This window comes from Paenibacillus whitsoniae, assembly GCF_003955665.1.
Lineage (GTDB): Bacteria > Bacillota > Bacilli > Paenibacillales > NBRC-103111 > Paenibacillus_E > Paenibacillus_E whitsoniae.
Window position 1 is genome coordinate 173,015 of record NZ_RXHU01000034.1, and the last position, 102,719, is coordinate 275,733.

General features: G+C 52.6%; 89 protein-coding genes (1 of these 89 cut by a window edge). 27 read left to right on the forward strand and 62 right to left on the reverse strand.

Annotated features, from left to right (window positions below):
- On the reverse strand, nucleotides 1–898 hold the 5' portion of the coding sequence (locus EJQ19_RS13155) for an AraC family transcriptional regulator (RefSeq protein WP_126141685.1). 50 nt of this gene lie to the left of the window's left edge; only the first 898 of its 948 coding nucleotides appear in the window; its start codon is at nucleotides 896–898; the stop codon falls past the left edge of the window.
- A 37-nt stretch (nucleotides 899–935) separates the two neighbouring features.
- Entirely contained in the window at nucleotides 936–1,943 is a 1,008-nt protein-coding gene (locus tag EJQ19_RS13160) for a Gfo/Idh/MocA family protein (protein WP_126141686.1), read from the reverse strand.
- Between the two features lie 236 nt (nucleotides 1,944–2,179).
- Here EJQ19_RS13160 and namA point away from each other — a divergent pair, with 236 nt between their 5' ends.
- Nucleotides 2,180–3,184 (forward strand): NADPH dehydrogenase NamA, encoded by a 1,005-nt coding sequence (gene namA, locus EJQ19_RS13165; protein WP_126141687.1) that lies wholly within the window; start codon nucleotides 2,180–2,182, stop codon nucleotides 3,182–3,184.
- A 47-nt stretch (nucleotides 3,185–3,231) separates the two neighbouring features.
- Here the strand turns inward: namA and EJQ19_RS13170 are convergent, their stop codons facing one another.
- From EJQ19_RS13170 to EJQ19_RS13195, 6 genes are all read right to left on the reverse strand, one after another.
- On the reverse strand, nucleotides 3,232–4,107 hold the full coding sequence (locus tag EJQ19_RS13170; RefSeq protein ID WP_126141688.1) for a M15 family metallopeptidase: 876 nt from the start codon (nucleotides 4,105–4,107) through the stop codon (nucleotides 3,232–3,234).
- Between the two features lie 199 nt (nucleotides 4,108–4,306).
- Nucleotides 4,307–5,602: a homocysteine synthase gene (locus EJQ19_RS13175; RefSeq protein WP_126141689.1), complete on the reverse strand. Its 1,296-nt coding sequence runs from the start codon at nucleotides 5,600–5,602 to the stop codon at nucleotides 4,307–4,309.
- A 186-nt stretch (nucleotides 5,603–5,788) separates the two neighbouring features.
- Nucleotides 5,789–6,508 carry an amino acid ABC transporter ATP-binding protein gene (locus tag EJQ19_RS13180; protein WP_126141769.1) on the reverse strand — a complete coding sequence of 240 codons (720 nt, stop codon included), beginning with the start codon at nucleotides 6,506–6,508 and terminating at the stop codon, nucleotides 5,789–5,791.
- A gap of 10 nt (nucleotides 6,509–6,518) precedes the next feature.
- Nucleotides 6,519–7,166 (reverse strand): amino acid ABC transporter permease, encoded by a 648-nt coding sequence (locus tag EJQ19_RS13185; protein ID WP_126141690.1) that lies wholly within the window; start codon nucleotides 7,164–7,166, stop codon nucleotides 6,519–6,521.
- Nucleotides 7,167–7,273: 107 nt separating this feature from the next.
- Nucleotides 7,274–8,029, reverse strand: a complete 756-nt coding sequence (locus EJQ19_RS13190) for a basic amino acid ABC transporter substrate-binding protein (protein WP_126141770.1) — start codon at nucleotides 8,027–8,029, stop codon at nucleotides 7,274–7,276.
- A gap of 257 nt (nucleotides 8,030–8,286) precedes the next feature.
- Entirely contained in the window at nucleotides 8,287–8,589 is a 303-nt protein-coding gene (locus EJQ19_RS13195) for a YunC family protein (RefSeq protein WP_126141691.1), read from the reverse strand.
- A gap of 190 nt (nucleotides 8,590–8,779) precedes the next feature.
- Between EJQ19_RS13195 and EJQ19_RS13200 the strand changes: the two genes are divergently transcribed.
- Nucleotides 8,780–9,265, forward strand: coding sequence for a hypothetical protein (locus EJQ19_RS13200; protein WP_241242881.1), 486 nt, complete (start codon nucleotides 8,780–8,782; stop codon nucleotides 9,263–9,265).
- 42 nt (nucleotides 9,266–9,307) lie between these two features.
- Here the strand turns inward: EJQ19_RS13200 and EJQ19_RS13205 are convergent, their stop codons facing one another.
- The 8 genes from EJQ19_RS13205 to EJQ19_RS13240 all read right to left on the reverse strand — a co-directional run bounded on the left by EJQ19_RS13205 (nucleotide 9,308) and on the right by EJQ19_RS13240 (nucleotide 17,147).
- The gene (locus EJQ19_RS13205) at nucleotides 9,308–11,164 is read right to left on the reverse strand and encodes a putative bifunctional diguanylate cyclase/phosphodiesterase (RefSeq protein ID WP_241242882.1); all 1,857 of its coding nucleotides are present in this window, start codon (nucleotides 11,162–11,164) and stop codon (nucleotides 9,308–9,310) included.
- Nucleotides 11,165–11,316: 152 nt separating this feature from the next.
- Entirely contained in the window at nucleotides 11,317–11,679 is a 363-nt protein-coding gene (locus tag EJQ19_RS13210; RefSeq protein ID WP_126141692.1) for a DUF423 domain-containing protein, read from the reverse strand.
- Nucleotides 11,680–11,706: 27 nt separating this feature from the next.
- A complete protein-coding gene (locus EJQ19_RS13215) occupies nucleotides 11,707–12,006 on the reverse strand; it encodes a hypothetical protein (RefSeq protein ID WP_126141693.1) in 300 nt (99 codons plus the stop codon).
- A 99-nt stretch (nucleotides 12,007–12,105) separates the two neighbouring features.
- Entirely contained in the window at nucleotides 12,106–13,026 is a 921-nt protein-coding gene (locus tag EJQ19_RS13220; RefSeq protein ID WP_126141694.1) for an AEC family transporter, read from the reverse strand.
- A 42-nt stretch (nucleotides 13,027–13,068) separates the two neighbouring features.
- On the reverse strand, nucleotides 13,069–13,509 hold the full coding sequence (locus tag EJQ19_RS13225) for a MarR family winged helix-turn-helix transcriptional regulator (protein ID WP_126141695.1): 441 nt from the start codon (nucleotides 13,507–13,509) through the stop codon (nucleotides 13,069–13,071).
- 138 nt (nucleotides 13,510–13,647) lie between these two features.
- Nucleotides 13,648–15,240 (reverse strand): extracellular solute-binding protein, encoded by a 1,593-nt coding sequence (locus tag EJQ19_RS13230; protein WP_126141696.1) that lies wholly within the window; start codon nucleotides 15,238–15,240, stop codon nucleotides 13,648–13,650.
- Nucleotides 15,241–15,319: 79 nt separating this feature from the next.
- Nucleotides 15,320–16,210 (reverse strand): carbohydrate ABC transporter permease, encoded by an 891-nt coding sequence (locus EJQ19_RS13235; protein WP_126141697.1) that lies wholly within the window; start codon nucleotides 16,208–16,210, stop codon nucleotides 15,320–15,322.
- Nucleotides 16,211–16,223: 13 nt separating this feature from the next.
- Complete coding sequence (locus EJQ19_RS13240) at nucleotides 16,224–17,147, reverse strand: ABC transporter permease (RefSeq protein WP_126141698.1); 924 nt, start codon at nucleotides 17,145–17,147, stop codon at nucleotides 16,224–16,226.
- 278 nt (nucleotides 17,148–17,425) lie between these two features.
- Between EJQ19_RS13240 and EJQ19_RS13245 the strand changes: the two genes are divergently transcribed.
- From EJQ19_RS13245 to EJQ19_RS13255, 3 genes are all read left to right on the forward strand, one after another.
- Complete coding sequence (locus EJQ19_RS13245; RefSeq protein ID WP_126141699.1) at nucleotides 17,426–19,741, forward strand: helix-turn-helix domain-containing protein; 2,316 nt, start codon at nucleotides 17,426–17,428, stop codon at nucleotides 19,739–19,741.
- Complete coding sequence (locus EJQ19_RS13250; protein WP_126141700.1) at nucleotides 19,738–20,673, forward strand: class 1 isoprenoid biosynthesis enzyme; 936 nt, start codon at nucleotides 19,738–19,740, stop codon at nucleotides 20,671–20,673. Before EJQ19_RS13245 ends, EJQ19_RS13250 begins: the two co-directional genes overlap by 4 nt.
- An 85-nt stretch (nucleotides 20,674–20,758) precedes the next feature.
- Entirely contained in the window at nucleotides 20,759–20,998 is a 240-nt protein-coding gene (locus EJQ19_RS13255; RefSeq protein WP_126141701.1) for an NHLP leader peptide family RiPP precursor, read from the forward strand.
- A gap of 33 nt (nucleotides 20,999–21,031) precedes the next feature.
- On the opposite strand, the gene EJQ19_RS13260 is transcribed toward EJQ19_RS13255, so the two are convergent.
- The 9 genes from EJQ19_RS13260 to EJQ19_RS13300 form a co-directional block, all read right to left on the reverse strand.
- Nucleotides 21,032–22,969 (reverse strand): sensor histidine kinase, encoded by a 1,938-nt coding sequence (locus EJQ19_RS13260; protein ID WP_126141702.1) that lies wholly within the window; start codon nucleotides 22,967–22,969, stop codon nucleotides 21,032–21,034.
- A 369-nt stretch (nucleotides 22,970–23,338) separates the two neighbouring features.
- Entirely contained in the window at nucleotides 23,339–24,154 is an 816-nt protein-coding gene (locus EJQ19_RS13265) for an ABC transporter permease (protein ID WP_241242894.1), read from the reverse strand.
- Between the two features lie 101 nt (nucleotides 24,155–24,255).
- A complete protein-coding gene (locus EJQ19_RS13270) occupies nucleotides 24,256–25,593 on the reverse strand; it encodes an FAD-binding oxidoreductase (protein ID WP_126141704.1) in 1,338 nt (445 codons plus the stop codon).
- Nucleotides 25,594–25,612: 19 nt separating this feature from the next.
- On the reverse strand, nucleotides 25,613–26,416 hold the full coding sequence (locus tag EJQ19_RS13275; RefSeq protein ID WP_241242883.1) for an ABC transporter ATP-binding protein: 804 nt from the start codon (nucleotides 26,414–26,416) through the stop codon (nucleotides 25,613–25,615).
- Nucleotides 26,417–26,534: 118 nt separating this feature from the next.
- The gene (gene wrbA / locus EJQ19_RS13280; protein WP_126141706.1) at nucleotides 26,535–27,251 is read right to left on the reverse strand and encodes an NAD(P)H:quinone oxidoreductase; all 717 of its coding nucleotides are present in this window, start codon (nucleotides 27,249–27,251) and stop codon (nucleotides 26,535–26,537) included.
- Nucleotides 27,252–27,258: 7 nt separating this feature from the next.
- Nucleotides 27,259–28,650, reverse strand: coding sequence for an amidohydrolase family protein (locus EJQ19_RS13285; RefSeq protein ID WP_241242884.1), 1,392 nt, complete (start codon nucleotides 28,648–28,650; stop codon nucleotides 27,259–27,261).
- A 43-nt stretch (nucleotides 28,651–28,693) separates the two neighbouring features.
- A complete protein-coding gene (locus EJQ19_RS13290) occupies nucleotides 28,694–29,779 on the reverse strand; it encodes an ABC transporter substrate-binding protein (RefSeq protein ID WP_126141707.1) in 1,086 nt (361 codons plus the stop codon).
- Between the two features lie 225 nt (nucleotides 29,780–30,004).
- The gene (locus EJQ19_RS13295) at nucleotides 30,005–31,000 is read right to left on the reverse strand and encodes an aromatic ring-hydroxylating dioxygenase subunit alpha (RefSeq protein WP_241242885.1); all 996 of its coding nucleotides are present in this window, start codon (nucleotides 30,998–31,000) and stop codon (nucleotides 30,005–30,007) included.
- Nucleotides 31,001–31,039: 39 nt separating this feature from the next.
- Nucleotides 31,040–32,368, reverse strand: a complete 1,329-nt coding sequence (locus EJQ19_RS13300) for an amidohydrolase family protein (protein WP_241242886.1) — start codon at nucleotides 32,366–32,368, stop codon at nucleotides 31,040–31,042.
- 299 nt (nucleotides 32,369–32,667) lie between these two features.
- On the opposite strand from EJQ19_RS13300, the gene EJQ19_RS13305 reads away from it, so the two are divergent.
- Nucleotides 32,668–33,129 carry an Lrp/AsnC family transcriptional regulator gene (locus EJQ19_RS13305; protein WP_126141708.1) on the forward strand — a complete coding sequence of 154 codons (462 nt, stop codon included), beginning with the start codon at nucleotides 32,668–32,670 and terminating at the stop codon, nucleotides 33,127–33,129.
- A 107-nt stretch (nucleotides 33,130–33,236) separates the two neighbouring features.
- Here the strand turns inward: EJQ19_RS13305 and EJQ19_RS13310 are convergent, their stop codons facing one another.
- Complete coding sequence (locus tag EJQ19_RS13310; RefSeq protein ID WP_126141709.1) at nucleotides 33,237–34,106, reverse strand: hypothetical protein; 870 nt, start codon at nucleotides 34,104–34,106, stop codon at nucleotides 33,237–33,239.
- A gap of 166 nt (nucleotides 34,107–34,272) precedes the next feature.
- Between EJQ19_RS13310 and EJQ19_RS13315 the strand changes: the two genes are divergently transcribed.
- On the forward strand, nucleotides 34,273–34,797 hold the full coding sequence (locus EJQ19_RS13315; RefSeq protein ID WP_126141710.1) for a hypothetical protein: 525 nt from the start codon (nucleotides 34,273–34,275) through the stop codon (nucleotides 34,795–34,797).
- Nucleotides 34,798–34,889: 92 nt separating this feature from the next.
- Here the strand turns inward: EJQ19_RS13315 and EJQ19_RS13320 are convergent, their stop codons facing one another.
- The 6 genes from EJQ19_RS13320 to EJQ19_RS13345 form a co-directional block, all read right to left on the reverse strand.
- Nucleotides 34,890–35,840 carry an ROK family protein gene (locus tag EJQ19_RS13320; protein WP_164716528.1) on the reverse strand — a complete coding sequence of 317 codons (951 nt, stop codon included), beginning with the start codon at nucleotides 35,838–35,840 and terminating at the stop codon, nucleotides 34,890–34,892.
- Between the two features lie 13 nt (nucleotides 35,841–35,853).
- Nucleotides 35,854–36,534, reverse strand: a complete 681-nt coding sequence (locus EJQ19_RS13325) for an N-acetylmannosamine-6-phosphate 2-epimerase (RefSeq protein ID WP_126141712.1) — start codon at nucleotides 36,532–36,534, stop codon at nucleotides 35,854–35,856.
- Between the two features lie 25 nt (nucleotides 36,535–36,559).
- Nucleotides 36,560–37,477, reverse strand: a complete 918-nt coding sequence (locus tag EJQ19_RS13330; protein WP_126141713.1) for a dihydrodipicolinate synthase family protein — start codon at nucleotides 37,475–37,477, stop codon at nucleotides 36,560–36,562.
- Nucleotides 37,478–37,854: 377 nt separating this feature from the next.
- On the reverse strand, nucleotides 37,855–38,685 hold the full coding sequence (locus EJQ19_RS13335; RefSeq protein ID WP_126141714.1) for a carbohydrate ABC transporter permease: 831 nt from the start codon (nucleotides 38,683–38,685) through the stop codon (nucleotides 37,855–37,857).
- Between the two features lie 11 nt (nucleotides 38,686–38,696).
- The gene (locus EJQ19_RS13340) at nucleotides 38,697–39,593 is read right to left on the reverse strand and encodes a carbohydrate ABC transporter permease (RefSeq protein WP_126141715.1); all 897 of its coding nucleotides are present in this window, start codon (nucleotides 39,591–39,593) and stop codon (nucleotides 38,697–38,699) included.
- Nucleotides 39,594–39,671: 78 nt separating this feature from the next.
- Nucleotides 39,672–41,072: an ABC transporter substrate-binding protein gene (locus tag EJQ19_RS13345; protein ID WP_126141716.1), complete on the reverse strand. Its 1,401-nt coding sequence runs from the start codon at nucleotides 41,070–41,072 to the stop codon at nucleotides 39,672–39,674.
- 235 nt (nucleotides 41,073–41,307) lie between these two features.
- Here EJQ19_RS13345 and EJQ19_RS13350 point away from each other — a divergent pair, with 235 nt between their 5' ends.
- The 4 genes from EJQ19_RS13350 to EJQ19_RS13365 are packed head-to-tail and all read left to right on the forward strand — an operon-like array spanning nucleotide 41,308 to nucleotide 45,932.
- Nucleotides 41,308–42,909, forward strand: a complete 1,602-nt coding sequence (locus EJQ19_RS13350; RefSeq protein ID WP_126141717.1) for a response regulator — start codon at nucleotides 41,308–41,310, stop codon at nucleotides 42,907–42,909.
- A 3-nt stretch (nucleotides 42,910–42,912) separates the two neighbouring features.
- Nucleotides 42,913–44,739 carry a cache domain-containing sensor histidine kinase gene (locus EJQ19_RS13355; RefSeq protein WP_126141718.1) on the forward strand — a complete coding sequence of 609 codons (1,827 nt, stop codon included), beginning with the start codon at nucleotides 42,913–42,915 and terminating at the stop codon, nucleotides 44,737–44,739.
- 48 nt (nucleotides 44,740–44,787) lie between these two features.
- Nucleotides 44,788–45,243: a CidA/LrgA family protein gene (locus tag EJQ19_RS13360; protein ID WP_126141719.1), complete on the forward strand. Its 456-nt coding sequence runs from the start codon at nucleotides 44,788–44,790 to the stop codon at nucleotides 45,241–45,243.
- Nucleotides 45,240–45,932, forward strand: a complete 693-nt coding sequence (locus EJQ19_RS13365; RefSeq protein ID WP_126141720.1) for an LrgB family protein — start codon at nucleotides 45,240–45,242, stop codon at nucleotides 45,930–45,932. The genes EJQ19_RS13360 and EJQ19_RS13365 overlap by 4 nt, the downstream gene beginning before the upstream one ends.
- Nucleotides 45,933–46,259: 327 nt before the next feature.
- On the opposite strand, the gene EJQ19_RS13370 is transcribed toward EJQ19_RS13365, so the two are convergent.
- The 10 genes from EJQ19_RS13370 to EJQ19_RS13415 form a co-directional block, all read right to left on the reverse strand.
- Complete coding sequence (locus EJQ19_RS13370; RefSeq protein WP_126141721.1) at nucleotides 46,260–47,216, reverse strand: 3'-5' exoribonuclease YhaM family protein; 957 nt, start codon at nucleotides 47,214–47,216, stop codon at nucleotides 46,260–46,262.
- A gap of 50 nt (nucleotides 47,217–47,266) precedes the next feature.
- Nucleotides 47,267–47,848 (reverse strand): hypothetical protein, encoded by a 582-nt coding sequence (locus EJQ19_RS13375; RefSeq protein ID WP_126141722.1) that lies wholly within the window; start codon nucleotides 47,846–47,848, stop codon nucleotides 47,267–47,269.
- Between the two features lie 193 nt (nucleotides 47,849–48,041).
- Nucleotides 48,042–50,291, reverse strand: a complete 2,250-nt coding sequence (locus EJQ19_RS13380; protein ID WP_164716530.1) for a family 43 glycosylhydrolase — start codon at nucleotides 50,289–50,291, stop codon at nucleotides 48,042–48,044.
- Between the two features lie 118 nt (nucleotides 50,292–50,409).
- Complete coding sequence (locus EJQ19_RS13385) at nucleotides 50,410–52,434, reverse strand: alpha-L-arabinofuranosidase C-terminal domain-containing protein (RefSeq protein WP_126141724.1); 2,025 nt, start codon at nucleotides 52,432–52,434, stop codon at nucleotides 50,410–50,412.
- Between the two features lie 24 nt (nucleotides 52,435–52,458).
- Complete coding sequence (locus EJQ19_RS13390; RefSeq protein WP_126141725.1) at nucleotides 52,459–53,352, reverse strand: carbohydrate ABC transporter permease; 894 nt, start codon at nucleotides 53,350–53,352, stop codon at nucleotides 52,459–52,461.
- A 14-nt stretch (nucleotides 53,353–53,366) separates the two neighbouring features.
- Nucleotides 53,367–54,323 carry an ABC transporter permease gene (locus EJQ19_RS13395; protein WP_126141726.1) on the reverse strand — a complete coding sequence of 319 codons (957 nt, stop codon included), beginning with the start codon at nucleotides 54,321–54,323 and terminating at the stop codon, nucleotides 53,367–53,369.
- Between the two features lie 27 nt (nucleotides 54,324–54,350).
- Nucleotides 54,351–55,949 carry an extracellular solute-binding protein gene (locus tag EJQ19_RS13400; protein ID WP_126141727.1) on the reverse strand — a complete coding sequence of 533 codons (1,599 nt, stop codon included), beginning with the start codon at nucleotides 55,947–55,949 and terminating at the stop codon, nucleotides 54,351–54,353.
- Between the two features lie 117 nt (nucleotides 55,950–56,066).
- Nucleotides 56,067–57,671 carry a response regulator transcription factor gene (locus tag EJQ19_RS13405; RefSeq protein WP_126141728.1) on the reverse strand — a complete coding sequence of 535 codons (1,605 nt, stop codon included), beginning with the start codon at nucleotides 57,669–57,671 and terminating at the stop codon, nucleotides 56,067–56,069.
- 3 nt (nucleotides 57,672–57,674) lie between these two features.
- Complete coding sequence (locus EJQ19_RS13410; protein ID WP_126141729.1) at nucleotides 57,675–59,435, reverse strand: cache domain-containing sensor histidine kinase; 1,761 nt, start codon at nucleotides 59,433–59,435, stop codon at nucleotides 57,675–57,677.
- 75 nt (nucleotides 59,436–59,510) lie between these two features.
- Nucleotides 59,511–61,298 (reverse strand): family 43 glycosylhydrolase, encoded by a 1,788-nt coding sequence (locus EJQ19_RS13415; protein ID WP_164716532.1) that lies wholly within the window; start codon nucleotides 61,296–61,298, stop codon nucleotides 59,511–59,513.
- Nucleotides 61,299–61,522: 224 nt separating this feature from the next.
- Between EJQ19_RS13415 and EJQ19_RS13420 the strand changes: the two genes are divergently transcribed.
- The gene (locus EJQ19_RS13420) at nucleotides 61,523–62,359 is read left to right on the forward strand and encodes an AraC family transcriptional regulator (RefSeq protein ID WP_126141731.1); all 837 of its coding nucleotides are present in this window, start codon (nucleotides 61,523–61,525) and stop codon (nucleotides 62,357–62,359) included.
- Between the two features lie 130 nt (nucleotides 62,360–62,489).
- On the opposite strand, the gene EJQ19_RS13425 is transcribed toward EJQ19_RS13420, so the two are convergent.
- From EJQ19_RS13425 to EJQ19_RS13435, 3 genes are all read right to left on the reverse strand, one after another.
- Nucleotides 62,490–63,323 (reverse strand): (2Fe-2S)-binding protein, encoded by an 834-nt coding sequence (locus EJQ19_RS13425; protein WP_126141732.1) that lies wholly within the window; start codon nucleotides 63,321–63,323, stop codon nucleotides 62,490–62,492.
- Nucleotides 63,324–63,493: 170 nt separating this feature from the next.
- The gene (locus tag EJQ19_RS13430) at nucleotides 63,494–64,153 is read right to left on the reverse strand and encodes a copper amine oxidase N-terminal domain-containing protein (RefSeq protein WP_126141733.1); all 660 of its coding nucleotides are present in this window, start codon (nucleotides 64,151–64,153) and stop codon (nucleotides 63,494–63,496) included.
- Nucleotides 64,154–64,245: 92 nt separating this feature from the next.
- Nucleotides 64,246–65,715, reverse strand: coding sequence for a methyl-accepting chemotaxis protein (locus EJQ19_RS13435; protein WP_164716534.1), 1,470 nt, complete (start codon nucleotides 65,713–65,715; stop codon nucleotides 64,246–64,248).
- Between the two features lie 302 nt (nucleotides 65,716–66,017).
- Between EJQ19_RS13435 and yhbH the strand changes: the two genes are divergently transcribed.
- Both yhbH and EJQ19_RS13445 read left to right on the forward strand, forming a co-directional pair.
- On the forward strand, nucleotides 66,018–67,175 hold the full coding sequence (gene yhbH, locus EJQ19_RS13440) for a sporulation protein YhbH (RefSeq protein WP_126141735.1): 1,158 nt from the start codon (nucleotides 66,018–66,020) through the stop codon (nucleotides 67,173–67,175).
- A 77-nt stretch (nucleotides 67,176–67,252) separates the two neighbouring features.
- Entirely contained in the window at nucleotides 67,253–68,146 is an 894-nt protein-coding gene (locus tag EJQ19_RS13445; RefSeq protein ID WP_126141736.1) for an AraC family transcriptional regulator, read from the forward strand.
- 95 nt (nucleotides 68,147–68,241) lie between these two features.
- On the opposite strand, the gene EJQ19_RS13450 is transcribed toward EJQ19_RS13445, so the two are convergent.
- Both EJQ19_RS13450 and dgoD read right to left on the reverse strand, forming a co-directional pair.
- The gene (locus tag EJQ19_RS13450; RefSeq protein ID WP_126141737.1) at nucleotides 68,242–69,225 is read right to left on the reverse strand and encodes a 2-hydroxyacid dehydrogenase; all 984 of its coding nucleotides are present in this window, start codon (nucleotides 69,223–69,225) and stop codon (nucleotides 68,242–68,244) included.
- A gap of 35 nt (nucleotides 69,226–69,260) precedes the next feature.
- Nucleotides 69,261–70,409: a galactonate dehydratase gene (gene dgoD, locus EJQ19_RS13455; protein ID WP_126141738.1), complete on the reverse strand. Its 1,149-nt coding sequence runs from the start codon at nucleotides 70,407–70,409 to the stop codon at nucleotides 69,261–69,263.
- Between the two features lie 239 nt (nucleotides 70,410–70,648).
- Here dgoD and EJQ19_RS13460 point away from each other — a divergent pair, with 239 nt between their 5' ends.
- The gene (locus tag EJQ19_RS13460; protein ID WP_126141739.1) at nucleotides 70,649–72,082 is read left to right on the forward strand and encodes a SpoVR family protein; all 1,434 of its coding nucleotides are present in this window, start codon (nucleotides 70,649–70,651) and stop codon (nucleotides 72,080–72,082) included.
- Between the two features lie 320 nt (nucleotides 72,083–72,402).
- Here EJQ19_RS13460 and EJQ19_RS13465 read toward each other — a convergent pair whose 3' ends face one another.
- Nucleotides 72,403–72,636 (reverse strand): hypothetical protein, encoded by a 234-nt coding sequence (locus EJQ19_RS13465; protein WP_126141740.1) that lies wholly within the window; start codon nucleotides 72,634–72,636, stop codon nucleotides 72,403–72,405.
- A 285-nt stretch (nucleotides 72,637–72,921) separates the two neighbouring features.
- Here EJQ19_RS13465 and EJQ19_RS13470 point away from each other — a divergent pair, with 285 nt between their 5' ends.
- From EJQ19_RS13470 to EJQ19_RS13480, 4 genes are all read left to right on the forward strand, one after another.
- Complete coding sequence (locus EJQ19_RS13470; RefSeq protein ID WP_126141741.1) at nucleotides 72,922–73,488, forward strand: dihydrofolate reductase family protein; 567 nt, start codon at nucleotides 72,922–72,924, stop codon at nucleotides 73,486–73,488.
- Nucleotides 73,489–73,607: 119 nt separating this feature from the next.
- Nucleotides 73,608–74,582 (forward strand): aldo/keto reductase family protein, encoded by a 975-nt coding sequence (locus EJQ19_RS13475; protein WP_126141742.1) that lies wholly within the window; start codon nucleotides 73,608–73,610, stop codon nucleotides 74,580–74,582.
- A gap of 100 nt (nucleotides 74,583–74,682) precedes the next feature.
- Nucleotides 74,683–74,823, forward strand: a complete 141-nt coding sequence (locus EJQ19_RS32535; RefSeq protein WP_241242887.1) for a gamma-glutamyl-gamma-aminobutyrate hydrolase family protein — start codon at nucleotides 74,683–74,685, stop codon at nucleotides 74,821–74,823.
- Between the two features lie 20 nt (nucleotides 74,824–74,843).
- Nucleotides 74,844–75,383 carry a gamma-glutamyl-gamma-aminobutyrate hydrolase family protein gene (locus EJQ19_RS13480; protein WP_241242895.1) on the forward strand — a complete coding sequence of 180 codons (540 nt, stop codon included), beginning with the start codon at nucleotides 74,844–74,846 and terminating at the stop codon, nucleotides 75,381–75,383.
- Nucleotides 75,384–75,420: 37 nt separating this feature from the next.
- Here EJQ19_RS13480 and EJQ19_RS13485 read toward each other — a convergent pair whose 3' ends face one another.
- The 3 genes from EJQ19_RS13485 to EJQ19_RS13495 form a co-directional block, all read right to left on the reverse strand.
- On the reverse strand, nucleotides 75,421–76,218 hold the full coding sequence (locus tag EJQ19_RS13485) for a DUF2935 domain-containing protein (RefSeq protein WP_126141743.1): 798 nt from the start codon (nucleotides 76,216–76,218) through the stop codon (nucleotides 75,421–75,423).
- Between the two features lie 96 nt (nucleotides 76,219–76,314).
- Entirely contained in the window at nucleotides 76,315–77,418 is a 1,104-nt protein-coding gene (locus EJQ19_RS13490; RefSeq protein WP_126141744.1) for an ABC transporter permease, read from the reverse strand.
- Nucleotides 77,415–78,401 (reverse strand): ABC transporter ATP-binding protein, encoded by a 987-nt coding sequence (locus EJQ19_RS13495; protein ID WP_126141745.1) that lies wholly within the window; start codon nucleotides 78,399–78,401, stop codon nucleotides 77,415–77,417. The genes EJQ19_RS13490 and EJQ19_RS13495 overlap by 4 nt, the downstream gene beginning before the upstream one ends.
- 212 nt (nucleotides 78,402–78,613) lie before the next feature.
- On the opposite strand from EJQ19_RS13495, the gene EJQ19_RS13500 reads away from it, so the two are divergent.
- Nucleotides 78,614–78,826: a hypothetical protein gene (locus EJQ19_RS13500; protein ID WP_126141746.1), complete on the forward strand. Its 213-nt coding sequence runs from the start codon at nucleotides 78,614–78,616 to the stop codon at nucleotides 78,824–78,826.
- Nucleotides 78,827–79,075: 249 nt separating this feature from the next.
- On the forward strand, nucleotides 79,076–79,792 hold the full coding sequence (locus EJQ19_RS13505; RefSeq protein WP_241242888.1) for a hypothetical protein: 717 nt from the start codon (nucleotides 79,076–79,078) through the stop codon (nucleotides 79,790–79,792).
- Between the two features lie 987 nt (nucleotides 79,793–80,779).
- Here the strand turns inward: EJQ19_RS13505 and EJQ19_RS13510 are convergent.
- The 6 genes from EJQ19_RS13510 to EJQ19_RS13535 form a co-directional block, all read right to left on the reverse strand.
- Complete coding sequence (locus EJQ19_RS13510) at nucleotides 80,780–81,610, reverse strand: aldo/keto reductase (RefSeq protein WP_126141747.1); 831 nt, start codon at nucleotides 81,608–81,610, stop codon at nucleotides 80,780–80,782.
- Nucleotides 81,611–81,728: 118 nt separating this feature from the next.
- The gene (locus EJQ19_RS13515; RefSeq protein ID WP_206438412.1) at nucleotides 81,729–83,171 is read right to left on the reverse strand and encodes a nicotinate phosphoribosyltransferase; all 1,443 of its coding nucleotides are present in this window, start codon (nucleotides 83,169–83,171) and stop codon (nucleotides 81,729–81,731) included.
- A 41-nt stretch (nucleotides 83,172–83,212) separates the two neighbouring features.
- Nucleotides 83,213–83,761: a cysteine hydrolase family protein gene (locus EJQ19_RS13520; protein ID WP_126141749.1), complete on the reverse strand. Its 549-nt coding sequence runs from the start codon at nucleotides 83,759–83,761 to the stop codon at nucleotides 83,213–83,215.
- 227 nt (nucleotides 83,762–83,988) lie between these two features.
- Complete coding sequence (locus tag EJQ19_RS13525) at nucleotides 83,989–84,327, reverse strand: SPW repeat domain-containing protein (RefSeq protein ID WP_126141750.1); 339 nt, start codon at nucleotides 84,325–84,327, stop codon at nucleotides 83,989–83,991.
- A 142-nt stretch (nucleotides 84,328–84,469) separates the two neighbouring features.
- A complete protein-coding gene (locus EJQ19_RS13530; RefSeq protein WP_126141751.1) occupies nucleotides 84,470–85,627 on the reverse strand; it encodes a stalk domain-containing protein in 1,158 nt (385 codons plus the stop codon).
- A gap of 119 nt (nucleotides 85,628–85,746) precedes the next feature.
- Nucleotides 85,747–87,453 carry a methyl-accepting chemotaxis protein gene (locus EJQ19_RS13535; protein ID WP_164716535.1) on the reverse strand — a complete coding sequence of 569 codons (1,707 nt, stop codon included), beginning with the start codon at nucleotides 87,451–87,453 and terminating at the stop codon, nucleotides 85,747–85,749.
- Nucleotides 87,454–87,728: 275 nt separating this feature from the next.
- Between EJQ19_RS13535 and trhO the strand changes: the two genes are divergently transcribed.
- Nucleotides 87,729–88,634, forward strand: a complete 906-nt coding sequence (gene trhO, locus EJQ19_RS13540; protein WP_126141753.1) for an oxygen-dependent tRNA uridine(34) hydroxylase TrhO — start codon at nucleotides 87,729–87,731, stop codon at nucleotides 88,632–88,634.
- Nucleotides 88,635–89,097: 463 nt separating this feature from the next.
- Here trhO and murA read toward each other — a convergent pair whose 3' ends face one another.
- The 4 genes from murA to EJQ19_RS13560 all read right to left on the reverse strand — a co-directional run bounded on the left by murA (nucleotide 89,098) and on the right by EJQ19_RS13560 (nucleotide 94,220).
- Nucleotides 89,098–90,390 (reverse strand): UDP-N-acetylglucosamine 1-carboxyvinyltransferase, encoded by a 1,293-nt coding sequence (gene murA, locus EJQ19_RS13545; RefSeq protein WP_126141754.1) that lies wholly within the window; start codon nucleotides 90,388–90,390, stop codon nucleotides 89,098–89,100.
- 19 nt (nucleotides 90,391–90,409) lie between these two features.
- The gene (locus EJQ19_RS13550; RefSeq protein ID WP_241242889.1) at nucleotides 90,410–91,021 is read right to left on the reverse strand and encodes an FHA domain-containing protein; all 612 of its coding nucleotides are present in this window, start codon (nucleotides 91,019–91,021) and stop codon (nucleotides 90,410–90,412) included.
- 319 nt (nucleotides 91,022–91,340) lie between these two features.
- Nucleotides 91,341–91,871 (reverse strand): hemerythrin domain-containing protein, encoded by a 531-nt coding sequence (locus tag EJQ19_RS13555; RefSeq protein WP_164716536.1) that lies wholly within the window; start codon nucleotides 91,869–91,871, stop codon nucleotides 91,341–91,343.
- Between the two features lie 144 nt (nucleotides 91,872–92,015).
- The gene (locus EJQ19_RS13560; protein WP_126141756.1) at nucleotides 92,016–94,220 is read right to left on the reverse strand and encodes a methyl-accepting chemotaxis protein; all 2,205 of its coding nucleotides are present in this window, start codon (nucleotides 94,218–94,220) and stop codon (nucleotides 92,016–92,018) included.
- A 369-nt stretch (nucleotides 94,221–94,589) separates the two neighbouring features.
- Here EJQ19_RS13560 and EJQ19_RS13565 point away from each other — a divergent pair, with 369 nt between their 5' ends.
- The 4 genes from EJQ19_RS13565 (at nucleotide 94,590) to EJQ19_RS13580 (ending at nucleotide 98,294) form a co-directional block, all read left to right on the forward strand.
- Entirely contained in the window at nucleotides 94,590–96,044 is a 1,455-nt protein-coding gene (locus EJQ19_RS13565; protein WP_126141757.1) for a circularly permuted type 2 ATP-grasp protein, read from the forward strand.
- 34 nt (nucleotides 96,045–96,078) lie between these two features.
- Nucleotides 96,079–97,038, forward strand: a complete 960-nt coding sequence (locus EJQ19_RS13570; RefSeq protein ID WP_241242896.1) for an alpha-E domain-containing protein — start codon at nucleotides 96,079–96,081, stop codon at nucleotides 97,036–97,038.
- Nucleotides 97,035–97,901 (forward strand): transglutaminase family protein, encoded by an 867-nt coding sequence (locus tag EJQ19_RS13575; RefSeq protein ID WP_126141758.1) that lies wholly within the window; start codon nucleotides 97,035–97,037, stop codon nucleotides 97,899–97,901. The genes EJQ19_RS13570 and EJQ19_RS13575 overlap by 4 nt, the downstream gene beginning before the upstream one ends.
- A 156-nt stretch (nucleotides 97,902–98,057) precedes the next feature.
- Nucleotides 98,058–98,294 (forward strand): AbrB/MazE/SpoVT family DNA-binding domain-containing protein, encoded by a 237-nt coding sequence (locus tag EJQ19_RS13580; protein WP_241242890.1) that lies wholly within the window; start codon nucleotides 98,058–98,060, stop codon nucleotides 98,292–98,294.
- A 103-nt stretch (nucleotides 98,295–98,397) separates the two neighbouring features.
- Here EJQ19_RS13580 and EJQ19_RS13585 read toward each other — a convergent pair whose 3' ends face one another.
- A complete protein-coding gene (locus tag EJQ19_RS13585) occupies nucleotides 98,398–101,532 on the reverse strand; it encodes a beta-galactosidase (RefSeq protein ID WP_126141760.1) in 3,135 nt (1,044 codons plus the stop codon).
- A gap of 197 nt (nucleotides 101,533–101,729) precedes the next feature.
- Between EJQ19_RS13585 and EJQ19_RS13590 the strand changes: the two genes are divergently transcribed.
- The coding region (locus tag EJQ19_RS13590; RefSeq protein WP_164716537.1) for a LacI family DNA-binding transcriptional regulator at nucleotides 101,730–102,719 on the forward strand (990 nt) is incomplete at its 3' end.

Genomic DNA, 102,719 nt, shown 5'->3' on the forward strand with positions numbered 1-102,719 from the left:
CTTTTTTAAATACATAATGTAAATAATTGCTGGAGGTGAAGCCGCTGCGCTCGGCGATTTTCTCCAGCGTCAGCGTCGTTTGCAGCAGCTCGCTGCACACATATTTGAGACGAATCCGTTCCAGATATTCGCTGAACGAAATGCCGGCCTGCTCCTTGAAAATACGCTGCAGCTGCCGAGAGGAGATCTGCACGCGTTCCGCCACGCCTTCCAGCGTGAGCGGACGGCGGTAGTTGTCTTCAATGAATTGCACCGCCAATTGATAACGATAGCTTTTCATGTCCCGCGCAGGCAGGTTGACGCCTTGCCCATCCAACGTGTAGGCGCCTACGGTGCGCAGCAGCATCTGGACGATCGCTTGCTTAATCATCGTGTACTGCCCAAGCGCATTGCTGCGCCAGGCCTCATACGCCACCAGAAAATATTTCATCGCATCCTGCCGGTCCTGCGCAGGCATATGCGGCACATCGCGCAGCTGCTGAATGCAAGCATCCGCTTCCGCCCGCTCCCAGGCTTCGCCCCATTCTCGCATCGCAGCCTCAAGATTATCGCGCGGTTCCTCCAGCTTGACGATGTCCACATGCAGGCACAGCTCGCCCATCGCCTCATGCTCATCCGCTTCCTGCCGGTGGCTCACACCGGGAGCCGTGACATACAGCATGCCCTCCTGCAGCGGATACGTTGTGCCATCAAGGATGACCCTTCCTTTTCCACGCGGGATATAATGAATTTCAAACTCGGAGTGATGATGAAAATCGACCACCGCCCCGGGGGCAAACGAGGTCAAATGACATTTCAGTATCGTCAGACCGTACCCGCCCCAACGAAAGCTGAGATCAAGGCGATCGAGTGCCATCGGATTTTCAAGCATCGGTTCGAAATAAAAGGGCTGATTCATGCTGTTCACGGCTTCCTTTCCCTCTTGGGTCTCCCCGTTACGGTTGCAGCGAATCCAACCGCACCTGCCCTTTGCTTGCAGCGGATCGGTTGGACGCCTCCATCAATTTCGTTAAATCTACTGCCAGACGAAGGTTCTCCTCCGCTTTCGTGCCTTGCTGAATATGCGCGACCCACTGGTCAAAAGCCGACGGCTTCGCCGCAGGCATCGGAACTTCCGTCCACGCTGCGTTCGCATCCCGGTTTGATTTTAACAACACGCGCCCATCGTGCTCGGAATACAGGACACTGCCTTCCGTTCCATGAACTTCAACAACAAACGGAGAATGCGCGTTGACGAATCCGGCCTCTACGATGCCGACTGCGCCATTCGCATAGTGAAGCAATGCGACCGCATTATCTTCCACTTCACGCCCGGTTACATACCCGTATGAAGCGCTTACAGCGTCAGGAAGTCCGAGCAGCAATCTTGTCAGGTACATCGGATGACAGCCCAAATCGATCAGCGCTCCGCCGCCGCACTGCTCTGCATTGTAGAAGTGTGCCGGCAGCCAGCCATTCGGATTCGCTGTCGTCGAAATGCCGCCATTGTGGGACAACCGTGCCCGAACCAAGGTAAGTTGTCCTAGCTTCTCCTCTGCCAGCACATGCTGAATCGCTTGCGTCGAAGGGGAATTCAGCCTTGGCAGCGAGACAGTCAACGTAACACCCGCTTCCTCGACAGCCGCCAAAATCTCATTCACTTCGTGCAGCGTAGGCGCCACGACTTTTTCGGTAAAAATATGTTTGCCCGCCTTGGCAGCGGCGATCATGACATCGCGATGCAAATTGGTTGGCGTATCGACAACCACGGCTTCAATCTCTGGATTTGCCAGCAGTTCTTCCAAGCTAGCATAAAAGGGTACGCCGCGTTTTGCCGCCTCATCTTGGCCTCTATCCGGAAGTTCATCCCAGATCGCGGCAATTTCCGTGTTCGGGTGTTCATCCACTTGTTTTGCATAATCTTTCGCATGTACATGCCAGAAACTGAGCATAGCTATTTTCATCGCAATACCTCCAAATAAGTGACTTGGATTCATTGTATCACGGTGAAACCTAGTGTTAAATTTCGATTTAGCGACAGGTTGTTATGCAAAATTGCGACATCCTCCCTGTCGTATAATTTGAACTGTAAAGCAGATCCTTATATTCGTCAAGCATTTCAGATGACCCGCTAAACTTGATTATTCCAATTGGATTAGTTTAAAATCAAAGAATCATGGCAAGGCCAGGAGGGATTCATATGTTATTTTCACCCTATACGATCGGCGGACTTACGCTGAAAAATCGCATCGTCATGTCGCCTATGTGCATGTACGCTTCTGACGATTCGGGCGAAGTGAAGGACTGGCATTACGTCCATTACGCTTCAAGAGCCGTCGGCCAAGTCGGCCTCATCGTGCTCGAAGCAACCGCTGTTACCCCGGAGGGCCGCATTTCGGCTCGTGACCTGGGCATCTGGCAGGACGGCCAGATCGAAGGCTTGCGGCGAGTGGTCGAATCCGTTCACGGTTTCGGCGCGCACATCGGCATTCAACTGGCCCATGCCGGCCGCAAAGCGGTGCTCGACACGCCTGCACTGGCGCCGTCGCCCATCCCTTTCTCCGAATCGTCCAAAACGCCGAAAGAAGCTTCACTGGCAGACATTCAAGCTGCCGTTCAAGCTTTCTCCGATGCGGCGGAACGCGCCAAGCAAGCCGGTTTCGACGTCATTGAGCTTCATGCCGCTCACGGCTACTTGATCAACGAGTTTCTGTCGCCGCACTCGAATCATCGGCAAGACGCATACGGCGGCGACGCTGAACGCCGTTTCCGCTTTCTGCGCGAGACGGTGGAAGCCGTTCAAGCTCGCTGGAACGGTCCTTTATTCGTGCGCATATCGGCGAATGAATATGTCGAAGGCGGGCTCACGCCGGAGGACTATATTTATATAGCCCTGCAATTGAAAGCGCTCGGCGTGCATCTCATTGACGTGAGCTCCGGCGGCAATGCGCCGGTTGCGCCTGACGTCTACCCCGGCTATCAAGTGCCGTTCGCCGAGAAGCTTCGGCACGAAGCCAATCTCCCGGTCGGCGCCGTCGGCCTCATTACCAGCGCGCAGCAGGCAGAAGAAATTTTGCAGAACGGGCGCGCCGACCTGATCTTCCTTGGACGCGCCCTTCTGCGCGATCCGTACTGGGCCCGGACAGCCGCTCGCGAGCTGCAGGCCGAGCTTGCGCCGCCGCCGTCATACAGTCGGGGCTGGTAAAACGAAAATACCCTCGCTGGAACGGTGTCGTTCCTGCGAGGGTATTGTTATTTGGCGACGGGGACCGTCCGGAAATATTCTTCCAGCGTGACATTCTTCGTCTGAATTTCTTTGGCTATATCGTTTCCGACATAGCGTATATGCCAAGGCTCGTACTGGTAGCCGGTAATGGCTTCTTTGCCTTTGGGATAACGAATAATAAAACCGTACTCGTACGCATGCTTCTCGAGCCACACGGCCTCTTTCGTCCCGCCGAAGCAGTCCTCCGCCGCGCACTTGCCATTGCTGCCTGTCACATCGATCGCCAGACCTGTTTCATGCTCGCTGGTGCCTGGCACCGCACTGTACGTTTTCGCCTTTTCTTCCCCGTCCATGCTCACATATCGTTCAAATACGGATTTCTGCGTTGCATAAGACCGGTAGGCCGATACGCCTGCGAGATGGATGCCGTCTTTCTCAGCGCCCGCAAACAGCTTCTCAATGGCTGTCGCCGCGACCTGGCGCATTTTGCGCTTCTCGATTTTCTCATTGAACGTGAAAGGGACGTTCGGATAGACAAGGTCATTCGGCTCATAGCTCGATGGCAAGGCGTTTTGCTTGTTGACGAGCACAGTCACGCTAGCCGGATTCGCGACCACCTGAACCGCATCACCCTTCGTCCCGGCAGGCGTTGGCGTTGCCGCCGGTTTCCCGCTGGGACTGGCTCCCGGCTTTATGGAAGCCGCAGGCGTGTTCGTTGCCTGGGAGGTCGGTGTGGCACTCACCTGGCCGCCCCCATTCGGCGAAGACGTAGGCTGCGTTGTCCCTGCGGTTGTCGGCGTAGGCGTTGGGCTTGCCGCTTCCTTCTTATCGCCGCAGCCGGTCAGCGCTACGACGGACGCCGCTATTAAAATGGATATGGATACCTTCATTTTCGTGTTCATACTTCTCGGTTTGCCCCCTAAACGTTGTAAAAACTTTTCAAAAGAATAGACACGGTTCGAGCCGAAAAAGTTTCATAGCTCCACCCAAACAACAAAAAAGACTGCCTTTAGGTAAGCCCCTAAACGCAGCCTTTTCATATTTTAATCGGAATAACGGGGTGATGACAAGTTTTACGCCGAGCGTCGGGCTAAGCGACGACTACTTCTGGCTTGCCGCGATGGCCTGCTCCAGATCGTAAATAATATCTTGAATCGCTTCGGTGCCGACCGACAAACGAATAAGACCTGGCGTTACGCCGGCAGACGCTTGCTCCTGCTCGCTCAGTTGGGAATGCGTGGTGCTCGCCGGATGAATGATCAGGGACTTCGAGTCGCCTACGTTCGCCAAGTGCGAGAAAAGCTCGACGGCATGGATCAGTTTCTTGCCAGCCTCGACACCGCCTTTAATGCCAAAGCTCAGAATCGCGCCTTGCCCTTTCGGCAAGTACGTTTGCGCTTTCTTGAAGGAAGCGTGGCTTTCCAAGCCTGGATAGCTCACCCACTCCACAGCTTCGTGTGCTTCCAGGTATTTCGCTACCTCGAGCGCATTGGCGCTATGGCGTTCCATCCGCAGATGCAACGTTTCCAAGCCTTGCAGCAGCAGGAACGCGCTGTTCGGGGACAAAGACGCACCCAGATCGCGCAGTAATTGAACGCGGGCTTTAATGATGTACGCGATCGGTCCGACGGCTTGCGTATAGACCACACCGTTGTAGCTTGGGTCCGGTGTCGTCAGACCCGGGAATTTGCCGGAAGCCGCCCAATCGAACTTCCCGCCGTCCACGATGACGCCGCCAATGGTTGTGCCATGTCCGCCGATGAACTTCGTTGCCGAATGCACGACGATGTCCGCACCATGCTCGATCGGACGGAGCAAATACGGGCTTGGGAATGTGTTGTCGACGATCAGCGGAATGCCGTTCTCATGTGCAATCGCAGCCACCGCGGCAATGTCCAGAATATCTCCGCTCGGATTGCCGATAGACTCCGCATACAGCGCTTTCGTTTTCTCCGTAATGGCAGCGCGGAAGTTCTCAGGGTTGCTGGCGTCGACGAACTTTACTTTAATGCCTAATTTCGGCAGCGTGTTGGCAAACAGATTATAGGTACCGCCGTATAGCGCGGATGCCGCTACAATCTCATCGCCCGCTTCGGCGATATTGATAATGGAAAACGTAATGGCAGCTTGTCCGGAAGCTACTGCTAGTGCCGCAGGCGCGCCTTCCAGCGCGGCAATGCGCTTCTCGAACACATCCGTCGTTGGATTCATGATCCGTGTGTAAATGTTGCCGAATTCTTTGAGGGCGAACAAATTTGCGGCATGCTCCGTGTCATTAAAAACATAAGACGTTGTTTGATAAATCGGGACAGCACGGGATTTTGTAACAGGGTCGACCTCTTGTCCAGCGTGAATAGCCAACGTTTCCGGTGAAAACTTACGTTCAGAATTTGACATGAGCATGCCTCCTAGGGTATGTATAATAGTAGATGGTTTGCAGGAAAAAATGTAAATTATTCCTACAGGAATAGTATGATATAATTCTACTGGAAGATGCTGCTAGAAGTCAATGATAGATTTTCAGTTTGTCTCCTGTATACACCAAAGACTGCGCTAGCGAGCGCAGTCTTTTTCAATACTCAACTATAGTACTTTCGATAAAAACGCCTTCGTCCGCTCCTGCGTCGGATGCTCGAACAATTGCACGGGCTTCCCAACTTCCACGATGACGCCTTGCTCCATGAACATGACGCGATCGCCGACTTCGCGGGCAAATCCCATTTCATGCGTAACCACAACCATGGTCATGCCTTCCTGCGCCAGCTGCTTCATGACCGCGAGCACCTCGCCGACCATCTCTGGATCGAGGGCCGATGTCGGCTCGTCGAACAGCATGATTTTCGGCTCCATCGCGAGTGCGCGAGCAATCGCCACACGCTGTGCCTGGCCTCCGGATAAGGAGTCCGGCATGGCGTTCGCTTTGTCTGCCAGCCCTACCTTGGCCAGAAGCTCCAGCGCTTTGGCCCGTGCTTTTTCTTCCGTCCATTTTCTAACCTTGATCGGGGCCAGCATAATGTTATCGACCACGCTCATATGAGGAAACAGGTGAAACCGCTGGAACACCATGCCGAGATCCGCCCGGATTTCATGAATGTTGCGGCTGCCGATGATCGACTGGCCCTCGATGAGGATCGTTCCGTCGTCCGGCACTTCCAGCAGGTTCAGACAGCGCAGAAACGTCGATTTGCCCGAACCGGAAGGTCCGATCACGACAAGCACTTCCTTGCGCTCCACATCCGCGCTGATGTTGCGAAGCACCACATTGTCTCCGAACGCTTTTTGCAGATTTCGTACTTCAATCATCGCAGACACCCTACATCCTCCTCTCCAAATAGCCAAGCAGCTTGCTTAAGGAATATGTCAAAATAAAATAAATCAACGCCGCCGTCAGATACGGCTCCCACACTTTAAAGTATTGGCTGCGCATCGCATTCGACCAATACATCAGCTCAGGCGCCGCAATAATCGCAAATAAAGAGGAATCCTTAATGAGCACGATAAATTCATTCCCGAAGGGCGGAATCATCCGTTTCATCGCTTGCGGCAAAATAACGCTCTTCATCGTCTGCACATGCGTCATCCCCAGTGAATACGCCGCTTCCGTCTGCCCTTTGTCAATCGATTGAATGCCAGCGCGGAAAATCTCCGCCATGTACGCCGCCGAGTTCAGCGACAACGCCGTAATCGAAGCGACGATGGCATTCGTCTCGCCAAGAAATAACGGCACGACACCAAAGTGTACGAGTAAAATTTGTACCAACAGCGGTGTGCCGCGGAAGAAATTCACATAGATGCTGGACGGCCAGCGCAAGTAGCCGCGGCTGGACATTTTGCCTAAGCCGACAGCTAATCCCAGCACCGAGCCGAACAGAATGGAAAGAATCGAGATGCCGATTGTCCAGAGCGTCCCCTTCAGCAGCAACGGTAAATAATCAATGATAATATCGAAACGAAAATCCATTCAACTCTTCCTTTCCTCTCATTAGAACCGTTTGACATGTCTTTCCTTCTCAGGTCCCTATCATGAACAAAAGCATGCGCACAGTGCTGCGCATGCTCCAGGTTCCATTATTTTTGTTCAAGTAGTTTCTTAGTATCCGGCTCTTGGCCAAACCATTTTTTATACACCGTTGTATACGTGCCGTTTTCGATAATTTTCTTGATCGCCGGGTCAATCTTCGCTTTCAGCTCGCTGCCTTTAGGAAGCAGGATACCGTAATATTCAGACTCGAAATTTTTCGGATCGGAAATGGCAACCAATTTTTTGTTCGGATTATTTTTTACATATTCACGAACGATGGCAACGTCTGCGACGACCGCGTCTACACCGTTATTTTCAAGCTCCATCAGCGCCAGCGTGTTGTTATCCATCCGCTTAAGCGACTTGTTGTCCGCGCCCATGATGCCCGACATCAGCGTGTCTGCTGTGGTGGAAATCTGAACAGCCACCTTTTTGTCTTTCAGGTCGGCGGCGCTTTTCACAGGGCTGCCTTCTTTGACTAAAATCATGTTAATCGACTCAAAATAAGGAATCGAGTAATCGTAAGATTCCTTCCGCTTATCCGTAATCGAAACGCTGGAAATACCGCCTTGATATTCTTTCCCTTGCTCAACACTCGTCAGCATGGTGTCCCAACCGGTGTTGACAACTTCGTAAGAAATGCCGGCCTCTTTCATGACGGCATCAAGAAACTCGATGTCAAAGCCTGTCATTTTGCCTTTATCCATGTACTCCATCGGCGCGTAGGCCGCATCGGTTGCAAATTTGATCTTAGCGCTTCCGCCGTCTTTGGATCCACAAGCTGTTAACGCAACCAGCATCATCGCTGCTAGTGCAAAAATACTAAACTTTTTCACTCATCTTCCCCCGTTCTAGTTCATAGCCGAATCATATATTAACACTTGGTCAATAAATTGACAACAGCTATGTTAGCAGGAAGTTGATGGAAGGTGAGCTTTTCTGACATTTTTGTTACCATGCACAATGCGAAAGGGGCAAATTCGTCCTGCCCACCAAAGCAAAAACACCGGGATCTCCTGATCGCCGGTGTCGCATACTTATCGCGCTATGTGTTGTTCACTCACATCATTCTCAGAATGGCTTCCCTACCCGTCATCCCTGCCACAATACCTAGATCTTCCGCCGTATAGGTCACGGACTCGAGCGGCGCATCAAGCAGCTCCTGAATCGTCCGAACACCGGTCGCCCGAGCAGCAATAATGTTGCGGTCCCGCAACCGTTCATTGAGCAGCGCCACATCCAGCGCACCGCACATAATATAGCCTTTATCCGTTGTCACAACCAGCAGCGTCGTTTTCGGCAACTTGACTTCTATTGCGATTGCTGTATGTCCTTCAAGGAGAATGGGTTCTACGCGCATCATGCTCTGCACAGCTCCTCTTCGCAGTCTTACGGTAGTATATGCGAGGGCTGCTAGTACGGTGTGGTAAGAGTGGGAATGTTTTTTTCAAGGCAAAATTTTTCCCTCTATCCGGGCAATCCGAACTACTTTTGCCGCGAAGATCGTGATATAGTAAGAAGACGAGTCATTTCATTTAGGACCAGGAGGCTATATGAGTCAGGGGAACTCCAATTCGAAAGCGAAGAACGGACACTTGTTCACCGTAGAAATATTGATTGAAGATGCGACTAACGGACTAGCCATGGAGAAACTCCTTCATCTTCTGAACGTGGACACCGTCAAAGACTACCAGATCCTCAAGGGTATCGACCTTGGGAAGCTCATCGCGCTGAACACGAATGCTGGCAAACAGGCATCCTCACAAGCTGCCGGCAAGACCGCACCCCCCGCGGCCAAACCACCGAGTGCAGACTCCGCTCATGACATCATGCATCAGCTGGAAAGCTTTAAAGCGAACAATACCTTGATTCGCCTGACTGTCGTTAAAGCCCAGGGCATCAAGCTCAATCTGCCCTGCCGCATCCTCAACTTCGACCGTGACAACCAGAATGTCACTGTATATCATGTGGACGAGAAAAAAGTGTATCTGTTCAAGCTGAATGAGATTGACGATTATGTCGCTTTCGATCAAAAATAAGCGAAGGCTCCCGAGGCTAACTCACGCCGGGGAGCCTTTTTGTTATTCTATGGGGGCCGAAGCGGCCGCTGTCATGCCCTCGCTCATCATCAGCTCGAGCGCTTCTCCCGCAATCGGCGGACTGAACCAGTAGCCCTGCACTTCGTAGCAGCGGTTCTGGTACAGGAACTTGAGCTGGTCTTCCGTTTCCACACCTTCCGCAATCACCTTCAAATTCAAATGATGCGTCATCGCAATGATCGTCGCGACGATCGCCGCGTCATTCGGGTCTTCCATGATGTCCCTTACGAACGAACGGTCAATTTTGAGTTTGTCGATCGGGAATTTTTTCAAGTAGTAGAGTGAGCTGTATCCAGTACCGAAGTCGTCGATACTAACGCCAACGCCTAACTCTTTGAGTTCCAGCAGCGATTGAATGGCATGATCTACATCCATCGTCATGCTCTCCGTAATTTCGAGCTCCAGATACTGCGGATCGAGCTTCGTCTGCTCCAGCACATGGCTGATTTTTCCCTTCAGGTTATGCTGGAAAAATTGGCGCATCGATAAATTCACCGAGATGGCAATCGGCGGATAGCCCATGTCCTGCCACAATTTGTTCTGTCGGCATGCCGCCTTCAGCACCCATTCCCCGATCGGCACGATGAGTCCCGACTCCTCTGCAAAAGGAATGAATTGACTCGGCGAGATTAATCCGCGCTCCGGATGATCCCAGCGAATCAGTGCTTCGGCCCCGACAATGCGTCCGGACTGAATCTCAACCTGCGGCTGAAAATGAAGAATAAATTCATCGTTCGCAAGCGCGCGGCGCAGCTCATTTTCCAGCCTGAGGCGGTTGATGGACGTCAACTTCATATCGCTGTTGAAAATCTGATAGTCGTTCCTGCCTTTTTCCTTCGCTCTCGCAAGCGCAATGTCCGCGTACTTCATCAGCATTTCGGCGTCCTCGTCTTCATCGCCTGCAATCGCCACCCCGATGCTTGCCGTCACATGAAGCTCATACTGCTCGAGCAGGAACGGTGCTGCCAACACGCGATTAATACCTGCAATGACAGCGATGACATCGCCCGCATCCGCGACATTCGTATAATAGAAAGCGAACTCATCGCCTTCGGTACGCGCCAGAAAATCGCTCTCGGTCACACAATGCGTAAATCGTTCGGCCAGCTGCAGAAGCAGCATATTGCCGTAGTCGTAACCGAAGCTGTCGTTCACCAATTTGAACTGATCAATATCCAGGTAAAAGACAGCAAGCTTTTGCCCGGATTTTTTGCACATCGTCAGACATTCGTTAAGCTGATCTTTAAACAGGCGCCGGTTGGGCAAGCCCGTCATATCGTCATAGTAAGCCATGTAGCGAATTTGCTCGTCGCCGCGCTTGCGCTCCGTGACATCTTGACCGATCAGAATAAACCCTTGTCCATCCGGCGCAATAGCAACGGGGACAGCCGTCACCTTCATGTCGATGCGGTAGCCGCTTTTATGCAAGACGGACGTCTCGAAGTTCACCGTCATGCCCATATTCGCATCGAGCAATCTTACATCATGCGCAATCTGCTCCTTCGTCATGATGGTCGTCATATCAATCGCAGAAAGTTCCTCCAGGGTATACCCTAACAGGGACTCCGCCGCTCTATTCATGCGCACGAAACGCTGCCCTTTCTTATAGAAGAGAATTGCGTTCGGATTATGCTCAAACAAGGAGTAGAGAATGTGGAACTGCTCCCTCTCATCGGCCACGCCTGTTTGAATTGCATCCGGTTCCGTTTGACGTCTTCGCAGCCCGTAGATCACTAGCAGCGATGCCAGTAAACAAAACCAGGGAGCAAACGGCTTTAGGTAAAGGCAGACACCTACGGCAGCGACCACATAGAAGCCAATATAAAGCCGGTTTTTCACGAATTAGCCTCCTTATTGCTGCCTATCGAATACCGCTAGGAAGCGTTATCATCGTCTTCATTCTACAAAGAGGCGGAATTTTCCTGCTGCCTTGTCGGAAATAGAAAAAAAGAGGCGGAATTCTCCACCTCTTTCGTCAATATTCTCGGTTGCTATTTCAACGCGGCAATCGCGAGCAGCACCCAACCGACCAAAAAGCTTACACCGCCCAGTGGAGTAATCGGACCGAACACTTTCAGGCCCGTTAGGCTTAATGCATATAGACTGCCCGAGAACAAAATGATACCGATGAAAATCGCCCATCCGGACGCGCTCACGAGAGAGGTATGAGGCAAACGATCTGCCAGCAAAGCGATGACAAGCAGCGCCACTGCATGAATCATATGGTAGTGCACCCCGGTTTGAAACACATCGATTTTATCGGGAATGCGATCTTTCAATATATGTGCACCAAACGCCCCTAACGCAACGGATAGAAACGCATTAATAGCGCCAATCAGCATAAACAATCTCATCTCAGCTTACTTCCTTCCTGACCTCCGCTACACGGCGCCAATATCGTGCTGCCCCACAATCAATTGGATCGGCTCCAGATATACGCGTGTCACGGTTGGCTGTTCAATTAGATTAATTTCAATATCTACAACTTTATAACGAGTCGTCTTGCCTTCCCGTTTATCAAAGACCACTTCAAATTGACGCAGGCCCAGTTGGTGGGTAAATACAGACGAACCAATGGCAACGGCATTGACATCATACTCACCGTGCTCGAAAACAACCTCCGACAAAATCTCCTCGTTCATATCGACGATCGTGACATACTGACTGAATTGATACAACATCAGGACTTTTTCCCCTTTCATATGGCTGGAATTAACTGTCCTAATAAATTCGCCAAAATTTGTCGATATTCCTGCTAGGTTCGCACGAAATCTATGGCTTTATACCCAATCTAGAAAATAAATCACAATCGGAATCGTAATCATGCTGAACAACGTCGAGGTAAACACCGCCTGTGAAGAGAATTCCGCTTCATTTTCATACTCAATCGCCAACAGCACCGAGCTAAGCGATGTCGGCACGGCACATGACAGAATCAGCGCCTTAGCCGTCAATCCATAGAGCCCGAGCAGCCAGACGACGAAAAATCCGAGCAGCGGCGCCACAGCCAGCCGCAATAAATTGGAGAGCAGCACGTTCGAGAAATGAAATTCCCATTTCATCGCGCCAAGCTGCACACCCAGCGTAAGCAATGCGGTTGCCATAAACGCATTCGCGATATAGCTAATCGGCAAATGGATCGACTCCGGCACCGGCACATGGAAGTAGCGCAGCAGCATCGCCAGCGGAATGATATAAATAACCGGCAGCGACAGAATCGTTCGCATTGTCGCCTTCCAGCTCGCCTTGTGCGCATTCAGCGCATAAATGCCATATGTATTCGGGATTAGCGTCTGCATAATCATAATGATAATTTGAATGGACAGTGTATACGCGTTTCCGGCAAAAACCGTCTGATTGAGCGGCAATGCATAGTTAGCACTGTTGTAGAAAATAACGCTGTTGCGCATCGCAACCCGCATTCCGCGCTGGTGCTTCTGCACGCGAACGACGATTTCAATAATCGCAAACAGCAGCGAAAAGAAAATGACAAAAAATAAGAGCACCTGCATGAGAACGGACAGGCTCATTTCGGATTCATACAGCTTTGTAAAAACGATAGCCGGTGAGAACACATAAAAATTCAGCTTCGATAACGTACGAATATCGATTTTGAATGCGCGGTAGATCGTCGCCCCAATCGCGATCATAATGCTGATCGGCACGATGTTGTTAATTAGAATATAGATGAAGTAATTCATTCGCTGTTCGTCTCCGTTCCCCGCATTGCCCTGTTGTCTACGCTACATCGTGGCATTTACGCTTGAAATGATACGCTGAAGCTGCTGATTGAAGCTCACAATTTCTTCTTCCGAAAGCCCGCTCGCCGCGAACAGCGTCTGCGGAATGCAAATGGCACGATCGTACAGCGCGCGGCCTGTCTCGGTTAGCAGGATATTCACGACCCGCTCGTCCTCCTGCGACCGCCTCCGCACCAACAACTGCTGTGCTTCCATGCGCTTCAGCATCGGCGTCAGCGTTCCGGAATCCAGGTCCAGCTTCTCGCTGAGCTCCTTGACGGTGCTTTCTTCCTGATCCCATAAGACCAGCAGCACGAGATATTGCGGGTACGTAATCCCCAGCTCTTCCAGAAGAGGACGATACATCCGCGTAATCGCTCTCGAACTTGCATATAGACTGAAGCAAAGCTGATTTTCCAACTTCAAAAATTCACTACTGCTCATCGTCAAATTCCTTTCATCTATCATTTTGCAAACAATCGATTCGCTTCCAATTTAAACAATTATCCCATGGATGTCAACCTGCCAAAAAAGCGAAAAGAGCGCCGCATCGGCACCCTTCCGCTCATTTTCACTGCAACGCTACTTGATATTCGCACTCTTCACATACGCGAGCCATTGCTTTTTGTACTCAGCCTGGATTTTATCAAGACCGGCTACTTTCGCCTTCTCCATGAAGGTTCTCAGACCGCCCTCCACGTCAGCGACAAGCCCTGCTTCCAGCGGGTAGAGATACTGCTTCTCCACTTGCTCCAGCGCAGCCCGCTCAGCCTGATAGCTCGTATAGTCCTCTGCAAAGCCGGTAAATTTGTCCGGCGATGCGATTTTGTCCAGATCGGAGAAAATTTGTTTCACGCCGTCATACCCTTTATCGAACAGCATGAATTCGGGATTGCGCCATGCCCAACTCTGCATGCCTTCGCGTGGGAAGCCATTCGAATTACTGTCGCCGATCATTTGGTAGTAACCGTTATCCACTTCATAGTTTTTGCCCAAAATCCCATACTGTGTCAGTTGGTTATACGTCTTGTCCGTCACCATCTTCTCATAGAAAGCCAGCGCCCGCTCGGCATTATTGCTGCTCTTCGGAATCGCAAAGCCGTTATGGATCGGATGCACAGGCTCAGCATGACCTTTGATGAGTGGCGCCGGGTAGTACTCCAGCTTCCAATCTGGGTGCGTGGAGGCAATCTTCAGCTTCTGGTCGTTGAAGCGCGTCGGATTGTCGCCGAGGTTCGCCGCTGCTTTACCACTTGTAATCAGATCGGTCATCGCGTCCTTCGTGTTGAGCACGTTTTTGGAAATGTAGCCGGCGTCCTGCCATTTTTTCAACGTCTTCAGCTCGGCCAAATGTTCGGGAGAACCCCAGTACGCAGTCACTTCCGACGGGTTTTTGTACGGGATTTGCATGCCATACGGCAGCGAGCCTACGGGGTCGATCGTCAGGTTCTTATACTGATCGGAAAGACTGCCTTTCACATCGCTGTTCGCAGCGAGGGGAATCATGTCCGGCTCGTTCTTCTTGATGCCGGCCAGATATGCCTCGAAGTTTGCCAAGGAATCCGGCTTCGGCAGATTGTATTTCTGGCGCAGGTCCTCCCGCCAGATGAAACCCGTCGTCACATATTCCTTATAGGTGGCGGGGACGGTGTAGATTTTGCCATCGATCTTCACGGCTTCCCACATGTCCTTTGGCACGAAGCTGTTCAGTTTCGGTGCCGCTTTCGGCAGCAGATCGTCGAGCGGAAGGAAGGCGCCTTTTTTCGCATAAGCCTGATACTGCGTCCAGTCTGCGGTGAAGATCAAGTCGACCGCTTGACCGGAAGAGAGGAGCAGCTTATATTTTTGATCCCAGTCGGTCCAGGTGGTGAAGTTGAATTTGACGGTTGCATTCAAATCCTTGAGTGCAAGTTTGTTGATCTCATCCTCAATCACCGGCAAATCCTTCGGCGCCGGTCCCAGCATGTAGAACTGCAGCTCCACTTTCTTCGAGATGTCAAGGCCCGCAGGCGCAGCCGGTGTTGTCTGGGCGGCGGAAACTTCAGGCGCTTTGCTCGCAGCGGCACTCGGCGATGGACCGTCCGTGGATGTCGTCGAGCTGCACCCGGCAAGCAGTGAGCCGACGAGCGCAACGGCGATGGAAGCGCCGTACGATTTTTTAAAATGATGTTTCATACAAATCCTCCCTTTATTCATTATATATGGGTTTCGAACAAACCTCTATGTTAGCTGTCGGACTTCCTCCGATTCAGTTCTAACCTTTCACTGCGCCAATCGTTAATCCTTTGACAAAGAAACGCTGGACGAACGGATACAGAAACAGAATCGGCCCCGTTACAATGATAGCCATCGCCAATTTGGTCGACTCCGTCGGAATCTCCTGACTCATCGTCGCGCCGGTACTGACGCCAAGCTGCGAGATGGCCGCTGCCGTATTGATAATGTTGTATAAGAAATATTGCAGCTCGTATTTGTTCTGATCATTGATGAAAAGCGACGTCGAGAACCAGCTATTCCAATAATGAAGGGCGAGAAACAACCCTACCGTCGCAATTCCCGGCAGCGCGAGCGGCAGCACGATCCGATAGTAAATCGTAAAATCGTTCGCTCCGTCGATCTTCGCCGACTCCGACAGCTCATCCGGGATGGAAGCGGAGATAAAGCTGCGCATGAGCAGCACCAGAAACGGCGTCATCAGCCCCGGGAAAATGAGCGCCATGTACGAATCGGTGAATTTTAAATATTTCGTAATCAAAATATACCAAGGCACCAAACCGCCGCCGAACAGCGTCGTGAAGTAAATATAGAAGGAAGCCACGTTCCGATACTTAAAATCTTTCCGCTGCAGCACATACCCCGCCATGGTCATCATGAACAGCCCCAGCACCGTCCCCGTGACGGTCACGAACGTCGTGACGCCGTAGGCGCGCAGCACCTTTTCCGGAAACGTCAGCACCGCTTTATAAGCCGTCAGGGAAATTACCTGCGGAATCAAATGATACCCGTGCTTGATAATCGACTCATTCTCGGTCAAAGACCCCGATATGATCAGAATGAACGGGAACAGACAGAGCACGGAAAGCGCAATAATAATGAGATAAGCCAATAAATGAAAAGAAATGACATCAACGCCTCTGGCTCGCACCCGAATTCACCTCCTAGAATAAAGCGTATTCTTCATTTGATTTTCGAATCAGATAGTTCACAGTCATAATCAGCACGAAGCCGAAAATCGATTGAAACAGCCCTGCCGCCGTCGCCATACCGATGTCGAACGTCACTTTGAGCGAACGGAATACGTACGTATCGAGGATATCTGTTGTGTTGTATAAAATGCCGTTATTCCCAATAAGCTGATAAAAGAGGTCAAACTGTCCCTTCATAATACTGCCAAGCGCGAACAACAGCAGAATGACAAAAGTCGGCTTCAGCATCGGCACCGTGATGTACCAGACGCGTTGAAAAATATTGGCCCCGTCGATCTTCGCCGCTTCATAATACTCGTCGCTGATGCCCGTGATCGTCGCGAGGTAAATGACCATCGTGTAGCCGAGATTTTTCCATACATAAAAAATGACGAGAAGAAAAATCCATGCCGTTGGCGTATTGTAAATATCGATCGGGTTTCTATCCAAAGATTTCAGCGTCGTGTTCACAAAACCGGTATCGTAGTTGAACATGTTGTAAGCGATTGCATTCAGCAATACAAAGGATATGAAATATGGCAAAAACATGAGCGATTGCGTAATCTTTTTAAACAGCTTGCCGTGAATTTCACTGAGCAGAATCGCCACAAAGATCGCCGCCGCATTCAAGCAGACGATAAAGGCCAGATTGTAAGCCACCGTATTGCGAGTCAGCGTCCATAGCGTACCGGACTTCCATAAGAACTGAAAGTTGTGCAGCCCAACGAAAGGACTTCCGAATAGGCCGCCGTCGAAGTCAAAACGGGTAAAGGCAAAGTAGATGCCGATCATTGGCACGTATGAATTAATAAAGAAGAATAATAAGGTCGGCGCCAACATGAGAAACATCATTTTGTTTTTGTTCAATTCGTACAAGAAGCCTTTCTTGCGATGCATCGTCTTCCCCCTCCTGCTTGCTCTGTTATTAAGATGGTGTGTGAGCGATCGTCATATTCGCATTATAAGCGGCGATTTACGGTCTCCGATACTGAAAATCCGCTCAGAAAACTGAAAGAATCCCATCTCAGCTTGCCTGCTGCAGTATGAACAATTCCTACTTTCATGGACTTTCCTGACTTTTCACACGGTTTCCTATTCCAGAGAGCCGCTCCATCCATTGCAAGCGTTTTCGAGATACGCTATACTTTTCCTACACATGGAGGAGGGGTGCCTGGATGCTTCGTATGAAGGAGAGCAAAGTGATGTACCGCAACATTCTTCTAACTACGGTCATGACCATCGTGATTACGCTGCTCGTATCCTCTACGATTCTTTACGTTAACTTTGACAATATTGCGCTCAAGCAAGTGTATGCATCGGACTCCGACAGTCTCCAGCAGACCAGCACGCGCATTCAATCGATCACCGGCACCGCCGCCTCGCTTTCCTTCCAGATCTACCGCGATTTCGTCATCAGCAAGCTGCTGTTCTACGATAAGCCCGACATCTTCGATATTCAAGGCAGTATGGCCCAGTTGAATAATTACCGCCTTGCTATGCCGTTCATTGACTCCATTTATGTTTACAATGGTGCTTCGCAGTTGTTTTATGTGAGTTCGAACAACTTTCAGAGCGGCATTCAAACGCGTGAGCAGCTTGGCGACCCAGGCATGGTTGAAATTTTGGATCATTTTCAAGCCTATACGCCTTTCATTCCGATTCCTAGAACGTTCAACACAGCCGCAGATCAACCTTCACAGCCCCCAGAGCCCGTCGGCATTTACTCGTATCTCTGCTACGATGCCATTAATCTGGATAATTCCTTGAATTCCGCCGTTATCGTCAACATTTCCGAATCTTTCTTCAATAAAACCTTGCAAAACCAGCCGAACAGCCGCTCCAGTAAGGAATTTATTATTAATAAGGAAGGGACGCTGCTTTCTACGAATGGCAGTGATGCGATTGCTACCCGCTATGCGGAGAAAAGCTACATTCAGCTCATCCTGGCCAACGCCGGATCGCCGGGCTATCTGGTCGCCGACGTCGATAGCGTAAAGTCGCTCATCTCCTATACCGCACCGGATCCGCTCGGTTGGCGATACATCCGTGTCACACCTTACTCGGTGATTACCGAGAAAATTACGAGCATGCGTACCAAAACGATTTACATCTCGCTTAGCATTTTGCTGGCCGGGCTCCTCATGTCGCTGTTCACCTCCAAACGGCTTTACGATCCGATCGATAACGTCATTCGTAGTTTGAAACTGCTGGAGAACGAGCGAAGGGATAATCAACAAATTTTACGGCAAAATTTCTTGAGAAATATGTTGACCGGCCGGGACGTGTACCACCCCGCCGCCTTGCAAAAGAAGCTCAGCTACTTCGGCTCCAGTATCGATATCGCCAACCCAGCCATGCTGCTCATGGTAAAAATCGACCGCTTTGAGGAAACGCGCACAACGTACAAAGATCAAATTACCCTGATGCGCTATGCGATGATGAATATCGGGTGGGAAGTGTTCAGCCCAAGCTTCCATACGGAGGCCATCGATATGGAGGAAGATCATATTCTGCTGCTTCTCTCTGCGAAAGAACGTGATTTTTACATGGAGGAAAACGAACTTACCTCACTACTGGAACAGCTTCGTACCTTGATTGCCGATTACATTAAGCTTTCTGTGTCCTTGACGAACAGTCCGTTACAGCAGAATGCGCAAGATTGCTTTGACCTGTACCATCAACTGCTGGAAGCGTCCTACCACCGCTTGTTCCGGGGACCTGGCTGCATAATCCACTCCGATGAGATCCTGGCCTATCAAGACAAGGAGTACCAATTCCCGACGCAAAAAGAAAAACAGCTCGTCGAGCGCCTGATGACCGGAGACAGCGCAGGAGCCGAGGCGGTCTACAGCGAAATTATACAGGAAACAGCTTTGTATCCTTACTCTGTCGTGCATCTGGCCATTTCACATTTGACGCTGACCGTCAATAATGTGCTGACCACGATGAACCGCAACAATGCAGTCTCTATGCCGTTTTATCTGAACACATCCATTGCTTCGCTGTCCCGCTTCGAAACGATTGCCGAGGTCGACAATCAGTTCTTTCAAGTGTTCCGGCAATTGGAACAGAAGCTCGACGAGAAGAAAAACTCGAAGCATCTCGAGCTGATCAAAAAAATGAACGACATCATCGAGCGCGACTATGCGAACCCGAATCTGTCGCTTCAATCGATCGCCGATGAGCTGTCCATGTCGCCGGTTTACATTTCCCGCTTGTACAAACAGAACACCTTGGTCCCGCTCACTGATTACATTCAGGATGTCAGGCTGAGCAAATCCAAGGAGCTGCTCCTGCAGACCAACTTATCTGTCGCCGACATCGCCGAAAAAACCGGTTTTACGAGCGACTCCTATTTCTACCGTCTGTTTAAGAAATATCACAGCATTACACCGAATGATTTCCGCAAAAAATTCACGCCTCAAAGCGCGCTTTTGACGAACCTAATGGACGGGGGCATTGCCCTGCAGAAAGGGATGGAGAAACAATGAAAACTTGGTTAACGAAGCATGAGATGAGCTTGGGGCGGGTATTCAAGGCTGTCACGGAGAGGGTACGTCAGTACCCTGCTCCGCTTGATCAGCTAGGGCTGTCGTATGCAGCCAAATTCGACGTTGGTCAAGAAGGCAGCTCGAAGAACTATGTCTGCTACTTACTGCCTTATTGGATGGAAGATGTAGGCGAATTACCGTCCGAAACGCAAGATAAGCTCGCGATCGCAAATATTTTCATCATGTTGTACTACTTCATTCAAGACGACATTATGGATTCTTCCAAAGGGGAGCATCGTGAGAAGCTGCCGCTGGCCAATCTGTTTCAACTGGACTATATGGCGATTTACCGTGAACTTTTCCCGGCCTCTTCCCCATTCTGGAACTATTTCGATACCTACGTCCAGGAATGGGCGGACAGTGTAACGAACGAAGGCAGCCGAGACGATTTCCACGGCGACAAACTGCGCATCGCACGCAAAGCAAGCCCAGTAAAGAACGCCAGCACAGGCACTTTGCTGCTGACTGGACAAGCTCATTTCATCCCTGAGGTTACGGCTGCTGTAGAGTTGGCGCTCGTTACGCTGCAGATGCTGGACGATTATGCAGATTGGGAGGAAGATTTGGAGGAGGGAAGCTATAACTGCTTGCTGGCTTCAATACGTAGGAAACTGGGGCTTATGCCGGCAGATGAACTTTCTGTGGAGGCAATCAAGCAGCAAATCTTTGTCCTTGACCACTTGGACGCCTATCATGAGGTAGCGGCAGCCCATCATGAAGAGCTCATTCATAAGCCTGCGCGCATGGAGCAGCTATATAAATTCCATCATTCTCTTGTTCACAATCTAGAAAATATTGCTCAGGAAATAAAAGAACAAAGAAAATTATTAATTTCAGGCGGATTTTTCCATTTTATGTCGAAATCTGTATAGAATTTTCTGTAATTTTTTCGGGAATCATGCTACTATTATCTTTGTAGGGAATTTTACCCAATAACTATAGTAGGAGTGATTGCCGATGTCATCAAACGAAGCATTGAAAGCACAAATTATCCAAAAAGCCTGGGAAGATGAAGCCTTCAAACAACAATTGCTGGCTAATCCAAAAGCGGCATTGAAGCAAGCGTTCAACATCACAATTCCGGATGACATCAAAGTGAACGCAGTTGAAGAGACTTCGACAGAGTTCGTGTTGGTTATTCCTACGAATCCTGCAAAGGTATTGGTTTTGGCAAATGGTGTAGAATCTCCGTGGTAAAATAACTTAAATTAATAGTAAAAAGGTGCTGCGCTAATTTGGCGCAGCACCTTTTTTATCTGTAATAGAAGGAAAACGAAGAATAACTTCTGTACCTTGTAGACGTTGACTTTTAAACTCCACCTGTCCTTTCATCATGTCGATTAAGCGAAATGTAACCATTAAACCAAGTCCGGTTCCTTTCGTTTTCGTAGAATAATAGGGTTCCCCCAGTTTGGCCAGTTGATTAGGCTCAATCCCTTCACCATTGTCTTTAATATGAATGAAGATTTCACCTCGTTTTTCATACGACCAGATATGAATTTGACCGTCTTCCTGAAATGCTTCAATACTGTTTTTTATAATGTTTATTAGCACTTGTTTAAATTTCGAAGAATTCCCCAGAATAAACAAATCATTGGGTACGCTCACCGAAATTTTCCCGCCATGCAAAGTCGCCAGAGGAACAATAATCCCCTCGATTTGGCTTACTTCTTTAGATACATTCAGTTCAGTAAGCTCATCCATCTGTGGCTTGGCAAATGTCAGGAAATCTGTAATAATAACCGCCGCGCGATCCAATTCCTCAATTGCAATGCCCATATATTCTTTGTTTTTCGAATCGGTAGATGCAGAAACAAGCTGTAAAAAACCTCGAGTCACTTGAAGTGGATTTCTCACTTCGTGTGCGACAGATGCCGCCAGTGAACTAATCATTTCCATTTTTTCAGAAAGTTGAAGCTGGTTGTTGTAAAACTCTAATTCCTTTGAATAATTTATCATATGTTCCTGATTTATCGCAAAGCGTCGGCCAAGGATAACAATTAAAGATAAAATAAAACCAATAATACCAAACTTCCAGAGGACAAATTGATATTTTTGATCTTTAATATAATAGAGTAATAAATCCAAAATTCCCGTAGCCGCTAAAGTAGCAAATCCCTCCGAAAAAATCACCGCTTCTTTATTCCCACGGATAACAAAAAAGAGTGATAAACCAATGATAATACTGAATTGAACAATCATAATAAAGCCCAGGATAGTAACAGAAAATAAAAAGTAATATTGATTTAACTTGTAGTGACTAAGATGATTAATTAACATAAAGCATATGATAAAACCAGAGTATACACTTTGAAAGATTCGAACCTTTCGCAACCAATTAATTTTACCGTTATCAAATACTTTTTCAAAGAAATACGTCAATGAAGGTAAAAATATCGCTAGGGATATGTCAAATGTATCTACAAACAGGCTGCCATAATTATTAAAATTGGCATACATAAATGGTGAATATGTGATAAAGATCGCCCCAAGCGTTAGTATTAATATGCTTAGTGAGATCCACGTTTCTTTTTGAATTCGATTTAAAAAAAGCGAACAAATCAGCATAATTACTGAGATAAATAAAAAAGCGCAACCTATGATGATATTTTGTAAGTCCTGAAAAATAAATGAGCGTGTTAGTTGATAAAAGTGATCAATTCTAATCTCGGAGTCAATTCCAAGACGGTCGAGTGATGTTTCTAATTTAATATAAACGACATGACCGCCATCTTCTGAGCTAACCGGAAACAAGCTTCTCTGAACATCATACGGATAATCAAATGTAACCTCACGAATAAGACGGTTATCCAGATATACGGAAAGATTTTGAGCATATATTTTCTTTATATACAGTCCGTAATCCTTGGGAATTGAGGGAGGCAATTGTATTCGAATCCAGGCAACGGCAATATCTTTAGGTTTTGTAGGTGCCGCTTCACCATTTTTAATACTTTTCCAATCATCCTCCCCTGATAACCCTCCAGTAATAACATCCTCGATAGTGTCAGTTGAACTGCCCCAATGTAACTGCCAAAAAGAAATCGGTTTCAAGTCATTAACCTCTGCGGCTTTCGTCTGGGGAATCAAGCTGATCTGACTTACCAGAAACACCATCCATACGACCAGAACATACAAACCGATCCGTCTCTTTCGAGTTCGCCCCATGCATTCACCTTCCCACCGTTACCTGTAAGTTATTTACAAAATTATAATTCGACGATTATCAGCACTTTCCTTCTCTCATTTAACATAATTAAGCAAAAGTAAACAATAGTAAACACCTTATATCCATATGCTAGACAATCTTAAAAAAGTGAAAGGAAGCACTTCTCTTAAACTCTCTTTTCCTAGAACGGGCTGCTATTGACTGGATAATATTTCCTAGTTTAATCATAACATTGGATACGATGATCTTCAAACTTAAAATCTCCTCTAAAACTAGCAATGCCATGGCATTGAGAAATAATGAAAAAAAAAGGACAAATCGGAACTTTCGTTCGATTGTCCTTTATCTTCTTTTTAGCTTCCTTGTCCCTAACTCTCCTTCTTCATCTCTGACTCATGCCAGGAGCTGAGCAGCCATTTCGCAAAGGCATTCACGAGCAGGAAGAAGATGATGCCGAGCACCGAGGCGGATAAGCCGCAGGCGAACAGGTACGGCGTTTTGAGGCGAGCGGCCGCGTACGTGATGGCGTAGCCGAGCCCGCCTTGGCCGCCGCCGATGCCGGCGATGTATTCACCCACGATCGCGCCGACAACGGAGAGCGTGCAGGAGATTTTGAGGCCGGCGACGATGTACGGCAAGGCTGCGGGAATGCGCAGCTTGAGCATCGTCTGGAAGCCGCTCGCATTGTAGAGGTAGAACAGGTTGCTCATGTTCTGATCCGTAGAGTTGAGCCCGATCAAGGTGTTGGACAGCATCGGGAAGAAGCCGATCAGGAACGTAATAATGACAATGGCGTTCATGCCTGCATCAAACCAGATCACGATAAGCGGAGCGACAGCAACGATCGGGATCGTTTGTAAAATGATGGCGTACGGATAGACGGCCTTCTCGATCCATTTGGAGCTGGCGAGCATGATCGCGCCGGCAATGCCGAGGATGATGCTGAGCACGAAGCCAAGTACAGCTTCAAAGGTGGTCGTCCGCACCGACACCCAGAGCCCGGCTCTATTTTCATAAGCGGCTTTCACGATGTCGGATGGCTTGGGAACGAGGTACGCCGGTGCATGGGTCAACGCACATAGCAATTCCCAACCGCCGATAAAGACGATAAATGCAACCAACGGCGGCACAAGCTGCCTCAAGAGCAGAAGGAATCGACGGCCAGGCGAGACCCCATCCTCCATGCGCTTGGTCCAGGCCACACGCTCGCGTGCAGGAAAGATTTCATCAGGTAACATTTGCAAGTAATTAGAGTCAACAGCCATAGCACTTGTCTCCCTTCGCTTTACAATTCACAAATAATTTTGCCCGGATTCAGCAGACCTCTCGGGTCGTTCACCCGCTTCTTGCGTTCCATACTACCGACTTCGCCGCGCCCGCCCTGATCGAGCACCCACGTATGCGGATCAAAAATACGGACACCGATGGATTCGCAGAATCCGATGATCTCGTACAATCGTTCCTCTGTCGTAAACTTCACGACCGGCAACGCTGTCGGCGTCACCGCACCACCGCTGCGCACCCATTCAAAATGCAGAAACAATTCATCGCCATACTCCGCTTTCAGCAGTTCGATCTGCTCCAGGTACCGATCGATCTGGAAGCCCGCCTGCAAATAGGTCATCGTCTCATCGGTTTTCATCGCCCACAATGTCGTATGGTTCCAGGTGAAGTCGGAGACGCCAATCGTTTTGCGGTAATTCTTTGCTTCTATAATATGTCCCAAGCTTCCGCCAAAAGCCTGCGCGTGTTCTTCCACCAAAGCGAGCGTTTCCTCGGCAAACTCCAGCATGACCGCCGCCTGTCCCTCCTGAATCACTTTGGCAAAAGGGATGAAGTACGAAGGAATCGGCCATTCCATCGGTGCGACCAGCCTTTTCAGAATGCGCTCGTCCCGGGCCAACGCTTCCCCAAAGCGCATCGAGCGCTCGAAAGTCGGAAACTGGGCAATCGCCTGCGTCCATTCGGTGCGCGGAGCCAGCGGAATGGTTACTTCGGTCATAATTCCTGTCGTACCGTAATTATGAATATAGTTGAAGAGTTCACCGCCTTGAATCACGAGGCGCTGCGGCTCCTCCTCCATCGTATAAATGACAGCTTCCAGCACATTGCCATCCCATAGATTTCCGTAGGTGATCGACCCGATCCCGCCGGATCCGCCGCTGACGAATCCGCCGACCGTCGCTTTCACGTACGTGCTGGGGTATATGCGCAGCTCCTGCCCGACTTCACGCGCTTTCCGATCGATGACGCCGAGCTTGACGCCGCATTGCAAGCGGGCATAGCCGGGGCCAATCTCGATAATCTCATCCATTCGGCTGAGATCCATCAGAATGCCGCCTTGCAGCGGGACCGCCTGCCCGTAGTTGCCGGTTCCGGCACCGCGCACGGTCACCGGAATGCGGTGAGCGTAGCCGAAGGCCAGCACTTCGGCCACTTCCGCTTCCGTCCTCGGAAGAACGACTGCATCAGCAGCCTTCACCCCTTGCAGTAACCGGTTCAGCACCGGTGAATACCAGTAATAATCTTTGGACAGCTTTTCCCTTATATCGGAATCGATTGCGACGATGTCTGAACCAAACTGATCTTCGATTTCATGCAGCCAAGTCGTTTGTGTGGACATTGCGGGTTCACCTCTCCTTTTAATGCTCTAAGGCGTCGTTCACTTCTCGTACCAGATCGTTGAACTGCGTCGTCGTGCGGAACGTTTCGTCCCGTGGGAACGGCACCGGAATTTCCACTCTGGCGGCAATTTTGCCGGGGCGGGGGGTCATAACCATGACGCTGGTCGATAGGAAGACGGACTCAAACACGTTGTGGGTGATAAACAGCACCGTCATCGATTTGTCCTGCTGCCAAATGTTCAGCAGCTCCAATTGCAGCGTTTGGCGAGTAATTTCATCGAGGGCGCCGAACGGCTCATCCATGAGCAGCAGCTTCGGCCGTGAGATCAGAGCGCGCGCAATCGACACGCGCATCTTCATGCCGCCGGAAAGCTCCCGGGGCAGCACTTTCATGTAATCTTTCAGTCCCACTAGCTCGAGCACGCGCTCTGCTTCAGCTTGCTGCATTTTCTTATCGACTCCGCGCAGCTCGAGCGGAAGTTTGACGTTCGATTCTACCGTCGACCACGGCAGCAAGGTGTGATCCTGGAACACAAACGCGATGTCACTCTGCTTGCGCGCTTCCTTCGGCGTCGTGCCGAAGACGTCGAGTGTGCCTTTGCTCGGCTTGGAGAGACCGGTCATGATTTTAAAAATCGTCGATTTCCCGCAGCCTGAAGGGCCTACGAAGCAAAGAAACTCGCCTTCCTGAATGTTCAAATTCACATCCTGCAAGGCGATTGTGCCGTTAGGATACGTTTTCGAAAGATTCGCCATGCTGACAAAGGTTGAAGGTGTTGCAATCGGGCTGGACACAGCAAGCAATGGGGCATTCTTCGACATGTTCGTCATCTCCTAAACGATAAAATTGACTTAAAGAGCTTTATTGAGAAAGAGACTGTCCACGAGCGGCAAAGCGCCGGGGATCGAACAGTTCTTCTGCATTCGAAGTCGGAAAGGCTTATTTTTTGCTAAAATGGAACTGCCTCAGCGCTTCCGCCACATCCGCCACGCGTTCGCCCAACCGTGCCGCCATCAACAGCTCTCTGGGATCGGGGGACAGCGAGCTGTCCGGCCCTGCCAGCGTCGAGGCGCCATAAGGCGAGCAGCCGATGGCGTCAGCCGTTAAATACTCCGGATTCTCGGAGTAAGGAAGTCCAACAAAGATCATGCCGAAATGAAATAACGGTACCATGGCTGTCAGAAGCGATGCCTCATGTCCGGTATGAATGGATGCCGTAGAATTGAACAAGCCGACCGGCTTGCCTTCCAATGCGCCTTCGATGCACAGATCGCCAGCCATTTCGAGGAATAGCTTGACTTGCGCAGGCATTGTCCCATAGTAGGTCGGAAAGCCCAGCAACACACCATCCGACCAACGCAAATCGTCATTCGTCGCGATCGGGATCTCCTGCTGCAGCGCAAGGGTCGCTTCATATTTGGTATAACGATCGGTCAAACGAAATTGTTTGGAAAGCGCTGCGCCCTCGTCGGCTTCACGGTTCTCGGTGCGCGCTCCATCCGGTTTCACAACACGGTTGCCTGCCGCCAACAGCTCCGGAATGCGAACCATGCGCACTTCATGGGCGCCGGATTGGCTCGCACCGTCCGCTACGGCCTGAGCCATTTGAAACACATGACCAAAAGCGCTGTAGTAAAGCACCAACAGGTTCGCCATTTCCCGTTCACCCTTTCACGGCTGCTTTCTTTGTAAAAGAAACTTGCTCTGCCGAGGCTTGCCAATAGTGCGTCAGCGCCTCATGCCGCCATTCAGCTTTGCTTCCCGGCGTTCGCACGAATCGGCCTTGGTTGTACACCCATCTCCGATCGGGAAGCAGCGTGAACAGCTCTTCTACTGTCGTACCATCCAAAATAACAAAGCTGGCGGGAACGCCCTCTTGTATGCCGTATTGCGGCAAGCCAAGCACCTTCGCAGGCGCTTCCGTAATCATACGCAGCAGCGTGCGAAGATCGGCAGGTCTGCCCATATGCGCCGCATAGGAGCCAATCAAAGCAATTTGTAACAAATCCCCTCGCCCGAAAGGGTGGAAAGGATCGTGAATATTGTCCGAAGCGACCGCAATGGGAATACCTGCTTCCCAGATTTGCTTGAGACGCGTCACCCCGCGCCGCACCGGAAACGAATCGTGTCTGCCTTGCAGATACAGATTCACAGCCGGCAAGGATACCGCTTTGAGCTTCGCTTCGGCCATGCTTTCGATAACGGACGAAGCTTCCGCATCTGTCATTGAAGCAAGCGCGCACAAGTGATCAACGGCAACTCGGCCCTGATAGCCGGTTTGGATCGTTCGCTGCGCGACATAGAGCGCTGTTTTCATCGCCGGATTGTCGGTTTCGTCACAGTGGAGATCGATCGGCACGTCATATTTTTCCGCCAGATTAAAAATCCAATCAATATCCGCTTGCGGGGTCTCAGACAGATGCGGTGCCCCGCCAATCCCGTCCACGCCCATGCGGAGCGCTTCGTGGATGGCTTCTGTGTCCAGCGACCTAAAGTTGAGCGGGCACATCGGAAACAGCTGCAAGCTGATGTATGGCGCTAGCGCTTCTTTGGCCTCAAGTGCCGCTTCCACCGTACGGATCGCGACATCCCGCGAGTGCTTCAAGTTGAAATCGAGATGCGTGCGGATGTGCGTCGTGCCGAAGGACAGCGCTTGAAGAGCCGAGCGAATGATGCGGGCCTTAATCTCCTCCTTGGAGAAGGTCGGAGCCGCCTGCGAATAGTTGCGAACGGCTTCTTCGAGCGTGCCGCTTTGATTTTCCACCGTGGTCAAGGAAAACGATTTATCCAAATGCATATGTGCGTCGACCAACCCGGGGAGCATCATGCGCCCCTCCAGATCAATCGTCGGCACTCCGTCAACCCCGCCATGCATCTCCGGCGTCCACGCTTCCAGCTTTGTACTACCCTGTAGGCCGGCAGCATGGGCTTCCTGCTGTTCAATAAGCGTCCACTCCCCATCCCGAATGGAGAGACGATAAAATTTCTCTTCATTATATAGGGGCAATCGTACGTTACAGAAATTGATGTTGGTCATCGAAGTTACAGAAGCCAATGCCGCCACCTCCCAAGTGGTAAAATGTCGTAATTTTCAGTCTTTATTTTTTAGGCAAGAACTGTGTTGTGAACACTTTGTCGATCGGCTCTGCCGTTTTGAGGACGCCTACGTCGACCAACTGCTTTTGCACTTCTTCCCAGCGCTCTTTCGTCATGATGCCCGTACCTTTCGTTGCGGCATCACCGCCGAAGACGAAGTCCATTTCTTTCGTAGAGCTGTATTTCATCATATCCAGTCCCATGTCAGGGTTCTTTTGTTGAATAGCCGGGTTAATTTCTTCGGCATGATCTTTGTAATAATCCCAACCCTTCACGGTCGCTTCCACGAACGCTTTGACTTGATCCGGGTGTTCTTGAATCATTTTCTCGGTCGTGAAGTACACGCCGGCGTAAATGTTGTAACCGGAATCCGCGTTCAGGAGGACACCGTATTCGACTTTTTGTTGATCCAGTGTGAACGGCTCGGAAGTAACGTAGCCTTGGGTCAGGGACGACTTGTCATTCACGAAGTTGACCAGTTGACCTGTGTATTTAAGCTCCTGCGCATCATCCAGCTTGTATTTCTTCTTCATAAACTGCCAGAAGCTTGCGGTCGAGGCGACATAGACTTTTTTGCCATGAAGGTCGGAGAAGTCCTTGATGCCGGAATCCTTATGGTAGATCAGCGCTTGGGGGCTCTTCTGCATCGACGTCGCAATCGCTACGATCGGAATGCCTTCCTGTCTCGCCACCAAAATATCGTCGCCGTTCGCCATCCCGAACTGCGCTTTACCCGACGCCACGATCTGTGTGGCGGATACTTGCGGGCCACCCGGCATGAGCGTCATGTCAAAGCCTGCATCCTTGTAAAAGCCTTTGGCCAGAGCCGCAAAGTTGCCGCCGTGCTCCGGTTCGGCGAACCAGTTCAGCACCGTTGTCGCTGCAACCGGTGTTTTGGCCGCCGGAGCCGTCGAAGCTGCCGGTGAAGCTCCCGCTGCTGCAGACGGTGCTGCCGCCGATGGGGCCGGCGAAGAGGAAGTCGTGGAGCTGCCGCATGCGGCCAGAAGACCTGAAATCATAAGCACACTGAGAGAGACAACTGCCGGGCGTTTCACGCCAAATGCTTGGGAATCTTGGAATCGTTTCATCTTAAACTTCCCCTCCGATTGTGGTTTTCTCTACGATCTTGAACATCCTCTATAAGGCCGTTTAACCTTGAGTCAAATATACGTTTGCAAACCTGCCATCGTCAACGAAGAGGCTGACGTTTTGTATTTTCACACAATAAACGATCGTCTTTTTATAGTTTTTCCATGATTGTTCGGTCTTTACTCTTTACAATTCAATAAAAATCCGAATATTACCCAATGCGTTTAGATCGTACCCACTACGACACCAAGCTCCCTCAAGTACCTGCGATATGCGATGGAGAAGCGATCGACGCGGTGATTTAACTCCACTTGCAAATCCAGTGGCAGCAGCTCCGGCTTTTGCGTTTCAATCACTTTGGCATCCTGATCAAACACAATATCCTGAAAATGTTTGAAGTTCGCATCGTCCACGTCATAGGCATAATTGCGCGATACGAGCATGAACACGACGCACTCCTCAGCCGCAACCGGGAGCACCGTCAGCATAATCCACAGCGCCTGCCCGTTGCTCGGGTCCGCTTTCGTCAGCCGTCCTGAAAGGGGACGGTAAATCTCCTTGCGGTAGACGTACGTCGTACCTTCTTTTTTATCTGAGCCAGAGTGTGCCACAGGTTGAAAAATCGGAATATTTTCAATATAAATCCGGTCTGCTTCCTTTATTACCTCATAATCCGGCAGTTCCGCATAGTCGGGATGCCCCAGCAAATCCTGATGCACGAACATGAGGTGGGCAAAATCCGTAAAGTTCTCGATCACGCGCGTCCCCGCTGCTTGCACCTTGTACGGTCCGCATGGAATCGGGTGATACTCGGGGTTCGCGAACTCCTCAAAATGCGGAATCGGCCCACTCGGCTCCCCAAGGCATACCCAGATAAAGCCGTATTTCTCCTCGCAGGCGTACGTCATAGCTTTAGCTCTAGGTGGAATGCGCTCCCCTTGCGGTTGTGCAGGAATACAAACACATTGACCGGAAGAATCGTACTGCCAGCCGTGATACGGACACACAAGAATATCGTTCTTCACCCAGCCTCGGGACAGCATCGCCCCACGATGAACGCATAAATCCTGCATCGCATGAACACCCTTACTTGAACGGTAGATCGCCACGCGCTCGCCTAAAATAATGACTCCTGCCGGCTGATCCTTCAGCTCTGAAGCCAAATAAACCGCATGCCAATCGTTCTCCAAAACAGGATCGTGCAATCTTTCTAATGCCATCTTCATCATCCTCCATGAATGAAAGTTGGTGCTGCCATTTTAATCGTGGTTTGCAAAAATCGGATAAGTCCCCGCCAGCTTGCTGCGGAGGGCGTCCACGCGCGCCTGCGCCCGGCGCAAAACGTCTTGCTCGTCGATCCACGTGCTTTTGCCGTGTTCCACGACCACTTGCCCGCCGACGATCACAAGATCGACATCGTTGCCGTTCGCATTATAGACGAGCGCCGAAGAAGCTCTATGAACAGGGCTGATATGTGCCTTCATCATATCGACAGTCACGAGGTCCGCTTTTTTCCCCGGCTCCAGGGTGCCAAGGTCCTGGCTGCGCCCAACTGCTTTGGCGCCGTTCACCGTCGCCATCCGGAGCACCTCCATCGGCGGCAGCAGCGTCGCGTCCAGCTCATTCACCTTGTGCAGGCACGCCGTGAATTTGAGCACTTCCAAGTTGTCCTGGCAATTGTTGGAGCCGGGACCGTCCGTGCCCAGGGCGACATTGATGCCCATGCGCAGCATTTCCGGGACGCGCGCTACGCCCGAAGCGAGGTACATATTCGAGACGGGACAGTGCATGACCGAGGCTCCTTTGTCCCGAATCAGCTCCAGCTCACCGTCGTCGAGCCATACGCCGTGCACAACCTGGGTCTGCTCACCGAGCAAGCCGACATCGTCCAGCAGCTCCAGGTTGCGCCGGCCGTAACGCGCCATCGTATTCTCGATCTGCTCACTCGTCTCGGCGACGTGAACGTGTGAGATCAGCCCGCGGTCCCGGCTGAATACTGCCGCCTTTTCCAGATAACCCCGCGAGCAGCCATACAAATTGAGCGGCCCGAGGGCAATACGGATACGGCCCTGCGCAGCGCCTTCCCACTCATCGAGCAGTCGGTCGGTCGCGCAGAAAATCTGTTCTTCCGTTTCACGGAGACGAACCTCGCCGGCCATATCCGATCCCCCACGGGCCAAATGCCCGCGAATGCCCGAATCGACCATGGCTTGCAGCACGCTGGCGTCATTTTCCGGGAACGTGTGAATGTAGTGGTGATCCATGATGTACGTCGCGCCGGACTTCAAATTCTCGATGCACCCGATTAGTGCTGCCAGATAGAAGTCCTCCGGCTCCATCGCCAGGCTCATCGGCCAAATAATTTCCCGCAGCCACTGCGCAAGCGGAGAATGATCCGAAACGCCGCGCATGAACGTCTGGAAAAGGTGCGTATGCCCGTTGATGATGCCGGGGATGACGACTTTGCCTGAGACGTCGTAGGAGTTAACGGCTTCCCGGAGCAACTGTTCCTGTCTGTCGCTCCCGGTCCACTCGCCGACTTCGAGAATCGTGTCGTGCTCCATGTAGACATAGCCTGGTTTAAACATCTCGTTAGCGGCATTCATAGTCAGGACGGTGCCATTGTAAATGAGTTTCGTGGATATAGGGATCACCTCTTCTGTGTAATATAAACTAACGCAAAGTCAGGTGTTCAAATTTTGTGTCATGTAATTTAACATGATTATAAATTCATGTTTATCAAGCGTCAACACTTTTGTTAATCTATTTTTTCATTATAATTACGTTTCATTCATTTAAACTCTATGTTATATTAACAATATAATTTCAAGAAGGATGAGTTGCTATTGCGTATCCAAGCGTCTTATTAACATAAGGAGTGATATTCATGTTAGATTTACATCATCTCGATCCGATTGATCAAGAGATCATCAAACGATTGCATGAGAACAGCCGCATCTCCTATGCGAGAATCGGTGAAATACTGAACCTATCACGGGTTGCAATACAGAAGCGTGTTGAAAACCTCATCGAGGACGGCATCATCGAAAATTTCACGATTCGGTTGAATGCGACGAAGCTGGGCAAAGTGGTGAGCGCTTTTTTTGAAGTGGAAGTCGAGCCTCGCCATGCGGAGGCCGTCGGCAACACACTCGCCGAAGACCCCAATGTGGTCAGCATTTACCAGATGACCGGCATGAGTTCGCTGCATATGCACGCCTTGCTGCGTGACGAGGCGGCATTGGAGCAGTTTTTGTATCAGAATATCTACAAGTTGGATGGCGTTGTGCGGGTGAATACCCAAATGGTGATTAAGCGATTTAAACAGGGGACGGGGTTGGAGTTGTAGGGGACTAAAATTGCCCTGCTGGGCATCAGCCAAACAGGGCTTCTTCGTTCCATCTTCGATTACGGTGGCAACCAAGGGGAAAAATCCTGGACGGGTGCTATTTTTCGCTAATATTCGCTGAGCCTTGTTACATCCGTTGGTTCTCCCCTTGATAAATGCTTGTAAAAAAACTCTCCAATATACAGAATTACCAAAGGATACAACAGATACAAGTAAACGTCCCACCATAACTGACTTATCAAGATTCCACTTCGCTTCAAAAGTACGGTAAGAATGATGAGTATGGTTTCTAGACAGACATATTTTATCCATCGATATTTCCAACAGGCCACAAGCAGTAAGGTGGTAATGAATACAACGAATAGATAGTAAACGATACCAAAAGCACTGGTGTCATATGCAGGATCACTAAACCATCCAGGCCGGTACACTCTGCTATAGAATAACATAAAAGGCAAGAACTGGGCGGTTCCTGAAAAAGGGCCCAAACCTAAAAAAAGCAAGAAAGCGCGTGAGACGCCTTTTCGATCCTTGCTCATCCAGGGATATATCTTTTTTATCAACGGGAAGTATACCAGGAGACCCAATGAGGTATATGCAGTCCGCCACCAATATTGAATGTAGATATGCAGCTCAACGAAAAGCCACTCTATCCCTGCTAGCAGAGCGATAAACACGACGATCCAGAACCAGCTAAGTTGAAATACCGAAAGGATCAGAGCAAGTGTTGGTACCGAGATTAAATTAGACGTTATTGCTCCTAGATGGCTGTCGTAATAACGATTGCAAAGCATGTTCGGGCGGTACTCGTAGCTCCCGTTGAATATATAAATGACGGCTTCTATGAGATATAAGATCTCAACGCCAATAAAAAACTGCATATAGGTGTGGACGCTTCGTTTTTTATAAAATACGATGACCAACAAAACAATACAAATAAAGCTTAGTCCTAGGTACCAATATGAATTCGTGCTCACGTCAGCCCCCTACATGATGGAATCGTTCCCATTATTATTTCAACTTCTACGGAACAAATATTCAGAGAGGGCATGTGTAAAGACGCCTTTGTGTGTTACTCATCTAGACGTATAATCTTCTTGCAAAAGTTGGATACTTAGAGAAACGTCTATAGGAGGGATTTCCATGAATACCCATGCTTTGATGTGGGGGATGCTAATTATTCCGTGGCTATCGTTATTTATCATGAAGCCGGCATCCATCCGCAGATTTATGCCAGTTGCTATTATTGGGGCACTCCTCGTGACTATCGTGTTTGAAATCGCGCATGCGTTCCGATGGTGGACCATCTTCGATAAGGCGATCATTGTTCCATGGGGGTATATTACCAACACTGCCTATGTTTATGGCTTCTTTTTAATTGGAACGCTTTGGATTTTCAAACTCACTTATCATAAGTTTTGGCTCTTTCTGCTGACCAATTTGGTGATCGACGGGATGTTTCAATTTGGAATGGATCCCTTGTTCGAACGGGCCGGGTTTTACCGATTTGAGCATATCACCCATTGGCAGGTCTTCTTCATCATGATTAGTATTGCTCTACTGTTATATTTGTATCAAATGTGGCAAGAAGGCTCGATCAGTCATGAGGTCAAGGAAAAAGACGATCCGTATGAGCTGCAATTCTCCCGCCGCCAAAAAGCAAGATGATTTTAATCAGGTGTTACGACATTGTACCTTATCCAAAAAACCTCGGCATCATTCGCGAAGGCTTCCGCACTTCCGATGACACCGAGGTTATTCTATTCCCATAGCTGCAAGGCTGCGCCTATCATGCCACCCCAATTACCGCGATAAGCCGGCTCAATCCGCACGCCGGCCCACATCGCCGGCATCGTGCGGCGCTCCGCCTCCGCCCGCAGCTCGGCGAAGAAGTGTTCACCGGCTTCCGCGACGCCGCCGCCGATCACGACCACTTGTGGATTCCACATGTGAATGAGCGAAGCGATGGCCGCGCCAAGCGCAGCCATCGACTCCTGCATGAGCGCCGCCGCGAGCGGCTCGCCGGCGTGCCAACGCGCGAATACTTCCCGCGCGTCAATAAGTGCATCCGCTTGCCCTTCCGCGGCAAGCCTCTCACGCATCCGCCTCGCAATCGAAGTGCCCGAGGCGTACTGCTCCAGGCACCCCCTCCCGCCGCAGAGGCAGGGAGGGCCGTGCAAGTCGACGGCGAGGTGGCCGAGCTCGCCGGCACCGCCCCAGGCGCCGTGCACGAGGCGGCCGCCCGTCACGAGCGCGCCGCCGACGCCGGTGCCCAACGCGAGGCAGATGAAGTCGTTGACGCCTCGCGCAGCGCCGAGGCGCTTCTCCGTCAACGCGAGCACGTTGACGTCGTTGTCCACGCGCACCGGCAGCGGGAACTGCGCCTCCAGCAATCGGCGCAGAGGCGTCCCGGCATAGCCGGGGAGCAAATCCGAGGCGGAGCGCACCGCGCCCTCCGCCCAATCAATTTGGCCGGCGGTGCCAACGCCGATGCCGCGCAGCGCCAGCGGAGGCAGCGAACCGCTCGCGCCGCCGAGCACTTCTCGGATCGCAAGGACAATGCGATCCTCCGTCCTTGCGCTGCCGGCCAGCGTCGGCACGCTCACGGTGTGCAGCACCTCGCCGCGTTCATCCACGATGCCCGCGTTGATCTTCGTACCTCCGACATCAACGCCGACGGCGTACGGAGCATCCGGTTCTAAGCGATACATCCCGCCCCCTCCTTTACCCATAACGCTTCAGCGCCTCAACATACCTCGCCGTAATGAGCTGCGGCCGTGTGATCGCGCTGCCGACGACGACATAAGAAGCTCCGCTGTCCAGTGCTTGAGCCGCATCTTCCGGCGTCCAGATCCGCCCTTCGGCGACAACCGGCACCTGGACGCGATCCGCCAGCCCCCGCACCAGTTCAAAATCAGGCGCCTCCTGCTGCACACTATACGGCGTATACCCCGACAACGTCGTGCCGATAAAGTCCACGCCGAGCGCTTCCGCCGCCAGCCCTTCCTCCAGCGTCGAAATATCCGCCATGACGGCGACGCCACGCTCATGCGCATAGACAATTAAGGGCTTCACGGTGTCGAGCCGCCCTTCCCGATCCGTGATATCGAGGGCCACGATATCTGCGCCGGCTGTAACGATCGCCTGCACTTCTGTTAGCGTCGGCGTAATAAATACGGCGCTGCCGGGGATGTCTCTTTTGATGAGGCCGATGACGGGTACATCCACCTCTTTCTTGATGCGCACAATATCCGCTGCGCCGTTCGTGCGAATGCCGATCGCCCCCGATTGCACGGCCGCTCTTGCCATTTTCGCCATCGTATCGCCGCCGTGCAGTGGCTCATGATCGAGCGCCTGACACGATACGATCAGCCCTTGCTGTGGAAACAATCCATTCAGCTTCATCCCGCTCTCCTCCTGCCTCTCTGCCTTATTCCGTTGCTAATGCAATCAAATCCTCGATTTTGCGGTTCAAAGCTTCGATCCGTTCCGCATCATTGTCGGTTACAGGCAACAACGGTAATCTAGGCCCTCCGATGTCATAGCCACGCAGCTTCAGAATTGCCTTGCATGCCCCGTAAAGCGATGGGAAGGAGAGCAAGTCTACGATGCATTCGTTCACGAGGAACTGCCACTTTTGTGCTTCCGCCATGTTGCCTTGCTGGTAGCACTTCTCGATTTTCAGAAAAAGCTCCGGCATCACGCCATATGTGCCGCCGATCCCTCCATCCGCGCCGATGCTGCGTCCAGCCAAATACTGCTCGTCCGGGCCGTTCAGCACGAGAAAATCCGGACCGCCCGCCGCCTTGAACTGCTGCAGCTCGAAGGTGCTTTCGGCAGAAATTTTGACGCCGATCACTTTATCCTGCTCCGCCATCTTTGTCAGGAGACTCGTTGACAGGTGAAAACCCGTCGTCTGAGGGATGTGATAAATGATGAACGGCAAGTTTGTCGCGTCGATAATCGCCTGCCAATGCGCTTCAACGCTTTGCGGGGACAGCCGGTAATAAATCGCCGGCACCGCAGAAACCGCATGGGCGCCAACTGCTGCCGCATGGATCGCCAGCGCCACGCTGTCCTGCGTTGCCGGTGCACCAACATGGGCAATGACCGTCAGCTCGCTGCCGACTTCCGCCATAACCGCTTCCAGCACAAGCTTCCGCTCTTCCACCGACTGCAACATCCCTTCGCCCGAGCTGCCGCCAACATAAAGACCTTGGACACCAGACTGCGCATAATAGCGCGCCAAGCGTCGAATCGCCTCGGTATTGATGGCCCCCTGTTCGTTGTAAACCGCATAGAAAGCGACGGTAATGCCTTTAAATCGAGCTATATCATAGGTTGTCATCTCGTAAAACCTCCGATTTTATTGGAAATACTTATAAGTCTACGTATAAAAGCTACCTTGCACCGCCCACCTACCGCCGTTCCTCAACTGAACTGGAATTTCTCCCGAACATTTTTGCATTTTCGCCTAAACCGGGGTAATGAACTGGATTTCCTCCAGTATATTCGCCCATTCAGCGGCCTTTCTTCAAAAACGACTGAAATAAACTGGAGCTTTTCCAGTTCAGCTCACATCGAAGCCGTATACAGGCAAAATGAGCTGGAGGTTTTCCATTACATGGACACGCCAAGCGGCACGTGAAGTCGCGCTGATGGGATCATCAGGTAGTGTAGGAGCCAATTCTCTGGGAAGAAGGAGATGCGACTCAAACTCACCCCCTACCCCTTCACCGCACCCATCGTAATCCCTTGCGTAAACGCCTTCTGGAACGTTAGAAAAATCGCAATCATCGGCACAGAGGCTAACGCTGCTCCCGCCATCATAATGCCGTAGTTCGTCGTAAATTCTCCCTGCATCGTCGCAATGCCAAGCGGCAAGGTCATCATGGGGGTGGACCGCGTCATAATTAGCTGCGAGAAATAATCGTTCCACGACGCGATGAAGGTGAAAATCGCAAGCGCGCCCAGCGCAGGCTTCAGCAGCGGTATGATGATCGTCGAGAACAGCCGGACCTCGGAGCAGCCGTCGATTTTGGCCGCCTCTATCAGCTCTCCCGGAATCGTCTGCGCAAATTGCTTCATTAGAAATACGCCAAATGGCCAACCGATCGCCGGCAAAATCAACCCCCGGTACGTATTCACCCAGCCGAAATCGGTGAGCATCGTGAACAGCGGCACCAGAATGACCTGCTTCGGCAGCGCCATGGCGGCGATGAACAGGGTGAAGATCATCGCACGACCGGGAAATCTCTTCTTCGCCAGCACGTACCCCGCCGATGCGGAAACCAGACATACCGCGATCATTTCCATGAGCGCGATGAAGAAGGAGTTGAACGTCCAGCGCCACACCGGATTTTTAAACAGGTCCGACCAGTTCTGCAGCGTCGGCTTGATCGGGAACCATTCCGGCGGAATTTGCGTCGCTACAGTTTGAATTTTAAATGCCCCGGTCACAATCCAGTAAAACGGAAATATAAAAAACAACGTCGATCCAATCAACAACAGCGTAGACAAGCCGTTAAACAGTCGATGCCCGGCGCTTCGTTTCATGCTGCCCCCTCCTAGTACTCAACATCGCTGCCAAAAAATTTGAATTGAATGAGTGAAATAATTCCGATAATAATCGCCAGAACGACGCCCATCGCCGATGCGCTGCCAAAATGCCCAAGCATAAACGCCTGCTCGTACACGCCATACATGACCGTCGATGTGCTGTAGACCGGCCCGCCGGATGTCAGGAGCTGGATCAGCGCAAAACACTGGAACGTGTTAATCGTCGTAATGACGATAATGTACAGGTTCGTCGGCATCAGCATCGGCCAGGTGATTTTGATAAAAATTTGCCATGGCGTCGCACGGTCAATCTCTGCCGCTTCTCGGTAGGAGGTCGGAATGTTGCCAAGCGAAGCTACATATAAAATGATCGGCTGCCCGACAGACGTCGTAATCAGCACGGCAATAATCGCAAGCAAGGCAGTCCGCTGGTCGCCAAGCCAGGAGACCGGCTCTAGCCCGACCAAGCTTCCCAAATAGTTGAGGATTCCGTAGTTGGGATGATAGATCCAGCCCCAGACGACCGTGATGCTGACGACGGACGAGACGGCCGGCAAATAGAAGACGCCGCGGAAAAAGGAGCGCGCCCATTCTTTTTTACGATAAATCGAAACCGCTACAAAAATGGAAAACAGGATGACGATCGGGACGGTAATCACGACCAAAAGCAACGTATTGCGCATCGATTTGAGAAACGTCGTGTTATGAATCAGCGCGGTATAGTTGTCGAGGCCCACAAAGGAAAACGTGCGCAGCGAGTAGTCAAAAAAGCTGATATAGATGCCCTTCAGCATCGGATATGCGACAAAAAGCAGAAAGAATCCAAGCGCTGGCAGTAAAAAAAGATAACTCATCAGCCAATCGCGGCGTATGAAGCTTCGGGTTTTACGGGCCGCTGCCTCCATCTTCTTCCCCTCCTCTTTCGTGATGTAGTAAGAAGAGTAGAGCACCTCAGCACTCTACTCCGTGCGGAACATGGGTGGTTATTTGGCTGCTGCCTGTTCTTTTTTCGCTTTGGCGATGGCTTCGTTCGCTTTCGCCGCAAAGGTGTCGAGCGCTTCCTTGCCGGTTGCCCCGCCTGTCAGCGCACGCTGCAGCTCTGGGAACCAGAACGTGCGGATTTCGGCATAGCCATCGGCAATCGTTGGCGCATCCGTAATAAATTCACGCGCCGCTTCCGCGTACTTATACTCAGGATCATTGTACAGACCTGTTACCGACGTACGGGCAGACAAGCCGCCGGTTTGAATCAGATTTTTCTTCCCATATTCCGGGTCATTGGCAATGAAGTCGATCAGCTTCTTGGATGCCGCAATTTTATCCGCGTTGCCATTGTTGAAGATCGCCATGCCGCCAAGGTACGGCTCCAGCTTCGGTTTCGAACCATCCATCGTCGGGAATGGCAGCAGGATGTCCTCGAATTGCGTCTTTTTCAGCGGTACGTTTTGCGCTTTAAGTACAGCCGAGTAGTTGAGGGTAAACGCCAGCTTGCCTTGCAGGAACAGATCGTTCACGTCCGCCGCCGCCAAGGAAGCAGGACCTGCCACGCTCAGCTTGTCTTTCGTCGCTTGCACGACCCAATCCAGCGCTTTCGCCGCATTGTCCGTGTTGATGGCCACTTTGGAGTTGTCTTCGCTGAGGAAGCGGGAAACGCCCATGTTCGCCAAGTAAGCCCGGGTGCCTTGGTCGCCTGCGGAGCTTTTCGCGAAGAACGCGGACGGAATCACGTCCGGAGCCTTCTCTTTCACCGCTTTAAGTGCTTTCTCGTATTCGGCCACCGTCCACGTCCGGTCAGGGCGATTCAATGGTAGAAGGTCGAGTGCGCCGATTTTCTCGAACACCGTTTTATTAACCGCCATCATGAACGGCGCCGTATTGATCGGATACATGTAGATCTGATCGCCAACCATGGATTGCTTCCAGATCGCCGGCGTAATGTCTTTCTTCACTTCGTCCGAGACCATATCGTTCAGCGGCGCAAGCAGTTTCTTTTTGCCCCAGTCGATAATCCGGCCCGGCGCATCATAAATGACATCCGGCGCGGAGTTAGAGGCGATGGCCACATTCAGCTTTTGCGGGCCGCCTTCAAACGTAATCATCTCGAGGTTAACTTTAATCTCTGGATATTTCTTGTTAAACGCAGCGATAATCTGTTTCTCGTATTTCCCCACTTCGCCGTCCAACGGCTGAAAGTTGGGGAAATTCCACCACGTGATTTCAACCGGCTTCGACGGCACCGTGGTTGCGGCTGTCCCGGTCGTGGTTGCTGGAGCGGATGGCGCAGGGCTTGACGTATTCGTTGAAGCGTTGGAGCAAGCAGCGAGCTGCGACCCGACCAGCGCGAGACCGATCAGCGTCATAAGACCTTTTTTCATCGTTTTCATTGAAGCACCCCCATCATATTTGGCAGAACGAATTCGGGCTTGAATCCGCTTTCGACTCGTTCATGAAACTAGCATAAGCGATTGAGGAGGCTGCGGAGAATCCCCGTGTTTTGACCTTTATGGTCGTATTCTGACCTGTTGTTGTAGACGTCCATGGGTTCCGCCTCTTCCCTTCTTTTTAGTGATATAATGGCTTTACACAAAAATAGACACGTTTGCGACAAGGGGGAACGGCATGTTTACACTGCTCATCGTGGAGGACGAACCGCTGATTCGTACCGGGCTGCAGCATTATTTTGACTGGCAAGCGCTTGGCGTAACCCGGATCCTGGATGCGGACAATGGTGGAATCGGCCTGCAAACGGCGCTGCGCGAGCGCCCGGATCTCATTATCACCGACATTCGCATGCCGGAGATGGACGGGCTGCAGATGCTGGAAAAGCTTCGCTCAGCGCTTCCCGATACCCTTTTTATTATTTTGACCGGGTTTAACGATTTTGACTATGCCCAGCGGGCAATTCGCCTTGGAGGGGTACACGATTTCTTACTTAAGCCGCTTGAGTATGAGGAAAGCTTGGCGACCTTGATGAACGCGATTGGGACATTGAATACGCGGCGCCAAGCGCGCGAGGAGCGCGAACAGCTTGTCCGGCAAGCGAATACAGGCTTAGGCCATTCGATGGTCAAGGCACTACTGGACGAGGAGATCGCCGTATGGGAAATGGGCTTGCAGGAACTGCTTGGCGGGTTAGACGAACGGCCCGTGCAGTTTCAGCCATTCGCACTTACGTGGCTGCCGGCGGATGGCGCGTCGTTCTCGCGGAAATGGTTTCGCGAGGAAGCGGACAAGCTGACGGAGACTGCGCTGGCGGCACTATACGGCGCAGGCCCGACTGCTGCCAGCCGCGTCCTTCTCTATGCGGATGGCCGGAAAGCTTATGCCGTCGCCGTGTTAGATGCGGGGGCGCAGATGTCCGGCGACGCCGCTCGGGATCTGACGCTGCCTGCTGGCTGGTTTGTCGCCTGCGGGCAGCCGGCAACCGGCGCCGCTTCCCTTCCACAGGCGCTGCACGACGCCGACAGCCTGCTGTACCGGCGCTTCTGCCACCCGGAGCGGCGGCTGTTCCTGGCGGGAAGCGAGCAGAGTGCAGTCCCATCGGGTCGGCTGCTCCTCGCGAACGAAGATCGGCAACGGCTCCTCGACGCGATGCAAGGCGGGCAGCCAGAGTGCTTGCAGACACTGATGCAGCGGCTTGCCCAGGAGCTGCGGGATCAGCTGGCTCAGGCCACGATGGACCAGGGCTTCGCCTACGTGCAGGAAATCATCGCCGTCGCGATCCGATTTGCCCATCTCCACGCTATTCCTGTGGAGGGCATCTACAGCGAGAAGCTGCTCAAGCTGACGTGCGTGGACGATTTTGCGACGCTGGAAGGGCTTTTCGATTGGCTGGCTGCTTGGATGGTTCATGTAAGCGCTGTCTACCAAGCCAACAACTCGTCCGCGCAGCCGCTTGATACGCAGATTTTTGAACATATCGAAGCGTATATTAAGGCGCATATCGACCAGGACATCACGCTGCAAATGGTCGCCGACCGCTTTTTCTATAACCCGTCTTATTTGAGCCGTATTTTTAAACGTCGGTTGAATAAAAATTACATGCGCTTCGTCACCGAAATTCGCATCGGGTATGCGATGGAGTGCCTCAAGCAGCCGGACTATCTCGTGACGGATGTCTGTACGATGTGCGGGTACAAGAGCTACAAGCATTTTGTGAAAACGTTCCGCGCGATCACCGGGAAGACACCGACCGATTTCCGAAAAAAGTGGGGGTGGTGACCCGTGAACCTCTCACGCCTGCTTACACAGCCTTTTCGCCTGAAGCATGTCAATCGGCAGATTTTTGTGCTCATGATTCTCATTATAACCGTACCGCTCCTGATCATCTCGGTAATCATTTATTTCTTCTCCATCCAGGCAGTGAAAAATGAATACCAAAGCAGCTCCAGCCTGATCCTGAACAATCTGTCGTTCAATATCGACCAGTACCTGCAATCGATCGAAAAAGCGACGCTCACCGCCCAAATGGATGGCGGCCTGCAAAGCGCGCTGGAGCATTGGGTCGCAGGCGCGGAGGATAGTCCGGGCGATCGTCTGCTGCCCTACAGCACGACGATTGAACAGTTCGTCAGTTCGATTGAAATGACGATCAAAAACGTGGACAGCGTACAAATCTACGCGGGCTCGCGCGTGTTCTATTCGGCGAATTTTAATCGGGCCGATTATGATGTGAAGGATTTTACGCAGGAGGACTGGTACATCCAGACCCAGCAAAGCAAGGGCGGCATCGTGCTGTTCGGCACGCATAAGCCGTTTCACCGCGTGAACGCCAAGGCGCCCGTCATTTCCATCGCGCGGGTGATCAATAAAGTCGGCAGCAAGCAGCCGCTCGGCGTGATGCTGATCGACATTCGGCTCGATTCGCTGCGTGAGATTTTGAAGCTGTCGGAGACGAGTAAGCGCAGCTTTACGATTGTCGACAGCCATGGGGGGAGCATTTACAACTCCGAGAGCGCTGCAGGTGGGGAGGCATCGCCGATTGGACTTGAGGCGCCGAAGCTGGAAGCCGTGCTGGCGCAGGAGACGGGCAGCTTCTACGCTTGGTTTAACGGCGCGAATGCTTATGTCAATTTCGTCACGTCGCCCTACTCCGGCTGGAAAGTGATTCAATCGATTTCCGAGAAGGAGATGACGAAGCAGGCGGAGGTTTTGATCAAAATCATTTTGGCGCTGGCGATTTTGTCGCTAGGCACCGCGATTTTATTTATGTTCATCCTCTCGGCCAGGGTGACCAAGCCTATTATTTTGTTAAGCCGCAAAGTCAAAATGGTCGGTCTCGGCAACTTCGACGTCGACATTTCCTCGGACCGGCAGGACGAATTCGGCGTGCTCTATCAAGGCATCCGCAAGATGATGGGGGATCTGCAAAACTACATCGAGCGCTCCTCGATGGCGAAGGCGCAGCAGAAAGTCGCGCAGTTCGGCGCGCTGAAAAGCCAGATCAATCCACATTTTCTCGCCAATGTGCTGGAAACGATCCAGATGAAGGCCATTCTTGGCGGGCAGCGGGACGTCGGGGAAATGGTCGGCATTCTCGGCCGGCTGTTTCGCATTCATATCCAGACGGGCAAAGAAACCGTCATGCTGCAGGAAGAACTGATCCACACCCGGCTGTATGTCAAAATCCAGCAGATGCGCTTCGGCGAGAAAATCGCTTACCGCGAGCAGTTGGCCGAAGGCACGGAAGAGCTGCGCGTGCTGCATTTCTCCTTGCAGCCGCTTATCGAGAACGCCTTCGTGCACGGCCTGGAGCGCAGCAGCGAGCCGGGGCTGCTCGAAGTCGTGTCGCTTCGCGACGGTGACGATCTGCTGCTGCTCGTCCGGGATAACGGCGTCGGCATGGACGCCGCTAGGTTGCAACAGCTGCGCGCGCGGCTGTCGCAGCCTAGCGATACGCTGGATGAGACGCATATCGGCATGAAAAACGTGCATGACCGCATCGTGTTCTATTTTGGCGAGGCGTACGGCCTTGAGATCGAAAGTGTCCTTGGCGAAGGGACAACTGTCAAGATTAGGATCCCCGCGACGGCGCAAAGTACGCTACAATGAAGAAACAGAGATTAATGAGATCAGGGCCTACCCTACAAAGGAGAGCACATGCTGGGACTCGCGATTTTACTTGCTTTTAATTTGATCGGCATCGGGTTGCAGACAAGCCTGCACATTCCGCTGCCTGGGAATGTCATTGGATTAATCTTGTTTACGATTGCATTATTTACGAAGCTGATCAAGCTCGAATGGGTGGAACAGACGGCGAACTGGTTCACCGGGCATATGATGCTGTTCTTCCTGCCGTTCGTAGTCGGCACGATGGCGTTTTTCCCGTTGATCGGTGCAAACTGGCTGTCCATCGGTGCCGGCGTCATCGGCAGCACGGCGCTTGTTCTGATCGTCACAGGCTTCGTGACTTCGAAGCTGCAGCGCGGTGCGGATACGGGCGCAGGGACTGGCGGGAAGCGCGGTCGGCGGGATGAGCTGGTGCAGACGCTGGACGGAGAAATGCGCAGTACTACTGCGGGCAGAACTACTCCGCTGGACGGAGGGATGTCATGAGCGCATCATCTTGGCTCACGAACCCGATGTTCGGCCTCGCGCTGAGCGTCCTCACCTATACGGCGGCGCAGGCGATTCATCGGCGGTGGCGGTTTTTGCACCCGCTCTTTGTCTGCTCCTGCTTCATCATCGCTGTGCTCCTCAGCTTCCGCATCCCCTATTCCGCCTACAAGGTCGGCGGGGACGTGCTGACGCTGCTGCTCGGACCGGCGACCGTCGCGCTCGGCGTGCCGCTGTATAAACATTTCGCTTTGATTAAGCGAAATGTGGTTGCGATCCTCGTCTCAGTGACCCTTGGGTCCCTGACGAGTATCTTGTGCAGCGCCGCCCTCGTCGGGCTGCTCGGCGGCAGCCGCGAGATTTTGCTCAGCCTGCTGCCGAAGTCAGTCTCCTCGCCAATCGCGCTGGAAATCTCCCGCCATCTCGGCGGCCTGCCGGAGCTGACCGCCGTGCTCACGGTGCTGACCGGCCTCTGGGGCAGTATGATCGGCCGACGCCTGCTGCAGGCGATGGGCTGCGGCGACGCCCTCTCCATCGGCATCGCCGTCGGAACCGCTGCGCACGGCATCGGCACCGCACGGCTGCTCAAGGATTCCGAGACGGAGGGCAGCATGAGCGGCTTCGCGATGGGCGCAGCGGGGATTATGACGTCGATTTTGTTTATTCCGATTTATTTATGGTTGGGGTAGCCGCAAAATTACAGACTCCGGCCGCCCAGTACCTGCATTTTGTACAATTAATTAAACGCCAAAATTGGAATAGGCCTTCAGTTACTGTAAATTGTACATGTAAATCTGCCGATTTACTTACAATCAGCCCAAAATCCGGATTTCCACCGAAATTAACTGTAGGTTTTGCAGGTACTCCTTCAATTTGGAGGAGCTTTGAGCGAATTTGATGTAGTTTTGCAGGTAACCAACTGCAGCGAGCGTGCGTACCGGCAGCTTATCTTCGCCAACAAAAAACCAGCCCCCGCGTCCCAACGGACACAAAGGCTGGTTTTCTATTTTTCCGCGCTACAGCTTCAAGCGATACACCGCTTTATTCTCAAGTCCGCGAATCATCGGCGTCCACGGCTCGGATTCCGGCGTCGTCAGCAGTGCGTCCTCCACCATCTGCAGCTTCGCGTCCATCGAGTCGATGTAATGGAGCGCGACGGCCTCCGGCAGCTGCGGCAGCACCGGGCTTCCCCACTCCGGCAAGTTGTGATGGGACAGCACGATGTGCTGAAGGCCGATCACGACATCTGACTGCAGGTCAATGCCGTGATAGATGGCGGCTTCGGTAATCCAACTCGATACCATGGAAATGTGCCCGAGCAGCTTGCCCTGCACGCTGTAATCCGAGACGATGCCGAGCTGGGCGACCATCTCATCCGGCTTGGCAATATCATGAAGAATAATGCCCGCTTTGATCAAATCCGGGTTCAAAAACGGCCGCTGCCCGCAAATAAACTCGCCGATTTCCAGCATTCTGACGATATGATAAGCGAGTCCCGCATAGTAGGCGTGATGGTGCGATTTGGCCGCCGGGGAGTGCTCCAGCTTATCGCCGACCTTCACAACGCAGAACGAGACGATGTTGCGAATTGTCGGGTTCTCGATGCTATCCAGCACGCGATGAATCGTTTGAATCAAGTCATACGGCGAGATCGGCGCCGAGCGAATAAAATCCGTCAGCTTTACGCCATCTTCAGGCGTCGCTTTGCGGATTTTGCCGATTTTGATCTGGAGCCGTTCGCGGTACAATTGCACCAATCCCTGCACCTTGACCAGCGTCATCGGGAAAAACGTCTCTTTGTCGGTGATGCTCGCATCCCACAGCTTAGCGGGAATTTGGCCGCTGGCGTCACAGAGGACAATGTCCAGAAAATCTTTGGCCGGCGTTGTGTTGGTTTGCTTAATTTCCAATTCCTTGATGAGATAGAACCCGACAAATTCATCGGGCGCTTGCAGCTGTTTAATTAACGTCATTTAAGTTCCTCCACCATTCATTAGGAACATTATACTACGTCTTGCCGCTATCACACCACATACTCCCGAAATACCTCGTTGTAGTAGACAAACTTGCTGCCAGGGTACTTGAATCCAAGAAACATGCCCGAAAAGTCAATTCGCACCGAAGTCAAATAAGGGCTGCGTACTGTACTCCGTACCAATTGACGCAGACGTGCTTCGTTCTTGCTGTTAATCGCGTCCACAATCTCCTGTGCGTAAACCGGATTCACCGCAATTTCCCTGTACATGGGAATGACCGATTTCGCGATCGCGCGATGGATAGCAGAATTAAACGTACGCTGCGTCAGCCCAGGCTGGATCGTCGTACCATTCGTGATGACGAGCAGCGGCTTCGGCAGTGGAATATCGATAAAATAGCCTACACTATTGGAAGCGAGCGCATAAATCGGTCTGCGGCCGATCGCTTTGCGCAGCAGTTTTTGCATCTCAGCGATGTCCGTTTCACGCACGGCTTTCGCCCATTGCACAGCGTACCTTGCATCACAAGCCACTTTTTCGTAAAAAGGCAGCATCCACCTCGCCAGCTTCCGCACTGCAAATGCGCGCTGTCTGATCGGCTTTGCCTTGGCTGTCTTTCCTTTTTTCATCGCTCACCCGCTCCCTAAACATCACAATTGCTTACTACTACTTAGCCTATTGCCGCGTTAGGAATTGGTGTGGGCTGGCCATAATTTTCGACGACGAGCATCGGGATGAGCGACTCGGAACAATTCGTTGGGCAGTCTTCGATAAGCAAACACCCCCTCTCCCACAAGGGAGAAGGGGTGCAACCATCATACGCTATTTCCAAGCCGCCACCGACAGCGGCGAAACCGTCCACACGCTTGAGGTGCCGCTCAAGCCCACACGCCCGACCAGGAACGCGTTCGGATCTGTCCACGTCAAGATCGGCGTCTTGCTGCGATCAGTGAAAACCGAGATCGACGCGCCGCGCAGCTTGACGGTCACATGCACCGTTTCCTGCGGGGCGAGCTTCCAGGAGCCGGACGCTGCTTCCATGCTATTTTCATAACTGTTCCGCTTCAAGCTTACTTTGTCCATCCCAAAAGCAAGCGCATAGCCCATGTAACCGTCCTTCACCTGGTCTTTGTGATCGGACTCATTCGTCGTACGAAGCAGTACGGTTGCCATGGCGCCGGACACTTGATTGAGCGTCAAGTCAAAGCTGACGGTGTAGTCGCTCCAACCCCACATGCCGCCGAAGCGGTTTACAAGGCCGACTGCGTTCGGTTTGACCGCCAATTGCTCCGGCACGGCTTGAGTGAGATTCGCCTCGAGGTCGCTCAGCGCGATTTCACCTTTGCCCCGACTTATCGTCAGCCAGCCCGTCCCTTGCTTCAACGCAAAGGTGCCGAGCGGCACTTTGCTCCAGGTGGCGTCCCCGGCAAACAATGCTTTATCCAGCTTGATTTCCTTGGACGTCCCGTCGACCTCTACCCGCAGCGTCGCGCCGGCAGATAACTGAGAGACACGCGCGGCGAGCAGGTAGCTTCCTTCTTCGCGCACATTGACCGGAAAAGACACACTGTCGCCCGCATCAGAGAGCAGCACGGCATCACTGCCGTCCGGCGCTATGCCGGGACGAACCGCAGCTTGGCCGCTCATCGTGCCATGCACCGCGTCCATTGTCCCCGGCAGCGGCTTGATCGCTTCGCGGTCGCTGCTGCCGTTCGCTTCGCCCGAGAAGGCCGTGAAATGTAGCTCCGGTTGCAAGCCCGTTGTCCACTGGTAGCCGATGCGCCCCGGGATGCCAATCAAATCGCCCTGCTCGATTTGGAGCAAGTTGTCCCAATACAGCTTCGTCCCCGTGCTGTCCGATTCGACGCGAACGGTATGCAGCTTCGTCAGATCAGTCCCCGCTGGCAGCGGCTTGGTTGCCAGTTCCGTCTCTTTCCCATCAGCCCTAGCCATAAGCGTAAGCTCCTTGGCATCTGGGCGAATACGAGCTACGCGATAATTCCGACTATCCGCATAAGCAAACACAACATCAAACGTCGAAGCTGCTCCATCTGCAGCACCGGTCACGAAATTAAACTCCCCCGTATACCGGTCGCCCGTCCCGGTTCGTGCGAGCCACCCTTGTCTCTGTCCATCTTCATGAATTCGCTCCCACTGCTCAGTCGATGGCAATGCCCCGGGAATGTCCTGGAAAACCGGCATTTTCGGCGCTTCCTGCGGCACGCCGTGCGTCGGTCCGAGGACGGACATCTTATCTCCATTGAAAACAAGCCGGTCGATATTCATCTTGCGCATGGGAGGGCCCTCCGCAGATCGGCCAACCAAGTTGTGATAGACGATATAATATGCGTCCAGATCCGGCCCAAGCACAGTCGCGCTGTGACCAAGTCCGTTAAAATCATCTGCCGTCGAAATCAGAATCGGGTTGTTTCCAGGAATCTTATAAGTCCCTACTGGAGATTCATGATTGACGCCGTAGTTAACGCGATACCCTTTACTAAACACATGGTTCCCGGTATACGTAATAAAGTAGCGCCCGTTCCGCTTAATAATCATGGAGCCTTCAGTCCAATGGCCCAGCGAGGTAGCGCTCAACTGCTTGTCAGGCCCAATTGTATACGGGTCGGACATGCTGCTCGCCATAATCCCCCCGTTCTTCGCATGGGTAAAATACCACCGGGCATCGTCGTCGATAAAAACCGAACCATCGATCGTAAAGCCGAGGTTATCCGTTTTGTTCACAAACGGGCCGGTCGGCTTGTCGCTTTGCAGCACATAGTGACCCTTGCCCGCCGGTGACGTATACATGTAAAACGACCCGTTCCAATAGACAACCTCCGGTGCATAAGCACTTTCGGTAATCGGCTCCTCCGTTACTAATCCTTCATACTTCCAATGGACCAAATCGTCGGAGCTCCAAGCCTTGATCCCAATGCGTTTATCTTTCGTACTGCAATATAGATAATATTTACCGTCAAAGCGAAGAATGTAAGGATCGCCAATGCCGTAATCCTCCCATTCTCCCTCAAGCGTAAACGGATTCTGATACGTAGTCCCAAGCGTAACTTCCATGTGCCTCACCTCCTCCTTCTTCCCGAGCAGCGGAATCTGCCAAATACCTGCGATCAGCAGCATTATGCAGCAAGCAGCGACAAGAAGCCACCTCGCCTTCGGGTTGAGCATCGCCTCATTATTCATGATTTGCGATGACTTCCAATGCATAGACAGAAGAAGGACGCAGCAAGCACGTCACGACAGAACGCTCCACCGATACTTCATGAACGCGGCTAATGACATCTTCGGGATGCTCGGCAGCGTTATAGCTTTCAAAGTGATCGCCGGTAATTTCCGTAAGACGAGCTGTTCCCGATACAGCAAAATCGCCGAAGCTCACATCTGTTAGCTGCTCGTCCAAGCTGCGGTTTACGATAAAGACCGTCACCTTATTCCGATCCTTGTTGATACTCGCCACAACGTCCAGAATCGGCAGCTCGTCGAGCTTTGGTCCTGTCGCCGGTCCCTTCACTCCGAAGCTCGGACAATCCGTACTACTTTCCACCACATAACCCAATTCGCTGTTGGCGTAAGCCTGCATCACGTAGTACGTCGGAGAACCGTAAACTTTCAATGCATTTTCGGTTCTGTCAGCAGATTTGCCCCTGAACTGATCGGCATAGTAGTCGCCGACGCGGATACATCCGCCGAGCCAACCGTTAACAAGGTCCGAAAAGCTGCCGATTTCAACCAGATCACTGCTCCGGATAAATTCATTCAGGTTCGCCGCATTCGCTGCTGCAGCCTCCAGTGTATGTTCATTCGGCAGCCCTTTGCGAATCGTGTTCGGGTAATACATCGTGTTGTACTCCGTGATCGCCAGCTTCACATGCGCATAGCGCTCGGACGAACCGATCAACGCTCTGGCCTGACGCACGGTCTCGCGCGTCCATTCCGGATAAGAGACAATGGCCTTAAACCGTTCCTCCGCCGGCGTCTGGTGATTCATCCCGAAGCGCGGGCAGCCATGGTACAAATGCAGCGTCAAATAGTCCATGTGCTCGGCAGCACGCGCAAGAACCGTGGCGTTCCACCCCTCCGTCTTGTCGTCCCCGCAGGCGAGCAGGCGAATACTCGGATCAGCCGCCTTCATTGCTTCAGCAAATCGGACATAACGCTCGGCAAACTGTTCAGCGTTGCAATGCCCAACTTGCCACGGCCCCCACACTTCGTTGCCGATCTCCCAGTACGTTACGCCATAAGGTTCAGGGTGCCCGTTGGCCGCACGCAGACGCCCCATCGGCGTCGTCGCATCGCCGTTGCAGTATTCGATCCACTCGGCCGCTTCCTCCGGCGTGCCCGAGCCGTCGTTCACGCAGATAAGCGGTTCAACATTCAGCTCCCGGCAAAAAGCAATGAACTCGTCGGTGCCAAAATATTTGCTCGTCCAGCCTCCCCACGCCTCATTCACCAGGCATGGACGCTCATGAACCGGCCCAATTGCTTGCTGCCAATGGTAGGCCGAGATGTAGTTGCCCGCCAGCCGCATCATGCCGGCATTTAAGGAGCGGGTCATCTCCATCACTTCCCGGCGAACGTTGCCGGCGCTGCCCGATGGCAGCAAGGAAATATGATCCAGCCACAGCATGCCGGTGGACACGTGATCCAGCCAGCGCGGATGCTCAGCAGGGACATACAGTCGGAATTCCGCCTGCTCGCACGCCTGCTCCACCCGAAGGCGAACATCATACGCTCGCCAATCATGGCTTTCCAGATCGATGCGCACTTGCCCTAACAGCTCTCCCGTCCGCCGATTCACGATCTCCGCCAGCAGGTATTTGATGTCAATGGACGCTCTGGCATAGAGCGACAAAGCATAGCCTTGCTGATCCTGCTTGACGGCAACCGCCTGAGCAACCCCTGCATATGCACAATCGTCGCTGAACAAACGAATCATCTGACTGTGTCCCGAATGGTAAGCAGCCGCAGGCTCTAGACCATAGACGGTGCTCTTGCCATTCGTATAGGGACGCCAGCTTCCTGACAATCCCCGATAAGCGACGTCCTCGCTTTCAAAATCCATATCTCTCAGCGGATACGCCAGCATCGCTTCCATATGATCCCGAATATCTTCGACGAAATGACCGAACAGATAGGGATTGATAGCTGTCGTACGACTTGTTTTCGCATTCACCTGAATTGTTGCTTTGGATTGCACCATGATGTTAACGCATCCTTCCACTTGTTATCCTTTCAAAGAACCGATCATAACGCCCTTCACAAAATGCCGCTGAACAAATGGATACATGACCAAGACTGGCAAGCTGGAAATAATGATGACGACGTACTTAATACTTTCCGCCAGCAGTACTTTGTTTTCTATGCCCACATTGCTGTCGGAAGCATCGGCCTGACTCACCATTAAGACCTCGCGCAGTACAAGCTGAAGCGGGTACAGGTCTTTGGTGCGAATGTAAATTAACGCGTTGAAATACGAATTCCAGTGGCCGACTGCGTAGAACAGCACCATTACCGCAAGAATCGGCTTCGACAACGGAAGAATGACGTGCGTTAACAGCTTCCAGTTGGAACAGCCGTCGATATTGGCTGCTTCCTGAATTTCCCACGGAATGTTGGATTGAAAATACGTTCGCATCACAATTAAATTATAGGTGGCAATCGCGCCAGGAATGACAAGCGCCCACATCGTGTCCACCATGCCTAAGTTTTTCACGAGAAGATACGATGGAATCAATCCCCCGCTGAAAAACATCGTTAGCGTAATGAAGAACATAATAATGCCCCGTCCAGGCAAATCGGGTCTGGAGAGCGGGTAAGCAGCCAGTGTCGTCATGAACAGGTTAATCAACGTACCGACCAATGTATAAAGGATCGTATTGCCATAGCTGTTCCAAATCTGTTCATTGTGAAATACGTTCCGGTAAGCATCCAAGGTAACCTGCTTAGGCAACAGCAACACGTCGCCGTTTAATACAAGCGCAGGATCACTGAAAGAGGCGCTCACAATAAAGACGAGCGGATACAGCACCACCACCACGATGAGCGCCGCCAATACGTTCACGACAAGATCGAATATTTTTTCATCGGATGCGCGCTTTTGAAGCGTTCCACTAGTCATTCAAGATTCCCCCTTTACCATAAGCTGGTCTCCGCCTTCTTGCGGGCAAAGCGATTCACCAAGAGCAGCAGCGCAAGATTGATCAGCGAGTTGAATAAGCCAATCGCCGCCGTGTAGCTGTATTCGCCTTTCAAAATACCTGCCGAGTACACGAAGGTTGAAATGACATCGCTGGATTCCAGATTCAAGTTATTTTGCATAAGCAGAATTTTCTCGAATCCGACATTCATGAAATGCCCGACATCGAGGATGAGCAAAATCACGATAACCGGTAAAATCCCGGGCAAAGAGACATGCCAAATACGCCGCAGCCGGGACGCACCGTCCATTTTAGCGGCTTCATACAACTGCGGATTAACTCCGCTCAAGGCTGCAATGTAGATAATCGATTGCCAACCCATATTTTGCCAAATGTTGGATGAGATAAAAATCGTCTTGAACCATCCCGCAGAATCCATGAATCGAATCGGCTCCCCGCCAAACGCCTCAATAATCGAATTGATCGGGCCGCCACGCGGAGACAGGAATACCATAATCATCCCGACCATCACGACAATAGAGATAAAATGCGGGATATAGGTAATATTTTGCACAACTTTACTATACGTTTTGTTACGGATTTCCGTCACCAACAGCGCTAACGCAACTGGAATCGGGAAAGCGAACAGCAGGGAGAATAAATTAATCGAAACCGTGTTCCATAAGAGCCGCCAGAAATAGTAAGAGTCAACGAACCGTTTAAAATGGTCGAGACCGACCCATGCGCTCCCACTGATGCCCTTCGCAGGACTGAAGTTTTTGAACGCAATCTGAAGCCCGTAGAGTGGGCCGTAATTAAACACTAAATACCAAACAATCGGGAGCAGCAGCATCAAATACAAATCGTACCGACTGCTCACCGCTTTCCAAAGGCGCGAGCGCCTCGACCGAGATCGAGACGCCGTGCCTGCTGCATGTACCGTACTGTTCATGTGCAGTCCTCCAGCCGTGATGCCTGATTATTTTTTCTGTTTCATTTTGTCGTAAGCATCTTGGTAGAGCTTCTGCAATTCGTCAATTTTCATTTTCTTGAGCGTCGATTGGAATTCGCCCCATTTATCGAAGCTGAGAGCACCTGCAATAAATTTCGTGGTTTGTTCTTCGTAATATTTATCAATATCGTTACGCAAAATGTTGATTTGCTGGGCTGTTTGCTCGTCGAACAATGGCGCTGCAAAAATCTTCGGCATGTATGGATCAAGTTTCTTTTGGGCTTCCTGAACCTGTGGCGGATTGATGAAAGAAGCTACCTTTTCGCTGATCAGGTGAGGAGCCCCACCGCCGGCATAAGGGGTGATTTTGGATTGATTGCCTGTTGCCAAGAAAGCATCGGTATAATAAGGAATACCATTGCGCAATTCATAATTATCGCCTTGGCGGCCAAATCGCAGCAAAGTCGAACCTTCGTCACTGTAGAAATAATCGATCCAACGCATCGTAGCTTCCGGATTTTTATTCACCGAAGTGATGGCAAACGCACCGAAATCCCTTGGCACTGGAGCTGATAATTGCAGTCTGTCGCCATGCGGTCCTTTGACCGGGGAAATACCAATATATTGATCGTTAACTTTCGTACCCAACATCGGATTGTTCGTCTGATCAAAGAAGAAGCCAGTATTTCCTGTAGCTTGCTTAGCTATATATTGAGCTTCTTTCTGCGAAAATACTTCCTGATCCAGCAATTTCTCGGAATACAGTTTATTCAGGAACATCAGCATCTCTTTGTTCCGGTCGCTGCCCATCCAAATATTGACTTTGTCATTCTCAATGTTGATGTAATAACCGAGCTGTTTGTCCAAACCGAAGGATCCACCCATAATATCGGCGACAGGTATGCCTAGACCAGGGCCACCGCTTGCGCGAGCGGTCATCGGGATTTCGTCCTGTTTGCCGTTGCCGTTCGGATCTTTATCCCGGAACGCTTTCAGTACTTCGTACAGTTCGTCTGTCGTTTCCGGCTCTTTGAGATTTAATTTTTTCAGCCACGCTTGGTTCATCCAACGCTTGTCGGTTCTGGCGGAGTTTACAGTTACAATGCCGGGAATGGCATAAATATGGCCTTCAGGCGTTGTAATCGCCGGACGAATCTCAGGATAAGTTTCCATGAGTTTCTTCAAATTCGGTGCATACTTGTCGATCAGACCTTCTAGCGGAATCAATTGTCCGCCTGTGCCGTAGCGGATCGCTTCCAGCGGTGTAAGCCCCGAGCGATACATAACGTCCGGGAGTTCATTCGAAGCGAAGAGCAGGTTCTTTTTCTCAGCAAATCCGTCTGTCGGCGCTTCGATCCATTCCACTTGTACGTTGCTCAATTTCTCGTAGTCCTGGAACACCGGCATATCTTTGAACGGGCCGTTCGCAGGCGCAGTTCGCGTAAACATTTTCAGCTTAATCGGTTCCTTGACAATCGGAAATCCTGCTGTTGACACCTTATCTGTCGAGCCGCTTGGTGCTTTGTCTTTCGTTTCTTTACTTGGTGTATCCGAGCCGCATGCCGATAAGGTCAGGCTGGAAACGACCAGCGTTGAAAGAAGTACAGTCCCCCATTTTCTTTTCATTCGTTCTTCCTCCGATTCACAAGTATGTCCGCCTTAGCAAGAAAGCGTTTTCTAAGGGGTGATTTTATTATAAGTAATCGCTTACTTCCCGTGATTCAACATCTATGACATTCCATTCTACAATTTTGACTGTTTGAGGAGATCGATGTAGGCTTGCGGCGTCGTTCCTGTTATCGTTTTGAATACTTTGAAAAAGTACGTATAACTGACAAAGCCAACCTCACTGCTGATTTGCTTCAAAGCGAGAGCGCCCGCTTCCATATGCAGACAGCTCTTCTGAATGCGCAGCCGGTTCAAGTACTCTGTGAACGTCATCCCCGTCTCTTCTTTAAATAACCTGCTTAAATAAGAAGGATTCAAATTAAGCGCGCTTGCCACGCTATCCAGCGAAATATTGGCGGCGTAATGATCGGTAATATACTGCACGGCTTTCGCAATATGGCGCGAATAAGGCCCGCCGGCTTGCTGCTTTTTAATCACTTCCGTTACGCGCGTGTAATACGCTATCATCCACTCGCCAAGCTCCGGCACGGTGTGCAGACGCGCAATCTCATTGCGGGAAGGGATCAAACTGTGATCTTCCGGCGAAATATGGGCAAATTGCCGCTTCAAAGTCATTTCCATCAGGTGCAGCAATTCGCTCACCATCATTTGAACTTTGATCGCGTAGGCTGGCAGCGTGCGTACTTCCGCAAACATCAAGGTCAGAAGCTGCACGATTTTATCGAGATCGAGCTGCTCCACATAGAGACGAAGCTGCTTGCTTTCCTCATGAAACAGCGTTTCTCTCAACATCGGTGCTTGCAAGCCTTGAGCATACATGGCGTTCATTTCCTGATCCGCTGTTCTGTAACTTACGGCAACTTGACGAAGGCTTCCGCATAAAGATCCCACTGTAAAAATGCTGCGCAAATTCAAAAACTTCTCCAGCGTATGCGACAGCGCACTCATGGCCTGCTTCATTTGCGTCATGACGGCATGCTCACTCCGCTCTGCGAAAGAGAACAGCACGATGAACCGCCCCTCGCCCACATACCCGACCGTTCGCTTCTGAACGTCTCCAACGGCGAGCTGCATAACTTCGGTTGCTTTGTGTACTAAATCGTTTTTTTGAACATCGGTCAATCGTTCGGTCACCAGCAAGAACGGAACGATCTGCACGACGGCCGTTCCATAGGTAACCGCATCCGCGTACACACCGCTCTGGCGGACGAATTCCTGTAAGGCATCTCCTGTCTCGTGCCCCTCTCTGGCGACATTCGCGACATGCTCGCGAAGCATGACCGGGCTAAGACTTTCCATCATCCGCGTCTGCGCATTCCGCGCTTCATGCTCCCGCTCTTCGCTTTGCAGTTCCTGTACCGCTTTATTCAGCAGCGACACCAGTGCTTCTCCGTTGAGTCGATGCTTGAGCAAATAGTCCATCGCCCCATTCATCAGACAAGTGCGCACATAGTCGTAATCGTCAAAGGAGCTTAGCATGATCATTTTAACTTTGGCAAATCGCTTTTTGATCCGGCGGCACAGCTCCACGCCATCCATGATCGGCATGCTGACATCGATAATGGCAATGTGGGGGAGATGCTGCTCCATCATGGCGAGCGCCATTTCCCCATTCTGCGCTTCGCCGCAAATGACGAATCCATGCTCCTCCCACGAAAGCATGCTCTTCACATCATTGCGCGCCAACGCTTCATCATCTACAAGCAAAACTTCATACATGCTTTAACCCTCCTGTTCATGGGGTTCCAGTCTCGGAAACCGGATTTGCACGGTTGTATAAGCCTCCGGCTCGCTTTCGAGAAACACGCCGTACGGCTCGCCGAACAGCCGAACGATTCGCTCATGCACGTTGCGAACGCCCATGCCGCTGAAGCGTGTGTTTTTATGTTTTTCAAACAAAGCATCAATCTGCTCCTTGGTCATGCCTTTGCCGTTATCACGAACCTCAATGCGCAGTTCATTCGCTTCGGCATAAATGCGGATCTGCACCAAACCTTCGTGTGCCGATGAGGAAATGCCGTGAATAATCGCATTTTCCACGAGCGGTTGAAGCATCAATTTAAGCACGCGAAGCTGCAGCAGCGCTTCATCCTCGACTTCGATATGCAGGTGAATCGGTTCGACATATTTATATTTTTCAATCGTTACATAGCTCCGCACGTACTGCAATTCCTCTTGCAGGGTAAGAAATTCGTTCGAATGACCGAGGACACCGCGCATCAGCTCGACCAGCGATTCGGACACCTCGACAATATTCGGAACCCCGTTCAGCTTGGCCAAATATTTGACCGTATTCAAGGTGTTGTACAGAAAATGCGGACGGATCTGCGCCTGCAGCACGGCGAGCTCCGCTTCGCGCTTTTCTTTTTCCTTCTTTACGACATCATCGAGTAAGCGCTTTAATTCGTTGATCATGCTTTTGAAAACGAGATGCAGCTGCCCAATCTCATCCTTGGAGTGAATTTCGGCCGTCGTTAGCGTCATATTCCCTTCCATCACATGCATCATCATCGAGCGCAGCCGGCGAATATTGCGGGTTATTCGTGAGGAAACCTGCTGCGTGGCAATGACAATAATGATAAAAACAACAATGGCAACCGTCGCGATGATATTGCGAATACGTGCCGTTTCGGTCAGCAGCGAGTTCATCGGCACGAGCGCCAGCGTCGACCACCCGGTATAGTCCGATTTTCGGATCACGACCAGATAGGAAGTTTGCTGAATAATCCGTTCCACAGAACCTTCCGTATCCCGAAACTCATTGGCCAATTTAAGAATGGTCTCCTGCGGAAGCGAGCTTGTACCCGGCTGGTAAATGAATTCATCCTTCCTGTCGAGCACATATAGCATGCTGTCCGGGGTCGGCTTGACATCAAAGATTTTCTTGATAAAATCATCGTTCAAATTAAACATGACCATCCCGATCAGACTCCGATTATACCGCAGTTCGCGCCCGGTTACGATCGAATCGTCAGTGCCTGTCTGGTGAAAATAAGCGTGGCCCGATCCGTTCTGAAGCAGATCGTTCATCATGGGAGTCCCCAGTACACTTCGATCTAGCCATGGGGAGCCGACGAAAAAAACTTTCTCGTTCAAGCCGATCACGGCTGCGCGCGAGATGTAGGGCTTGTAGGCGATCAAGGCGGATAGGAACTCTTCAATCCGCTTTTGCTCCTGAAACCACTCGTAGCTAGGTTCTTCCGTTGAACTCGTGAGCGTATCCAGCACTGTCTTATTTGTGGCGACAACGGTGTTCAGACGACTGACCTCTTCCAGCCGCAGATTAAGCGACTCATCGGCCTGCCGAATGCTTTCCGTCACGGACGTAATCGCATTGTTTTTGACCGTTTCCCGCATGTACAAGTAGACGATGCTCGTAACGGCGACGATGCCGATGAGCGTGACGAGACTGAAGGCGACGAAGATTTTGCCCTGAATGCTGAACGTAGGTGAAAATAACTTCTTAAGCGAGGCTAGCTTCATGGGAATCTCCTCTCCGGTTCGTAGAAAAAAGCATGAATCCCGCCCGGCCAGCGCGCTTGATTCATGCTTCTAATATTACTCACTGTACGGCGTTATGCAAAGCCCCTGCGCATCTTCTTTCGCTTGAAGCAGCACGATGCCGGGGCGCGTCCGAAACGGAGCCGTTCGATCGTTCCCGAACAGCGTCGCTTGCAGCCTGCCTTCCCGATCGATAAACATCGTGCCGTGCCCGCCATGAGGAACCGCCAGTCGTCTTGGCGTGTAAGGTCCGTAGATGTGATCGGCAACGGCATACATCAGATCGTACGTCCCGTCCACACGCTTGTCGCCGTGCCAGTCTGCAGCCCCCAGAATATACTTGCCCTGATATTTGACGATAAAAGCGCCCTCGTAGCCGACCCGCCGGCCATCCACAGGAACCAGCTTACGCGGATCTTCTGCAAAGCCGGTCATATCTTTCTTCATGCGGGCGATTTTGCCGTCCTGCCAGACAAAATACACCTCGCCGTCCTCGTCCTGAAATAAGGAAGAGTCAATGTCCGTGTTCGTCATCCGGCCCATATCGATGTACGGCCCTTCCGCGAGGCCCGATACGCTCTTGATGAGCCCCGTGCCGCCGCCCTTCAACGAATACGTGATCCAGAATGTATTATAGAGAAAAATCATCTCCGGAGCCCAGAGACACGGTTCTGCGTAAATATTGTTTTCCCAGGTGCCGTTCTCGGTCAAATCCCACACCTTCGCCAGATGGTGCCATTCCTTCAAATCGGAGGATTGCCACAGATGCAGCTGATCATTGCGATCCCAGAAGTCGCGACGGGGCTGATCCGACGTGCCCGTCATGTAGTACGTCCCGTCGGGGCCTACGCTGATATGCGGATCCCGAATCGGGAAATCCGCGACAGGCTGCAAGCGGCCGACTGCGCCTTTTTCCAGGATAATGCCGGGGCTCGGACGCAAAAAGCCGGGGCTCGCCGTCTCCATCGGCACAACAGCCGGCAAATGCTCGACCGGCGAGTAACTGCCGCAGCCGGTGAAGGCCGCGTAGAGCCCGCGATCGCGGTCCTCGAACAGCGTAAGCTGCCCGCCGTGCGGCAGCGCGAGGTATCTCCGGCTGTACGGCCCGTAGATGGAGCGGCTGACCGCGACGAACGTATCCACGCTGTCGCTGCCCATGCGGGCTAGCGGATCGGCGCAGGTCATGTAGTAGTACCCGTCCCGCTTGTACAGGAAAGCGCCGTAGGCGCCGACCTGCCGATTGCCGGTATAGGACGGATGATCCTCGCGCCCGGGCATTTTCCACGGCTGCACCTCTATCGCGCGCGGCTCCTCGGCCAGGCCGCTCATATCGCCCTCCATGCGGGCGATTCGACCGTTGCCGTAGACCCAGTAGACGGCGCCGTCATCGTCCTGGAACAACGAAGCATCCTGACCGTCTGCCGTCATCCGGCCCATATCCTCATATGGGCCTTCCGCCTTGGTGGTCGTGCTGCGCAAGAGACCTGTCCCGCCTTGCAAGACGCCGTAAGTCAGCCAGTAGGTGCTTTGCACATAATGCAGCTCCGGCGCGCAAATGCCGTGAGGGGCTTCTCCTTCTTTTTGCCAAGAACCGTCCTCTGGGAGGCTCCACACCTTGACCGGCTCTCCCCACGCCTGCAAATCGTGAGAAGCCCAGACCTGTACCTGCGCACCGTCCAGTGTTCCGGTCAAATAATACAGGTGATCCGGGCCTGCGCACACGCTTGCGGCTTGCAAAGGTACGTCTAAGATGGCCTTTATCGTTACGGCTTCAGCCGAATAGCTTGTACACGCCGACCATTCCGTTTCAGGATGCGGAGGGTGCTGAATAAAATCGGACTTCATCGTCATTCTCCTTTTCACCGAGACAAGTTGAAAACGCTCTCCTCATTAGTATAACTCGCCTGGAACGCATGCTTAATAGAAATTCCGGATGAAAAGGTGAGGAAAACGGACATGATCTAAGGGGATTGTTTGCGGCTTTCCGGCGGCGACCTCCCCTTTTCCCTGTGCAATGCTCATGCTACAATGTAGAAAATTGCACGCCATACAAAGGAAGCGACAGCGCCATGAACCAGTTCAGCAAACACGGGCCCATCTATCATCTGCCGCCGATTGGAGAACCGCCTCCGCTCAGCGTTCAGTTCCTGGGCATCAATTACTGTGAACACGACTATCGAAACGTACGGGAGCTTGCCAGCATTACAGTCGTCGGATATGTACTTTCCGGACAAGGGAGTTTGCAGGTAAATGCGCAATCCTACACCGCAGGAGAAGGGGATGTTTTCATTTTGCCCGCCGGCTGCTCCCACGATGTTGCGCCAGATCCCCGGCACACAGGCCAGTGGAGCTACATATGGCTCAATGTGAGCGGCAGCTGGATTTTGAAGCTGCTGGACGCGTACCAGTTGACTGCGCAGCTTGTGACACCAGGGAACGGACTGGGCCCACTGTTCCACGAGGCCATTGAGGGCGCAGTGCACCGTTCTGTTAACGAGATGCAGGCCGAACTCCAGGTGATGCTCATGCGAATTATCGTCACACTCTCTAGCCTCCAGCGCCAAAGAGGCGCCTTGCTGTCACCCGCTGTTCAAGCGATTCAGCACTATTTGGACAACCATATCCTGCAGGGGTTCGATCCCCTTGAGCTCGCCGAACAAGTCGGCATGTCCGCGCGGCACATGAATCGCCTCTTTAGGAAGGAAATCGGCACGACCGTATACCAATACATCCTCGGCAAAAAAATGGAATCAGCCAAGCTCATGCTGCTGGACACCCCGCTGACGATCAGCGAGATCGGATACCGGCTCGGCTACAACGATCCGCACTATTTCTCTAATCTATTCCAGAGCAAAATCGGCGTGCGGCCAAGCGATTTTCGGAAGCGGCTGGAGGAGTCGCGTTAAACGGGGAGCCTGCAGAAACGACAGGTAATTCTGATAAAAAGGGCGGAATCGCAGGAGAAGCAACTTTCGATCCCAATCAGCACAAAAACCGACAAGTCTCCCGACCTGTCGGTTCCTCTTGCGCCGCTCCCTACTGGGCCGCCGCCGTTTTCAACGCCTGCTCCTCCAGCTTGGCTCGCATCTCTTCCTTGCGCTTCGCACGCTCCTCCGGCTTCAGCCGCGGGCAGGTGTAGCAGTAGTAACCGCCCTCCGTCCGGTGATACATGCAGCAGGAGGTTTTCATGCGAATCTGCTCATCCGGCTGCCCCGGCGCGGCGGGATAATCGACGGTGCAGAAGGTCACATCGAGCGGATTGCGCACACGTCCGAACGGCTCGCCGTCCAGCTCATGCAATGCAAACTTATAGTCTTCCCCAAACTTCTGCGCGATGCTTTCGTGATCGGGCATCTTCTGCAGCGCTTCGTGAAAATAGGGAAATTTCATCGGGAACAATCTCCACAGCTGCGTAATATCCATGTCCGCGGCCGCAGCAATCACTTCAACAATCGGTCTCATGACATTCCCGTACCAGTGGCGCAACTGCTGTTCCCGCCACAGACTGCGCTGACCGGAGAGCGGACCTTCCAGCTCGACGATTTCACTGAGGACATAGCGGAACTCCGCGTACCCCCGTTCATGCTGATAAATTTGCAGCGTCCATCGTTCCGGCGACAAATCAATCCGCGCATCATGCGCCAGCATATAATGAACGGCTGTATTCAGATTGCCCAGTCGGCCGGTCAAGTAAGCCGCAGCAGCTGCCGGCTCCAAAGCCTTCATAAGCGGTGCATAAGCAGCTATCGCTTCCTTCATTCCGTCTGCACGCACCAGGCGTCTGCCCTCGATTTCATACAACGGCGCTTCATGAGGCTCTGGCGTAATGCCAAAATGGCGAGCCAATAGCTCTATCATCTCTGTTTTCATTGTACTTCCCCTTTGCACTGTGCTACCAAAACCGATCTCCTGTCATAATCCCATTTTAGCACACTTGAGAACAATTATCATCCTCAATGGGAAGAAGATTTTGGGCAAAAAGAAAGGAGCCGGTCACGGACTTCCCGTGACACAACTCCTAACCGCGGCATATATATCCGCTAAGCTCCAGGAACGACGACCAGTCCGTTAAGCGCATCTGAACCGTCTTTATAGGAAAGTCCGGTAACCATCCACTTGCCGTCCTTCGATCCGACAGTCACCTTTACAGTACCCTCCCCAGCACTCCCCGTCGAGGTCTTCAATTGAAAGGTAACCTTATAGCTAACGCTGCCATCTTCGGCTTTAACGCTGTCCGACACCTGATAGCTGTCGATCCACGGGCTGGAAACACCCGTCACCCAATTAAGCTCTTCATACGTTTTGGCCGTTTGCTTCCGCAGTTCCGCGGAAAGCAGGGCGTATTGTGCGGCTCCGTTGCGGTTCTTCACTCCTTTGGCCCAAGCCTTCACCACTTCATCGGCAGATTCCGGGGCCAAGGCGGCTTGGAGCAAATCAATTTGCCGCTGCAGAGATGCGCGGTCGGGTTGATTGACAATAACCGTCTGTTCAGCTTCCTTCCACTGCACATCGGCCCCCAGCGCTTCGGATACCGCCCGGATCGGTACCATCGTGCTGCCGTCAATGATTTGAGGCGGCACTTCAGGGGTAATCACATTGCCGTTCACAATGAGCTTGAGCCCGCTTGCAGAATACGCAACTCCACTAAACATGGCTAACGCTACGACTGTAGTAAATAACACCGCCGATTTCTTTTTCATACGATACACCTCATTTCTATGACTGATTGGAAACGAACGATCTCACTCAAATAGACGAATCAGATCAAGGTAAGGTTTAGGCTCGATCAGCTTCACTCCCCTTCCATCCATGCCGCAGCCAAATCCATCGCCTTCTTAAAACGCATTCTCCCCTCTGTCATCAAAGCTTGCTTAGCTTTGTCATACTCCCCTTCGAGCATCCATTTGGCGTTCTGGTCCTTAATAATGTCAAACTGCTGCCAGGCTGCTTGGAGCTCCTTGCAGGTGCTGCGATCCTGCTCCGTCGTCACTTGATCCGCAAGCTGCTCAATACAGCGTGCCAATACCGCTTCATTGGCTACCTTTTGCCGGTTCCAGGCCTGAATGCTCTCGATCTCTCGCGACTCAATCATTGCGACCATGACGGCTCGAATGGCCATCGCCGCTTCTATCCATTGATCCACGCTCATCTGCAGCGGGTGACTATCCTCCGGAGGCGGCAGCCTGAATTGGGACACCGAAGACCGCAAAGTTAGACTTTGCAGCGCCGACTCTTGGATGTTCGCGTTAATATCCAGCAAATTTTGCTGCTGAATCTCAACCGAGGCCAGCACTTCTTCACTGCCCGCCGCAACTTGCTGAATCATCGCCGATGTTTGGTTGACAGAATCCGCAATCGATAAGGTGCTGCTCGTAATGCCGGCCAGGCTTTCGTCGACTTCTTTTATCTCACTAACGATTTGCCCGAGAAACGTCTCGACTTTCTGATAGTTGCCAACAGCCGTTTCCAAGGTATGTACCCCCGTTCCAATGGCAGCATCGATCTTGTGAATCGACACACCCAGCACTCCGGCGCTGTCCGCCACTGTACGGATTACTTCTTGAATGTCTGAAGTTCCCTGCTTCGTTTGAACGGCCAGCTTCGTAATTTCCTGTGCAACAACCGCGAATCCCTTTCCATGCTCGCCTGCACGCGCAGCTTCAATATTGGCATTCAGCGCAAGCAGTTGCGTCTGTGAGCTGATTTCTTCAATCACGCTTGTCATGGCAGCAATTTTCGCAATCGCCTGGTTAAGACGAATCATTCGCTCTTGCACTTGGATGCTTTCATCAGAAATGCAGCGCATATGCTCCACGGCGAACAGCATTTCGTTCGATCCCCTGACCACATCACTCGATAGTATTTCCGAGGAACGGACAATTTCTCCGTTTTTTCCGGTTACATCCTGTAAAAAATGGTGAATTCGCTTCATTTCATCCGCAATATCGAAGACATATCCAGAGGCATCCTGCATCCCGACAGCCATTTCACGCATGGTGCTCGTCACGCCTTCCACTTGTTCGGAAATCATCGCCGATCTCGCGCTCGTATCCTCCATCTTACGATGGAGCGCTCGGGAAGAATGATCGACCACACGCACTAATGATTTTAGACTTCGAATCGTTCGATTTACAATCGGTTGCAGACCGGACCTTGGATGAACGGATGCGCTGTATTTGCTTACTCGGAAGTCTCCGTCCGCCAATTGGCTCAGACTGCTTTCAATGTGATGATACTCGCCTGCATGCATGAGTTTAATCATAGGACAGACCTCCAGGAAGGGGATAAAAAAAAGCCACAGAACACCCCTCATAAACGGGGATGTCATGCGGCTCCTTTGCCGATATCGCAATATAAATCGGATAAATATTGGCTGTAGCTATCACGTCGTTGTGCTAGTGAGACTATTATAGATGACACCTGAAATGTCAATATACATAACATAAAATTCACATAGAAATCACCACATATCCCGTCGTCTCTTGAATATATTTAGTAACAAGCCTTATTTCCTCATGCCTGCATCGCGTCCCGCTTACCATAAACGTTTAAGGAGGTGTCCCCATGACAGAGCCCTTATTTATCGTTTCCAGAGAGGATTGGTCGCTGCATCGCAAAGGATACCAGGATCAAACTCGGCATCAAGAGAAGGTAAAGGAAGCCATTAAACAGAACCTCCCCGATCTGGTGACGGACGAGAGCATCATTATGTCGAATGGCAAACAAGTTGTGAAGGTGCCGATCAAAAGTCTGGATGAATACCGGTTTCGGTACAATTTTAACAAAGGGAAGCATGTTGGGCAGGGGGACGGCGAATCGCAGGTAGGAGATGTGCTGGGCACCGATCCGCAGCCGGCGCAAGGCCCCGGCAAAGGCGAAGGCGCAGGCGATCAGGCCGGCGAGGATTATTATGAAGCGGAAGTGAGCATGGAAGAACTGCAGGCCATGCTGTTCTCCGAGCTCGAGCTGCCGAATCTGCAGAAAAAAGAGAAGAAAAATATGACGACGACGGAAGTCATTTTTAACGATATTCGCAAAAAGGGCATCATGTCCAACATTGACAAGAAGCGGACGATTCTGGAGAATATGCGTCGCAACTCCCGCACTTCCTCGCCGGGCATTCATCACATTTCCCCGGACGATCTCCGGTTCAAGACGTGGGAAGAAGTCGAAAAGCCGCATTCCAATGCGCTGATCATTGCGATGATGGATACCTCGGGGTCCATGGGCTCTTTTGAAAAGTACATAGCCCGCAGCTTCTTCTTCTGGATGACCCGCTTCCTGCGCACCAAATACGAGAACGTCGAGATCGTCTTCATCGCCCACCATACGGAGGCGAAAGAGGTCACGGAAGAAGAATTTTTCACCAAAGGCGAAAGCGGCGGCACCATCTGCTCTTCGGCGTACCAGACGGCACTCGATATTATCGACAAGCGCTACCCCCCGTCGCAATTCAATATCTATCCGTTCCATTTCTCGGACGGCGACAACCTGACCTCGGACAACGAGCGCTGCGTCAAGCTTATTACCCAGCTCATGGAGCGCTGCAATATGTTCGGCTACGGCGAAGTCAACCAATATAACCGCAGCTCAACGCTGATGTCGGCCTTCCGCCACATTAACAATCCGAAGTTTATGCATTATGTCATTCGGGAAAAAGGCGAAGTCTACAAAGCGCTCAAAACTTTCTTTACCAAGCAGGAGAGCGTGCCTGCGAATTGAAAACACTCCCGTTAACTCCCCTTACCGATTCATGCTATAATGTGGACATGAATCGGTGAGAAGGGAGAGTGGAGGGCGTGCAGGTTGCCTTTCGAACAGCAGAAGACTTAAGCTCGGCCGTGGATGCCGTGTTTCGCGAAATCCCCGTGCTGCTGTATCACAAACTCGATGCTGTCGCCCCCTACCCCGGGTTCCAAAGCCATAATGGGATTGAAATGTATTATGTCGAGAGCGGTCAAGGCTTGTATTTGGTCGGGGACGAAACCTATAACCTGGAGCCCGGCACGCTTATGATCATCCGCCCTTTTACTTTGCACAAAGTGCTGCAAACCGATGCGAATTTCAATATATGCCGCAGTGTGCTCATGTGGAAAGAAGAATTTCTGTTGGAGAATTGGCCCTCTCAGGAGCCTTTCCCGTTAGCGCACATGCCGGCGGACTGCTGCCGTGTTGCTTTTGAACCGGGGCAGCAAAGCCGGATCAGCGGGATTTTAAGCCATATCAACAATGAATGGACCGAGAGGCAGCCTGGTTATTTGCCGGTGATCCGCTGCCTGATCCAAGAGCTGCTCCTGCTCGCCTATCGCCGCCATCAGCAGGCGGAGCAAGAGCTGACACTTCCTCCTGCCGCGCAGTTCCCGCAGGAAATTTCCTACCTGGTGCAGTTCATCTCCGGACATTTTCAAAGCGAGCTAACGCTGGAGGAACTGAGCAAGCTGGTGCATATGAATCCTTCCTATCTCAGCTCGCTGTTTCACAAGCATGTCGGACTTACGATCACTAAGTTCATTGCCGTCAAGCGTATTCATTACGCCAAGAAGCTGCTTCGGGAGACGGAGATGCCGATCGCGGACATTGCCTATCAATGCGGTTTTAACCACCCTACCTATTTCACCAAAACGTTTAAAAAGCAGGAGCCGATGTCGCCTGCGGCTTATCGCAAAGCCCATGGTTCCATTGGAAGAGCGTAACCATGTCCGGACATGTACCTGGAACAAGCCAAAGAACCCATGCTTCTCGCGCATGAGCTCTTTGGCTTGTTTCGGCTGCGGCTGCACCTAGCTGACTATCGCCGCCATACTTCCGGATTCAGCAGATTCTCCGGCCGTTCCCCGCGCAGCACCGCTGCCATATTGGCTGCCGCCTTCATCGCCATGGCTGACCGCGTCTGCACGGTGGCGCTGCCGATATGCGGCACCGCCACCACCTGCGGCATACTCAGGAAGGGATGGCCCTGCGGCAGCGGCTCTTGCTCGAACACGTCGAGCCCGGCCCCGGCAATCCGCTTCTCCTGGAGCGCCTCAATCAGCGCCCTCTCATCCACAACACCGCCTCGCGCCGTGTTGATCAGGATGGCATCCTTCTTCATCAGGCTGAGTTCCCGCGCCCCGATCATACCGGACGTCTCCGACGTCAGCGGTGCCTGCAGCAGCACGTAGTCGGAACGCTGCAGCAGCTCGTCCAGACTTACGTACGTCAGCCCTTGCTGCTCCTCATTCGAGATTCGCGTGCGATTGTTGTACAGTACCTTCATTTGAAAGCCGGCGGCTCGCCGAGCAATGGCCTGCCCGATTCGGCCCAGCCCAACAATGCCCAGCGTCGCGCCGAATACGTCCTTCCCCAGCATCAGGCTGGGAAGCCAGCCGTGCCACTGTCCGCTTTTGACATAGTGATCCGCTTCAGGAATACGCCGGGCCGTGGACATCAGCAGTCCGAAAGCCAAATCCGCCGTTGTCTCTGACAGCACATCCGGTGTGTTCGTCGCCGCAATGCCTCTGGCCGTCAGCGCGTCCAGGTCCAAATTGTCGTACCCGACTGCGATGTTGCACACCGCCTTGAGCTTCGGAGCCCGCTCCAGTTGGGTTGCGCGAATTTTGTTGCGGGAATAGGCCATCAGACCGTCGGCCCGCTCCAACCCTTGATAAAACTCCTCTTCCCCCAGCAGCTCCTCCACGTCCCTGTAATCGACATCCGCATCATCGCTCAAATAGCGGATAACCGCCTCTGCATTCGGAATCCGGCTGGGGATAAATACAATCGGTTTACCCATACGCTAGTCCTCCCTCGCTTCTATCCACGTGCTGCCTACCACTCCGCAATTGAGCCGTCTTTGTGCCGCCATACCGGATTGCGCCAGCGGTGGCCTTGCTCCGCCATTTGTTTGACATAGGTCTCGTTCACCGTAATGCCAAGCCCCGGCCCTTGCGGAATTTGCACGTAGCCGTCCTTATAGCTGAATACAGCCGCATCCTCCAGGTAATCCAGCAAATCGTTGCCCTGGTTATAATGAATCCCCAAGCTTTGCTCCTGAATGCAAGCGTTATAGGCCGTCGCGTCCACCTGCAGGCAAGCAGCGAGCGCAATCGGGCCCAGCGGACAGTGCGGCGCAAACGCCACGTCGTAAGCTTCCGCCATCGCCGCGATTTTCTTGCATTCCGTGATGCCTCCGGCATGGGACAGATCCGGCTGAATGATGTCGACATACCCGTCCGACAACAGTTGTTTAAAATCCCACCGCGAAAACATCCGCTCCCCCGTTGCGATCGGCGTGCTCGTATGATTGGCGATTTCCCGCAGCGCCTCATTGTTCTCAGGCAGCACCGGCTCTTCAATGAACATGAGCTTGAACGGCTCCAGCTCCTTGGCGAGCACCTTCGCCATCGGTTTATGTACGCGGCCATGGAAATCGACGCCGATGCCAAAATCCGTCCCCACCGCCTCCCGGATCGCGGCTACCCGCTCCAGCACGCTTTCAATTTTGGCATGGGAATCGATATATTGTAATTCTTCCGTCGCATTCATTTTAATCGCGGTAAAGCCCGCCTGCTTCTTCTCCAGCGCCGCCTGGCCCACATCGGCCGGACGGTCGCCTCCGATCCAGGAATAGACCCGCATGGATTCGCGGCAAGCTCCGCCCATCAGTTGGTGAATCGGCGCCCCGTGGTACTTTCCTTTGATATCCCACAAAGCCTGGTCAATACCCGCAATCGCGCTCATCAGGATCGGGCCACCCCGGTAAAAGCCGGAACGGTACATCATTTGCCAGTGGTCCTCGATGTTTAGCGGGTTTCTGCCGATCAAGCCGTCCATCATCTCCTCGACGGCGGCCTGCACCGTATGCGCCTTGCCTTCAATGACCGGTTCTCCCCAGCCAACAAGACCCTCATCCGTTTCTATTTTCACAAACAACCACCGCGGCGGTACAATATACGTTTCATATCCGGTAATTTTCATACAGCTTGCTCCCTTCGGGTTCACTGATTCATGTGGATGCAGAAAAAGCGTACCATACGACAAAGCCTAACTCCTGTACATATTTTAGCAGTTTGTTGTACGAAATTTAGATGTTTGGCACTTCCAACTCATATCCCCCTCCCCCGGCTCATACAATGTTACGAACCTGAATTTCGTCATCCTACAGCCACCCGGGGTCTGTATTCGGTCGATACATGGAATCTAAGGAGGGAACCGACTTGCACCAGGATGAGATCCAAGCATTAGAGCGGGCCATTGATGAAATTACCGAAATAGCCAAAGGCTTTGGGCTCGACTTTTATCCAATGCGCTACGAAATTTGTCCGGCGGAAATCATATACACTTTCGGGGCCTACGGCATGCCCACGCGGTACAGCCACTGGAGCTTCGGGAAAAATTTTCACCGGATGAAGACGCAATACGATTTTGGCCTTAGTAAAATTTATGAGCTCGTCATCAACTCCGACCCTTGTTACGCGTTCCTGCTCGATGGCAATTCCCTTATCCAAAATAAACTGATCGTCGCTCACGTGCTCGCGCACTGCGATTTCTTTAAGAACAATGCCCGGTTCGCCAAAACGAACCGCAACATGGTCGAAAGCATGTCGGCTACTGCCGAACGCATTCGCCAATACGAGCTGGAGCATGGCATCGATGAGGTCGAGCAATTTATCGACGCGGTGCTAGCGATTCAGGAGCACATCGACCCGGTGCTGACGCTGTCCTACCGGCAGGCGCGCAAGCGCCAGGAGCAGAACCGGCCGGCCGCGCCCCAGCAGCGGATCGAGAATACCTACGGCTACGAGGACCTCTGGGAGCTTGATAACCGAAACAAGCCGAAAGCCGGGCCGGATAAGGACGAAACCAAGCGCTTCCCGGCGCAGCCCGAGAAAGACCTGCTCCTGTTCATCGAGGAGCACGCGCCGTACTTGGAGAATTGGCAGCGCGATATTTTAACCATGCTGCGCGATGAAATGCTCTATTTTTGGCCGCAGATGGAAACCAAAATCATGAACGAAGGCTGGGCTTCCTATTGGCATCAGCGCATCCTGCGCGAGCTTGATCTCACCGAAGAGGAGACGATCGAATATTCCAAGCTCAACTCGTCCGTCGTCGTGCCATCCCGGCATACGCTCAACCCCTACTACCTCGGGATCAAAATTTTCGAAGACATCGAGAAGCGTTGGGACAATCCGACTGAGGAAGAGCAGCGTCTGTTCGGCCGCAAGCCGGGCCAGGGGCGGAGCAAAATTTTCGAAGTGCGCGAATACGAGTCGGACACCTCGTTCATCCGCAACTATTTGAATAAACCGCTCGTAGAAGAGCTGGATTTGTACGTGTTCGAGAAGAAAGGTCCAGAATGGAAGATAACGGATAAATCGTGGGAGAACGTGCGGGATCAACTGTTCAACTCGCGTGTCAACGGCGGCTTCCCTTACATTATGGTGGAGGACGGCGATTACCAGCGGAATGGCGAGCTGTATTTGAAGCACTCTTACGAAGGTGTGGAATTGGATCTCAAATATTTGGAGCGGACACTCCCCTATATTTACAAGCTCTGGGGCAAACCGGTGCATATGCACACGATCGTGGAGGATAAGCCGGTGCTGTTCACGTTTGACGGAAAGAAGCATCATCGGCGGTTTTTATAAGGAGACGGAGGGCATGGTCCGGGGGATCATGCTTTTTCTGCTATTTAAAGTTTCGCTTCATCGCGCCGTGTTTGAACGAAGTGATCACATATCGCTCACCGTTGTCCAACACCTTGTAAGACACAATGTAACGGTCAACTATACAGTAATAGGTGTCGCGGTACTCACGAGAGGGCATCAGCGTTCCCATTTGAACAATCTTGTGCTCCACCCGCCGAAGCAGATTTAATTTATAATTCGATCGTCTCTTGTTTACTGAAATGCTCGCTCTTGATCTGTCGGAATCGATTTCGCGCCGTTTCGGTCCACTGTACGATCAATTACAGCTCACCACGCTTTATAGCTTCAACCATCTCTTCTGTGGAATAGATTTTGCCCAATTTAAGATCTCTTTCGGAATCCTCAATCATTTGTCTGATTTCCGGATCGGAATCGAACTCATCAACCGGACTAAAAACTTCATATTCCAAGCCAGCAATACGGATGAATTCTTTGTGATTTTTCCAGTACGAATCGATAACTGTACCGTCTGGTGCTCTCAGGCTGAATTGCATAATTTTCGCCTCCTAAAATGTTTTCTTTTGAAACCATGACTTCTTAAGCATATTCTATGCTTTGAATTATACCACAATTGGTGCTGGTGCAGCATAATGAGCTGCATAAATGCCTATCATTACGGGAAGCTTTTGATCAACATGGTTGTCTGCAAAAAAATTCAGTTCCCCCTCTTGAACCTTACGTAACGTAATGAATTACAATAAACACAACAGCAGGGCATTACACAGGACATCAGGCAAAAAATCGATTCAAATAAATTCGAAATCAGAGGAGAAGCGATCATGAGAAAACTCGTATTATTTATGCATATGTCACTGGATGGGTATGCGTCAGATTCGAATGGGGGATTGGGTTGGATTCCGTACAATGAGGAATTTGAGAAATACGCCGAAGAGGTCGTAGCCGAAGTCGGTTCACCCGTTTACGGACGTACAACGTATCAGTTAATGGAAGGCTATTGGCCAACGGTGCTGGACGATCCAAATGCCTCGCAGCACGATTTGGAGCATGCTAAATGGGTGCAGGATGTTCAGAAAATCGTCATTTCCAGCACGTTGGACAAGGCGGAATGGAACAATACGATACTGATCAAGGACAATATCGCAGAGGAAATCAAGGCGCTCAAGGAGCAGCCTGGCCAAAATCTCGTTATCTTCGGCAGCCCGGGAGCTGCAAAAACGCTGCTCGAGCTCGGCCTGATCGACGAATTCCTGCTGACGATTTGTCCGGTCGTCCTGGGCAGCGGAAAATCCGTATTCGACGGCATTGAGAAAATCAAGCTCAAGCTGCTGTCCAGCCGAACGTTCAAGTCGGGCATTATCGCGACCCGCTATGCGTTGGAGAAGTAAGCCTGCGACCTCCATCACTTAACTCGGCGTAACTAACTGAACAAATAGTGCGTTCTTGTCCCTTTCCCCCTCCTCCCGTATACTGGCATCAAACACCGGTATGAGAGGATGAATGGACCATGAAGTATAGAAATTTAGGGCGCAGCGGGTTAAAAGTAAGTGAAATTTCCCTGGGCAGCTGGCTGACCTACGGCACCGCAGCCGAGCAAAAAGCCGCAGACGCCTGCGTAGCCAAAGCATTCGAAAGCGGCATCAACTTCTTTGATACCGCCAATGCGTATAACCGCGGTGAGGGCGAAAAAGCGATGGGCGCCGCGCTTCGCAGCTACGATCGCTCCTCCTACGTGCTGTCCACGAAGGTGTACTTCCCGATGGGCGACGGCCCGAACGATCGCGGCCTGTCCCGCAAGCACATCGTCGAGCAGTGCAACGCGAGCCTGAAACGGCTCGGCGTCGACTATATCGACGTCTACTTCTGCCACCGCTACGACGTGAACACGCCGCTGGAGGAAACACTCTGGGCGCTCGACGATCTCGTCGCGCAGGGCAAAATCCTCTACCCCGCTGTCAGCGAATGGACAGGCGCGCAAATTACCGAGGCGGCTGCGATCGCCGATCGTCTCCGCTTCCGGCCGCTAATTTCGAATCAGCCGATCTACAACATGTTCGAGCGCTACATCGAGCGCGAGGTACTGCCCGTATCGGAAAAGAAAGGCCTCGGCCAAGTCGTCTTCTCGCCTCTGGCGCAAGGCATTCTGACCGGCAAATACAAGCCCGGTCTAGAGCTGCCAACCGACAGCCGCGCGGCGAACAGCCGGGTGAACAGCGTCATCAAGAGCTACTTGAACGACGCTGTACTCGGTACCGTGCAGGACCTAAGCCAGCTCGCTCAGAACCTCGGCATCTCCGTCGCCCAGCTCGCCATCGCTTGGGTGCTGCGTCAACCGGGTGTCAGCACGGCGCTGATCGGGGCAACGAAGCCGGAGCAGATCGAAGAAAACGTCAATGCGATCGACGTTGAACTGAACGCCGATACTTTGGAACAGATTGAAGAGATTTTGAAACAAGTGGCGAGCTTCTCGCCGACGCGATAACGTCCATTCCCCAGAGCAGCTGCGTGAACCGTAGCTGCTTTTTCCGCTTCCTTTTCCCTCTCATGTGAGATAGACTAAGAATGGAGGGAGGAAACCTAACATGACTAAACCACTGATTGGCATTTTGCCACTCTACGACACAGAAAAAGAAAGCTACTGGATGCTCCCCGGGTATATGCAAGGCATCGAGGACGCCGGAGGCATCCCGGTCATGCTGCCGCTGACGACGTTGCTGCGTTAGCCCGATCGTTCGACGGCTTCCTGTTCACCGGCGGCCACGATGTGAACCCGCGGCTCTATGGAGAGAGACAAGAACCATTTTGCGGCGAATTGTGTGAAGAACGTGACGAGATGGAAGCTCGTATTTTTGAAGAAGTGCTCGCGCTGGACAAACCCGCTTTCGGCATCTGCCGCGGTCTGCAGTTGTTTAATGTCCTGCTCGGCGGCACACTCTATCAGGATTTGCCGACCCAGCGAACCGTGGAACGCACCGTGCTGCACAAACAATCTCCTCCCTATTGGGAGCCCGCTCACCAGGTTCATATTTCCCAAGGAACACTACTCTATGACATCATACAGCAAGGCTCCGTGCCGGTTAACAGTTACCACCACCAAGGCATCAAAGAACTCGCCGCTCCGTTGACAGCGGTCGCCGTCGCCGATGACGGACTGATCGAAGGTGTTACGTTACCTGACAAAAAATTCGTGTTAGCCGTCCAATGGCACCCCGAATTCAGCTATCCCACAAGCGATTTTAATTTTGCGCTGTTGAAGTCATTTGTGCGGCAGGCAAGCCGCTAATGTTAACAAAGCCTGCGTATCTCGCAGGCTTTGTCGTTTATTTTTCCACTCTCGGCTTGGTCGGATCGCAATTCGGTGCCTCCACCTGCGCGCTTTGGGAAAGCTTCAATAAATAGTAGCATTCCTCCCGGTACATATGATCCGGCACGAGCGGGTTCAATCTACTCAAGAGCTCCGAGCTTAGGTCAATCTCATCCAGTTCCTTCAGAAACGCCATAAAAATTATCATTTCTGCATTGACATCATCATGGAACCTCGCAAGAGCCGGGAATTCGCGCCTCATCGTCCGCGTAAATCCAGCCAACTCAATCGCTTTCAGGTAAAACCCTTGAAAATGTTTTTCAAACTGCTTGCTCTTCTTCAGTAGACGCTTCTCCACCGCATCAAGCTCCATGGCAATCGAAGCCGCATGGCCACCTGCATCCGGGAGCCACAGCAAGTCGTGGTGCAGCGCTTCATAGATCGGTACCGGTTTCCCTTCGAGCAGAGCTGTCAATATCCGCACATATTCCTCCAGCTCATTGACCATATGATTGATGAAGGTGGGGGTTAAGCCGATCTGAACTTTGCCCACCAGCATCCGGTCTAACAGACCGAGCTTGAATGTCCGCAAGCTGATCGTCAAGGCATACGCCTGTTGATTGATGGTGACCAGTACACCGCTCGACTCCGTGGTTCGGGCTTGCGCCAGAAGCTGATCAAATTGCGTAATAAATTGCTGTGCAATTTGAATGTCCGCGACTTCTTTAGGCGGCAGTGCGTTCTCAATAAACCGGGCATGATCCCCTAGAATTTGCAGCCAAAATCGATGCTCGAACCAGGCTGACGCCGTCATAGCTGACCATCACTCCTCTCCTATCCTCCTCCCAACTATATGAAGGACCGTCACCGTTCATGAAAAAAGCCGCTCATCAGCTGAGCGGCCTTCCCTTTATTCCCATTTAAACGTAAACGTCGAAATGACGAAACACACAACCAGCCAGATTGCCAGCATCCCGAGCTGCGGCCACAGCTCCCCGATGCCTGCGCCGACATTCATCACTTGGCGGAGCGCCGTACTCAGCTGCGTGATTGGAATGGACTTCACGATCGGCTGCAGAAACTCAGGCATGCTCGATACCGGAAAGAACACGCCGCCCAGGAACATAAGCGGGAACGACAGAATCCCCGCAATCGGCCCGGCGCTTTCCGGCGTTTTCGCGACACCGGCGATGATGAAGCCGAGGGACATGAACGTGAGCGTCCCCATCACGATGATCAGGAAGATCAGCCACCAGGCGCCGTTCATCTGCGTCCCGAATATCAGCGCGCCGACGAGCAGCACGATCAGCGACTGAATTACGCTGAGGATTAGACGCGCGGTGATCTGCGCCGCGATGAACGTCGAGGCGGTCAGCGGCGTGCTTTGCATCCGGCGGAGCACCCCGCGCTCACGCCAGGAGGCAATTTGACCTGCAACCCCGTTCAGGTTGTTCGACATAATCATCATCGCGAGGATACCCGGCACAAGGAAATCGATATAGCGCAGGTCGAGCGACTGCACACCCACTGGCTCAATCCCGACAATCGGCACGTAGTTGGTCAGCTTTTTGGACACGCCGTCCGCCACTTGCCCGACCACTTGGACGCCGATGCTGGAGCTCATTTGATTGGTCTGATCAAAATACACCTGCAAGAGATGCGCCTTGCTGCTATCTGCGCCCTTTTGCTCTACCGCTGTGCCATAGTTTTTGGGGATCACCACGACCAGCTTCTGATCGCCGTGCTTCAGCTCCTCAAGGCTTGAATCCAGATCGCCCGTTTTCTTCAGCTTCAGCGCGCTGTTGCCCAGCAAAGCCTCCACCATCACAGCGGAAGCGCTGCTGTTATCCTGATCGATCAGCGAGCCGCTTAAATCGACGTCAGTGCCTTTTCCCAGAAATGAGCCCAACATAATCATGAAAAACAACGGCATAAACAGAGTAAAAAACAACACCTGCCGATTTCGCACAAAAAAGCGCAGCTGACTCAGCGTCAATTGAAGATAAGCTTTCATTCTTCTTTCAAGCTCCTTCCCGTCATCGAAATGAACACGTCCTCCAGCGTCGCCGTACGCGTCTGCAAATCAGCGAGCTCCATACTGCCGGCCGCGCTTCTCTCGATGAGATCGATGAGCGAGGTTTGCAGGTTGTCGGTGTAGAGCACATACACATCCTTACGGATGTCTACGCCTTTGACCTCGCGAATGCTGTGCAGTTCCTCAAGCATACGTGTGCGGCCCTCTTCGCTCTCGTCTGCTCCCTGCAAGCGAAACTCTATTGCACTGTCGGACTGCAACCTTCGTACGAGCTCCCGCGGTGTATCCAATGCCACGACTTTTCCCTGATCCATCAAGCAGATCCGGTCGCAAAGCACATGTGCCTCCTCCATATAGTGCGTGGAGAGGACAATCGTCTTGCCGCGTTCTTTGAGGCGGAGAATGATGTCCCAGAGCGTGCGGCGCGCCTGTGGATCAAGGCCTGTCGTCGGCTCATCCAGGAAGATGACTTTCGGATCGTTAAGCAAGGCGAGCCCGATGGCCAGCCGCTGCTTCTGCCCGCCGGACAAGTGTTTGACCCGGCCTTTTCTTTTTTCCGTCAGCGTCATATCCTCAAGCAGCGGCTCAATCGGCACCGCATTCGGATAAAAGCTCGCGTACATCCGCATAATTTCCTCCACCGTCAACAGCTCGAACAGTGAGGTCGATTGCAGTTGAACGCCGATCACCTCTTTGACTTTGATCAACGCCTTCTGCGTATCGTAGCCAGCCACAATCGCACGCCCGCCGTCAGGCTTGCGCAGGCCTTCTATCATTTCCATCGTCGTCGTTTTGCCGGCGCCGTTGGGCCCAAGCAGTCCGAATACTTCCCCTTGAAAAACTTTGAAATTCACTCCGCGAACCGCTTGGAAAGAGCCATAGCTTTTTACCAACCCGTCCGCTTCAATGACAACCTGAGAGGAGTCCACAATGCCACACCCTTTGCTTCCAAAATTTATCATTTCTTAAGTGCTTCTCTATCATAACCGAATAGGCAGCGGTTTGCATCCTCCTACAGACGGTTTTATACCCATTTTTTTCCATATGTATGAACGACAGAAGTAGTGGCATTCCGACAACGCGAATCGACGCATAAATTGAGAAAGGTATGCTAATCTTAAGTCTCAAGCAACCCATAATAAACGAATACCTAAAGCGAAGGAGATGTGTTGAAGTGCGAATGAATATTCTATTTAACAAAAAACCGATCTCTGTCAACTTTGTCGGAACGGACCACAAATTAATTCCCTCATTGCTCAACGCTCTTCGATATAACAAATTTACGACGATGAATCTGGTGAACTCCCTGGAACGAGTCGATTTGTTCAGCTCCGAAGCTATTTTATATGCGACAGACGGCAATAAAGCACGGATTCCTATTTTTTAAAATGATAGCGATTACGCTCACAAACGACCATTCCCAGCGTGATAGATTCGCGAGGAATGGTTTTTTTCTTGCGTGCCCGGGTATAAATCCAGTACTCTTTTCATAGACTGATAGAAATGAACGCAATTCCAATCGCAGCCGATCTGCAGGATGGAGACGCCTATGTTCCCGATTGCTCCCCCTATGAAAAAGAAAACCCCCTCTCCGCGTCTATTGATTTTTTTGCTAGCTGCATGTGCTAGTTTTCTGTTGACGCTGATCTGGGGCCTGCACCTCCTTGACAATAAACCGCCGCTGCCTACAATTTCAAAATACAGCGTATTCGAGGCATCCAATGGGGTCAGGTTGCATACGATTCAGACGCTGCCGTCCAACATCGGCCTCAAGGCGATCGCGGCGAACGTGACGGATTTAATGGACAACGGCATTAATGGCGGGTTCTTCTGGCAGGGCTATTTGCTAAGCATCGCCGTTCAAAATGACAAGCCCGTGAAAGGCGCACCCGGCGACTACGGCTCCGGATGGTTCAATACCGACCGCAAGCGCGGCACACTCGTGTGGGACGAGTTCGCCGGGACGTTCAGCGTCCAAGTCGTGGAAAATGCCAGTGAGCTGCAAGTATCGGACCGCGCCCATTATTGGGCGCAGGGCGGCGTCAGCATGGGACTCGCCAATCCGCAGGGTTGGGCGGAGCAGGCGATCTCGGAAGAAATGCCGGTGATCGATGAGCCGCGCATGCGCTCCGGAATCGTGTACGACCGGTACAACCGGCTGTACCTGGTCGTTGCGCCGACGCCTTGCACCGGCGAGGCGTTCCGCTCCGCCGTAATGGAGCAAGTTGGAGACGGGGCGCTGGTGGACGGCCTTTTCCTCGACGGGGACGGCTCATCGCAGCTCAAGGTCAAGAACTTCCTGCTGCCGGGCGATCATCGGGAAGTGTATCAGATGATCTCGCTGCTGAAGTAGGAGGGCAGGGAGCGCCGCGCCGCGTGCATGACCTTCACGCGGCATGGTGAAGCGGTGCAGCGTGCAAGGCCTTCACTCGGCGGGGTGAAGCGGCGCAGTGTGCATCGCCTTCACGCGGCGGGGTGAAACGGCGCTGTGTGCAAGGCCTTCACGCGGCGGGGTGAAGCGCTAGTGGGTGAAAATAAAAGTGGTGAACCGCGTTTATTTCCAGATTTGAGCGCACTGAGCGGGAAATAGAAGCGGTGAACCACGCCTATTTGGCTAACTTCTCTCGAAAATGGGCCGTAAGCCAGAGGATAAGCGTGGTTGACCACGCTTATTTCTGTGCAGCCGAGCAGAGACTGCAAGTTAGAAGTGGTTAACCGCTCTTATTTGCGGGAAAAAGTGCTTGGAGGAGGCGGAGAAGGAGTTAGAGAAGGGGCGGTGGGGGTGTGGAGAAGGAGCTGAGAAGACTGACGGCGGAGGAGTGCTCTTCCAACAGCAACTGCAAAACTGCAGTTAATTCGGAGAAAAAGGGACGAAATGCTTAGAATCCTGTATTTCCTACAGGTAAATTTCAGATAAAATCGATTGTAATCGCTTTCAATTTGGCGAACGTTAAAATTTACTGCACTTTCTGCAGGATTTCATGCAATTGCACCTGAAATTCGGGAATTACCTGTATTTTTTGCAGGTTTGTCTGCCGGAGAGGGCAGAGAGGTAATTTGTTTGGTAATTTGATGCTACTTTGCGGGATTTTGGCGATGCTCGGGTGTGATTTCGACGTTGCTTCGGGATACTTACCCAGTCCTTTGGCTGTCGGCGCTTTCGGCGGGACTTGGGTGGTGATGGCGGTGCGTTGGAGGGCCTTGGGTGGCGCTGGTGGTGCGTTGGTGGGACTTGGCGGTTAGTTTGGGGGCACTTTCTCGGTATATTGGCCGGTACTTGGACACGTATAGAGAAGGAGCAAAGACAACCAGCTCAGCCGTCTTTGCTCCTCTTCACACATTAAAACGTCACATTGTCCGGATCCGGACCAATGCGTTTATTCAAATTAAGCGCATCGATCTGCGCCATATCCTCACTGCTCAGGGCGAAGTCGAAGATCTGCGCGTTCTCCAGAATGCGATGCGGGGTAATCGACTTCGGAATGACCACGACGCCGTTCTGGATGTCCCAACGCAGAATGACCTGCGCGGCGGATTTGCCGTACTTGCCGGCAATCTCCTTCAACACCGGATGGTCCAGCTTGCCCTGCATCAGCGGGCTCCATGCCTCCATCTGCACGCCGGTTTCACGGGCGTAGGCAAGCAGTTCTTTTTGCGCCAGCTCGGGATGCAGCTCCACCTGATTGACCGCCGGCACCACGCCGGTATCCTCGATCACCTGCTTCAAGTGGTGAATCTGGAAGTTGCTCACGCCAATCGCGCGCACATAGCCTTCTTGCTGCAAGTGAACAAGCGCTTTCCATGTCTCGCGGTAGGAAGGCGTGACCGCCCAGTGAATCAGATACAGGTCGATCATGTCCAAACCGAGTCGCTTGCGGCTTGCCTCAAACGCCTTCAACGTGGACTCATAGCCTTGATCGGCGTTCCACACCTTCGTCGTTACAAAAATATCGTCACGCGGCACGCCGCTGTCGCGCAGTCCCTGGCCGACGCCTTCTTCGTTGCCGTAGACAGCCGCTGTATCAATACTGCGGTAGCCGTATTCCAAGGCTGTGCGGACAGCCGAGATGACTTCCGGGCCTTCCTTCGTTTTCCAAACGCCGAGTCCGAGCCACGGCATATGAATGCCGTTATTCAGCTTGACGCCTTCCGTAAATACTTGCGTGGACATATCCGTTCAACCTCCCAACCAAATTTGAAAATCGCGAGCAAGCCCGCACTGCTTCACAGCGCGGACTCTCCACTTATCATAGCATGTTTTGGAAACGGAATGCCAATTGCGCGAAAGGCTACTCCTGATAGCGGTGAATCAGCTCCATTTTCAAATCCCACAGCATCTGGCTCAAATTCACCCGATACACCTCGGGATTTAGCTTCCGCAAATACTGCGGCCATACCGTCTGCAGCTGTTCAGCATGATACGCGCGAATTTCCTCAAGCGAAGGCTGTTCATACACCAGTTCCCCGCCGGCAAAAATCGGCCGAAGCAGCGGCACTGCTTCATAGTCCTCGATATATTTGAACCGGTACGGATGCACCGGATCAAACAGCTTGATTCGCCGCCCCTCGCGGATGTCCGTCTCTTCCTGCAAGGCCAAGTAATCCGCCTCTGCCTTGCCCGTCTTCTTATTCATAATCCGGTACACCTCCTTGTAGCCCGGATTCGATACCTTCTCGGGGTTGCCCGAAATCTTGATAACCGGCTCGAACCGGCCATCCTTCTCCCGGGCAACCAGCTTATACACCCCGCCCAGCGCCGGCTGGTCGGCGGCCGTAATCAACTGGGTGCCGACGCCCCAGCTGTCGATGCATGCGCCTTGGGCTTTCAGCCCCTCGATGATGTGTTCGTCCAAGTCATTGGACGCCACAATCTTCACCTCGGGAAAGCCCGCTTCATCCAGCAAGCGCCGCGCCTGCTGGGACAAATACGCCAAATCGCCGCTGTCGAGGCGAATAGCGGCCAGCTCTTTGCCGCGCTCGCGCATCTCGCGCGCCACGGTAATGGCGTTCGGCACGCCGCTGCGCAGCGTATCGTAGGTGTCCACAAGCAGCGTGACGTAGTCCGGCACGGCGGCGGCATAAGCACGGAACGCGTCGAGTTCCGTGTCGTGCGCCTGCACCCAAGCATGCGCGTGGGTGCCTTTTGTCGGGATGCCGAACAGCATCCCGGCTCGCAAGTTCGACGTCGCGTGGAACCCCGCGATGTAAGCGGCTCTGGCGCCCCAGATGGCGGCATCCGCCTCCTGGGCGCGCCGCGTGCCGAACTCCAGCAGCACATCGTGCGGAGCGACCTGCTTGATGCGTGAGGCTTTTGTCGCGATGAGCGTCTGGTAGTTCACGAAGTTGAGAATCGCCGTCTCAACAAGCTGCGCTTCAAAAATCGTGCCCACCACACGGACGATCGGCTCATTCGGGAACACGAGCGTGCCTTCCGGCGCGGCGTACAGATCCCCCTGAAAACGAAAGGCGCGCAGCGCGTCCAAGAAGTCCTCCCGGTACTGCTCCTCCTGCGTCCGCAAGTACGCGATCTCCGCCTCGCCGAAGCGCAGCTGCTGCAAATACGTGATCACGCGCTCGAGTCCCGCGAATACCGCGTAGCCGCTGCCGAACGGCAGCTTGCGAAAGATCACCTCGAATACCGCTCGCTTCGTATGCGTCCCTTGCAAAAAATAACCATACATCATGTTAATTTGATATTTATCCGTATGCAGCGTTAATGCGTGATCGTTCATCTCCATCATCCTCCTGCGTGTGATACGCCCTTAGCGTCATTTTACCCTTTTCTGACAACCTTAGCCCCGAGTGTTCCTTCAAAATGCCGCAGCGCCCACGCATGCCCGGCAGGATCGAACGAAGCGGCTGCATCCGCGTGAATCACAAGCCGGAAGCCTTGGTTATAAGCGTCGATGGCCGTATGCAGCACGCAAATGTCCGTGCACACCCCGACGAGATGCAGCTCTTCAATACCACGGGCTCGCAGCCGAAGCGCCAAATCTGTCCCGGCAAAAGCGCTGTAACGCGTTTTATCCATCCATACGATCCGCTCCCGGTCCGCTTCATACACCCGCTTAAGCTGGCCATACAACTCACGCCCAGCCGTCCCGCGAACATTATGCGGCGGAAACAGCGCCGTCTCGGGATGAAACGGATCATTCGCCTCGTGCAAATCTACCGCCATCACAACAAGCTCCCCCTCATCCACGAACAACTTCGTCAACTCACAGATCCGATCTTCAATTGCGATCGCCGGCTCCCCAACCGGCAGCTTGCCGTCTACAAAATCCACCGTATAATCAATGACCATCAAGGCTTTACGTGTCATGGGAAGATCTCCTTTTCCTTTTTATATTATCAAAACGACATTATCAATACTTAAAAAAAGAAGAAGCTCAGCTTCCTTTGTCGCTCCCTTTTGATAGTATCATTATGACACACTTAATTTTATCTGGCAAGGGGGGGACGCAATTTTTTTATGCACGCCGGGAATGTACCTCGAAACGCTCTATGTCCTTCACAAACGCAACCACCAGCAATGACCGCGAAAGCCGTTCAACTTTGTTCGGTATGAGATTCCGATTCGGGATACAAATTGGCGTAATTCAGAAGCATCGTCAAGAACCCCAGCACGACAAAGGAGAAAAAAGCTTTCAACTGCAACTCGAACACGTTGGGCACCGCGACAAACAGTGCGCCGACGCATACGCACACCCAGTTCTGCCACACCCGCTTCCCGGATTTCCCGAGGGCCAGCATCGAGCAGATGAACTGCAGGCTGCCGAGCACCAAGCAAATGAGCATGGCACTTGTTTCATGACGAAAATCGAACACCCAAGGGCTGACGGCGAACCAGAGTGCGAGGCATGCGGATAACACGTTTTTCAGATACATCCAGACCACCTCCCGAAAACATGGATGTTCTATTATATGCAACCGCTTACAGCTTGTGAACGGCAAAAGCCCCTTCCCCGCCCAACAGCGGAAAAAGAGGCTTATGCATACTTCTCACATCTTTTTCTATCTCCTGCTCATCCTATTGCTCAATGGTGACGTTCGCGCCATCGGTCTTCACAGCAGCCTTTAAAATGTCCGAAGCAAACTTCTGCGGCACATAGAGCGTGTCATTCTTAATCACAGGCGCTACACCCAGTTCAATCGGTGCCATGCGCGCATAGGAGTAGCTGTCTTTGCCTACACGCACAGATGTCCATTCTGCGCCTTTGCTTAGTTCGGCGGCATACGTATCCTGGTTCCATTTCACCGTATACCCGAGTCCCTCGGCCACTTTACGCAGCGGGATGAGCTGGACGCCCGATTCGTTCGAAGCCAAATCGGCAGCCCCCAATTGTACGGTCAGTTTCTTTTCGGAGGATTGCCCCGCCGGCTTCGGCTCTATCTTCAGATCGGCCGGCAGAGCGAATTTGAATTCCGGCGTTCCCGCCACCCCAGGCGCAATCTCATATTTTGAAAACACCACAACGGCTTCGTTACCCGCAACATAGAACGTTCGATTATCCCCAATGCCTTTATACTCATCCGGGAAGAAGTTTTCCGGGTGCTCGGCAATTTCTGCCTTTACCTTCGTATCGACTTTCGCTTTATAGTCTGCTCCCAACAAATCGTCAAGCTTGACTAGCCGCACTGTTGGCGAATTCAGGAAATTGTAAGCATCGACACGCGGCATGCCCGTATTTCCATAAGAAATATAGGTGTTTACCACGAGGGATACAACCCCCGCCGGCTGTCCGCTGCCGTCCGACTTCAACTCATAATTGATATACAAAATATAAGGTCGGTACGTGTAGCCATGGTCCTGTGCCGCTTGCGCGCCTTCATTGGCTTCTTTCTCCATGCTCGCAAGATCCTGCTTGGCTTTAGTCAAAATAATGTCGTTCAACTTCTCCTGGTATTGGGCATCTGCCAGCCCTGTGAATTGCGGCACCTTGATATCTGCGTTCAAATTCACATTGGACGTTGTCAGCTTCACTTCCTTGACCGCTGCCTGCCCAGGTGCTTGAATCCCTGCCGAAATTGGCTCCGCCTTCACGATCGGAGATGCCGTCACCGTCGGTGCCGACCCATCCGCAGCTTCCGCCGCAGCCGCAGCCGGCAGTACGGCACCTACAACACCTGCGAACAGGGCGCAGGAGATCATTCCCATTTTAAGCATCATAAAAGGTTTCTTTTTCATTAGACATACACTCCTTGTCGGTTCATGAATGAATGGTGCTTGCTGGTTGCCTTCACGAATATAAGACGCAGAAGCCTAATGAAAAAGTTTGTCGAATGCTATTTTTTTTGTACAGTGGGTTATGCGAGACGGAAGCCGTTTACAACGGCATTCAAATCCGTCGCGATTTCCGCCAAACTCTTCGCAGAGGACGTGATTTCTTCCGCAGACGCAAGCTGCTGCTGCGTGACAGCGGCGACGGATTGCGCGGTGCCCGACGTCATCTTCGCGACGTTCCCAACATGCGCCACGGTTGCGGCAACTTCTTCCGTGCTTGCCGCCATTTGCTGCGCTGCAGCGGCCGTTTCCTGAATCTTGCTGGCAACCTCTTGCGACGCCTGCACGATCTGATCAAACGCTTGCTCCGCCGTGCCTACCTCGGTCAACCCGTCCTGAACTTGGCTCAAACCGGTATTCATGACGGCGACAGCACGCTGCGTGTCCGTTTGAATACTCGTAATGAGCGCCGAAATGCTGCGGACGGAATCATCCGTCTGCGTCGACAGCTTGCGCACCTCGCCTGCTACGACGGCGAAACCTTTGCCGCTTTCCCCCGCCCGTGCCGCTTCAATCGCCGCATTCAGCGCAAGCAGATTCGTCTGAGCCGCGATATCGCCGATCAGTGTGGACATTTGGCTGATGCTTTGGGAATGCTTTTCCAACTCTTGAATAACCCCATTCGCTGCTTGGACCGCTTCGTTTACCGCTTGCATCTTGTTCACGACGCGTTCCATCGCATGTGTGCCGCGATCTGCAAGCTGCGACGCCGTCATGGACAATTCGGAGACATCCGCCGTCGTTTCGGCGATTCGGGAAATGCCCACCGCCATTTCTTCCATTGCTCTGCCGCATTCCTCGGAGCTTTGCGCCTGGACGTCAGCGCCGCTCGCAAATTCCTGCACAGAGACGGCTACGTGCTGGGAAGCGGATGTATTTTGCTCAGAGCTTGCAAAGAGCTGTTGGGAAGAGGCCGCCACGCTGTTCGAGGCGTTTAACATTTTTTCCACTGAAAGGCGCAGCTGGCCCACCATACGATTTACGGACCCGATCAGCGCGCCGATTTCGTCCTGATTTTTAACCGTAATGGTCTGCACAGTAAGATCCCCTTCTGCAATCCGATTCAGCGCTTGCGACGCTTTCCGCACGGGCACCACAATGAGGCGATCCACCAAATAACCGGCTGTTAGCATGATCAACAGAAGAATGACGACGACGACAATAGACGTCGCCACACTGGAACGATACAATTCGTTGCTCTCTTGAACGGCTTGCTGACCGCCCTCCTTGTTAAAATCCACCATTTCCGCCATCGTTTTTTGCGCGTTGCCGAACGCCGTTGACATCGCGGCCAAACTGTCCACCGCTTCCTTTACTTTCGTCGGGTCGGCCGACATCTTTTTATTGACCGCAAAGGCATCTTTAAACGCCGTCCAGTTCTGAGTCAACTGATCAAAATGCGCTTGATCGTCCCCATTTGCAATAGATTCCTTATACTTTCCTAATAATTGATCAATAATTTCGATCGTAGAAGCAATCTTGGTGTCAATCGGCTCTTGCTTCTTTACATCCGGTTCTAATTTTTTCTGGTAGTACAGCATCAAGAGATGCTCGGAGTTATAGTTGATTTCTTCAATCAGTTGAATCCCCATCATCCAGTCGTTGGCGACTTTCTCGTTCTGATTTTTCAGCGCGTGCATGCGGGTTAAGTCCGTGAGACACATGACGGCCAACATGAGCACAATGACGCCGAATACCACGCCAAATTTTAAACGTACACTTAGTTTCATTAGAAAAAATCCCCCTAGTTCCATCATGGTTTGGACGCTGCGATATACGCAGTTCATCTGTTGGATATATCTTAATGAAAACTCGTTAGATTTTTTATGTACTATTCTTTATAAATGTGTGAGTTTTCCTAATTCTTTTTGGATTAAGCCGGTTTTCGTCAGACCAACGATCCAAAAATTGCTGTTCGATTGAAAAAAACGCATTTTTGTGTCAAGATATGCGTAGCGTCTTTTTTTCAGGAGACGAGTAATTATTTGAGTTAGGTGGTTTTTCTATGACAGCATCCAGCGCACCATTTCGTATATTGTTGTACTATAAATTTGTTCGCGTTCACGATCACGAGGCGCTTGCCCGCGAGCATTTGGCGTTCTGCAAGAAGCTCGGCATCAAAGGCCGCATTCTGATTGCCCCGGAAGGCATCAACGGCACATTGTCCGGAACGATTGAGCAAACCGACGCCTACATGGCGATGATGCGGCAAATGCCGCTTTTCAAAGACATGGTTTATAAAATCGACGAGAGTCAGGACCATGCGTTTAAGAAACTGTTCGTCCGTCCGAAAAAAGAGCTCGTTACCTTCCGACTGGAAGAGGACGTGGATCCGAACCAATTAACGGGCACGCATTTGAAGCCGAAGGAATGGCATGAAATGCTTCAACGCGACGATGTGATCGTGCTCGACGGACGTAATTATTACGAATACGACATCGGCCATTTCCGCGGCGCGATTCGCCCGGAAGTCGAAACGACGCGCGAATTCCCGGAGTGGATCCGCACCAACATGGCCGACTTCAAGGACCGTCCGATTCTGACGTATTGCACCGGAGGCATCCGCTGCGAGAAATTGTCCGGCTTCCTGATTAACGAAGGCTTCAAGGATGTGTACCAGTTGGACGGCGGCATCGTCACCTACGGGAAAGATGACGAAGTGAAAGGGCGGTTGTTCGACGGCAAATGCTACGTCTTTGACGAGCGGATTTCCGTGCCGATCAACCGGACGGAGGAAGACGTGATCGTCGGCAAGTGCTACCATTGCGGCAAGCCGGAGGATCGCTACATCAACTGCGCGAACGATCTGTGCCACTTGAAGCACATCTGCTGCGAAGCGTGCGAGGAAGAGCATAACAGCTTCTGCTCCGCCGAGTGCGAAGAGAAAGCGTTGAGCGCGATGGAAGCGTAGGGCTTCTAATGTAAAAGCACCGCCCTTTATGGGGGCGGTGCTTTTGTTTAGGGCACGGGCTGGCGGCGCATGCCGATCAGTCAGCAAAGCCTGCAAAATCTGGTTAGTAGTGTGAGAACAAGACGTGGGATGATGAGAGCAGGATACTGGCGCTAACGGTTGCCACAGCGGCTATTTGGCCAAATATCCTTCTTTTCAAACGCTAACAGTTACAGCGGAGCCTATTCGCATGAAATCAGCCCACTTTCACCAGATCTTGACGAAATAAGAGCTGCGGCATCCGTTAGAATCAAAATCACCCGCTTTTCGGGACAATAAGCCCTGTCGCATCCGTTACAGCTTCTTCCTCTACCACTCTCACCGTGATGTTGTCCAAACAAACCTTTTTCACGGAACATTCCTGCATCATCGCAGGTATTCCTTAACAGACTGGGAGCAATGAGCCAGCTTGCCCCTACGCACCCTAACCCTGTACGTGCATTTGCCCCATCCACTCCCGCTCGTCCATCTCTCGTATCGCCAACCTCGCGCCAATAGCCCGAAAGCTGCCGACAACGTCCTCGTAGCCGCGCTCGATATGCTCGACTCCCGTGATCGAAGTCGTTCCCTCCGCCGCCAAACCGGCAAGCACAAGGCAGATGCCGGCGCGCACATCGGTCGCATGCACCCAGCCGCCTTGCAACGGAAGGCCGCCACGAATAAAGGCGCTTTCCTGCCTCACATCAATCTCGGCGCCGAGCCTGCGGAGCTGAGGCACATGGGCGAAGCGCTTCGGATATACGCGATCGGTCACGATGCTCTTGCCCTTCGCCTTCAGCAGCAGCGCCGTGAGCGGCTGCTGCAGATCCGTGGCAAAGCCCGGATACATTCCCGTGCGAACCCGCACCGCTTTCAGCTGACCTGTCCCGTAAGCGGTCATATGCGTTTCGCCGCATTCCACCTGCAGCCCGATCTCCTCCAGTTTGGCAATCGTGGCGCCAAGATGCTCCGGGATGACATCCGCCACGGTCACTTGCCCGCCATGCAGTCCCGCCGCCATCAGAAATGCTCCGGCAATGAGCCGATCCGGAATAACCGCATAGATGCCGCCGTTCAAGTACGACACGCCTTCGATCCGAATGTGATCCGTGCCTGCACCGTAAATACGCGCACCTAGCCGGTTCAGAAAAGCAGCCGTATCCACGACCTCCGGATCGACCGCACAATTGAACAGCCGCGTCTGTCCACTGGCCCTCACAGCCGTCAGCATCGCGTTTATCGTCGCCCCGGAGGTCAGCGTATCGAAAAAAATATCCGCACCCTTCAGCTCGGCCGCCTCGACAACATAGTAATCTTTATGTAACTCCACCTTGGCGCCGAGCGCCTGAAACACTTTCAAATGCTGATCGATCGGTCTAGTGACAAAATCGTCCCCGCCCGGGAACCCGATCGTCACTTTCCCGAATTTGGCGAGCAGCGCGCCTGCAAAATAGTAAGACGCCCGATAGCCGGACGCTTTGCCCGGATCGATGACAGCGCTGTGAATCCAGCGCGGGTCCACGACGACTTGTCCGTCTTCCCATTGCAGCTTCATGCCAATGTCACGCCCGATCTCCGCAATGAGGCGAATATCGTCAATCTGCGGAATCCCTTCCAGCGTCACGCAATCATCCGCCAGGCAAGCCGCGGCCAGCAAAGCGAGCGAGCTGTTCTTGGCCCCAGGGACGCGTACTTGCCCGCTCAAAGGGCCGGAATATTCAGTCTGTATATATTTCATCTCCTGGTTCCTACTTTCATCATGACGATTTCAGCGACGATTCAAGCACGTACCCGTTCCCGCGCACGGCGCTAATCAGAAAGGTGTCTTTCCCGAACTTTTTGCGGACTCTGTACACCAGCGCGTTCAATTCTTCCATCGTAACGTCAGGGACGCCTTGGGCAACGTTCGATCGCTCCGGCCATACGCCGGCTTTAATGTCTTCAAGCGGCACAAGGCTGTCCGCATGGTCATAAAGGAGACGGAGCAGCAGGTATTCTTTTTCAGACATCGGAATCCGCTTGCCCTCCACCACACACTCCCGCTTCTCCCAATGCACCGCCGTCTCGAGCTCAGGCACGTTCATTCTTCGTGTAATACTCAGCGGCTCAATTTCAAGCGTCTGCTCGGCAAACATATACGAAAAATGCAGCACGGTCATCCCGCCCGCAAGTCGAATGATGTCCGACGTATTTAGCGGATAAGGCACGTTCGGCGTAACCCGAACCCCATTAATCTCAGTCCCGTGTCGGCTGCCCAAATCGTACAGCACCGCACGCTCCCGCTCTCTGCGAATGACGACATGCTGTCGGGAAATAAAAGCATTGGTAAACGCTACGTCCGGCGTCAACTGATTGGAAATCCGGCCCACATGCGTTTCCTCTTCGCTAAGATTCACGCAGGTGCCCGGTTGATAAGGCTCGCCTCGAACCACATACAGGCATGCAAAGTTTTCCAGATGTCTTCCCTCCGTTTGCGTTGTCAGGGCTTGTCTTGATGAACATGATGTTTCACTACTCTTTATCATAGCTGAATCCAGCGCCTATTAAAATCATTTTACACTAACGAATGACTCACAGTTTCCTCATAGGGGCTACAGCTTACCCCAATATCCCACAAATAACAAAGAGGCCGCCCCGAGTTGCTCGCGCCAGGGACCGCCCCTCATCTCCGTTCATTCACATCAACTTTCAAGAAATCTGCTCCACAATCCGATCCAGCAGCGGGTACACCAACTCCTCCTCCAGCGTAAAATGCTTAAGCAGTAAGAGACAGGCGGTCAGCAGCTCCGAGGCCATGACATGCAAAAAATCTTCATCGATCGGCACCCGCATCGCATTGACCCCGTTGACATAGGATTGCACGACCCTTTTTGCCAAGTCATGATCCTGTTCCAGCACAATGATGGATCTTGCCACCGACAAGGCCATCGTCGGATGCAAATACGACTGCAAGCTGGGGAACAATTCCTGATCCTCCCATTCGGAGTGCTGCTCCAGCTCTTCGATAAGGCAAAGAATCGCATCCTGCAGCTTGATCAGCTTGCACATGCCAATTGAGCAATCGTCAAGGGAGAACAGGGCGGAAGCCGTCGCGCGAATCTCAGCCAGCTGCTCACGCATCTGCACATGCTCCTCCTTCAAACGCTGGGCCAGCTCCCGAAAATCCCGTTGTTGCACAAGCCCCGCCCGGTTCGTTTGAATGCTCAAACGGTCATTCATTCGACAACCTCCTTCTTTCATTTCGTCCAAATAACCGGCGTGTATCAGCTCTTCACGCATGCCTGTGCGCATGAAAAAGCTGCCCCAATTCCGCATTAACATTGTATGCGGGAGGGGGCAGCTCTCATGCGCATGAATCGCGCGTCAGCGTATGCGGCTTTCGGTTAAATGAAACTGATTCACGAGCAGCAGCAGCGACTCAGTAATGGCACCGACGTCGCTTGTCGTCTGACGCACGTGCGACATGTCCTGGACGAGCTCTTGCACGGTGCGCTCGACCTCGGCGGAGATTTGGCGGTTTTCCTTGCTGACGGCCGCTACTTTCTCCATCAGGGCGACGACTTCCTCGACGACCTGGGTTTTCATCGTATCGTGGGCGTTCGCCGCACTCAGGATTTCCGAAGCGGCCGCCACGATCTGCGTCCCCTCGGTCACAACCCGCGTGCCTTCCTCCATCGAAAGGAACGCTTCCTTCGCGTGACGCTCGATATGCTCGATCGTCTCATTGATTTCCTCTGTCGATTTCTTCGTCAAATCGGCCAATTTGCGGATCTCGCCGGCGACGACGGCGAAGCCTTTGCCATGCTCACCAACGCGCGCAGCCTCGATGGAAGCGTTCAAGGACAGCAAATTCGTCTGCGCCGAAATTTCCTCAATCACCTTGAGCAGCTTCGGAATTTCCTGCGTCGTCTGGAGGAACGTCTGGATCGTCTGATTCGTTTCCGCCACCTTCGCGGAAATATCCGTCATCTTCTCGCCGATCCGCTCTACTTCATCTTGCGCCACTGCTATTTGCGCCGATGCCTTCTCTTCCAATTCGCGCAGCGTTCCGCTCATGTTCTGCGTGACGTCTTTCGCGACGTCGATATCTTTCAGCTGACCGCGCAGCGAACGGATCATATCATGAATTTTCACACTCATGCGTCCTGTTGACTGTTCGGTATTGTCGGCAGACTCCGTCATATGCCCCTGGCTCAACTGAACCTCAGCCGCCGCCTGCTTTACCTGCAGCATAATGCCTTCCAAAGAATCGATCATGTTATTGATCCATTTGGCCAAATCGCGGGTCTCGTCCCCGGCGAACTCGTCCACCTTGAGGCGCTGCGTCAAATCGCCCTTGCCTTCCGCGTTAATGCGGATAAACTGGTTGATTTTCGCCAGATGCCGGGCAACCGGCTTGCTGCCTTTGCGCCGCATGAGGCTCGCCCCCACAAAGCCGAATACCAGACTGGCCGCTCCCAGGATGCCCGCTCCCACTAGCGTGGAGACAGCACCGCTGAGCAGCCAGAATCCGCAGACGCAAAGCACCGCATGAAAGAACACCAAGCTGAGGTGCAAGCGGAAAAGCTTCCAATCGATACTGCGAATCCGGTACACTTCCTCGAGGTCACCCTCACACATCATGCCCCACACATCCGGACAATGCGGCAATTGGAATGTAACCCCTTTGCCGATCACCGAAATGTGGCGGTAGTCCGAATAACCGGGGAACTCGACGAATAAATTACTGCCTTTTGCAATGGTCCCTGCAACGCCCGGATGCAGCTGCCCTGTCGCCGGATCTGTAAAAATCAGCTCCAATTCCGTGTGCGCCTTAACGCCGACGATGCCATAGTCCGTGCGTACGCCGTCTTTTAGGTTGTCACCGTGCGTAAACGTCAAATCTTCAAACCGGCTGCGCGACAGCGCCGTCCCCGGCACGATCTGCTTGTTCAGCCCAGGCTTCGCCATGAACAAATAGTTGTCGCCGGAATCGGGGTATACGTGCCCGGATTCGCGCTGGATCAGGTCCCCGAGCACATCGTTCGGCACGCGACCGATCACGGCGCCCTTCCACTCGCCTGCGACCATGATCGGCGAGATAAACGCCAGCGTCATCGCATCATGGAATGGCGACGTGCTTGGACCAATGGTTAGCGTAAGGGGATCGGAGAACGGTCCGAATAAGCATTTGCTCCCTTTTTTCGATGCTTCAAGTCCTTTCTCCAGCACGCTGCCGTATTCGTAAACTTTACCGACATGAGAGGCATAGGTGGAGAAAATGACAGCCGATCGTTCATTCAGCACAAAAACTTCCGAGAAGTCCACACCGCTCTTCATCGAAGCCGTAAGCAATCTGGCTGCAACGGACGCATCCTGAGGCCAGACCGCAGCACCCGCCGCATCGGCAAGCTGCCTTTGCAACCGATCGAGGTGAGACCAGTACGTCTCCACCCAGGTGCGTAAGATGTCTATACGTGTACTCGCAATGCCCTCAAAAATATGCTCGACATCCTCCTTGAGATGGCGATTCAGACGATACGACCACCAGAGCGGCAAACCTTTTCGAAAACCAAGCCAATCAAACATGCTCCAGCCCCCCATATTCACATAATATGTGACTTTCTATATGACTTTATTGTGACTTTATATAACATTCATCTTATTTTGACATTCTAATGCGCTTCACAACAGAAAGCAAGATAAATAACTGGAAGATTCATGACTTTTTCAACAATCTGCACGAATTATATAATCACACGTTCGAAATCATGTAAGTTATATTGACATAATTTTCTGAAAAATTTACAATGAAAGAAAATCCTTTGTTTTTCATATATTTATGTTATAAATCCTAACGCAATTGAGACATTAGATCAGAAAGGAGGCCTGGTTTCCGCATCCGGACCAAGCCTGACGAAGCTTCCGCATGCACGACAATGAAACCAGGGAGCTGCCATGTCCAAACCTGAGAATCTGGTCACAACCCCCTATGACCCCCGCCCTTTTTATGACGAAATGTTCATGAATGCGTACGCGGTCAGACCGCACTATCAGAATACGTTTCTCCAATTCATGTCCATGAAAACGGGCAACCTGAGCAAGCGCCAATCAGCCACCATGAAGCGGATGCTGGAAGAAGGCATCACCTTCACGCTGTATGCTCCGGATCAGACAGAGCCGCTGGAACGCACGATCCCTTTCGACCCGATTCCGCGGATTATCCCGCAGGAGGAGTGGCTTAAGCTGGAGCGGGGTCTCAAGCAGCGCGTCAAGGCGCTGAATTTATTTCTCAAAGACATCTACCACGAGCAGCATATCTTGAAGGACGGTGTCATCCCTCGAAAAATGGTGCTGTCCAACTGCTACTTCCGCCCGGAAATGATGCGGCTGTCGATTCCGAACGACGTGTACGTCACCGTGTCAGGCATTGATTTGATCCGCGATGAGCATGGCGAATATTTTGTACTGGAAGATAATCTTCGTTCGCCCTCCGGGTTTTCCTACTTATATAAAAGCCGTTCCATCATGACGCACTTATTCCCGGAGCTCGTCTTCAGCCACGCCATTCAAGACATTGAGCATAGTCTGAACGTCTTTCTATCGGCACTTCGCAAGCTTGCACCTTCCGGCAAATCCGATCCGGTCATCGGACTTCTGACACCGGGCTGCTACAATTCCGCTTACTTTGAGCATACGTTCCTCGCGCAACAGATGGGGATTGAGCTCGTGGAAGGCCATGACCTCGTGGTCATCGATCACAAAGTGTACATGCGCGGCATCAAAGGGCTGCGCCAAATCGACGTCTTGTATCGCCGCATTGACGATGATTTTCTCGATCCGCTCGCCTTCAATCCGAGCTCCTATCTGGGCGTTGCCGGCATTATGAACGCGTATCGCGCCGGGAACATCAATATCGTGAACGCGCCGGGCACAGGCGTCGCCGACGACAAGGCCATTTATGCCTACGTGCCGGACATGATCCGCTATTATTTGAACGAAGAACCGATTCTAAATAACGTACCGACTTACATCTTGTCCCGTCCGGAAGAGCGGGAGCATGTGCTGAACCATCTGGACCGTATGGTCGTCAAGGAAACGTCGCTGTCCGGCGGCTACGGCATGCTGATCGGCCCTTCGGCTTCGGATGAGGAAATCGCCGAGTTCCGCGCGAAGATCGTCGCGTATCCCGACCGTTACATCGCACAGCCGACGGTGCAGCTCTCCAGGGCGCCGGTCATGGTCGACGGCCAGATGGCAGCGCGGCACATCGACTTGAGAGCTTTTGTCATTGCGGGAGAAGACATTGAAGTGATTCCCGGCGGCCTGACGCGCGTAGCGCTCAAGGAAGGTTCGCTCGTGGTGAACTCGTCGCAAGGCGGCGGCTGCAAGGATACATGGGTTATTCGATAAGCATTTCGATATTTGAATGGAGGGTGAAGTGGACATGGTGATGATGGGGCGAACAGCGGAAGCTTTATTCTGGATCGGACGATATGCTGAACGGGCGGAGAATCATGCCAGACTGATCGATGTTTACTACCATATCCGCGAAGACAAGGAGGGCAGCGGCAGCGAAGCATGGGGACGGTTGATCGATACGATTGGCGACCGGGCCGCGTTTACCGAGCAGTACGGCAGCTTTTCCGAGCAGAACGTGCTCTACTACATTACACTCGATAAAAATAATGCCAACTCCCTGCTGGCCTGCACCAATCACGCCAGAACGAACTTGCGGAACATCCGGGAGAAAATGCCGTGCGAGCTGTGGGACATCCTGAACGGACTGTACCTGTGGATGCGGGAAAAAGACGTGCGCGACATTACGAACGACTCGCCGCATCTCTTTTACCGCTATGTCCGGGATTCGTTGTCCATGTTTCAAGGCGCCGCCACCTCCGTCATGCCGAGGCAGAACGAGTGGCACTTCGTGGAGGCCGGCCGCTACCTGGAGCGCGCGGAGAACTTGCTTCGCCTGCTGCAATCGCTGTGCGGCGAACTGGCCAAGGAGGAGATTCCGTCCTATCCGCTCATGCTCTCCGTGTTAAAATCCGTCAGCGGCTACGAATCGTACCGCAAAGCGTATGCCGATACCGTCAATTTAACGACGATCATGCAATTTCTTATGCTAAGCGAGACGTTCCCCCGTTCGGTCGCCTATGCCTTCCTTGCGCTGGAGCGCTCACTTAGCGGCATTCAACTGGAGGACATGACGCTGGATCACGAAGTCCGCAAAGTCGCCAAACTGGCGGGCAGGGTCACCGCCAACCTCGCCTGCATGGACGAAAGCGACACCCAGTCCGGCAAATTGGAGAGCGCCTTACAGGCGCTGCGGGACTCCTGCAACGTCATGGGGCTGCGGATGGCGAAAGTCTTTTTTCCCTCGCGAGAGGAGGTTATTGCATGAAGAAGCTGGAGATTACGCACATCACACGCTACACGTATTCCGATTTAGCGCAGGACAGTGTCAATGAAGTGCGCTTAACTCCCCTGACCGACAAGCGTCAATCCTGCTACCATCACGCGATTACGACCGAACCGGTTTCCGCGTTCTTCACGTATTCGGATTATTTTCATAATCAAGTTCACGCCTTCACCGTCAATAAAATCCATCGTGAGCTTACAATTAAAATGGTCTCGACCGTCGTCACGCGGGACAACGAATATGGGAAAGAGCCCATCGCCTCTTCCTATGATAGCAAAGCTGAGCGATTTGGCGACAGCTTTCAGAATGAATACGCCGAATATTTGCTGCCGACCGGCTATACAGCGTTAACACCTGAAGTGAAAGCTTACGCAGATGCCATCCCCGACGACGGGATGCCCATGCACAATCTGATTGCGGCCATCTGTGCCACGATTTACTTCGACTTTACGTACGACCCCTCCGCGACGTCCGTCCAGACGACAGCCCTGGAGACGCTCAAGCTGCGGCGCGGCGTCTGCCAGGACTACGCGCACCTCATGATCGCGATTTGCCGGGACAAAGGCATTCCCGCCCGCTATGTGAGCGGCTATCATTTTGTCGGCGACCTGCAGGGCGGCAATGCCGATTTTACGCAAGCCTCCCACGCCTGGGTGGAGTGCCTCATTCCCGGCGCCGGCTGGTTCGGCTTCGATCCGACCAACAATAACGAAGTCAACTGGCGGTACGTCAAGCTGGGGCACGGCCGGGACTACAACGATATCGTGCCGGTCAAAGGCATCTATCGCGGTTCAGGCTCGCAGGATCTGGACGTTTTTGTCGATGTGAAGCTCCTGGAGGCGTAGGCTACCACTTATTCTCAGACTTTCGCTGCCACTCAACATTTTTTGCAAATCGATCCGAGTCAATAAAAGGAATTCGAGTGCATATGTGGAATACTTACAAATACAGTCGAAATGAAGACGAATAAGCTGCGTGATAAATGCCAGGGAGGTAACCAAGTGAAATCGACAGGTATTGTGAGAAAAGTTGACGAACTAGGACGGATCGTTTTGCCCATCGAGTTGAGACGAACGCTTCATATCGAAATTGGCGACGCCATCGAAGTGTATGTGGATCCGGAGCGGATCACCCTCAAAAAGTACACCCCAGCCTGCGTATTCTGCGGGAATTTTGAGAATATGTCCTATTTCAAAGGCAAGCTAGTCTGCGGCACCTGTATGAATGAAATCGCTTAATTGCCGTTGCGCAAGGCGGCGATAGCTGGCCCTTCCTGAATGAAAAGAACCTCAGCCTCCACTTGTTGTGGAGCTGAGGTTCTTTGGTTTACGGGTTTATTACCTACTCCACCTCAACCTGAACTTGCGATGGACGATACACGGCAGTCAACTCGCCCGCAGCATCGGCCGCAAACATGACTGTGCGCTCCGCTTCCAGTTCGAAAGCATACCTACGGCCCGTCGCCGGGTCCTGCACCTCGATTTGCGTATCTACCCCATACTCGGATACGAAAATATAAAGCGCTCCTTGCGCAAAAGTCAGCTTGCGGCCATATACGCCCGGCAGATCGCCGCCGCGCAGCCAGGTGAGCTCCGCCCCGACGCCCGCTTCCTGCAGCGCATACGTATACAGCGCCTCAAGCGCGCCATCGCGTTCATTCAGCTCCACAGGCAGCGGGCACCAGATGAGCTGGCCCGCGCCAAGCACATGACACTGCACCGTGCCATGCTGCGAGCTCCACGCCCGCCGGCCAGGTTCCGGCAAATCCGCCGCAAGCGTCAGCTCCTTGTTCAGCTGCGCAATGCCCGCGCCGCCGAAGGACACCGGATAGACACGATCCTGCAGCACCATCGCCTCCTCCCGCACCACGTTGCTCAGCACCGTGTCGCCCACGATGTCCGCGAGCCGCGGCGACCACGCCCAGTATTCATTCAGGCCGAGCGGGCCTGTGAACAGCAGCGTGCCGCCGTGGGTGCGAACGTGCGCGAGCAGCTGCCCGAGCGCGGCATCGCTGAAATTGTGCGCGCTCGGCACGATGATCAGCTTCGGCTTTTGCTCCGCGAGCGCGTCCAAGTGGTACTCGCCGATCCCGCGAAACGGCACGTTCAGCGAGTACGCGAGCGTGCGCGTCAGCTTGGCGGTCGCTTCGCCCGCCAGCTTGCGCGTAGAGAAGTCGTTCGAGTACGGGAACACCGCGACGACTTCTTCCAACTGCCGATCCACGAACAACTCACGGATCGATCCCATAAAGGAGCCGAAATCGTAGGAGACGTCGGCCTCCGGTTTTTCCGTACCGTCGGCGCGCAGCGCTCCGATATGCGATTCATTCACATTATTCATATAAGAATTAATGTTCCAGATCCACTGCACAGCCCCCGCACCGCCGGTGGAGAAGGCATACGCATATTTGCGCTCCAAAATGTTGCGCAGTTCATGCTCCGACCGCTTTGCCCGGCCATCCGCCGTCTCCACATACATAATGCCGGTTTCCTGAATCAGGCTTGGTTTGTACGGCGATTTCGAGAAAATCCCGTCCCAGACAAGCTGGTCCATCAGCCACCACGTATGCACCGTCGTATAATCGACGCTGTCCGCGTAGAAGAACGGCGATGGACGCTGCGCCCCAAGCCCCTCGTCCTGTCCAACCGTCGCAAGCTGCGCCGGATTGATGCTCCGAATCGTAGCAATCAGCTCATCTGCCCAGCGATTATGCATTTCCATCGTGAACAACGTGTAATCGAGCCATGGACCGCCTTTTTTCTCCAACGTTTCCGTCGTGTTCATGTTCATTTCGGATACGTCCGGCAGCCGCACACTTGCAAAGCCAGGCAGCTCCTCCGGCGTCATATTCCAGCGCTCCTGCAGATAACGAATATCGCCGTGCCGCTCCTCAAGCCAAGCGACATACGCAGCTTGCTCATAACGATCATGTGCGGACTGCGGGCCTGCAAACGGCTTTTGCGGATTGAACATCGACGGCTCGTTGATCAAATCCCAATGCACATTCGTCGTTTCTTTGTGGCGGGAGACGACCGCGGAAATAAACCGTTTTTGCGCCTCCACGCTGCGCGGGTCGAGATACGGATTGACGCCCTCCCACGTCTCCGGGGTAAAGGCGAAGAAATTGAAAGTAACTTCGATGCTGTGCTTTTTACATGTCAAAATAAAAGCGTCAATCGCGCGAAGCACCTCTTCATACGGATGCCCGTCGACGAACATCACCTGCCGCCACGCCGACCAGATCCCCGTACGCAGCAGATTGATGCCGGCTTTAACCATTTGCGCAATGTCCCGATCCCACACCGATACGTTCGGCAGGAACAAAAACTTTCTCGCCACGTCGCTGGTCATGTACGTCATGCCGACGATCGGCAGCGGCTTGCCGTCCTTCCAGAAGTAATCCCGGTCGCAAGACATCGGTGTGCCTTCCCGCAGCAGCTCCGCGTCATAGCCCCAGAAGCCTTGACGAAACGTGCGCGTTTCGCCGAAGTTCGAAGTAGCGACGCATGTTGCGGTATAGTAACCGGCTTGCAGGTCTACAGGTACGATTACTTTGTAGTACGTCAGCTCGCGGGAGGCCGGCATGCTGAATTCCTTACGCCAGACCGGCACAGCTTCCCCCTCACGGTTCACCTCCACGTGAAATGTCCACGCGGTATTCGGCGATTGACGGCCGCCACGGCTCGCAAGCGTCTGCAATTGCACCGTCAGCGCCGCCCGGTCTCCCGGATCGTAGCAGGCATAATTCGGTTTGAACCAGATTTCCGTTACACCTCGGGATACATATTCAGCCAATTCACCCAACAGCGCTGCGCCTCCGCGAGCCCAGAACGCCTCATCCCCAAAGATATTGGCGAAAATCCACCGACCTCCCGCAAAATCCCCTTTCGTGTTCTCCAGCAGCACGACGGGCGCCGCCACTTCGCGGCCTTCACCAGAAACTCCCTTTAGCAGCGGCGTCATATGCGCATCCATCGGTCCGCTCGAACCGATCTGTCCCGGATGATCGTCGGCTCTCGTCACATGCAGCGCCAAGCCCACCGTGGGCTGCACCTCTACGAGATGTTCCCGGCCGATGAACAAGGCTAGATCGGGATTCGCTGCATAATATGCGATGGGCGTGCCGTCCACCGGCAGCATCTCGTGAATATTCAGCTGCTGATGATACGCCGTCTGCTCATTCTCCAACTGCCAGCCTCCAGCCTCCGCATAAACTGGAATACGGAAAGGTGCGCTGCCCAGGGTAACTAACCCTTTGCCTGTACGCGCATGCGCCATAATCGCAGACCAGGCCGCCTTCGGAAAATACCGCCCATGCAAATGAATCAGCGTATCCGCACCTTGCTGCAGCGCTTCCGCCAACTGATCAGCGTTCGTCAGCGTACCGATTTCGCTCAGCGCACGCAGCGCCTCATCTTGCGGGCGCTCCCCTTCGTATGGAAACGCGCTGTCGTAAAAAATCAATGTCGTGGTCATCGGAATTCCCTCCTGTAATTTTGCATATCACGAATTTGTTATTTTCGTTAGGCTAACAATTTTATTCGTGACCATAATTTACGCAAAAACGACGTTGCGGTCAATCACTTTTTTCTGCGAAAAGATTGACATTATATCGGATATACGAAACAATATAGAGTGTTTGGTTTGTTAGTCTATGTAAGGAGCTTTCATCCATGTCCAAAAAAGTATCCATGCAAGCCATCGCCGACCGCCTTGGTTTATCCAAATACACCGTCTCGCAAGCGTTGTCGGGCAAATCCGGCGTCAGCGAAGACAACCGCCGCCGCATTCAAGAGACTGCCAAAGCGATGGGCTATGTACTCCGGCCCAAAGCCCTTATGGCCGCCAATATCGCGCCACTGAGCGTTACACCGGATACAGCGAATGCCGAAGGTACCCGGCCCTACCTGCTCGTCTGGATTCACGCCGGCTATCAGCAGGATAATCCGTTCTGGGGCAAAGTGCTCGCCGGCATCGCACAAGCCAGTATCGACAACGGGTATGATCATCTGATCGTACCCGTCAGCCAGCACGATAAACAGCTGCAGGTTCCTGCTTATTTGAACAAAACGCGCTGCATCGGCCACTTGCTGGCCGGCACGTTTCCAACCGACAGCGTCGTCGCCTTGAAAATGACGGGACTGCCGCTCGTGCTCATCGACCATGAAGAGCCGCTCGTGGAGGTCGACTGCGTCGTGAACAACAATCTCGGCTCCGGCGCAATGGCTCTGGACCGTCTCCTCACGGCAGGCGCGAAGCGCATCGTCTTCATCGGCGACGATGCGTTCGCGCTCAGCTTCAAGGAGCGCTGGTGGGGCTGCCGCCTCGCCATGGAGGATCATCGGAGCAGCGCCGATGATCCGGAAAGTCTGTCGCTCAAGAAGTGGCAAGTGGCCTTTGGCCAGCCCCACATGGCGCACCAGCTTGAGCGCAAGCTCGGCGCCTTGTCCGGCGACGGGATGCCGGACGGCTTTATTTGCGCCAACGACCAGCTCGCTTTGGCGCTGATGCCGCTGCTGAAGCAGCGCGGGCTGAGCATCCCCGGCCAGGCGCGCGTGATCGGCCTCGATAACATCGAGGCGGCCGTGTATGCGCAGCCGCCGCTCAGTACGATCGAGCTCGGCAAGGAACCGCTCGGCATCCGCGCCGTCGAGACGCTGCTG

Excerpts from the sequence above, each read along its gene's own strand:
- EJQ19_RS13160 (WP_126141686.1), bottom strand. The coding sequence starts at position 1,943 with ATGAAAATAGCTATGCTCAGTTTCTGGCATGTACATGCGAAAGATTAT.
- namA (WP_126141687.1), top strand. The coding sequence starts at position 2,180 with ATGTTATTTTCACCCTATACGATCGGCGGACTTACGCTGAAAAATCGC.
- EJQ19_RS13170 (WP_126141688.1), bottom strand. The coding sequence starts at position 4,107 with ATGAACACGAAAATGAAGGTATCCATATCCATTTTAATAGCGGCGTCC.
- EJQ19_RS13175 (WP_126141689.1), bottom strand. The coding sequence starts at position 5,602 with ATGTCAAATTCTGAACGTAAGTTTTCACCGGAAACGTTGGCTATTCAC.
- EJQ19_RS13180 (WP_126141769.1), bottom strand. The coding sequence starts at position 6,508 with ATGATTGAAGTACGAAATCTGCAAAAAGCGTTCGGAGACAATGTGGTG.
- EJQ19_RS13185 (WP_126141690.1), bottom strand. The coding sequence starts at position 7,166 with ATGGATTTTCGTTTCGATATTATCATTGATTATTTACCGTTGCTGCTG.
- EJQ19_RS13190 (WP_126141770.1), bottom strand. The coding sequence starts at position 8,029 with ATGATGCTGGTTGCGTTAACAGCTTGTGGATCCAAAGACGGCGGAAGC.
- EJQ19_RS13195 (WP_126141691.1), bottom strand. The coding sequence starts at position 8,589 with ATGATGCGCGTAGAACCCATTCTCCTTGAAGGACATACAGCAATCGCA.
- EJQ19_RS13200 (WP_241242881.1), top strand. The coding sequence starts at position 8,780 with ATGAGTCAGGGGAACTCCAATTCGAAAGCGAAGAACGGACACTTGTTC.
- EJQ19_RS13210 (WP_126141692.1), bottom strand. The coding sequence starts at position 11,679 with ATGAGATTGTTTATGCTGATTGGCGCTATTAATGCGTTTCTATCCGTT.
- EJQ19_RS13215 (WP_126141693.1), bottom strand. The coding sequence starts at position 12,006 with ATGTTGTATCAATTCAGTCAGTATGTCACGATCGTCGATATGAACGAG.
- EJQ19_RS13220 (WP_126141694.1), bottom strand. The coding sequence starts at position 13,026 with ATGAATTACTTCATCTATATTCTAATTAACAACATCGTGCCGATCAGC.
- EJQ19_RS13225 (WP_126141695.1), bottom strand. The coding sequence starts at position 13,509 with ATGAGCAGTAGTGAATTTTTGAAGTTGGAAAATCAGCTTTGCTTCAGT.
- EJQ19_RS13230 (WP_126141696.1), bottom strand. The coding sequence starts at position 15,240 with ATGAAACATCATTTTAAAAAATCGTACGGCGCTTCCATCGCCGTTGCG.
- EJQ19_RS13240 (WP_126141698.1), bottom strand. The coding sequence starts at position 17,147 with ATGCATCGCAAGAAAGGCTTCTTGTACGAATTGAACAAAAACAAAATG.
- EJQ19_RS13245 (WP_126141699.1), top strand. The coding sequence starts at position 17,426 with ATGCTTCGTATGAAGGAGAGCAAAGTGATGTACCGCAACATTCTTCTA.
- EJQ19_RS13250 (WP_126141700.1), top strand. The coding sequence starts at position 19,738 with ATGAAAACTTGGTTAACGAAGCATGAGATGAGCTTGGGGCGGGTATTC.
- EJQ19_RS13255 (WP_126141701.1), top strand. The coding sequence starts at position 20,759 with ATGTCATCAAACGAAGCATTGAAAGCACAAATTATCCAAAAAGCCTGG.
- EJQ19_RS13260 (WP_126141702.1), bottom strand. The coding sequence starts at position 22,969 with ATGGGGCGAACTCGAAAGAGACGGATCGGTTTGTATGTTCTGGTCGTA.
- EJQ19_RS13265 (WP_241242894.1), bottom strand. The coding sequence starts at position 24,154 with ATGGAGGATGGGGTCTCGCCTGGCCGTCGATTCCTTCTGCTCTTGAGG.
- EJQ19_RS13270 (WP_126141704.1), bottom strand. The coding sequence starts at position 25,593 with ATGTCCACACAAACGACTTGGCTGCATGAAATCGAAGATCAGTTTGGT.
- EJQ19_RS13275 (WP_241242883.1), bottom strand. The coding sequence starts at position 26,416 with ATGTCGAAGAATGCCCCATTGCTTGCTGTGTCCAGCCCGATTGCAACA.
- wrbA (WP_126141706.1), bottom strand. The coding sequence starts at position 27,251 with ATGGCGAACCTGTTGGTGCTTTACTACAGCGCTTTTGGTCATGTGTTT.
- EJQ19_RS13290 (WP_126141707.1), bottom strand. The coding sequence starts at position 29,779 with ATGAAACGATTCCAAGATTCCCAAGCATTTGGCGTGAAACGCCCGGCA.
- EJQ19_RS13295 (WP_241242885.1), bottom strand. The coding sequence starts at position 31,000 with ATGGCATTAGAAAGATTGCACGATCCTGTTTTGGAGAACGATTGGCAT.
- EJQ19_RS13300 (WP_241242886.1), bottom strand. The coding sequence starts at position 32,368 with ATGTTTAAACCAGGCTATGTCTACATGGAGCACGACACGATTCTCGAA.
- EJQ19_RS13305 (WP_126141708.1), top strand. The coding sequence starts at position 32,668 with ATGTTAGATTTACATCATCTCGATCCGATTGATCAAGAGATCATCAAA.
- EJQ19_RS13315 (WP_126141710.1), top strand. The coding sequence starts at position 34,273 with ATGAATACCCATGCTTTGATGTGGGGGATGCTAATTATTCCGTGGCTA.
- EJQ19_RS13320 (WP_164716528.1), bottom strand. The coding sequence starts at position 35,840 with ATGTATCGCTTAGAACCGGATGCTCCGTACGCCGTCGGCGTTGATGTC.
- EJQ19_RS13325 (WP_126141712.1), bottom strand. The coding sequence starts at position 36,534 with ATGAAGCTGAATGGATTGTTTCCACAGCAAGGGCTGATCGTATCGTGT.
- EJQ19_RS13330 (WP_126141713.1), bottom strand. The coding sequence starts at position 37,477 with ATGACAACCTATGATATAGCTCGATTTAAAGGCATTACCGTCGCTTTC.
- EJQ19_RS13335 (WP_126141714.1), bottom strand. The coding sequence starts at position 38,685 with ATGAAACGAAGCGCCGGGCATCGACTGTTTAACGGCTTGTCTACGCTG.
- EJQ19_RS13340 (WP_126141715.1), bottom strand. The coding sequence starts at position 39,593 with ATGGAGGCAGCGGCCCGTAAAACCCGAAGCTTCATACGCCGCGATTGG.
- EJQ19_RS13345 (WP_126141716.1), bottom strand. The coding sequence starts at position 41,072 with ATGAAAACGATGAAAAAAGGTCTTATGACGCTGATCGGTCTCGCGCTG.
- EJQ19_RS13350 (WP_126141717.1), top strand. The coding sequence starts at position 41,308 with ATGTTTACACTGCTCATCGTGGAGGACGAACCGCTGATTCGTACCGGG.
- EJQ19_RS13360 (WP_126141719.1), top strand. The coding sequence starts at position 44,788 with ATGCTGGGACTCGCGATTTTACTTGCTTTTAATTTGATCGGCATCGGG.
- EJQ19_RS13365 (WP_126141720.1), top strand. The coding sequence starts at position 45,240 with ATGAGCGCATCATCTTGGCTCACGAACCCGATGTTCGGCCTCGCGCTG.
- EJQ19_RS13370 (WP_126141721.1), bottom strand. The coding sequence starts at position 47,216 with ATGACGTTAATTAAACAGCTGCAAGCGCCCGATGAATTTGTCGGGTTC.
- EJQ19_RS13375 (WP_126141722.1), bottom strand. The coding sequence starts at position 47,848 with ATGAAAAAAGGAAAGACAGCCAAGGCAAAGCCGATCAGACAGCGCGCA.
- EJQ19_RS13380 (WP_164716530.1), bottom strand. The coding sequence starts at position 50,291 with ATGGAAGTTACGCTTGGGACTACGTATCAGAATCCGTTTACGCTTGAG.
- EJQ19_RS13385 (WP_126141724.1), bottom strand. The coding sequence starts at position 52,434 with ATGGTGCAATCCAAAGCAACAATTCAGGTGAATGCGAAAACAAGTCGT.
- EJQ19_RS13390 (WP_126141725.1), bottom strand. The coding sequence starts at position 53,352 with ATGACTAGTGGAACGCTTCAAAAGCGCGCATCCGATGAAAAAATATTC.
- EJQ19_RS13395 (WP_126141726.1), bottom strand. The coding sequence starts at position 54,323 with ATGAACAGTACGGTACATGCAGCAGGCACGGCGTCTCGATCTCGGTCG.
- EJQ19_RS13400 (WP_126141727.1), bottom strand. The coding sequence starts at position 55,949 with ATGAAAAGAAAATGGGGGACTGTACTTCTTTCAACGCTGGTCGTTTCC.
- EJQ19_RS13405 (WP_126141728.1), bottom strand. The coding sequence starts at position 57,671 with ATGTATGAAGTTTTGCTTGTAGATGATGAAGCGTTGGCGCGCAATGAT.
- EJQ19_RS13410 (WP_126141729.1), bottom strand. The coding sequence starts at position 59,435 with ATGAAGCTAGCCTCGCTTAAGAAGTTATTTTCACCTACGTTCAGCATT.
- EJQ19_RS13415 (WP_164716532.1), bottom strand. The coding sequence starts at position 61,298 with ATGAAGTCCGATTTTATTCAGCACCCTCCGCATCCTGAAACGGAATGG.
- EJQ19_RS13420 (WP_126141731.1), top strand. The coding sequence starts at position 61,523 with ATGAACCAGTTCAGCAAACACGGGCCCATCTATCATCTGCCGCCGATT.
- EJQ19_RS13425 (WP_126141732.1), bottom strand. The coding sequence starts at position 63,323 with ATGAAAACAGAGATGATAGAGCTATTGGCTCGCCATTTTGGCATTACG.
- EJQ19_RS13430 (WP_126141733.1), bottom strand. The coding sequence starts at position 64,153 with ATGAAAAAGAAATCGGCGGTGTTATTTACTACAGTCGTAGCGTTAGCC.
- EJQ19_RS13435 (WP_164716534.1), bottom strand. The coding sequence starts at position 65,715 with ATGATTAAACTCATGCATGCAGGCGAGTATCATCACATTGAAAGCAGT.
- yhbH (WP_126141735.1), top strand. The coding sequence starts at position 66,018 with ATGACAGAGCCCTTATTTATCGTTTCCAGAGAGGATTGGTCGCTGCAT.
- EJQ19_RS13450 (WP_126141737.1), bottom strand. The coding sequence starts at position 69,225 with ATGGGTAAACCGATTGTATTTATCCCCAGCCGGATTCCGAATGCAGAG.
- dgoD (WP_126141738.1), bottom strand. The coding sequence starts at position 70,409 with ATGAAAATTACCGGATATGAAACGTATATTGTACCGCCGCGGTGGTTG.
- EJQ19_RS13465 (WP_126141740.1), bottom strand. The coding sequence starts at position 72,636 with ATGCAATTCAGCCTGAGAGCACCAGACGGTACAGTTATCGATTCGTAC.
- EJQ19_RS13470 (WP_126141741.1), top strand. The coding sequence starts at position 72,922 with ATGAGAAAACTCGTATTATTTATGCATATGTCACTGGATGGGTATGCG.
- EJQ19_RS13475 (WP_126141742.1), top strand. The coding sequence starts at position 73,608 with ATGAAGTATAGAAATTTAGGGCGCAGCGGGTTAAAAGTAAGTGAAATT.
- EJQ19_RS32535 (WP_241242887.1), top strand. The coding sequence starts at position 74,683 with ATGACTAAACCACTGATTGGCATTTTGCCACTCTACGACACAGAAAAA.
- EJQ19_RS13485 (WP_126141743.1), bottom strand. The coding sequence starts at position 76,218 with ATGACGGCGTCAGCCTGGTTCGAGCATCGATTTTGGCTGCAAATTCTA.
- EJQ19_RS13490 (WP_126141744.1), bottom strand. The coding sequence starts at position 77,418 with ATGAAAGCTTATCTTCAATTGACGCTGAGTCAGCTGCGCTTTTTTGTG.
- EJQ19_RS13495 (WP_126141745.1), bottom strand. The coding sequence starts at position 78,401 with ATGATAAATTTTGGAAGCAAAGGGTGTGGCATTGTGGACTCCTCTCAG.
- EJQ19_RS13510 (WP_126141747.1), bottom strand. The coding sequence starts at position 81,610 with ATGTCCACGCAAGTATTTACGGAAGGCGTCAAGCTGAATAACGGCATT.
- EJQ19_RS13515 (WP_206438412.1), bottom strand. The coding sequence starts at position 83,171 with ATGAACGATCACGCATTAACGCTGCATACGGATAAATATCAAATTAAC.
- EJQ19_RS13520 (WP_126141749.1), bottom strand. The coding sequence starts at position 83,761 with ATGACACGTAAAGCCTTGATGGTCATTGATTATACGGTGGATTTTGTA.
- EJQ19_RS13525 (WP_126141750.1), bottom strand. The coding sequence starts at position 84,327 with ATGTATCTGAAAAACGTGTTATCCGCATGCCTCGCACTCTGGTTCGCC.
- EJQ19_RS13530 (WP_126141751.1), bottom strand. The coding sequence starts at position 85,627 with ATGAAAAAGAAACCTTTTATGATGCTTAAAATGGGAATGATCTCCTGC.
- EJQ19_RS13535 (WP_164716535.1), bottom strand. The coding sequence starts at position 87,453 with ATGAAACTAAGTGTACGTTTAAAATTTGGCGTGGTATTCGGCGTCATT.
- trhO (WP_126141753.1), top strand. The coding sequence starts at position 87,729 with ATGACAGCATCCAGCGCACCATTTCGTATATTGTTGTACTATAAATTT.
- murA (WP_126141754.1), bottom strand. The coding sequence starts at position 90,390 with ATGAAATATATACAGACTGAATATTCCGGCCCTTTGAGCGGGCAAGTA.
- EJQ19_RS13555 (WP_164716536.1), bottom strand. The coding sequence starts at position 91,871 with ATGAATGACCGTTTGAGCATTCAAACGAACCGGGCGGGGCTTGTGCAA.
- EJQ19_RS13560 (WP_126141756.1), bottom strand. The coding sequence starts at position 94,220 with ATGTTTGATTGGCTTGGTTTTCGAAAAGGTTTGCCGCTCTGGTGGTCG.
- EJQ19_RS13565 (WP_126141757.1), top strand. The coding sequence starts at position 94,590 with ATGTCCAAACCTGAGAATCTGGTCACAACCCCCTATGACCCCCGCCCT.
- EJQ19_RS13570 (WP_241242896.1), top strand. The coding sequence starts at position 96,079 with ATGGTGATGATGGGGCGAACAGCGGAAGCTTTATTCTGGATCGGACGA.
- EJQ19_RS13575 (WP_126141758.1), top strand. The coding sequence starts at position 97,035 with ATGAAGAAGCTGGAGATTACGCACATCACACGCTACACGTATTCCGAT.
- EJQ19_RS13585 (WP_126141760.1), bottom strand. The coding sequence starts at position 101,532 with ATGACCACGACATTGATTTTTTACGACAGCGCGTTTCCATACGAAGGG.